The 112386-nt window shown below is 74.1% G+C and carries 102 protein-coding genes and 3 pseudogenes (2 of these 105 running past the window's edge); 50 read left to right on the top strand and 55 right to left on the bottom strand.

Features of this window, described 5'->3' with window-relative positions; genetic code table 11:
- The 7 genes from V5O46_RS11835 to V5O46_RS11805 all read right to left on the bottom strand — a co-directional run.
- On the bottom strand, positions 1 to 711 hold the 5' portion of the coding sequence (locus V5O46_RS11835) for a cytochrome c biogenesis CcdA family protein (RefSeq protein ID WP_332884486.1). 186 nt of this gene lie to the left of the window's left edge; the window shows 711 of its 897 coding nt (coding positions 1–711); it begins with the start codon at positions 709 to 711; the stop codon falls past the left edge of the window.
- Between the two features lie 6 nt (positions 712 to 717).
- Entirely contained in the window at positions 718 to 1332 is a 615-nt protein-coding gene (locus tag V5O46_RS11830; protein WP_332884485.1) for a redoxin domain-containing protein, read from the bottom strand.
- Positions 1333 to 1505: 173 nt separating this feature from the next.
- Entirely contained in the window at positions 1506 to 2120 is a 615-nt protein-coding gene (kdpC, locus tag V5O46_RS11825) for a potassium-transporting ATPase subunit KdpC (protein WP_332884484.1), read from the bottom strand.
- Between the two features lie 5 nt (positions 2121 to 2125).
- Positions 2126 to 4216: a potassium-transporting ATPase subunit KdpB gene (kdpB, locus tag V5O46_RS11820; protein WP_332884508.1), complete on the bottom strand. Its 2091-nt coding sequence runs from the start codon at positions 4214 to 4216 to the stop codon at positions 2126 to 2128.
- A 143-nt stretch (positions 4217 to 4359) separates the two neighbouring features.
- Entirely contained in the window at positions 4360 to 6024 is a 1665-nt protein-coding gene (kdpA, locus tag V5O46_RS11815) for a potassium-transporting ATPase subunit KdpA (protein WP_332884483.1), read from the bottom strand.
- Between the two features lie 8 nt (positions 6025 to 6032).
- On the bottom strand, positions 6033 to 6122 hold the full coding sequence (kdpF, locus tag V5O46_RS11810) for a K(+)-transporting ATPase subunit F (RefSeq protein WP_332884482.1): 90 nt from the start codon (positions 6120 to 6122) through the stop codon (positions 6033 to 6035).
- Entirely contained in the window at positions 6119 to 6292 is a 174-nt protein-coding gene (locus tag V5O46_RS11805; RefSeq protein WP_332884481.1) for a hypothetical protein, read from the bottom strand. Before V5O46_RS11805 ends, kdpF begins: the two co-directional genes overlap by 4 nt.
- A gap of 118 nt (positions 6293 to 6410) precedes the next feature.
- Between V5O46_RS11805 and V5O46_RS11800 the strand changes: the two genes are divergently transcribed.
- Positions 6411 to 6581: a hypothetical protein gene (locus tag V5O46_RS11800; RefSeq protein ID WP_332884480.1), complete on the top strand. Its 171-nt coding sequence runs from the start codon at positions 6411 to 6413 to the stop codon at positions 6579 to 6581.
- Positions 6582 to 6630: 49 nt separating this feature from the next.
- Here V5O46_RS11800 and V5O46_RS11795 read toward each other — a convergent pair whose 3' ends face one another.
- The 3 genes and pseudogenes from V5O46_RS11795 to V5O46_RS11785 all read right to left on the bottom strand — a co-directional run bounded on the left by V5O46_RS11795 (position 6631) and on the right by V5O46_RS11785 (position 9395).
- Positions 6631 to 7083 (bottom strand): YbhB/YbcL family Raf kinase inhibitor-like protein, encoded by a 453-nt coding sequence (locus tag V5O46_RS11795; protein WP_332884479.1) that lies wholly within the window; start codon positions 7081 to 7083, stop codon positions 6631 to 6633.
- A gap of 70 nt (positions 7084 to 7153) precedes the next feature.
- Positions 7154 to 7678, bottom strand: a pseudogene (locus V5O46_RS11790) (STAS domain-containing protein); the annotation flags it as partial.
- A gap of 187 nt (positions 7679 to 7865) precedes the next feature.
- Positions 7866 to 9395 (bottom strand): alpha/beta fold hydrolase, encoded by a 1530-nt coding sequence (locus V5O46_RS11785; RefSeq protein WP_332884478.1) that lies wholly within the window; start codon positions 9393 to 9395, stop codon positions 7866 to 7868.
- 101 nt (positions 9396 to 9496) lie between these two features.
- On the opposite strand from V5O46_RS11785, the gene V5O46_RS11780 reads away from it, so the two are divergent.
- The 4 genes from V5O46_RS11780 (at position 9497) to V5O46_RS11765 (ending at position 14266) form a co-directional block, all read left to right on the top strand.
- Positions 9497 to 10450, top strand: coding sequence for a MerR family transcriptional regulator (locus V5O46_RS11780; protein ID WP_332884477.1), 954 nt, complete (start codon positions 9497 to 9499; stop codon positions 10448 to 10450).
- Between the two features lie 1762 nt (positions 10451 to 12212).
- The gene (gene dhaK / locus V5O46_RS11775; RefSeq protein ID WP_332884476.1) at positions 12213 to 13205 is read left to right on the top strand and encodes a dihydroxyacetone kinase subunit DhaK; all 993 of its coding nucleotides are present in this window, start codon (positions 12213 to 12215) and stop codon (positions 13203 to 13205) included.
- Positions 13206 to 13254: 49 nt separating this feature from the next.
- Positions 13255 to 13863, top strand: a complete 609-nt coding sequence (gene dhaL / locus V5O46_RS11770; protein WP_332884475.1) for a dihydroxyacetone kinase subunit DhaL — start codon at positions 13255 to 13257, stop codon at positions 13861 to 13863.
- Positions 13856 to 14266 (top strand): PTS sugar transporter subunit IIA domain-containing protein, encoded by a 411-nt coding sequence (locus V5O46_RS11765; protein WP_332884474.1) that lies wholly within the window; start codon positions 13856 to 13858, stop codon positions 14264 to 14266. Before dhaL ends, V5O46_RS11765 begins: the two co-directional genes overlap by 8 nt.
- Before the next feature lie 7 nt (positions 14267 to 14273).
- Here V5O46_RS11765 and V5O46_RS11760 read toward each other — a convergent pair whose 3' ends face one another.
- Positions 14274 to 14987: a glycoside hydrolase family 75 protein gene (locus tag V5O46_RS11760; RefSeq protein WP_332884473.1), complete on the bottom strand. Its 714-nt coding sequence runs from the start codon at positions 14985 to 14987 to the stop codon at positions 14274 to 14276.
- A gap of 391 nt (positions 14988 to 15378) precedes the next feature.
- Here V5O46_RS11760 and V5O46_RS11755 point away from each other — a divergent pair, with 391 nt between their 5' ends.
- Together V5O46_RS11755 and V5O46_RS11750 are read left to right on the top strand one after the other, a co-directional pair.
- Positions 15379 to 16362 carry a fibronectin type III domain-containing protein gene (locus tag V5O46_RS11755; protein WP_332884472.1) on the top strand — a complete coding sequence of 328 codons (984 nt, stop codon included), beginning with the start codon at positions 15379 to 15381 and terminating at the stop codon, positions 16360 to 16362.
- A 152-nt stretch (positions 16363 to 16514) separates the two neighbouring features.
- Positions 16515 to 17057, top strand: coding sequence for a hypothetical protein (locus V5O46_RS11750; protein WP_332884471.1), 543 nt, complete (start codon positions 16515 to 16517; stop codon positions 17055 to 17057).
- A gap of 49 nt (positions 17058 to 17106) precedes the next feature.
- On the opposite strand, the gene V5O46_RS11745 is transcribed toward V5O46_RS11750, so the two are convergent.
- The 4 genes from V5O46_RS11745 to V5O46_RS11730 all read right to left on the bottom strand — a co-directional run bounded on the left by V5O46_RS11745 (position 17107) and on the right by V5O46_RS11730 (position 21228).
- Positions 17107 to 17670, bottom strand: coding sequence for a PadR family transcriptional regulator (locus tag V5O46_RS11745; protein ID WP_332884470.1), 564 nt, complete (start codon positions 17668 to 17670; stop codon positions 17107 to 17109).
- A 44-nt stretch (positions 17671 to 17714) separates the two neighbouring features.
- Positions 17715 to 19730, bottom strand: a complete 2016-nt coding sequence (locus V5O46_RS11740) for an NADPH-dependent 2,4-dienoyl-CoA reductase (protein WP_332884469.1) — start codon at positions 19728 to 19730, stop codon at positions 17715 to 17717.
- A 96-nt stretch (positions 19731 to 19826) separates the two neighbouring features.
- Positions 19827 to 20198: a hypothetical protein gene (locus tag V5O46_RS11735; RefSeq protein ID WP_332884468.1), complete on the bottom strand. Its 372-nt coding sequence runs from the start codon at positions 20196 to 20198 to the stop codon at positions 19827 to 19829.
- Positions 20199 to 20334: 136 nt separating this feature from the next.
- Complete coding sequence (locus V5O46_RS11730) at positions 20335 to 21228, bottom strand: hypothetical protein (protein WP_332884467.1); 894 nt, start codon at positions 21226 to 21228, stop codon at positions 20335 to 20337.
- A gap of 253 nt (positions 21229 to 21481) precedes the next feature.
- On the opposite strand from V5O46_RS11730, the gene V5O46_RS11725 reads away from it, so the two are divergent.
- Entirely contained in the window at positions 21482 to 23569 is a 2088-nt protein-coding gene (locus tag V5O46_RS11725; protein ID WP_332884466.1) for a SpoIIE family protein phosphatase, read from the top strand.
- 406 nt (positions 23570 to 23975) lie between these two features.
- Here V5O46_RS11725 and V5O46_RS11720 read toward each other — a convergent pair whose 3' ends face one another.
- Both V5O46_RS11720 and V5O46_RS11715 read right to left on the bottom strand, forming a co-directional pair.
- Positions 23976 to 24779: a putative protein N(5)-glutamine methyltransferase gene (locus V5O46_RS11720; protein ID WP_332884465.1), complete on the bottom strand. Its 804-nt coding sequence runs from the start codon at positions 24777 to 24779 to the stop codon at positions 23976 to 23978.
- A 201-nt stretch (positions 24780 to 24980) separates the two neighbouring features.
- Positions 24981 to 26021, bottom strand: coding sequence for an ABC-2 transporter permease (locus tag V5O46_RS11715; RefSeq protein WP_332884464.1), 1041 nt, complete (start codon positions 26019 to 26021; stop codon positions 24981 to 24983).
- Between the two features lie 140 nt (positions 26022 to 26161).
- Here V5O46_RS11715 and V5O46_RS11710 point away from each other — a divergent pair, with 140 nt between their 5' ends.
- The 6 genes from V5O46_RS11710 to V5O46_RS11685 all read left to right on the top strand — a co-directional run bounded on the left by V5O46_RS11710 (position 26162) and on the right by V5O46_RS11685 (position 31862).
- On the top strand, positions 26162 to 26662 hold the full coding sequence (locus tag V5O46_RS11710) for a MarR family winged helix-turn-helix transcriptional regulator (protein WP_332884463.1): 501 nt from the start codon (positions 26162 to 26164) through the stop codon (positions 26660 to 26662).
- Between the two features lie 96 nt (positions 26663 to 26758).
- Positions 26759 to 27364, top strand: coding sequence for a sulfite oxidase-like oxidoreductase (locus V5O46_RS11705; protein ID WP_332884462.1), 606 nt, complete (start codon positions 26759 to 26761; stop codon positions 27362 to 27364).
- Positions 27357 to 28133 (top strand): ferredoxin reductase, encoded by a 777-nt coding sequence (locus V5O46_RS11700; protein WP_332884461.1) that lies wholly within the window; start codon positions 27357 to 27359, stop codon positions 28131 to 28133. The genes V5O46_RS11705 and V5O46_RS11700 overlap by 8 nt, the downstream gene beginning before the upstream one ends.
- An 806-nt stretch (positions 28134 to 28939) precedes the next feature.
- A complete protein-coding gene (locus V5O46_RS11695) occupies positions 28940 to 29524 on the top strand; it encodes an Rv1733c family protein (protein WP_332884460.1) in 585 nt (194 codons plus the stop codon).
- 432 nt (positions 29525 to 29956) lie between these two features.
- Positions 29957 to 30925, top strand: a complete 969-nt coding sequence (locus tag V5O46_RS11690) for an acetylxylan esterase (RefSeq protein ID WP_332884459.1) — start codon at positions 29957 to 29959, stop codon at positions 30923 to 30925.
- 193 nt (positions 30926 to 31118) lie between these two features.
- Positions 31119 to 31862 carry a winged helix-turn-helix domain-containing protein gene (locus V5O46_RS11685; protein WP_332884458.1) on the top strand — a complete coding sequence of 248 codons (744 nt, stop codon included), beginning with the start codon at positions 31119 to 31121 and terminating at the stop codon, positions 31860 to 31862.
- Here the strand turns inward: V5O46_RS11685 and V5O46_RS11680 are convergent.
- Positions 31832 to 32611: a class I SAM-dependent methyltransferase gene (locus V5O46_RS11680; protein ID WP_332884457.1), complete on the bottom strand. Its 780-nt coding sequence runs from the start codon at positions 32609 to 32611 to the stop codon at positions 31832 to 31834. The two genes, V5O46_RS11685 and V5O46_RS11680, sit on opposite strands and share 31 nt — an antisense overlap.
- A 332-nt stretch (positions 32612 to 32943) precedes the next feature.
- Here V5O46_RS11680 and rho point away from each other — a divergent pair, with 332 nt between their 5' ends.
- Together rho and V5O46_RS11670 are read left to right on the top strand one after the other, a co-directional pair.
- A complete protein-coding gene (gene rho / locus V5O46_RS11675; protein WP_332884456.1) occupies positions 32944 to 34083 on the top strand; it encodes a transcription termination factor Rho in 1140 nt (379 codons plus the stop codon).
- Between the two features lie 82 nt (positions 34084 to 34165).
- A pseudogene (locus V5O46_RS11670) lies at positions 34166 to 35005 on the top strand (D-alanyl-D-alanine carboxypeptidase family protein); the annotation flags it as partial.
- Positions 35006 to 35064: 59 nt separating this feature from the next.
- Here V5O46_RS11670 and V5O46_RS11665 read toward each other — a convergent pair.
- The 8 genes from V5O46_RS11665 to crcB form a co-directional block, all read right to left on the bottom strand.
- Positions 35065 to 36468, bottom strand: coding sequence for a glycosyltransferase 87 family protein (locus V5O46_RS11665; protein WP_332884455.1), 1404 nt, complete (start codon positions 36466 to 36468; stop codon positions 35065 to 35067).
- Positions 36465 to 37868, bottom strand: a complete 1404-nt coding sequence (gene mptB / locus V5O46_RS11660; RefSeq protein WP_408648962.1) for a polyprenol phosphomannose-dependent alpha 1,6 mannosyltransferase MptB — start codon at positions 37866 to 37868, stop codon at positions 36465 to 36467. The genes V5O46_RS11665 and mptB overlap by 4 nt, the downstream gene beginning before the upstream one ends.
- Positions 37869 to 37970: 102 nt before the next feature.
- Positions 37971 to 38900 (bottom strand): glutaminase, encoded by a 930-nt coding sequence (locus V5O46_RS11655; protein ID WP_332884454.1) that lies wholly within the window; start codon positions 38898 to 38900, stop codon positions 37971 to 37973.
- A gap of 116 nt (positions 38901 to 39016) precedes the next feature.
- Positions 39017 to 40033, bottom strand: a complete 1017-nt coding sequence (locus tag V5O46_RS11650; protein WP_332884453.1) for an asparaginase — start codon at positions 40031 to 40033, stop codon at positions 39017 to 39019.
- Between the two features lie 94 nt (positions 40034 to 40127).
- Positions 40128 to 40805 (bottom strand): FadR/GntR family transcriptional regulator, encoded by a 678-nt coding sequence (locus V5O46_RS11645; protein WP_332884506.1) that lies wholly within the window; start codon positions 40803 to 40805, stop codon positions 40128 to 40130.
- A 195-nt stretch (positions 40806 to 41000) separates the two neighbouring features.
- On the bottom strand, positions 41001 to 41375 hold the full coding sequence (locus V5O46_RS11640) for a fluoride efflux transporter FluC (RefSeq protein ID WP_332884452.1): 375 nt from the start codon (positions 41373 to 41375) through the stop codon (positions 41001 to 41003).
- The gene (locus V5O46_RS11635) at positions 41372 to 41743 is read right to left on the bottom strand and encodes a DUF190 domain-containing protein (RefSeq protein ID WP_332884451.1); all 372 of its coding nucleotides are present in this window, start codon (positions 41741 to 41743) and stop codon (positions 41372 to 41374) included. The genes V5O46_RS11640 and V5O46_RS11635 overlap by 4 nt, the downstream gene beginning before the upstream one ends.
- Entirely contained in the window at positions 41740 to 42201 is a 462-nt protein-coding gene (gene crcB, locus V5O46_RS11630) for a fluoride efflux transporter CrcB (protein ID WP_332884450.1), read from the bottom strand. Before crcB ends, V5O46_RS11635 begins: the two co-directional genes overlap by 4 nt.
- Positions 42202 to 42407: 206 nt before the next feature.
- Here crcB and V5O46_RS11625 point away from each other — a divergent pair, with 206 nt between their 5' ends.
- Complete coding sequence (locus tag V5O46_RS11625) at positions 42408 to 42800, top strand: MarR family winged helix-turn-helix transcriptional regulator (RefSeq protein WP_332884505.1); 393 nt, start codon at positions 42408 to 42410, stop codon at positions 42798 to 42800.
- Positions 42801 to 42830: 30 nt separating this feature from the next.
- Here V5O46_RS11625 and V5O46_RS11620 read toward each other — a convergent pair whose 3' ends face one another.
- Positions 42831 to 43232 (bottom strand): SseB family protein, encoded by a 402-nt coding sequence (locus V5O46_RS11620; RefSeq protein WP_332884449.1) that lies wholly within the window; start codon positions 43230 to 43232, stop codon positions 42831 to 42833.
- A 177-nt stretch (positions 43233 to 43409) separates the two neighbouring features.
- Here V5O46_RS11620 and V5O46_RS11615 point away from each other — a divergent pair, with 177 nt between their 5' ends.
- Entirely contained in the window at positions 43410 to 44003 is a 594-nt protein-coding gene (locus V5O46_RS11615) for an AMIN-like domain-containing (lipo)protein (protein ID WP_332884448.1), read from the top strand.
- A gap of 39 nt (positions 44004 to 44042) precedes the next feature.
- On the opposite strand, the gene V5O46_RS11610 is transcribed toward V5O46_RS11615, so the two are convergent.
- Positions 44043 to 44516 (bottom strand): SRPBCC domain-containing protein, encoded by a 474-nt coding sequence (locus tag V5O46_RS11610; RefSeq protein WP_332884447.1) that lies wholly within the window; start codon positions 44514 to 44516, stop codon positions 44043 to 44045.
- 85 nt (positions 44517 to 44601) lie between these two features.
- Between V5O46_RS11610 and V5O46_RS11605 the strand changes: the two genes are divergently transcribed.
- Together V5O46_RS11605 and V5O46_RS11600 are read left to right on the top strand one after the other, a co-directional pair.
- Entirely contained in the window at positions 44602 to 46056 is a 1455-nt protein-coding gene (locus tag V5O46_RS11605) for a glyceraldehyde-3-phosphate dehydrogenase (RefSeq protein ID WP_332884504.1), read from the top strand.
- 198 nt (positions 46057 to 46254) lie between these two features.
- A complete protein-coding gene (locus tag V5O46_RS11600; RefSeq protein ID WP_332884446.1) occupies positions 46255 to 46725 on the top strand; it encodes an SRPBCC family protein in 471 nt (156 codons plus the stop codon).
- Positions 46726 to 46929: 204 nt separating this feature from the next.
- Here the strand turns inward: V5O46_RS11600 and V5O46_RS11595 are convergent, their stop codons facing one another.
- The 4 genes from V5O46_RS11595 to lnt all read right to left on the bottom strand — a co-directional run bounded on the left by V5O46_RS11595 (position 46930) and on the right by lnt (position 49827).
- Positions 46930 to 47454 carry a dihydrofolate reductase family protein gene (locus tag V5O46_RS11595; protein ID WP_332884445.1) on the bottom strand — a complete coding sequence of 175 codons (525 nt, stop codon included), beginning with the start codon at positions 47452 to 47454 and terminating at the stop codon, positions 46930 to 46932.
- Positions 47409 to 47579 carry a hypothetical protein gene (locus tag V5O46_RS11590; RefSeq protein WP_332884444.1) on the bottom strand — a complete coding sequence of 57 codons (171 nt, stop codon included), beginning with the start codon at positions 47577 to 47579 and terminating at the stop codon, positions 47409 to 47411. The genes V5O46_RS11595 and V5O46_RS11590 overlap by 46 nt, the downstream gene beginning before the upstream one ends.
- A gap of 86 nt (positions 47580 to 47665) precedes the next feature.
- Entirely contained in the window at positions 47666 to 48145 is a 480-nt protein-coding gene (locus V5O46_RS11585; RefSeq protein WP_332884443.1) for an NUDIX hydrolase, read from the bottom strand.
- 68 nt (positions 48146 to 48213) lie between these two features.
- Complete coding sequence (gene lnt / locus V5O46_RS11580) at positions 48214 to 49827, bottom strand: apolipoprotein N-acyltransferase (protein ID WP_332884442.1); 1614 nt, start codon at positions 49825 to 49827, stop codon at positions 48214 to 48216.
- A 290-nt stretch (positions 49828 to 50117) separates the two neighbouring features.
- Here lnt and V5O46_RS11575 point away from each other — a divergent pair, with 290 nt between their 5' ends.
- Complete coding sequence (locus V5O46_RS11575; RefSeq protein WP_332884503.1) at positions 50118 to 51131, top strand: O-antigen ligase family protein; 1014 nt, start codon at positions 50118 to 50120, stop codon at positions 51129 to 51131.
- Between the two features lie 286 nt (positions 51132 to 51417).
- Here V5O46_RS11575 and V5O46_RS11570 read toward each other — a convergent pair whose 3' ends face one another.
- Both V5O46_RS11570 and V5O46_RS11565 read right to left on the bottom strand, forming a co-directional pair.
- Positions 51418 to 51960: a hypothetical protein gene (locus V5O46_RS11570; protein WP_332884441.1), complete on the bottom strand. Its 543-nt coding sequence runs from the start codon at positions 51958 to 51960 to the stop codon at positions 51418 to 51420.
- A gap of 136 nt (positions 51961 to 52096) precedes the next feature.
- Positions 52097 to 52882, bottom strand: coding sequence for a glutamate racemase (locus V5O46_RS11565; protein WP_332884440.1), 786 nt, complete (start codon positions 52880 to 52882; stop codon positions 52097 to 52099).
- Positions 52883 to 52921: 39 nt separating this feature from the next.
- On the opposite strand from V5O46_RS11565, the gene V5O46_RS11560 reads away from it, so the two are divergent.
- Positions 52922 to 54136, top strand: coding sequence for a glycosyltransferase (locus tag V5O46_RS11560; protein ID WP_332884439.1), 1215 nt, complete (start codon positions 52922 to 52924; stop codon positions 54134 to 54136).
- Positions 54137 to 54151: 15 nt separating this feature from the next.
- Here the strand turns inward: V5O46_RS11560 and V5O46_RS11555 are convergent, their stop codons facing one another.
- Positions 54152 to 55447, bottom strand: a complete 1296-nt coding sequence (locus V5O46_RS11555) for a TerD family protein (RefSeq protein WP_332884502.1) — start codon at positions 55445 to 55447, stop codon at positions 54152 to 54154.
- A 308-nt stretch (positions 55448 to 55755) separates the two neighbouring features.
- Between V5O46_RS11555 and V5O46_RS11550 the strand changes: the two genes are divergently transcribed.
- The 7 genes from V5O46_RS11550 to V5O46_RS11520 all read left to right on the top strand — a co-directional run bounded on the left by V5O46_RS11550 (position 55756) and on the right by V5O46_RS11520 (position 64664).
- Entirely contained in the window at positions 55756 to 56196 is a 441-nt protein-coding gene (locus tag V5O46_RS11550; protein ID WP_332884438.1) for a DUF6643 family protein, read from the top strand.
- 42 nt (positions 56197 to 56238) lie between these two features.
- A complete protein-coding gene (locus V5O46_RS11545; RefSeq protein WP_332884437.1) occupies positions 56239 to 57066 on the top strand; it encodes an MOSC domain-containing protein in 828 nt (275 codons plus the stop codon).
- A 487-nt stretch (positions 57067 to 57553) separates the two neighbouring features.
- Positions 57554 to 59998 carry a right-handed parallel beta-helix repeat-containing protein gene (locus V5O46_RS11540; RefSeq protein ID WP_332884436.1) on the top strand — a complete coding sequence of 815 codons (2445 nt, stop codon included), beginning with the start codon at positions 57554 to 57556 and terminating at the stop codon, positions 59996 to 59998.
- 236 nt (positions 59999 to 60234) lie between these two features.
- Positions 60235 to 60576, top strand: a complete 342-nt coding sequence (locus tag V5O46_RS11535) for a recombinase family protein (protein ID WP_332884435.1) — start codon at positions 60235 to 60237, stop codon at positions 60574 to 60576.
- Positions 60577 to 60578: 2 nt separating this feature from the next.
- On the top strand, positions 60579 to 60896 hold the full coding sequence (locus V5O46_RS11530; protein WP_332884434.1) for a trypco2 family protein: 318 nt from the start codon (positions 60579 to 60581) through the stop codon (positions 60894 to 60896).
- Position 60897: 1 nt separating this feature from the next.
- A complete protein-coding gene (locus tag V5O46_RS11525) occupies positions 60898 to 63597 on the top strand; it encodes a serine protease (RefSeq protein WP_332884433.1) in 2700 nt (899 codons plus the stop codon).
- The gene (locus V5O46_RS11520; protein ID WP_332884432.1) at positions 63594 to 64664 is read left to right on the top strand and encodes a DUF6801 domain-containing protein; all 1071 of its coding nucleotides are present in this window, start codon (positions 63594 to 63596) and stop codon (positions 64662 to 64664) included. The genes V5O46_RS11525 and V5O46_RS11520 overlap by 4 nt, the downstream gene beginning before the upstream one ends.
- A 246-nt stretch (positions 64665 to 64910) precedes the next feature.
- On the opposite strand, the gene V5O46_RS11515 is transcribed toward V5O46_RS11520, so the two are convergent.
- Entirely contained in the window at positions 64911 to 67619 is a 2709-nt protein-coding gene (locus V5O46_RS11515; RefSeq protein ID WP_408648968.1) for a hypothetical protein, read from the bottom strand.
- A 345-nt stretch (positions 67620 to 67964) separates the two neighbouring features.
- Here V5O46_RS11515 and V5O46_RS11510 point away from each other — a divergent pair, with 345 nt between their 5' ends.
- Positions 67965 to 68801: a DeoR/GlpR family DNA-binding transcription regulator gene (locus V5O46_RS11510; RefSeq protein ID WP_332884431.1), complete on the top strand. Its 837-nt coding sequence runs from the start codon at positions 67965 to 67967 to the stop codon at positions 68799 to 68801.
- A 114-nt stretch (positions 68802 to 68915) separates the two neighbouring features.
- On the top strand, positions 68916 to 69389 hold the full coding sequence (locus tag V5O46_RS11505) for an SRPBCC family protein (protein WP_332884430.1): 474 nt from the start codon (positions 68916 to 68918) through the stop codon (positions 69387 to 69389).
- A 31-nt stretch (positions 69390 to 69420) separates the two neighbouring features.
- On the opposite strand, the gene cds1 is transcribed toward V5O46_RS11505, so the two are convergent.
- Positions 69421 to 70548: an L-cysteine desulfhydrase Cds1 gene (gene cds1 / locus V5O46_RS11500; RefSeq protein WP_332884429.1), complete on the bottom strand. Its 1128-nt coding sequence runs from the start codon at positions 70546 to 70548 to the stop codon at positions 69421 to 69423.
- 383 nt (positions 70549 to 70931) lie between these two features.
- Between cds1 and V5O46_RS11495 the strand changes: the two genes are divergently transcribed.
- A complete protein-coding gene (locus tag V5O46_RS11495; RefSeq protein ID WP_332884428.1) occupies positions 70932 to 71255 on the top strand; it encodes a hypothetical protein in 324 nt (107 codons plus the stop codon).
- Positions 71256 to 71439: 184 nt separating this feature from the next.
- Positions 71440 to 71973 (top strand): ATP-binding protein, encoded by a 534-nt coding sequence (locus tag V5O46_RS11490; RefSeq protein ID WP_332884427.1) that lies wholly within the window; start codon positions 71440 to 71442, stop codon positions 71971 to 71973.
- A 1153-nt stretch (positions 71974 to 73126) separates the two neighbouring features.
- Here V5O46_RS11490 and V5O46_RS11485 read toward each other — a convergent pair.
- Together V5O46_RS11485 and V5O46_RS11480 are read right to left on the bottom strand one after the other, a co-directional pair.
- Complete coding sequence (locus V5O46_RS11485) at positions 73127 to 74371, bottom strand: ROK family protein (RefSeq protein ID WP_332884426.1); 1245 nt, start codon at positions 74369 to 74371, stop codon at positions 73127 to 73129.
- Between the two features lie 28 nt (positions 74372 to 74399).
- Positions 74400 to 75050, bottom strand: a complete 651-nt coding sequence (locus V5O46_RS11480) for an alpha-ketoglutarate-dependent dioxygenase AlkB family protein (RefSeq protein ID WP_332884425.1) — start codon at positions 75048 to 75050, stop codon at positions 74400 to 74402.
- 80 nt (positions 75051 to 75130) lie between these two features.
- Here V5O46_RS11480 and V5O46_RS11475 point away from each other — a divergent pair, with 80 nt between their 5' ends.
- Positions 75131 to 76261, top strand: a complete 1131-nt coding sequence (locus tag V5O46_RS11475) for a methyltransferase (RefSeq protein ID WP_408648967.1) — start codon at positions 75131 to 75133, stop codon at positions 76259 to 76261.
- On the opposite strand, the gene V5O46_RS11470 is transcribed toward V5O46_RS11475, so the two are convergent.
- Together V5O46_RS11470 and V5O46_RS11465 are read right to left on the bottom strand one after the other, a co-directional pair.
- Positions 76251 to 77237 carry a class II fructose-bisphosphate aldolase gene (locus V5O46_RS11470; protein WP_332884423.1) on the bottom strand — a complete coding sequence of 329 codons (987 nt, stop codon included), beginning with the start codon at positions 77235 to 77237 and terminating at the stop codon, positions 76251 to 76253. The genes V5O46_RS11475 and V5O46_RS11470 overlap by 11 nt on opposite strands.
- Positions 77238 to 77284: 47 nt before the next feature.
- Entirely contained in the window at positions 77285 to 78166 is an 882-nt protein-coding gene (locus V5O46_RS11465) for an SIS domain-containing protein (protein WP_332884422.1), read from the bottom strand.
- A 178-nt stretch (positions 78167 to 78344) separates the two neighbouring features.
- On the opposite strand from V5O46_RS11465, the gene V5O46_RS11460 reads away from it, so the two are divergent.
- The 4 genes from V5O46_RS11460 to V5O46_RS11445 all read left to right on the top strand — a co-directional run bounded on the left by V5O46_RS11460 (position 78345) and on the right by V5O46_RS11445 (position 83082).
- Entirely contained in the window at positions 78345 to 79124 is a 780-nt protein-coding gene (locus V5O46_RS11460; protein WP_332884421.1) for a DeoR/GlpR family DNA-binding transcription regulator, read from the top strand.
- Positions 79125 to 79547: 423 nt separating this feature from the next.
- On the top strand, positions 79548 to 79760 hold the full coding sequence (locus V5O46_RS11455; protein ID WP_332884420.1) for a heavy-metal-associated domain-containing protein: 213 nt from the start codon (positions 79548 to 79550) through the stop codon (positions 79758 to 79760).
- A gap of 74 nt (positions 79761 to 79834) precedes the next feature.
- Complete coding sequence (locus tag V5O46_RS11450) at positions 79835 to 82159, top strand: heavy metal translocating P-type ATPase (RefSeq protein WP_332884419.1); 2325 nt, start codon at positions 79835 to 79837, stop codon at positions 82157 to 82159.
- A 188-nt stretch (positions 82160 to 82347) separates the two neighbouring features.
- Positions 82348 to 83082 carry a phosphatase PAP2 family protein gene (locus tag V5O46_RS11445; protein ID WP_408648961.1) on the top strand — a complete coding sequence of 245 codons (735 nt, stop codon included), beginning with the start codon at positions 82348 to 82350 and terminating at the stop codon, positions 83080 to 83082.
- Between the two features lie 73 nt (positions 83083 to 83155).
- On the opposite strand, the gene V5O46_RS11440 is transcribed toward V5O46_RS11445, so the two are convergent.
- On the bottom strand, positions 83156 to 83608 hold the full coding sequence (locus tag V5O46_RS11440) for a phospholipase (protein ID WP_332884417.1): 453 nt from the start codon (positions 83606 to 83608) through the stop codon (positions 83156 to 83158).
- A 233-nt stretch (positions 83609 to 83841) separates the two neighbouring features.
- Here V5O46_RS11440 and V5O46_RS11435 point away from each other — a divergent pair, with 233 nt between their 5' ends.
- A complete protein-coding gene (locus V5O46_RS11435) occupies positions 83842 to 84576 on the top strand; it encodes a maleylpyruvate isomerase family mycothiol-dependent enzyme (protein ID WP_332884416.1) in 735 nt (244 codons plus the stop codon).
- A gap of 39 nt (positions 84577 to 84615) precedes the next feature.
- Here V5O46_RS11435 and V5O46_RS11430 read toward each other — a convergent pair whose 3' ends face one another.
- Positions 84616 to 85008 (bottom strand): MarR family winged helix-turn-helix transcriptional regulator, encoded by a 393-nt coding sequence (locus V5O46_RS11430; protein ID WP_332884415.1) that lies wholly within the window; start codon positions 85006 to 85008, stop codon positions 84616 to 84618.
- Positions 85009 to 85194: 186 nt separating this feature from the next.
- Between V5O46_RS11430 and V5O46_RS11425 the strand changes: the two genes are divergently transcribed.
- Entirely contained in the window at positions 85195 to 85434 is a 240-nt protein-coding gene (locus V5O46_RS11425) for a DUF6332 family protein (protein ID WP_332884500.1), read from the top strand.
- Here V5O46_RS11425 and V5O46_RS11420 read toward each other — a convergent pair.
- A complete protein-coding gene (locus tag V5O46_RS11420; RefSeq protein ID WP_332884414.1) occupies positions 85395 to 86651 on the bottom strand; it encodes a helix-turn-helix transcriptional regulator in 1257 nt (418 codons plus the stop codon). The two genes, V5O46_RS11425 and V5O46_RS11420, sit on opposite strands and share 40 nt — an antisense overlap.
- A 209-nt stretch (positions 86652 to 86860) precedes the next feature.
- Here V5O46_RS11420 and V5O46_RS11415 point away from each other — a divergent pair, with 209 nt between their 5' ends.
- The 4 genes from V5O46_RS11415 to V5O46_RS11400 all read left to right on the top strand — a co-directional run bounded on the left by V5O46_RS11415 (position 86861) and on the right by V5O46_RS11400 (position 92953).
- Positions 86861 to 88195: a SirB1 family protein gene (locus V5O46_RS11415; protein ID WP_332884413.1), complete on the top strand. Its 1335-nt coding sequence runs from the start codon at positions 86861 to 86863 to the stop codon at positions 88193 to 88195.
- The gene (locus V5O46_RS11410; protein ID WP_332884412.1) at positions 88192 to 90507 is read left to right on the top strand and encodes a CDC27 family protein; all 2316 of its coding nucleotides are present in this window, start codon (positions 88192 to 88194) and stop codon (positions 90505 to 90507) included. Before V5O46_RS11415 ends, V5O46_RS11410 begins: the two co-directional genes overlap by 4 nt.
- Positions 90508 to 90631: 124 nt before the next feature.
- A complete protein-coding gene (locus tag V5O46_RS11405; RefSeq protein ID WP_332884411.1) occupies positions 90632 to 91597 on the top strand; it encodes a glycosyltransferase family 2 protein in 966 nt (321 codons plus the stop codon).
- Between the two features lie 3 nt (positions 91598 to 91600).
- Complete coding sequence (locus V5O46_RS11400) at positions 91601 to 92953, top strand: polysialyltransferase family glycosyltransferase (RefSeq protein ID WP_332884410.1); 1353 nt, start codon at positions 91601 to 91603, stop codon at positions 92951 to 92953.
- 106 nt (positions 92954 to 93059) lie between these two features.
- Here V5O46_RS11400 and V5O46_RS11395 read toward each other — a convergent pair whose 3' ends face one another.
- Positions 93060 to 94133 carry an acyltransferase gene (locus V5O46_RS11395; protein WP_332884409.1) on the bottom strand — a complete coding sequence of 358 codons (1074 nt, stop codon included), beginning with the start codon at positions 94131 to 94133 and terminating at the stop codon, positions 93060 to 93062.
- Between the two features lie 320 nt (positions 94134 to 94453).
- On the bottom strand, positions 94454 to 95146 hold the full coding sequence (locus V5O46_RS11390; RefSeq protein ID WP_332884408.1) for a TetR/AcrR family transcriptional regulator: 693 nt from the start codon (positions 95144 to 95146) through the stop codon (positions 94454 to 94456).
- 163 nt (positions 95147 to 95309) lie between these two features.
- On the opposite strand from V5O46_RS11390, the gene V5O46_RS11385 reads away from it, so the two are divergent.
- A complete protein-coding gene (locus tag V5O46_RS11385) occupies positions 95310 to 95765 on the top strand; it encodes a nitroreductase family deazaflavin-dependent oxidoreductase (protein WP_332884407.1) in 456 nt (151 codons plus the stop codon).
- Here V5O46_RS11385 and V5O46_RS11380 read toward each other — a convergent pair.
- Positions 95755 to 97002, bottom strand: a complete 1248-nt coding sequence (locus V5O46_RS11380; protein ID WP_332884406.1) for a geranylgeranyl reductase family protein — start codon at positions 97000 to 97002, stop codon at positions 95755 to 95757. The two genes, V5O46_RS11385 and V5O46_RS11380, sit on opposite strands and share 11 nt — an antisense overlap.
- A gap of 131 nt (positions 97003 to 97133) precedes the next feature.
- Between V5O46_RS11380 and V5O46_RS11375 the strand changes: the two genes are divergently transcribed.
- On the top strand, positions 97134 to 98489 hold the full coding sequence (locus V5O46_RS11375) for a dipeptidase (protein WP_332884405.1): 1356 nt from the start codon (positions 97134 to 97136) through the stop codon (positions 98487 to 98489).
- A gap of 71 nt (positions 98490 to 98560) precedes the next feature.
- Here the strand turns inward: V5O46_RS11375 and V5O46_RS11370 are convergent, their stop codons facing one another.
- Both V5O46_RS11370 and V5O46_RS11365 read right to left on the bottom strand, forming a co-directional pair.
- The gene (locus V5O46_RS11370) at positions 98561 to 99604 is read right to left on the bottom strand and encodes an NUDIX hydrolase (RefSeq protein WP_332884404.1); all 1044 of its coding nucleotides are present in this window, start codon (positions 99602 to 99604) and stop codon (positions 98561 to 98563) included.
- 140 nt (positions 99605 to 99744) lie between these two features.
- Positions 99745 to 99939, bottom strand: a complete 195-nt coding sequence (locus tag V5O46_RS11365; RefSeq protein WP_332884403.1) for a hypothetical protein — start codon at positions 99937 to 99939, stop codon at positions 99745 to 99747.
- Between the two features lie 146 nt (positions 99940 to 100085).
- Between V5O46_RS11365 and V5O46_RS11360 the strand changes: the two genes are divergently transcribed.
- Positions 100086 to 102206: an NPCBM/NEW2 domain-containing protein gene (locus V5O46_RS11360; protein ID WP_332884402.1), complete on the top strand. Its 2121-nt coding sequence runs from the start codon at positions 100086 to 100088 to the stop codon at positions 102204 to 102206.
- A 351-nt stretch (positions 102207 to 102557) separates the two neighbouring features.
- Here V5O46_RS11360 and V5O46_RS11355 read toward each other — a convergent pair whose 3' ends face one another.
- Positions 102558 to 103514, bottom strand: a complete 957-nt coding sequence (locus tag V5O46_RS11355; protein WP_332884401.1) for an ROK family protein — start codon at positions 103512 to 103514, stop codon at positions 102558 to 102560.
- 262 nt (positions 103515 to 103776) lie between these two features.
- Between V5O46_RS11355 and V5O46_RS11350 the strand changes: the two genes are divergently transcribed.
- Together V5O46_RS11350 and V5O46_RS11345 are read left to right on the top strand one after the other, a co-directional pair.
- Positions 103777 to 104853 (top strand): LacI family DNA-binding transcriptional regulator, encoded by a 1077-nt coding sequence (locus V5O46_RS11350; protein ID WP_332884400.1) that lies wholly within the window; start codon positions 103777 to 103779, stop codon positions 104851 to 104853.
- Between the two features lie 7 nt (positions 104854 to 104860).
- On the top strand, positions 104861 to 105733 hold the full coding sequence (locus V5O46_RS11345; protein ID WP_332884399.1) for a hypothetical protein: 873 nt from the start codon (positions 104861 to 104863) through the stop codon (positions 105731 to 105733).
- Here the strand turns inward: V5O46_RS11345 and V5O46_RS11340 are convergent.
- Positions 105679 to 107592 (bottom strand): serine/threonine-protein kinase, encoded by a 1914-nt coding sequence (locus V5O46_RS11340; RefSeq protein WP_408648960.1) that lies wholly within the window; start codon positions 107590 to 107592, stop codon positions 105679 to 105681. The two genes, V5O46_RS11345 and V5O46_RS11340, sit on opposite strands and share 55 nt — an antisense overlap.
- Before the next feature lie 168 nt (positions 107593 to 107760).
- Positions 107761 to 109059 (bottom strand): DUF6986 family protein, encoded by a 1299-nt coding sequence (locus V5O46_RS11335; protein ID WP_332884398.1) that lies wholly within the window; start codon positions 109057 to 109059, stop codon positions 107761 to 107763.
- 288 nt (positions 109060 to 109347) lie between these two features.
- Between V5O46_RS11335 and V5O46_RS31875 the strand changes: the two are divergent.
- Positions 109348 to 110224 (top strand): annotated as a pseudogene (locus tag V5O46_RS31875) (endonuclease/exonuclease/phosphatase family protein).
- 79 nt (positions 110225 to 110303) lie between these two features.
- On the opposite strand, the gene V5O46_RS11325 reads toward V5O46_RS31875, so the two are convergent.
- The 3 genes from V5O46_RS11325 to V5O46_RS11315 form a co-directional block, all read right to left on the bottom strand.
- A complete protein-coding gene (locus tag V5O46_RS11325) occupies positions 110304 to 111266 on the bottom strand; it encodes an electron transfer flavoprotein subunit alpha/FixB family protein (protein WP_332884396.1) in 963 nt (320 codons plus the stop codon).
- 52 nt (positions 111267 to 111318) lie between these two features.
- The gene (locus tag V5O46_RS11320; protein ID WP_332884395.1) at positions 111319 to 112107 is read right to left on the bottom strand and encodes an electron transfer flavoprotein subunit beta/FixA family protein; all 789 of its coding nucleotides are present in this window, start codon (positions 112105 to 112107) and stop codon (positions 111319 to 111321) included.
- A 220-nt stretch (positions 112108 to 112327) separates the two neighbouring features.
- Positions 112328 to 112386: the end of a flavin reductase family protein gene (locus tag V5O46_RS11315; RefSeq protein WP_332884394.1), read on the bottom strand. It continues 454 nt past the right edge of the window; only the last 59 of its 513 coding nucleotides appear in the window; its start codon lies off the right edge, out of view; its stop codon occupies positions 112328 to 112330.

The raw sequence follows: 112386 nt of genomic DNA, 5'->3' as shown, positions 1-112386 counted from the left end.
GATGACGGGGTCCGTGGTCGTCGGGTCCTGCTGCACCCGGATCTCGTACCAGCCGTAGTAGGCCACGTAGGAGCCGAGCAGGAGGAGCAGTACGGCGCCGAGGCGGGGAGCGAAGGCGCCGAGGCGGCGCAGCCCGGTGACGGACGTGACGCGGGTGAGGGCGACGGTCAGTGAGGCGGCGCCGACGACCAGGCCCATGCCGGCGGCGTACGCGGCGAACAGGGCGACGCCCTCGCCGGTGGAGCCGCCGCGGAACGCGGAGACGACGATCGCCAGGAACGGGGCGATGGTGCAGCCGAGGGAGGCGGTGGCGTAGGCCATGCCGAACAGGGCCATCGAGGGGAGGGAGCGGGTGACGGCGGGGGCCCGGCGGAGCCTCGGGGCGAGGGCGGGCAGTGGGCGGCCGGTGAGCAGCCGGCCGCCGACGGCGGCGATGAGCAGGCCGAAGACCACGGTGAACCAGGGCAGGTGCTGCTGGAGTTGCCCGGCGACGGGCTGGACGGCGAGGCCGAAGACGCCGAAGAGGGCGGCGAATCCAGCCGTCATGGCGGCGGTGGCGGTCAGGGCGCGGCCGACGGCGACGGCCCGGCTCGGGGAGTCGTCGCCGAGGACGAGCAGCGACAGATAGGCGGGCAGCAGGGCGAAGCCGCACGGGTTGACCGCGGCGAGCATCCCGGCGCCGAGCGCGAGGGCGAGGGGCAGATCGGTCATGGCGGGTCAGCCGGTCAGTTCCGCGACCTTCTCGGCCAGGCCCTCGCCGCCGGGCAGCACGCCCTCGTAGACGGTGGCGCCGGTCTCGTCGAGGATCACGTAGTGGCTCTGCTGGGTGATCTCGAACCGCTTCCACACCTCGCCCGCCTCGTCGGCGAGATGAGGGAAGGACCCGGTGCCGGTGTCGGCGACGAAGTCACGCATCGCGGCGGTCCGGTCCAGGCCGGCGACGCCGACGACATGGGCACGGCCCTGGTGGGCGGCGGCGACCTCGGCCGTCTCGGCGGCCTGGCCCTTGCAGGTGGGGCACCAGGGTGCCCAGAACCAGAGCACGGTCGGCTTGCCCGCGAGGCTCTTCCCGTCGAAGGGCGTGCCGTCCACGGTGGTGGCGGTGAAGTCCAGCGCCTCGGGCACCTCGGCCGTGCCGGTGCCGGCGTCGGCCCCGGTCCCGTCCGCGCCGGTTCCGTTCCCGCCGGAGTCCGCGGACGGCGGTGCGGAGGCGGAGGCCGTCGGGGGGGCGCTCCCCTCGCCGGCGGCCTCGGAGCCGTCGTCGGATCCGCACGCGGTGAGGGTGAGCAGGGCGGCGGCCAGGGTGGCCGGGAGGAGGGCGCGCACGCGCATGGGGGCTCCAGGGGTGTCGGGACCGGCGGGTCGGGAACCGGCTGCGAGCCTACGGCGCCTGCGATCAAGGGACAGCCGGTGACGACCTTACGGTTTGGTGACGTCGGGTCCCGCGGGGAACGGCCGCGGCCGGTCCCCGCGGGGCCGCACTGCGTGCCGCTCCCGTGGGCCCGTCAGCGCTGTGCCGTCAGGTTCCTGACCGCGATGTTGAGCTCGAGGACATTGACACGGGGTTCGCCCAGGAATCCGAGGGTGCGGCGGTCCGTGTGGTCGTCGACCAGCGCACGGACCCGGTCGGCGCCCAGATCGTTGGCCCTGGCCACACGCTCGACCTGGATTCCGGCGTACTCGGGCGAGATGTGCGGGTCGATCGCCGAGGCCGAGCCGGTGACCGCGTCCTTGGGCACCTCGGACTCGGGGACGCCGTTGAAGGCGGCCACCTGCTTCTTCGCGGCCCGGACGTTCTCCACGAGGGTGGGGTCGGAGGCGCCGAGCTGGCTGGAGCCGGTGCTCAGCGGGTCGTAGCCGCTGTGGGAGGGGCGCCCCTGGAACCACTTGGGGTCGGGCCGGTCCGTACCGGGCAGGTTCCAGCTCTGGCCGATCAGCCTCGAGCCGACCTCCCTTCCGTCGGCCTCGGCCATCGAACCGTTGGCCTGGTCGCTGAAGGCGGTCTGGCCGATGCCGGTGACCACGAGCGGGTAGAGGATGCCGGTCACGACGGTGAGTACCAGCAGCATGCGCAGGGCGGCCCACGCGATGCGCGCGGAGTTCACCACGGAGTTGTTCATGTCCTTCACCCGATCCCGGGGACGAGCGTGATGAGCAGGTCGACGAGTTTGATGCCGAGGAACGGGGCGACCAGGCCGCCGAGCCCGTAGACGGCGAGGTTGCGGCGCAGCATCCGGTCGGCGCTGACCGGCCGGTACCGCACCCCCTTGAGGGCGAGCGGGACCAGCGCCACGATCACCAGTGCGTTGAAGATCACCGCCGAGAGGATCGCGGAGTCCGGTGAGGACAGCTGCATGATGTTCAGCTTGTCCAGGCCGGGGTGTACGGCGGCGAACAGCGCCGGGATGATCGCGAAGTACTTGGCGACGTCGTTGGCGATGGAGAACGTGGTCAGCGCACCCCGCGTGATGAGGAGTTGCTTGCCGATCCCGACGATCTCGATGAGTTTGGTCGGGTCGGAGTCGAGGTCGACCATGTTGCCGGCCTCCTTGGCGGCCGATGTGCCGGTGTTCATGGCGACTCCGACGTCGGCCTGGGCGAGGGCGGGGGCGTCGTTGGTGCCGTCGCCGGTCATCGCCACCAGCCGGCCGCCGGCCTGCTCCCGCTTGATCAGGGCCATCTTGTCCTCGGGGGTGGCCTCGGCGAGGAAGTCGTCGACACCGGCCTCGTCGGCGACGGCCTTGGCCGTGAGCGGGTTGTCGCCGGTGATCATGACGGTCCTGATGCCCATGCGGCGCAGTTCGGCGAACCGTTCGCGCATGCCGTGCTTGACGACGTCCTTCAGGTGGACGACACCGAGCACGCGCGGGCCCCTGTCGTCCTCGACCGCCACGAGCAGCGGGGTTCCGCCTGCCTCGGAGATGCGCTGGGCGACGCTGCCGGCGTCCGCGGCGACCGTACCGCCGCGCTCGTGGACCCAGGCGGTGACGGAGCCGGCCGCCCCCTTGCGGATCCGCTTCCCGTCCACGTCCACACCCGACATGCGGGTCTGCGCGGTGAAGTCGATCCACTGCGCGTGCGCGAGCTCGCCCCGGTGGCGTTCGCGCAGCCCGTACTGCTCCTTGGCCAGGATGACGACGGAGCGGCCCTCGGGAGTCTCGTCGGCCAGTGAGGAGAGCTGGGCGGCGTCGGCGACCTCGGCGGCGGTGGTGCCGTGCACGGGGACGAACTCGGCCGCCTTCCGGTTGCCGAGCGTGATGGTGCCGGTCTTATCCAGCAGCAGGGTGGAGACGTCCCCGGCGGCCTCGACCGCACGGCCCGACATGGCCAGCACGTTGCGCTGCACCAGCCGGTCCATCCCGGCGATGCCGATCGCGGAGAGCAGGGCGCCGATCGTCGTCGGGATCAGACAGACCAGCAGTGCCACCAGGACGACCATGGTCGGCTCGGCGCCCGCGTAGCCGGCGAACGGCGGGAGCGTGGCGCAGGCGAGCAGGAAGACGACGGTCAGCGCGGCCAGCAGGATGTTCAGCGCGACCTCGTTGGGTGTCTTCTGCCGGGCGGCGCCCTCGACCAGGCCGATCATCCGGTCGATGAAGGTCTCGCCGGGCCTGGTCGTGATCCGCACGACGATGCGGTCGGACAGCACCTTCGTGCCGCCCGTGACCGCGCTCCGGTCGCCGCCGGACTCGCGGATGACGGGCGCCGACTCACCGGTGATCGCCGACTCGTCGACGGAGGCGACGCCCTCGACGACGTCGCCGTCACCGGGGATCACGTCACCGGCCTCGCACACCACCAGGTCGCCGATCCGCAGCTCGGTGCCCGGCACCACGGTGCCGTCGGCGCGGCGGGCGACGGTGTCGGTCCTGGCCCGGCGCAGGGTGTCGGCCTGTGCCTTGCCCCGGCCCTCGGCGACCGCCTCCGCCAGGTTGGCGAAGAGCACGGTCAGCCAGAGCCAGGCGCTGACGGTCCAGCCGAACCAGTCGCCCGGATCGGTGACGGACAAGAGCGTGGTCAGCACCGATCCGGCCCACACCACGAACATCACGGGCGACTTGACCATCACCCGCGGGTCCAGCTTGCGGACGGCGTCGGGCAGCGACCGGACCAGCTGTCCCGCGTCGAACAGGCCCCCGCGGACGCGCGTGGCACCGGTCCTGGGCCCGGTGGGGGCGTCGTGGTGCGGCGCCCGGGTCGGGGTGGTGGTGGGCATGGTGTCTTTCCGGTTCTCGATGTGCCCGACGGGCCCGACGGGCTCGGGGGGCTCGGGGGGCTCGGGTCGCTCGGGGGGCCGCTTGTCGAGGCGCTGGTTCCCGGTGTGCAGGGGCTCGGCGGGCTGGTTCCCGGCGTCGGTGGTCATGCCGCCAGCCCTTCCGCGAGCGGGCCCAGCGCGAGCGCAGGGAAGAAGGTCAGCCCGGTGATGATGAGGATCGCGCCGACCAGCAGACCGGTGAACAGCGGCTGCTCGGTGCGCAGGGTGCCGGCGGTGGTCGGCACCGGCTTCTGCTCGGCCAGCGAGCCGGCCAGCGCGAGGACGAACACCATGGGCAGGAACCGTCCGATCAGCATGCACAGGCCCAGCACCGTGTTGTGGTACGGCGTGTCCGCGGCGAAGCCGGCGAAGGCGGAGCCGTTGTTGTTGCTCGCCGAGGTGTAGGCGTACAGCACCTCGGTGAAGCCGTGTGCGCCGATGTTGGTCATCGACGACTGCCCCTTGCCCAGGGCCATCGCCAGGGCGGTGCCGGTCAGCACCAGCGCCGGGGTGATCAGGATGGAGCAGGCGGCCAGCTTGATCTCGCGCGAGCCGATCTTCTTGCCCAGGTACTCGGGGGTGCGGCCGACCATCAGGCCGGCGATGAACACCGCGACGACCGCCATGATCAGCATGCCGTAGAGGCCGGACCCGACGCCGCCGGGCGCGATCTCGCCGAGCATCATGCCGAGCAGCAGCACCCCGCCGGACAGGCCCTGGAAGGAGTCGTGGAAGGAATTGACCGACCCCGTCGAGGTCATCGTGGTGGAGACCGCGAACAGTGCGGAGTCGCCCTCGCCGAAGCGCTGTTCCTTGCCCTCCATCGCGCCTCCCGCCAGCTGAGAGGCGGTGCCCGGGTGGGCGTACTCGGTGAGCGTCACGGCGACGACGCCGAGGAACCAGATGACGCCCATCGCTGCGACGATCGCGTACCCCTGGCGCACGTTGCCGACCATCGTGCCGAAGGTGCGCGGCAGGGCGAACGGGATGAGCAGCAGGAGGAAGATCTCCAGCAGGTTGGTGAAGCCGCCGGGGTTCTCGAACGGGTGGGAGGAGTTGGCGTTGAAGTAGCCTCCGCCGTTGGTGCCCAGGTCCTTGATGGCCTCCTGGGAGGCGACCGCGCCGGGGCTGATGGCCTGCTTGTCACCGGTCAGCGTGGTGACCGTGTGGATGTCGCCGAAGTTCTGGATCGCACCGCAGGCGATGAGGACCAGGGCGGCGGCCACCGACAGCGGAAGCAGGATGCGGACGGTGCCGCGCACCAGGTCGGCCCAGAAGTTGCCCAGTTCACCGGTGCGCGACCGGGCGAAGCCGCGGATCAGCGCGACCGAGACGGCGATGCCGACAGCCGCCGAGACGAAGTTCTGCACGGCCAGGCCCATGGTCTGGGTGACATGGCTCATCGCCGCTTCACCCGAGTAGGACTGCCAGTTGGTGTTGGACACGAAGGACGCGGCCGTGTTGAACGCCTGGTCCGCGGTGATCGGCTCGAACCCGAGTGACAGCGGCAGCCTGTCCTGCACCCGCTGGAGCGCATAGAGGAACAGCACGCCCACGGCGGAGAAGAACAGCACGCCGCGCAGATAGGCCGGCCAGCGCATCTGCGTGTCCGGGTCGGCGCCCACCGCGCGATAGATCCACTTCTCCGCCCGCAGGTGCTTGGCGGACGTGAAGACGGCGGCCATGTGGTCGCCGAGGGGACGGTGCACCAGGGCGAGCGCGCCGATCAGCGCGGTCACCAGGAGCACGTCGGCAAGAGCGGGACTCATGGTGGGGCTCAGAACCTCTCCGGGAAGACCAGGGCGAGGACGAGATAGCCCAGCAGGGCGACGGCGACGACCAGGCCGACGGCGTTCTCGGTGGTCACAGCTTCGCCACCCCCTTGGCGACGAGAGCCACGAGCGCGAACACCGCGACCGTGGTGACGACGAAGGCCACGTCGGCCATCGCAGCTCCTCGGGAGACTCGAACGAAGAAACGGACGAGTCGAGGAAACCCCCTCGGTGGCGGGATCCGGTCGTCGTTGACGGCTCCCATACGCCGGTCGGTACGCCTTTGACGCCCCTCTGACGGTGTCCTGACGGCGCCGTCAGGACACCGTCAGAGTTCCGGTCGGACGGCTGCGCTCCGGCGCCCGCCGGGGCATTCTGCGTCCATGGCCACTTCACGTCCGGACCGCGGGATCCGGCGCAGACAGCTCGCGTTGCTGGCGGCGGCTGCGGCGTTCCTCGGCATGGGACTGCTCAGCGGCACGTGGTGGCTGACCGGTATCGGAGTGTGGGCCGGGATGGCCGCGGTCGCGCTCGGGTTCGTCCACTCACCGTGAACCCCGCGCCCGCCCTGCGGGAGAGCGGGCCCCGCGCCCGCCGCGGCGATCACCGCCGGTAGAGCCCGACCAGGGTGCCGCTGGCGAGCTGCTGCTCGTCGAGGACGCGGTGGGCGTCGGCGGCGGTGGCGTCGTCCGGGAGGGACACGGGCGCCGGGAGGGCGTAGAGCCGGAACAAGTAGCGGTGCGCCGCGTCGCCGACGGGCGGCAGCGGGCCGCCCCAGCCCTGCTCGCCGAAGCCGTTGCGATGCGGATGGCTGCCGGGCCGGGTCTCGCCGGCTCCCAGTCCCCCGCTGTGCGGATCGATGCCCGTGACCAGCCAGTGCACAAAGGTCCCGGACGGCGCGTCCGGGTCCTCGCACAGCAGTGCCAGCTCGGTCGCCTCCCCCGGCACGCCGGACCAGTCCAGCGGCGGGGAGAGGTTCTCGCCCTCCAGGGAGTAGCGGCGCGGGATCATGCTGTGGTCGCCGAACGCGGTGCTGTGGAGATCGATACCAGCCATGCAGCCGAAGTACCTCGCCTCGGGCGCGCTACACGCCCGGGGCGCGGCAGCGCTTCGGCCGCCGCGGCCGTCAGTGGCCGCCGGTGAGCTCGCCGGCGGGCCGCTGGTGCATCGCGGCGCCGGGTTCGTTGAGGCCGACGATGACGACCTTCTTGCCGCGCCGGGCGTACTTGGTCTCGATGGCGTCCAGCGCGGCGACCGGGGAGGCGTCCCAGATGTGGGTGCCGGACAGGTCGATGACGACGTCGTCCGGGTCGCCCAGGCGGTCGCACTGATGTACGAGATCGCCGGAGGAGGCGAAGAAGAGCTCACCGGTGACCGAGTAGACGACCTGCGTGCCGTCCGGGTCGACCACGCCGGAGACATGGGCGAGGTGAGCGACCCGCCTGGCGAAGACGACCATGGCGGCGACGGAGCCGACGACCGCACCGGCGGCGAGGTTGTGGATGGCGACCACGACGACCACCGTGGTCGCCATGACTGCGGTCTCGCCCAGCGGCATCCGCCGGAGCGTGCGGGGCCGGACGGACAGCCGGGTACGGGCGCCCGGGACCCGGACGTTGATCATGGTCTGGCCGATCATGGCAAGCCGACCGTCACGGAGCAGGGGACGAACCGCATCAGCCGGGCGACGCCGAGGGCGCCGAGGACCACCTGGAGTGGCCGACGAACGCTGCGACACGCTCCGCGCCCGCCTGGCGACGGCCGAGGAGTTCGCCGGCACGCTGCGCCATCGGCTGCGGGACAACGCCTGACCCGCCCGGGGAGCCGCCGGGCCGGGCTCAGGCCGTCAGCCGTGCGCGGACGGCGCGCATCGCGCGGTGGACCGCCTCACGCGACTCGTCGGTCGGGTCGAGGGTCTCGAAGGCATGACGGCCGTGCGGCACGTCGACCACCTCGACGTCCGCCGCCCGGTCCTCGGCAACCGCCAGGAACCCCTCGACGGTCGCCGCGATCTCGGGCATCTCCCGGCCCGCCCGGGTGAGCACGACGGGCACGGGGCCCGCGTCCGCCAGAGCGTCCGCGGGGTGGAATCTGCTCCCGGTCATCCCCCAGCCGGGCAGCGGGGCCAGGATCGGGTAGCTGGCCGCGAGACAGCGCAGCCACGGCGGGGGCGCCGTGAGCCAGTCCGCCATGAGCGGTCCGCCGCCGGAGAAGAACCACAGCGCGACCCGGTCCGCGTCCACCCGGGGATCGGCACGGACCAGCTCGACCGCGGCGGCCACGTCCGCGGCGGCCCGCTCGTAGTCGGCCACGTCGTGCAGACGGTGGTCGAGGGTTGCACCCACCAGCCCCTGGGCCGCCGCGTACCGCGCGTATCCCATCAGGGTCGGCCAGTCGCGCGGGGTGGGCCGGACCCCGGCGGGCACCGGACCACCGTGCACGAACACCACCGCGGGCCGCGGGTCCTGCCCGCCGGGCGGGTAGAGGTCGACGTGGCCCCGCCGTTCGCGGGGGAGTTCGGGCACCTCGAGCAGGAACGGCCGCAGGTGAGCGGGCGGTTCGGTACCGTGCGGCTGCAGCCGCTGCCCCTCGCCGGCCGCGGCCTGCAGGAGGACCTCGGCCAGTTCGGCGGGACAGGACAGCATCGGCCAGTGCCCGGTGCCGAGTTCGAAGAAGGTCGTCCGGGGGTCGGCCAGGGCCTGCAGGGCGGGATCGCCGAAGCCCACCAGTCTCCGGACCATCTCGATGCCGGCGCCGTTGCCGGTGCACAGCACCCCCGTCCTGGGGACCGGGTCCACGGCGCCGGTCAGACGCAGCGGCTGGACCAGGGTGCCCAGCGGCTGCGGTGCGGCGAGGGCGGTGAGCCGGTCCAGCGCCGCGTCGGGAACTCCCGCGGTGCTGCCCCAGCGCCCCCAGCCGGCCCGGTCCGACGGCACCGGCTCGGCTCCGGTCTCCCCCGGCTCCGCGAGCTTCTCCGCGAGCTCGGCCAGTTGCGCGCGCAGCGCCTGGTCGGGCACCGCGGCCAGGGCCGGGACGCCGTCCGCCGGCAGTCCCGCGTCGAGGTGGACGATCCGGGCGACACGCTGCGCCCTGCGGTCGGCGGCGCCCAGCGCGGGATGGATGCCGTAGTCGTGACCGACCAGCACGATCGGCCGGCCGTCGGTGGCGTCCACGGAGTCGATCTCGGCGATCACGTCCGCGATATGCGTCTCCAGGTCGACGCCGGACCGGCAGCCGGGACGGGAGGCGTCGAGTCCGGTGAGGGCCACCGCGCGCGCCTCCGCGCCCGCTGCGGTCAGCCGCGCAGCGGTGTCCTGCCAGACATGGGCACCGGTGAACACACCGGGCACCAGGATGAATACGGTCATGGAGCCTCTCCTCGGCACGCCGTCCTTCGCGGACCGGCCGGTTGCCGGGCCCGCGCTGGTCGGTACGGTAGGAACTCCCCCTGAGGGAGGTTCAACAGCCCATGTCCCATGACGGTCTGTGGAGCATCGGTGAACTCGCCGGACAGGCGGGCGTCACGGTCAAGACCGTGCGCTTCTACTCCGACCGCGGCCTGCTGCCGGAGGCCTCCCGGAGCTCGGGCGGACACCGTCGCTTCCACCCCGACGCGCTGGAGCGGCTCCGCCTGATCCGCTCCCTGCGCGCCCTCGACCTGCCGGTCCCCGAGGTCCGGCGGGTCCTCGACGGGCAGGACGACGGGGCCGCCGACGGGGGCGGAGCCCTGGAGGCCGCCGTCGCCGGACGGCTGCGGGTGCTCGGCTCCGAGCTCCGGGCCCTGCGCTGGCGGGAGGCGGCGCTGCGGCTGGTGCAGGACTGCCCGCCCGGCGCGCGGGCCGACCGTCTGCGTCTGGTGGGGGCGGTGCCGGCCCCACCGAGCACGGCGCCGCTGGCACGGTTCTGGCGCGGCTGGCTGCCGCCGCGGATGCCGGCCCGGTCGGTCAGCGCGTTTCTGGAGGCGGCCGTGCCGCAGCCGCCCGACGACCCGGATCCGCACCAGGTGCTGGCCTTCGCCCGGCTGCACGCCCTGGTGACCCGCCCGTGCCCGGGTACCGGGCGCCCGCAGCCGGCCGCGCACCGCGGCGCGGGGGCGGGCCGGGCGGCGGCCGTGCTGTACGCCGGACTCGCCGAGGCGTACGAGCTGGCGGGTGCGCAGCTGCGCCGGGACGGGAAACCGTGTGCCGGAGAGGCACTGGACGGCTTCGTCGCCGCCTACGCGAGCGCGTACGGCACCCGGGACACTCCCGGCTTCCGCCGCGATCTGGCCGGACAGCTCGGCGCCGACCCACGGCTCGACGGGTACTGGGAACTCACGGCCGGGGTGCTCACCCCATCGGGTAGCCGTCCGGAACCGACCCCCGGCTCGGCGCACGACTGGCTCCTCACGGCCCTGCGCACGCAGGTCGCGGCAGCCGCCTGAGCCGTTCTGCCGGCCCGGTTGCGGCCGGGCCGCCCGCGGCGCGCACCGACGGCTCCACCGGCCCGTGCCGGTCTCCACGCACCGCAGGCCGGCCCGGTGCGGAAGCGGGAGATCGCACCGATCGGGCCGGGTGCTCAGACCGCGTGGGTACACCCCGGTGCCCGCATGACCGCCGATCGCGTCCGGGTTCAGGAGGTGGCCGCCGGCCCGCGCTCCGGGCCCGCGACGACGATCCGGCGGGCCCGCCCCGGGCGGGAACCGCCGTCGTCCGCGCCGCGGCACGCGGCGGGGTGTTCCACGGACGCCTGCGCGGGGCACGCCGACCGGGCCCGGCGTGTCGAGCGGTTGAGGCCGCGGGGCCCGCGCACCGCGCCCGTTCCGCCGGAGCGCCGGGAGCAGCGGCGTCACACATCGGTGGAAGAGCCGGTCCGCCGTCTCCCACCCGACCCGGCGACCGCCCGGTATCCGCGCCCGACCGCCGGTTTGGCACTGACAGCCTGCCAGACCGTGCCGCATCGGTGGAGTGGCCGTGGCGGCGCCGAGGACCCCGCCGCGCTGACGGACCGGACCCTCGCCGGTGTCTCGCCGGCCCGGGACGCCGCCGTCCTGTCCGGCACTCTCGGCACGGGCCCTGCGGTCTCCTTACGGCACTGCGCGAGCGGGTCCTGCCGTGCGCGAAGGGGTGCCGCACCGCTCAGGGCGACACATCTGCCGCGGGGACCGTCCCTCGGGCCACGGCGGGCACGGTGGCCCGGCCCGTTCGGACCGGTGCCCCCCGCCGACCGGCCGGCCGGCATCCGAGACAGTACGTGTGCCCCTGGCGTGCGGAACGGTCCCGCGTCCGCATGCCCCGCCGGTCGGCCGACGGCGGCCCGGGAGGCTTCCCCCACCCGGCGAGGCGCAGGATCCAGGTGACCGCGCCGGACGCCGCCAGGATGCCGAGCCCGAGCCGGATCCCCGGCTCCGGACGCAGATACCCACACCGGCCACCACGGACCCGGCGGTCGCGACCACGGCTCCCGTCCACCCCGCCGGTGTGTGGCCGTCGTCGTGTGTATGTCCGGCCATGCGCCTCGTGCTCCCCCACTGTGTCGACCGACCGAGCCTCCATGCGCCGCAGCCCGTCGGCGGTGGTTCGACGTGCGATGTTCCGCCAACGGTATTCCGCCGGGCTCAACGGGAACCGCCCTCGGGGTCGGCCCCGTTCCGCAGCCCCGCCGCGGACGGCGAGCATCGGACGACAGCCCTGCGGGCGCGGGCCGTAATCGCGGACGACTGCCTTGGTGCGGTCACGCCGGGCGACGCGAGCGGACCGCCCGCGTCCGGCTCATGGCAGCGGCAGCGGGACGGGGCGCTCTACCATTTCTCCGGTGAGCAGGCACTGGCGCGCAACGCGACGCTGCGGCAGCGGGAGGAGGACGCCTCGACGACCACCCGGCCCGGCGGCACCGCGCTCGGGACCTCGCCCGGTCCCGCAGCGGGCGGCGCCATGGCCGGGCCCGCCGCGCTCCGCTCCCCGACCGGCCGCATCGGGCGAACACGGCCGGGCACGCTCCCGACGCTGGCTGCGGTCGCCCTTCGGGGCGACCCGGGCTCGCGGCGGCACCGGGCAGCGGGCCGGAGTCGCCCGGTCGAGTCGGGGTCAGTACCGTCAGAATCCGCTACGACTGCGACGGGCGGCTCGCTCGTGAGCTGCCCGGCCCTGCTCCGACCAGCAGAGCGCAGGTCAGGACCCGCCTGCCAGGCTTCCCAGGAGGTACCCATGAGGATGCTCATCAACGTCCCGGAGACCGTCGTCGCGGACGCGCTGCGGGGGATGGCGGCCGCCCATCCGGAGCTGACGGTGGACGTCGAGAACCGGGTGATCGTACGGCGGGACGCGCCGGTCGCCGGGAAAGTGGCGCTGGTGTCCGGGGGCGGGTCGGGGCACGAGCCGCTGCACGGCGGGTTCGTGGGGCCGGGCATGCTGTCGGCGGCCTGTCCCGGCGAGGTGTTCACCTCCCCGGTGCCCGACCAGATGGTGCGGGCCGCGGCCGCCGTGGACAGCGGGGCCGGGGTGCTGTTCGTGGTCAAGAACTACACCGGTGACGTGCTGAACTTCGACATGGCCGCCGAACTGGCCGAGGACGAGGGCATCCAGATCGCGAAGGTGCTCGTGGACGACGATGTGGCGGTGACGGACAGTCTCTACACCGCCGGGCGGCGCGGCACGGGCGCCACCCTGTTCGTGGAGAAGATCGCGGGCGCGGCGGCGGACGAGGGCCGGCCGCTGGAGCGGGTGGAGGCGATCGCCCGTCAGGTCAACGAGGGCTCGCGGAGTTTCGGGGTCGCGCTCAGCGCCTGCACCACCCCGGCGAAGGGCAGCCCCACCTTCGAGCTGCCGGCCGGCGAGCTGGAGCTGGGCATCGGCATCCACGGCGAACCGGGCCGCGAGCGCAGGCGGATGATGACCTCCGGAGAGATCGCCGAGGCCTCCCTCGACGCGATCCTCCACGACGTCACCCCGCGCAACCCGGTCCTGGTGCTGGTCAACGGAATGGGCGCGACACCCCTGCTGGAGCTGTACGGCTTCAACGCCGAGGTGCAGCGGGTGCTCGGCGAACGCGGCGTAGCCGTGGCCCGGGTCCTGGTCGGCAACTATGTCACCTCCCTCGACATGGCGGGCGCCTCCGTGACCCTGTGCCAGGTCGACGAGGAGCTGCTGCGGCTGTGGGACGCTCCGGTACGCACGCCGGGGCTCCGGTGGGGCATGTGACGCCGCGCCGGGGAAGGATCGCACCGTACCTACCAGGCAAGGAGATCCCGTGCTCGACGCCGAGTTCTTCCGCCGTTGGATGACGGCGACCGCCACGTCCGTGGAACGGGAGGCGGAGCGGCTGACCGCCCTCGACTCCCCGATCGGCGACGCCGACCACGGCAGCAATCTCCAGCGCGGCTTCCGGGCCGTGGTGGCCGCGCTGGGGAAGGAGCCGCCCGCCACGCCGGGGGCGGTGCTGATGCTCGCCGGGCGGCAGCTCGTCTCCACCGTGGGCGGCGCCTCGGGGCCGCTGTACGGGACGCTGCTGCGGCGCACGGGCAAGGCGCTCGGGGACGGGACGGAGGTGAGTGAGGAGCGCCTGGCCGAGGCGCTGGGCGCGGGAGTGGACGCGGTGCGGGCGCTGGGCGGGGCGGCACCCGGCGACAAGACCATGATCGATGCGCTGGTGCCGGCCGTGGAGGCACTCGGCGGCTCGTTCGCCGCGGCCCGTGAGGCGGCCGAGGAGGGAGCCCGGGCGACCACGCCGATGCGGGCCCGCAAGGGCAGGGCGAGCTATCTCGGTGAGCGCAGCATCGGGCATCAGGACCCCGGCGCCACCTCGGCCGCGCTGCTCGTCGCCGCGCTCGTCGACGCCGCGGAGGCCCCCGGTGAGTGACGAGAACCGGGTCGGGATCGTGCTGGTGTCGCACAGCGCCGAGGTGGCGGTGTCGGTGGCCGAGCTGGCGAAGGCGCTGGCGGGCGGTGGTACGGCGGTGCCCGTCGCCGCGGCGGGCGGCACCGCGGACGGCGGGTTCGGCACCAGTGCCGAGCTGGTCGTGGAGGCCGCCGCGGCGGTCGACCGGGGTGCCGGCGTGGCCGTCCTCGCCGACCTGGGCAGTGCGGTGCTCACCGTGAAGGCGCTGCTCGCCGAGGGGGACGAACTCCCGGAAGGCACGCGCCTGGTGGATGCCCCGTTCGTCGAGGGTGCGGTGGCCGCGGTGGTCACGGCGGCCACCGGGGCGGAGCTCGCGGCGGTGGAGGCGGCGGCGACGGAGGCGTACTCCTACCGGAAGACCTGACCGCCGCTCAGCCGGAGCCGAGGAAGGCGCGGGCCAGCCGCTCCCCGGTGCGCTCTGCGGCGGTCCGGTCCTCGATCGGCTCGGCCCTGCTGTTCTTGAAGACGATGTAGGTGACCCCGTCCGGCGCTCCGCCGCTGCGCGGGTCGGGGGACATGCCGAGGGCCTTCGCGGTGGCGTAGGAAGCCTCGCCGATGATGCCGCGCGGGCCGACATCGCCGACGACCGCGTACTGCACCCGGTTCCGGTACACGACGGCGGCCACGGAGCCGCCGCGCACGCCGTGCCGTCGGTAGTCCCACAGGCTGCTCGGGGTGGGTACGACGACGTACGGCAGGGTCTCCGCGTCCAGCGGTCGGCCGTCGGACTGCGGAAAGGCGGTGGCCTGGGTGAAGTACGGGTCGGTGCGGCGGTTGCAGTGGTCCCCGGCCCGGCCGTCGCAGTCGATGTCCAGGTCGGCCTTCCAGAAGACCGCGTCCCGCAGCCCGCAGACCGGGATGCGGGGCGGGGTACGGGCGTCGGTGCGGTAGCGGCCCTGCGATACCGGGGTGCAGTCGCGCACCGCGGCCAGCAGGTCGGCGGCGCGCACCGGGGCGGCGGAGCCCGGCGCGGAGCCGTGCCGCGCCTGCGGTCCGGGCCGCGCCGGGGGCGGGGCGTCGGGGAGCGTCGTCGGGGCGAGCAGGGCGGCGCTGGCCGCGACCAGTGTCAGCGACGGGACACGCACGTGGTGGGCCTCTCCTGGGGGGACATGACGGACACGCGGCCCAATCTGTCCTTCCACGGATCATGCGTCCAGCACCGAAGGCCCGGACGGCGCAGGGCGTCGCCCGCCGACAGGAGGCCGGGCGGCCGGGACCCTGCCGGCCCCGGTCGCCCGGCCGCCCGTGCCGGCGCGGGACGTGCGACGACAGCGGTCCGCGCCGTCGGCCGAACTCTCCGCTGTCGCGGGGCACTTCGACCACGGGAGGTTCAGCATACGTAATCCCTCCGGGCTTCCGGCACGCCGCGCACTCTTGATGTGATCGCGTCAGCAGCGCATATTGGTCCGGACCATTAACGTCGTGTCGTGTCCCGGAGGCAGAGCCGTGCGAGGCAGTTCCGTGCGAGGCGGTTCCGTGCGAGGCGGTTCCGTCGCCTCCGCCCTGCGCCGCTGCGCCCTGTTCTGCAGCGCCCTCGCTCTGCTCGCCTCCTGCGGCCGGGGCACCGCCGGGCCGGGCGGGGACGACCGGCCGCCCGGCGCGCCGACCGGCGTCACCGCCGAGGCCGGCAGCGCGACCAGCGTCCATGTGATGTGGAACGCGATCCCGGACGCCGAGGGCTACGAGGTGTACCGCGACGGGACGAAGGTGACGGAAGTGCCGGGCGCCGAGCGCATGGTGGACGTCATCCGGCTGAAGCCGTCTACGACGTACGTCTTCACCGTGCGGGCGCGGGACGCCGAGGGCCGCCTGGGGCCGCGCAGCCGGGAGGTCCGGGCGACCACCCCGGCGGTGGTCGCCGCCGACGACTCGCCGCCGTCCCGCCCGGGCGACGCCCGGGGCCGGACGGCGGGCGGGCGGGCGGTCCAGCTGTCGTGGTCCGCCGCTACGGACGACCGCGGCGTGGCGTCGTACGACATCCACCAGGGCGACACGAAGATCCACAGCGTGAGCGGGAACCAGACGGCCGCGGTGGTCACCGGGCTGCGCCCGGGCACCCGCTACACCTTCACGGTCCGTGCCCGGGACGCCTCGGACAACGTCTCCCCGGCCAGTGCCGTCGTCCGGCTGACCACGCCCGGCCAGGACGACGGGCGCAGCAGCGCCCCGACGGAGCTGCGCGTGTCGACCCACCGCGACGGCCGGGCGCACTACCTCGACCTGTCCTGGTTCCCGCCGCGCGCCGACGGGGTGATCACCGAGTACGAGATCGAGCTCGACGGACGGCCGGCCACCTCGCTGGTGTACGGCGCCGACGCGCCCCGCGAGCGGGCGGAGTACAGCTTCTACGCGGGCGAGGAGGACGGCGTCACGCACGGGGTGCGGATCCGGGCCAAGCTGCCCGACGGCACCTGGGGCGGTTTCTCGGCGGAGCGGACGGTGACGACGGGCGGAGGCTGAGGGCGCCGGGCCCGGGAGGGTCACCTGGGCGGCTGCGCTCGGCATGCGGGCGGGACAGCGGGGCGGTTGGCTGCCGGTGAGGCAGCACGGGCACTCCCGATCCGGCGGCGCCAGGGATGTACCGCCGACCGTGCCGCCGGAGGGCAGTCCAGATGCGCATCTCACAGCCGCTTCTTCGCTTCGGCCCGACCATGGCAGCCGCAGCCGTGCTGCCCCTCACCCTGACCGCCGGGCCGGCCGCCGCCGGGCCCGGGATCTCGGTGAGCACCACCGGCTCCACCGTCTCGGTCACCACGACCGCCTGCGGCCGGCTCAACGGCAGCTGGGGCACCGCCTCGCTGCTGACCAGCACCCAGGCGAGCTTCGCGGAGGGCCGTCAGGTGGCGCTGTCGGGGACCAGCGCCGGCCAGTCGGCCTCCTGGTCGAACGTCAGCCCCGGCACATACACGGTGGTCGTCGTGTGCTCCAACAACAGCACCGCCGGCGCCCAGTCGGTCATCGTCTCCGCGGCACCGACACCCACCCGGACCCCGTCCCCGTCGGCGTCGCCGTCCCGCGGAGTGCTGGGCGGTGTGGGCGGCGCGGTCAAGGACTACGGGACGGTGACGCTGGTGGCGGGCGCTGCGCTGGCCGGTACCGGTCTGATCGCGGCGGCCTGGTTCCTGCGCCGCCGGTCGAAGCCCTACCGCTTCTGACGGCGACGGGTCCGCGGACCGGGAGGCCGGCGAAGGCCCGCGGGCCGGGTCAGCCCGGCCCCGCGGAGCCGGGCTGACCCGGCAGCTCCGTGAACTCCGCCAGCGCGTGCCGTAGCCACTCGGTCCAGAAGGTCTCCAGGTCGATGCCGGCCCGCAGCACCAGATGGCGCAGCCGGTCCTCGGTACTGTCCCGGCCGGGCGGGAAGTCCCGCCGCTCGATCTCCCGGTACTCGGCCAACTGTCTCTCGTGCAGCTCCAGATGGCGCCGCAGATCCGGCTCGATGCCGTCGGTGCCGACCACGGCGGCGGCGCGCAGCCGCAGCAGCATCGCGTCCCGCAGCGGCCTGGGGTCATGGGAGGCGGCGGTCCAGCGGGCCAGTTCGGCGCGGCCCGCGGGCAGGACCTCGTAGGCCTTCTTCTGTCCGCGGGCCGGCTGCTCGGACGGCAGTACCCGGATCAGCCCCTCGGCCTCCAGCTTTCCCAGCTCGCGATAGATCTGCTGGTGCGTCGCCGACCAGAAGTAGCCGATCGACCTGTCGAACCGGCGGGTCAGCTCCAGCCCCGACGACGGCTTCTCGAGCAGGGCGGTCAGGATCGCGTGCGGGAGTGACATGGACTCATCCTAGGGACGGCACCGGCGGCCGGGGGCGGCGCGGTCTACAGGGCCGCGGCCAGTTCCGTGCCCTGCTTGACGGCCCGCTTGGCGTCCAGTTCGGCGGCCACGTCTGCGCCGCCGATCAGATGCACGCTGCGGCCGGCTGCGGCCAGCTCCTCGTACAGGTCGCGACGGGGTTCCTGGCCGGTGCACAGGACGACGGTGTCGACCTCGAGCACCGTGGACTCGCCGTCGACGGTGAGGTGCAGCCCGGCGTCGTCGATCCGGTCGTAGGTCACGCCCGGGACCATGGCGACGCCGCGGTGCTTGAGTTCGGCGCGGTGGATCCAGCCGGTGGTCTTGCCGAGCCCGGCGCCGACCTTGGTGGTCTTGCGCTGGAGCAGGTGCACGGTGCGCGGCGGGGCGGGCCGCTCCGGGGCGGTGAGGCCGCCGGAACCCTCGTACTCCATGTCGACGCCCCAGAGCCGGAAGTAGGTCTCGGGGTCCTCGTGCGCTCCGTCGCCGCCGTCGGTGAGGTACTCGGCGACGTCGAAGCCGATGCCGCCGGCACCGAGGATCGCGACCCGGTCGCCGACGGGGGCCTTGTCGCGCAGCACGTCCAGGTAGCCCACGACGCTGGGGTGGTCGGTGCCCGGGATGTCGGGGACGCGGGGGGTGACGCCGGTGGCGACGACGATCTCGTCGTAGCCGTCCAGGTCTGCGGCGGAGACGGGTGTGTCCAGGCGTACGTCGACGGCGTGCTCGTCGAGCTGCGTGCGGAAGTAGCGCAGTGTCTCGTCGAACTCCTGCTTGCCGGGGACCTGGCGGGCCACGTTGAGCTGGCCGCCGATCTCGCTCGCCGCGTCGAAGAGGGTGACGGCGTGGCCGCGCTCGGCGGCGCTCACCGCACAGGCGAGGCCGGCCGGTCCGGCGCCGACGACCGCGATCCGCTTGCGCAGCCGGGTCGGGGCGAGGACCAGTTCGGTCTCGTGGCAGGCGCGCGGGTTGACCAGGCAGGAGGTGATCTGCCCGCTGAAGGTGTGGTCGAGGCAGGCCTGGTTGCAGCCGATGCAGGTGTTGATCGCCTCCGGGCGACCGGCCGCGGCCTTGGCGACGAAGTCGGGGTCGGCGAGCATGGGACGGGCCATCGAGACCATGTCCGCCGCGCCGTCGGCGAGCAGCTGCTCGGCCAGCTCGGGGGTGTTGATGCGGTTGGTGGTGACGAGCGGGACCTTCACCTCGCCCATCAGCCGCCGGGTCACCCAGGTGTAGGCGCCGCGGGGCACCGAGGTGGCGATGGTGGGGATGCGTGCCTCGTGCCAGCCGATACCGGTGTTGATGATGGTGGCGCCGGCCGCCTCGACCGCCCTGGCGAGGGTGGTCACCTCGTCGAGGGTGGAGCCGCCGGGCACCAGGTCGAGCATGGACAGCCGGTAGATCAGGATGAAGTCCTCGCCGACGGCCTCGCGCACCCGGCGGACGATCTCGACGGGGAAGCGCATGCGGTTCGCGTAGGAGCCGCCCCAGCGGTCGGTGCGCTGGTTGGTCCGCGCGGCGATGAACTCGTTGATCAGATAGCCCTCGGAGCCCATGATCTCCACGCCGTCGTAACCGGCCTCGCGGGCCAGCCGGGCGGTGCGCGCGTAGTCGTCGATGGTGCGCTCGACCTCGGCGTCGGTCAGCTCGCGGGGCGGGAAGGGGCTGATCGGCGCCTGCAGCGGGCTGGGTGCGACCAGGTCGGGGTGGTACGCGTAGCGGCCGAAGTGCAGGATCTGCAGGGCTATCCGCCCGCCCTCGGCGTGCACGGCGTCGGTGACGACGCGGTGCTGCTCGGCCTCCGCCTCGGTGGTGAGTCTGGCGCCGCCCTCGTAGGGCCGGCCCTCGTCGTTGGGCGCGATACCGCCGGTGACGATCAGGCCCACTCCCCCGCGGGCGCGGGCGGCGTAGAAGGCGGCCATGCGCTCGAAGCCGCGCTCCGCCTCCTCCAGGCCGACGTGCATGGAGCCCATCAGGACCCGGTTGGGCAGCGTGGTGAAGCCCAGGTCGAGCGGGCTCAGCAGGTGGGGGTATCGGCTCATCGGGCCCTCCGTGCGCGGTGTCGTGCCTCTTTTGTAGAGGACGGCCCCGTCTTTTGCAACTAGTTGCAAAAGGCGGTTCGCGCACGGAGGCCGGTCTCAGCGGTTCTCGAGCCGTACGTGCAGCTCGCGCTCCTGGTCCCCGGAGGCCGTGCTCAGGTCCTGCACGGTGAACAGGTGGTCCAGGGTGGTGCGGAACCGCTCGATCGCCCAGTAGCCACCCTGCACATCGGCCTCGACGGAGGCCCTGAGCCGCAGCGGACCCGGATCGCTCTCCCGCGCGTCGGCCACGTCGAAGGTGCCGAGCCACACGGTCGGCCGCACCTCGTGGAACTCCCGGGGCACGTCCTCCGCGCGCCGGTCGGACGAGTAGCACGCGCGCAGGGCGTCGAACACGACCCGGGCGTCTTCCTTGCTGCATCCACTGAGCTCGACCGAGACGGATTCCGGATGCAGTCGCTCGCCTGCCATGGTGATCGCTCCTCTCGGGCCGCGGTGCGGCACCGCGGGCGCTCCGCGGACCGCACCCCCAACCCAAGAAAAGCACCACCGCGAGCGGAGCACTACCGGCGTGGTCCAGCAGTGCGGGGCGGCGCCGTGGCGCGGCTCAGCCGCGGACGAAACGGTACGTCTTGCTGTCGGTCAGGATGCAGAAGCCCGGCGACAGGACGATCACCCGCAGGGTGCCGGTACGCCGGTCGTAGTCGACGCCCTCGGTCTCGAAGCCGCCCGAGCAGGCACTGCGCAGCGGCAGCTGCCGGAGGGCGGTGACCCGTCCGGTGACATCGGCCGCGCCGTTCGGGGCGGTGGACAGATCCACCTGGAGCAGCGGTTTCGTCATACCGAACAGGGTGCCGTCCGGGTCGTCGGAGGAGCACAGCAGCCGGGTCGCGGTGACGAAGTCACAGCCCTGGACGTCGCGCACGGCACGGTCCAGATGCACGGTGGCCGCCTGCGGGAGGTCGGCCGAGGGCGAGGTGGCCGGGTTGACGCCCGGGGTCGGCAGGACCAGCAGCCGGTTCATCGTGCCCCACTCGCCCGTCAGCATCCACTGGCCGTCCGGGGAGACCGCGACCCAGGAGTTGTTCAGCGCCTCACCCGGACTGAGGGCGTGCACGTACTCCGACCAGTTTCCGTCCGGCGCCTGCACCCGGTACATCTTCGCGCCGCCGTCGTCGCGCTGGTACGGCTCGATGTAGTGACCGTCGTAGGAGGCGTCGGGGTCGCCGACATGGTTCCAGCCCCGGCTCGAGACACCGAGCGGGATGGTGCCGATGCCGGTGTAGCGGTTGGGGCTGCCGGCCGGGATCTCGACCGAGGTCAGCCCCTGGCTCTCGGTCAGCGGACGGGCCCGGTCGGAGCCGACCTCGGTCCAGGTGTCGGCAGCGGTCGCGGGCGTGGCGGACACGGCGGGCCGGGCGGTGGCGAGGACGGTGGCGGCGGCGAGGGCGACCAGTCCGGTGAGGGCGGCGTGACAACGTTGCCGGGCGCGCGGGGGCATGGGGTCTCCTCCGTGGGGGGCGGGTTGGCGCGGCGGTGGTGGCACGGGGCAGGCACGCGGGGTCAGCGCCCGCGCGCCCGGCGCACAGTCTGACGCGACCCGAAGGTCATGTACAGACCAAATCGCCCGCAGGGTCCGCCCGTGCGGCACGAGGACCCCGGAGAAAGGGCGCTACGAGCGGTAGAACGCGGTAGAACAGGGGAGTCGGCATCGAAGAGGTGTGCCGTCCGGATCGGCGAAGGCGGGGCCTGGGATGAGTGCAGCCGGATCTCCCGTGTTCCAGGGCGAGGAACCGCCCCGCGGGTCGGTGCGGCCGAGCGGGCTGCTCGACGTCCTGGGCGTGGCGTCGGTGGTGCTGGACGCCGAGGGCCGGATCGTGCTGTGGAGCCCGCAGGCCGAGGAGCTGTTCGGCTACTCCGCTCAGGAGGCGCTGGGGCAGCACGCCGCCCGGATCATGGTGCACGAGCGCCATCTCGACCTGGTGGTGAAGCTGTTCGCCGAGGTGATGAAGACCGGCGAGGGCTGGGCCGGGGCGTTCCCGATCCGCCGCAAGGACGGCACGACGCGACTGGTGGAGTTCCGCAACATGCGGCTGCTGGACGACCGGGGCGACGTCTACGCGCTGGGCCTCGCCGCCGACCAGACGACGGTGCGCCGGCTGGAGCGGGAGGTGGCGCTGTCGACGCGGGTGATCGAGCAGTCCCCCATCGGGCTCGCGGTCCTGGACACCGAGCTGAGGTACGTCTCCGTCAACCCCGCCCTGGAGCAGATCAACGGCATCCCGGCGGAGGAGCATCTCGGGCGCACGGTGCACCAGGTGCTGCCGCAGGTGGATGCGGACGCCCTGGAGAACGCCGCACGCCGGGTCCTGAAGACCGGCCGGCCACTGGTCGACCAGCCCACGACCGGCCGGACCCCGGCCGATCCGGACGAGGAACACGCGTGGTCGGTTTCGCTGTACCGGCTGGAGGACGCCGTCGGGACGGTGCTGGGCGTGGCGGCCTCGGTGGTCGATGTCACCGAGCAGTACCGGGCGGCCGTGGAGGCCGAGGCCGCACGGCGGCGGCTGGCCGTCGTCGCAGACGCCTCCGCCCGGATCGGCACCACCCTGGAGCTGGACCGCACCGCGCACGAACTGGCCGACGTGGCGGTGCCGGCACTGGCCGACGTCGCGGCCGTGGATCTGCTGGAGGCGGTGGTGAAGGGCCGGCGCAGCACCCTGGGCCCGGCCGAGCCCGCGGTGATCCGGGCGCTGGCGGTGCAGGCGGTGGACGAGCCCGATGCGCTGGCGGCGGCCGACCCGCCGGGGCAGGTCGCCCGGTACGGTCCCGACCGGCTGGTCACCGAGTGCGTGCGCACCGCGCACCCGGTGATGGTCCCGCACGTGCGGGACGGGGACCTGCCCCGCATCGCCCGCTCCGCCGAGGCCGCCGAACTGCTGCGCCGGGCCGGTGTGCACTCGTATCTGGCGGTTCCCCTGATCGCCCGCGGCGAGGTGCTGGGCTCCCTGGACCTGAAGCGGACCCGCAATCCGCTGCCGTTCGGCGAGGACGACCTGCTGCTGGCCCGGGAGCTGGCCGCCCGCGCGGCGGTGCAGATCGACAACGCCCGCTGGTACCAGAACGCCCGCAACAGCGCGCTCACCCTGCAGCGCAGCATGCTGCCCAGCCACCCCCGGGTCACCGGCGGACTGGAGGTGGCCTCCCGCTACCAGCCGGCCGAGGCGACCAGTGAGGTCGGCGGCGACTGGTTCGACGTGATCCCGCTGGAGCGCTGCAAGACGGCGCTGGTGGTGGGCGATGTGATGGGCAGCGGGATCACGGCCGCGGCGTCCATGGGTCGGCTGCGCACCGCCACGAACACCCTGGCCTCCCTCGACCTGGACCCGGCGATGCTGCTGGAGCATCTGGAGCGGACCACCGGCGGTCTCGACCAGTCCATCGCCACCTGCGTCTACGCCGTGCACGACCCGCACAAGCAGCAGGTCCGGATCGCCAACGCCGGTCATCTGCCACCGATCCGGGTGCGCGCCGGCCGACGCCCCGAGCTGCTCGACCTGCCGACCGGCGTGCCGCTGGGGGTCGGCGGGGTGCCGTTCGCCACCACCGCCGTCGATCTGGAGCCCGGCGACCAGCTGGTCCTCTACACCGACGGCCTGGTGGAGACGCGGCGGCATCCGCTGGACGAGCGGCTCGACGCCCTGCTCACGCTGCTGGACGGCCCGGACCGCCCCCTGGAGGAAGTCTGCGACCTGCTGCTGCGCACCCTGCACGAGCCCGAGAACGCCGACGACGTGGCACTGCTCATCGCCCGTGCGACACGCCCGGAACAGGTGCGCTGACCGAACGCCGCCCGCTGGACGGCCCGGACCGGCCGCCGCGGTCGGCAGGGCCGGCGGGGGCGAGTGGTACGTCGTCCGTTCCCGGGCGCCCACCGGGACGGCCGACCGGGACATCCGTGGCCGGGCTGTGACCGCCACGGGCGAGCGATACGCGTCCGTTCCCGGGCGCCCACCGGGACGGCCGACCGGTACATCCCCACCCGAGGCGCAGTCGGCACGGCCGACCGGTACGTCCCAGCCCGGGGCACGGTCGCCGCAGCCGACCGGGACATCCGTGGCCCGGCTGTGACCGCCACGGGCGAGCGGTGCGTCCGCTCGTGGACGGCGACCGCAACCGTGCGCTCGCCTCGGGACGGCAGGCGCAGCGGGCACGCGCCTCCCGGACGGCACCCACAGCGGGCGGCACTCACTCGCGGACACCGACCACCACATGGGCGTACATGTCCTCGGACACCGCGAGCCGCGGTGTCAGGCCGGCCTCGGCGAAAGCCGCCAGCGCCGCCGGTGCCTGGCGTGCGCCGGTCTCGGACAGCAGGCAGCCGCCCGGGGCGAGCCAGCCGGCCGCACCGGCGGCGACCCGGCGCAGCACGTCGAGACCGTCCGCGCCCCCGTCGAGTGCGACCGCCGGCTCGTGCTCGCGGGCCTCGGCGGGCAGCAGGGGCACCGCCGCGCTGGGTACGTAGGGCACGTTGGCCGCGAGAAGGTCCACCCGGCCGCGCAGCGCACCGGGCAGCGCCTCGTACAGGTCGCCCGTGTGCACCCGGCCGTCGAAGGGCGCGAGGTTGCCGCGGGCGCACTCGACGGCGGCGGGGTCGATGTCGGCGGCGTGCAGCTCGGGGCCGTCGAGGGCGTCGGCGAGGGCCGCCCCGACCGCGCCCGAGCCGCAGCACAGGTCCACGACCAGGGAGGCGCCGGGCACCCTGGCGACGGCCTCCGCCACCAGGAACTCGGTGCGCCGGCGCGGGACGAAGACCCCGGGGGCGACGGCGATGCGCAGGCCGCGGAACTCGGCCCAGCCCAGGACGAGTTCGAGCGGCAGACCGGCGGCTCGGCGCAGCACCATGCCGGAGAGCTCCGCCGGGGTGCGGGCGCTGGCGAGGAGCAGTTCCGCCTCGTCCTCGGCGAAGACACAGCCCGCGGTGCGCAGGGCGGAGACGACGGAGTCGCGGGACGAGAGGCGGGAGGGGGTGACGGAAGACAGAGTGGTCATGGGGTGCGAGAGCCTTTCGGGATCCGAAGGGCGCTCTCCGCGGTCACCCGTGGACGGCGAGCCGCCCGGTATGAGGTGAGAGCACCCTGGCCGACACTGCGGTGATGGGACTCACCTCCTCGCATCCGAGGGCCGGGACGGTCCGCGGCCGTCGGTCACCCTACCCCAACTGCCGGAGGGCACCGCTCCGCTCGGCACCGGTCAGACGGCAACGGTCTCCTCGGCCTCCTCGTCGGCGGTCCGCTCCAGCCGCTCCGTCCGGGCCGGGTGCTCCGCTGCGACGGGTGCCGTCGCCCGCTCCCGGAGCGCGGCCACCGCCACCGCGGCCAGGCCCAGCACCAGCCAGGCGAGCAGCGTCCAGACGGTGCGGGCCAGTCCGTCACCGTCGAAGTACAGCAGGCTGCGGGCGCCCTCGACGAACCCGGCACCGTTCCAGAAGGCGTGCAGGGTGCCGAAGAAGCCGTTCTGCAGCTCGGGCCGGAACAGCCCGCCGGAGCTGGTGAAGTTGAGCATCACGAACAGCACCGTCATGGCGAGCGTGGTCCACCGCTTGAGGAAGGTGTGCAGGCCGAGGCCGAGGAACAGGATGCCCGCCGCGTACAGCCAGGCCAGGCCCCACAGGCCGGCGAGGGAGTGGTGCGCGAGGTGGAACACCGGGCCGGCGAGCAGCCCGCCGATACCGCTGACCACGACCGAGACGCCGAGCGTCAGCAGCACCCGGACCCTCATCGGCAGCCCGGCCCCGGCGGCGCCGAGCGCGGCCACGGAAGCGTAGGAGCCGATGCTGACGGCGATCAGCAGGAAGAAGAGCCCCTGGCCGGTGGGGTCGTCGTCGACCGGGGCGGCCACGTCGGTCACCTTCAGCGGTACGCCCCGGCGTTCGGCGAGCGGTGCGAAGACCTTCTCCGCGGCCAGGGCGCCCATGTCGGAGGCGGCGGTGGCCACCACGACCTCGGGCGTCCGCCCTCCGGGCACGTAGGCGCCGGTGAGGTCGCGGGACTTCAGCAGGCCGACCGCGTCGGCGCGGGTGCCGACGGTCCGGACGTCGAGCGCGTCCCCGGCCCCCTCCTGCACCGACCGGGCGAGCACCTCCGCCTCGGGTCCGGTGCCGACCACCGCGACCGGCAGATGGTTCGGCTCGGGGGTGACGAAGGCCCCCAGATAGGCGAGCCCCATGCCGAGGCACATCAGCAGCGGGGTGATCAGGTGCGCGAGCACATGGCGCAGGGCGTGCGACCTCATCGGTCGGGGCCTCCCGTCGTCGGGCCAACCGGACCGCCCTGGGCGCAGTCGCGGTGGCGCCGGACACAGGTGCGATAGTTGGCTTATACAACTCACTTCTCAAGTTGTACTGTACAACCAGAACGAAGGAGGCGGGTCCCATGGCAGCAGTCGAGGCGTCCGACGGGACGACCGGCGCCCCTGGCGGCTCCGACGGCTCCGCGGCGGCCACGGCCGCGGCCGTGGAGACCATCCAGCGCGAGATGACGGCCTTCGCCCGCCGGGCCCGCGCCTCGGCGGGCCGGATGCACCCGGAGCTGTCGCTGGTCTCGTACACGCTGCTCGGGCATCTGGAGGAGCGGGACGGCTGCCGGGCAACCGACCTGGCTGCCCATTACGCCCTGGACAAGTCCACCGTCAGCCGCCAGGTGGCCGCTCTGGAGCGGGTCGGCCTGGTGGAGCGCCGCGTCGATCCGGACGACCACCGTGTGCAGGTCCTGCATCTGACGGAATCCGGCCGAAGCCTGCTGGCGCAGGTCACCGAGCGGCGCCGCACCGCCTTCCGGGAGCGGCTGGCCGACTGGCCGGAGGCGGACCTGCTGCGCTTCGCCGCCTACCTGGAGCGGTACAACGCCGGGTCGGGGGCCGGAACCGACCGGTAGCCGCCACCGCGTACCGTGGACTGCGCACGCCACGCCCCGCCCCGTCCGCCCCGACCCGCGGGCGGCCCCGACCGGCCGCCCGGAAGACACCTCCCCATGAACATCACCCGAGGCTTCACCGGCCGCCCGCGCACCGGCCGGACCGGACTGCCCCCCGGTCAGTACGACGCCCGCGACGACTGGCCGGTCCTGTCCGCCGAGGTCACCCCCGACCTGGCCGCCGCAGACTGGTCCTTCCGGCTGGGCGGGCTGGTGGCCGAGCCGTGCAGCTGGACCTGGGACGAGGCCCACGCGCTGCCGGCGTCGGCCTACGAGGGCGACATCCACTGTGTGACCGGCTGGTCCAAGTTCGGTGTGCGGTTCGGCGGGGTGTCCCTGGACACCTTCCTGCAGGCCGCGGGCCCGCTGCCGTCCGCGACCCATGCGGTCGCCTACGCGCACACCGGCTACACGGCGAATCTGCCCCTCGCGGACCTGACCGGGGGGCGCGCCTGGATCGTGTGGGAGCACGACGGCAGGCCGCTCGCCGCCGAACACGGCGGCCCGGCCCGGCTGGTGGTGCCGCACCTGTACTTCTGGAAGAGCGTCAAGTGGGTCGCGGGTCTGGAGCTGCTCGACCACGACGAGCCGGGCTTCTGGGAGCAGAACGGCTACCACGCGCGCGGCAACCCCTGGGAGGAGCAGCGGTACTCCGGTGACTGAGACAGCGGCACGGGCGGTGCCTTCCTTCACTCCCCCGACGCGGTTCGCCGTGCCCGGGCGCATCGCGGCGAGCGAGCGGGAGGCGGCCCGGTGGCAGACCGCCACGCTCACGGAGATCCGCCGCGAGACACCGCGTGCGGCCACGTTCCGCTTCGCCGTGCCCGGCTGGGTGGGGCACCTGCCCGGACAGCATCTGATGCTGCGGCTCACCGCCCCGGACGGCTACGTGGCCCAGCGGCACTACTCGCTGGCGTCCGCACCCGACGACCGCGGGCACATCGAGCTGACCCTGGACCACGTCGCGGGCGGTGAGGTCTCCGGCTGGTTCCACACGGTGGCCCGGCCGGGGGACCGGGTCGAGGTGCGCGGCCCGCTCAGCGGCTTCTTCGCCTGGCCGGGCGACCGGCCCGCGCTGCTGGTGGGCGCCGGATCCGGGGTCGTACCGCTGATGTCGATGGTCCGGCACCACCGGGCGCGGGGGCCGGCGGTCCCGCTGCGGCTGCTGGTGTCCGCGCGCAGTCCCGAGGAGCTGATCTACGCGCGGGAGTACGGCGCCGAGACGACGCCGGTGTTCACGCGCACCGCGCCCGACGGGGTGCCGGTGGGGCGGATGACGTCCGTGCACCTGGCTCCGCTGCTGGCCGAGGCGCCGCCCGGCGGCTGGGAGGCGTACGTGTGCGGCTCGAACGCGTTCGCCGAACACGCCTCCCGACTGCTCGTCGCGGGCGGGCAGCCGGTGGACCGGATCCGCATCGAGCGCTTCGGCTGATCCCGGGGCCGAGGCCCGGCATCCGGGATCCGAGGGCCGGCATCCGGGATCCGAGGCCCGGCATCCAAGGTCCAGGATCCCGGGGTGGTCTCCACCCGGCCGTCGCAGCTGCCGTGCCTCGGCGGGTCGCCGACCGCACCGGGCTCCCGCGGCCTGCCCCGGCCCGGCCACCACAGGCCCTGACCATGCCGCCCGGACCATTGCCGACCGGCCCGCCGGCACCCTGGCAGCCGCCACACGTCCCGGCCCGCCACCCACGGCAACCTGCCCCGCCGGTCCCGGCCCCACCTGACGACCACCCCACACACCCCGACGCGGCCCGCGCCGACCCGGACCGGCCGCTCAGGACCGGCCGCACCCGGCAGCCCGGGCCTCCCCTCTGACCACCCACGCCCGGAACCACCCACGACCAACCCCGCACCCGCCCCCACAGGCCCCGAGCATCCCGCCGCCCCGCACTCCGGAGCAGCGGCCCAGGACCCGCCATGCTGTCCCCGAGACCCCCGGGACCCGCTGCCCAGGCGCCGCCGAGCTGCACGGCCGCACCGCAGCGCCGGCCCCGGACCCCACTGCCGCCCCGGGCCCGGACGCGGCCGGACGGGGCCCGCGTCAGCGGACCAGTCCCCGGCTCGGGTTCGCGAGACATGGCCCTGCGCGGGTGCCCGGGTCCGGGTTTCCCGGCGCCCTGGACGGGCACCTGGGCTGCGGTCCGCGGGCACGCGCGCGTGGCGTGCGGCGGAGGCAGCGGCGGACCGCCTCGCACGGCCGTCCGCCCGGCCGGCCGCGGTGGACGCGAGGAGGTCGAGATGCGTACCCGGGTACGCGGCTGGCGCTGGCGGCGCAATCCGCTGCGGCGCCGGTCCGACGTGGTCGAGGCCTGGACGGTGCTGGCCGTCGCGGTCCTGCTGTTCCTGGGGGCGCCCCTGGCCGGCGCGGCGTCCGCCTGGTGGGCCCACGGCCAGGCCCACCAGGTCGCGTCGGAGCAGCAGACCGACCGGCGGCAGGTCCGCGCCGAGGTGGTGGGCAGGGCCTCCGACACCGCGTCGGCGGTGCACGCCGGCGGCCAGCACGCGTACCGGGCGACCGTGCGCTGGACGGAACCGGGCGGGACCGAGCGGACCACCACCGTACGGGTTCCGACGGACACCCGGCGCGGTGACGCGGTCGACGTGTGGCTGGACCCGCAGGGCCGGAGCGTACCGGCGCCGGCGACCTCGGCGACGGTCTGGCAGCACACGCTCACCCTCGGCGCGTGCGGTACGGCCGGCACGGCATTCGCGGTGCTCCTCGCGCGCGGCGCCGTCCGCCGGGTCGCCCTGCGCCACCGGCTGGCGGAGTGGGAGCGCGCCTGGGCCCGCACCGAGCCGCGGTGGACCCACCGCAGGGCCTGACCCCGGCCCGGCCCCGCCTCCCGGCCGCAACACGGGCCCGGACCGGCCGGACGTACCATCACCCGGAGCCGCAGGGGTGCCGCCCACCCTGCGGCTCGCGGCTCCCCCGTCGCGCCCGCGCGGCGGTGCACCCCCGAACGGTCACCCGCACCCTCCGCACCGCCCCCTGCGGGTACCCGACCGGATGCACCGACGTCCGCCGACCACCGCCGTCGATGCGGCGGCCCGGGCACGCGGCCCCACCCCCGCCCACGGGCGGAACCCACCGGCCCCACATCACCCCGTCGGCCCACGACCGACCGCCCGACGGGCGGCCCGACGGACACCGCCGAGGAACCCGACCGGGGCACGTGGCCTGCGGCCCGACCCCCCGCATACGGTGTGATCATCTACACGATGCGGCACTGTTCTCCCTCGCAAAGGACGTTCCCGATGGCCCTGTTCGACCTTCCGATCGACGAACTGCGCGGCTACCGCAGCGCGTCCACGGCGCCGGACGACTTCGACGGCTTCTGGGCCAGGACCCTTCGGGAAGCCCGCGCGCACGATCTGGACGCCCGTTTCGAGCCGATCGACACCGGGCTGTCCACGGTGACGGTGCACGACGTGACGTTCGCGGGGTTCGGCGGTCACCCGGTGAAGGGGTGGCTGGTCCTGCCTGCCGGGGCGGACCGGCCGCTGCCGCTGGTGGTGGAGTTCCTCGGCTACGGCGGGGGGCGCGGGCTACCGCACGAGCACCTGCTGTGGGCGTCCACGGGCCGGGCGCACTTCGTGATGGACACCCGGGGTCAGGGCAGCGCCTGGGGCGGCGGAGGCGGCACCGCGGACCCGGTCGGCAGCACGCCCGCGTACCCGGGGTTCATGACCCGGGGTCTCGACGCCCCGGAGAACTACTACTACCGGCGGGTGTTCACCGACGCGGTGCGCGCCGTCGAGGCCGCGCGTTCGCATCCGCTGACCGACCCGGCGCGCACCGCCGCGGTCGGCGGCAGCCAGGGCGGCGGCATCACGCTGGCGGTCGGCGCGCTGGTGCCGGATCTCGCCGCCGTCGCACCGGACGTGCCGTTCCTGTGCGACTTCCCGCGCGCGACGACGCTCACCGACCGGCATCCGTACCGGGAGATCGGCCTGTACCTCAGGACGCACCGGGGACGCACCGCGGACGCGCTGCGCACCCTGTCCTACTTCGACGGCGTGCACTTCGCGGCCCGCGGCCGTGCGCCCGCCCTGTTCTCGGCCGCCCTGGAGGACCAGACCTGCCCGCCGTCCACGGTGTTCGCGGCGTTCAACGCCTGGACGCACCAGGACAAGGCGATCGAGGTCTACGACTTCAACGACCATGAGGGCGGCGGCCCGTTCCAGGAGGCGGCCCAGCTCCGCTGGCTGGACTCCCGGCTCTGAGGGGGCCGGCCCCACTGGCTGGTTCCCGCCGCTGAGCAGGGAAGCTGTGCGGCACGCTGTGCGCCCCCGAGCGGGCAGACCGGTTTCGGCCGAACTGCCGGGCAGCCCTTCCGAGCTGGTTTAGACCAGTGGTACTCCTGATGGCGCACCGAGCCCGCACGGCTACCGAACGTCACCATCAGGAGGGCGCGGCATGGCCCGCACCACCCAGCACCACCACCCTCTCGCCGTCGCACAGCCCCTGTACTGGCGGATCGCGGCGCAACTTCTCGAGGAGCTGCACGCCGGCACCATCCCGCCCGGTCGGCGGCTCCCCGGGGAGCGCCGGCTGGCCGAGCACTTCGGGGTCAGCCGGGAGACCGTACGGCAGGCACTGGAGGTCCTGCGCCGGGACGGTCTGGTCGCCACCGACCGGCGGGGCACCCACGCGGCCCTGCCCGGCCTGGCCGCCCACAGCCCGGCGAGCCTGACCTTCCCGGTCGGCGCCCGCTCCGGGGACCCGCGCACGGTGGACCGGGCCACCGTCACCTGGGAGACCCCGCCACCCGAGCACGCCGCCGCGCTGGGGCCCGCCGGGCACCGGCCGACGCTGGTGCACCGCTACGAGTCCGCGGCCGCCGACGGCGGCGGCAGGCGCACCGCGATCACGTCGTTCTCGGCCGTGGCGCTCGCCGAGGTCGAGGAGCTGGCCCGGTACCGCGACCGCGCCGCCGGCACAGCCGGGGTCCAGCTCTGGCGGGTCTACGACTGGATGCGCAGCGCGGGCCTGACCCTGCATCACCGGGACACGATCTCCCGGCCGGCGGACACCGGCTCGGTCCGGGTCACCCGGCGGGTGCGCGACCAGCACGGCCGGCTGCTGGAACTGACCGACCTGCGCGTCGACGCCCGGCAGGACGCGCTGGTCTACGAGTTCACGCTGCCGGCGGCGGGCTGAGCCGGCCCTCCGGCGCCCGCGGGCACCGGAGCCCTGCGGGCCGCGACCAGCCGGACCCGCGGGCTGCCGTCGGACCGGCGGCCGAACCGCGGCAGGGGGTACAGCTCGACCCGGAAGCCGGCTCGCGTCAGCTCCCGCCGTACGTCACCGAGCCTGCACGTGCGGTAGTACATGACGAACGGGGGCCGCCACAGCGCGTTGCGCACCCGCATCGCCGTGTCGAAGCCGAGCAGCGCCCAGTAACCGGCGCTGCCCGGCCTCGGCGGCGCCACCAGCGGGAAGGCGAAGCAGCCGCCGGGCCGCAGCACGGAGTGCACCTGGCCGAACAGCCCCGGCAGTTCGCGCGGCAGGAAGTGCCCGAACGCCCCGAAGCTCACCACCAGGTCGAAGGCGGAGGTGAACGGCAGTGCACGGGCGTCGGCGCGGACCCAGGACACGGCGGGACCCGCCGGCGCGGCACGCTCCCGCGCGACCGCCAGCATGCCCGCGCTGAAGTCGACCCCCGTCACGCTGCCCCGGCACACCCGGGCGAGTACGTCCGTCCCGGCTCCGGTACCGCAGCACAGATCCAGCCCGGAGTCGAACGGGCCCATCGCCGCCAGTGCTGTCGCCACCGCGTCCAGCACCGCGTCGGGCGTGCGGTAGGGCGTGTGGTCGAACTTCGGGGCGAGCAGGTCGTAGCCGCGCTCGACCGACGACAGCGCCTGCACGGCGAGTTCGCGCGCTGTGGGGCCCTCGGGGCTGAACATCACCTCAGCCTAGTCCGCCGGAGCCCGGCACCGCGCGGCCTGCACCGCCGTCCCGCTTGTGCTACAGTGCACGCAGCACTCGTGTACGCCCCGATGCGGGCGTCGGTGTCAGTTGCTTCTCTCTTCACTCCGCCGAGTTCGCCGAGTCCTCGCCGACCGGCGTCCGGCTTCCCCGCACCACCTCGTGAGCAGGGCTTCCGTCCCGTGCCGAGGTGCTGTTCCCGCCGACCGCAGGGCGTGACCTCCGCCCCCGCCCGGCATCTCCTTCCCTCCTTCTTCGCATTCCCACCCCGCCCATGCCCTGCCCGCCGTCCGGGAAAGGACCGCCCAGCATGACCACCACACTCGAACACCCCTCCGCACAGCAGGCCGCGGCGGCCACCGTCACCGGAGTCCTCGACACCGACGCGGGCGGGAAGGGCCGCCTGCGTGCGGCAGACCTGCTGCCCTCCCCGGCCGACCCGTTCCTCTCCCCCGCCCTGATCCGCCGGTACGGACTGCGCCGGGGTGACTCCGTCGAAGGCGTGTCCGGGCCCGGGCGGAGCCTGGCCGACGTGGCCAGGGTGGGCGGCCGTGCCCCGGACCGGTCGCGCGGCCGACGGCACTTCCGCGACCTGACGCCGCTGCATCCGCACCGGCGGCTGCACCTCGAACACCCCGGCGCCGGTGCCGCAGGACGGGTCGTGGATCTGCTCGCCCCGGTCGGCAAGGGCCAGCGCGGGCTGATCGTGGCCCCGCCGAAGACCGGCAAGACCGTGCTGCTCCAGCAGATCGCCGCGGCCGTCGCCGGGAACCACCCGGAGTGCCGGCTGATGGTGGTGCTGCTCGACGAGCGGCCCGAGGAGGTCACCGACATGCGCCGCTCGGTGCCCGGCGAGGTGTACGCCTCGACCTTCGACCGGGCGGCAGGGCAGCACATCGCCCTGGCCGAGCTGGTGATCGAGCGGGCCAAGCGTCTGGTCGAGGCCGGCGAGGACGTCGTCGTCCTGCTGGACTCGCTGACCCGGCTGTGCCGGGCGCACAACACCTCGGCCGGCTCCGGCGGCCGTACGCTGAGCGGCGGTGTCGACGCGGGCGCCCTGCTCGGGCCCAAGCGGTTCTTCGGCGCCGCCCGGCAGGCCGAGAAGGGCGGCTCACTCACCATCCTGGCCACCGCCCTGGTGGAGACCGGCTCGCGCGCTGACGACCTCTTCTTCGAGGAACTGAAGAGCACCGGCAACATGGAGCTGCGGCTGAGCCGCGAGGCGGCCGCCCGGCGGGTGTTCCCCGCCGTGGACCTGGACGCCTCCGGCACCCGGCGGGAAGAACTGCTGCTGGCCGGGGCGGAGTTGGCGGCCGTGCGGGGACTGCGGCGGGTGCTCGGGCCGCGGGACGGGCGCGGCGGGCTGGAGACCCTCCTCGAGCGACTGCGCGAGACGCCGGACAACGCCGCCTTCCTGCGGCGGATCCGGCCGACGCTGCCCGTCCGCTGAGGAGTGCGGCATCCGGGTGCTCGCGCGGGCGGCTCGGCCCGGGCAGCGCGGTGTTCGGCGGACCCCTTCCTACGTTTGCGGTATGAAAGTCCGATTTTCTTCCCGGGTCGCCCTGTCCTCCTGTGCGCTGTGCATGACGGGACTCCTGGCGCTCGCGCCCGCCGCGGCGGGCGCCCGGTCCAGGCCACCGGACCCCGGAGTTCCGGGCGGGCCGGGCGCCGCGGCACCGCGGCCCGCCCTGCTGTACCGCTCCGGCACCCAGGTCCGCCCGTTCTCCGGTGCGCCGAAGGTGCCCCGGGTCTCCGCGCTGTCCTGGGTGGTGGCCGACGCCGGCACCGGCGCGGTGCTGGCGGCCCACGACGCGCACCGCAAGCTGCCGCCGGCCAGCACCCTGAAGATGCTGTTCGCGCTGACGATGCTGCCCGTCCTGCCCGGCGGCATCCGGCACGAAGTGGGTCCGAAGGAGCTCTCGGAGGTCGGACCGGGCAGCAGTCTGGTCGGCGTCGCCGAGGGCCGCGCCTACCGGGTCACGGACCTGTGGAACGGAGTCTTCCTCAACTCCGGCAACGATGCCGTGCATGTACTGGCCCGGCTCACCGGCGGCTGGCGGGAGACGGCCGAGCGGATGCAGGCCGAGGCCCGCGCGCTCGGCGCCCGCGACACCCGTGTGCTGTCGCCCGACGGCTACGACACCCGGGGTCAGGTGTCGTCGGCGTACGACCTGGCGGTCTTCGGCCGGGCGGGGCTGCGCCACCCCGACTTCGCACGCTACTGCGCCCGTGTCGAGGCCCGCTTCCCGGACCGGTCCGGCGGCTCCTACGGCATCCGCAACACCAACCGGCTGCTCACCGGCGACGACGGCGTCGAGCGGTACCGGGGCCTGATCGGCGTCAAGAACGGCTACACCAGCAACGCCGGTCACACCCTCGTCGCCGCCGCCCGCCGCGCCGGACGCACCCTGGTGGTGTCGGTGATGAACCCTCAGAGGGGCGGCGGCTTCGCGGTGTACGAGGAGGCGCGGGCACTGCTCGACTGGGGGTTCGAGGCCGCCGGGCGGGTCGCACCGGTCGGGTCGCTCGACGGACTGCGGGCGCGGTCGCGGCCGGGCCCGCAGGCGGTGCCCGCCGCGGCGGCTGCCGCGTCGGCGGGGCCCAGGCGGGTGGAGGTGTCGGCTCCCACCTGGCCGGAGGCGGCGGCGATCGCCGGGGCCGCCGGGCTGGGGGCGGGCGTCGTGGCGCTGGTGGTGCGGCTGGTCGTCGGCCGCCTGGAGCCGGAGGAGGAGTGACCGACCGGCATCCCGAGCAGCAGACCCAGCGCGATCCAGGTGTAGGCGTTGGCGCCGATGAGCCCGTCGGGGCCGGAGGCGTCGTCGACCCACAGCCACACCACGCTGGTGCACAGCACCGCGTACAGGGCGCCCGCGACACGTGGGTGCCCGGCGCGCAGCAGTACGGCGAAGGCCGGCAGCAGCCACACCAGGTGGTGCACCCAGGTGATCGGGCTGACCAGGCAGGCAGCCAGTCCGGTCAGCGCGAACGCGGCGGTCCGGTCCCCCGCGGCGACCGCCCGGCGGGTGCGCCACGCCCATGCGGCGAGCACCAGCAGCACCACCACCGCCCACACGGCGCGGTCGGGTGCGCCGAGCCGGGCCAGTACCCCCTGCAGGGACTGGTTGGACACATAGGAGAGGCGGCCGATGCGGGAGGTGTCCCACAGCGCCTCGGTCCAGTAGAAGCGTGAGGCGCCCGGGGCGGCCCACGCGGCGAGCGCGGTCGCCCCGGCGGCGACCGCGGCCGCGACTGCGGCCGCCCGCCACCGCCGGGCCAGCAGCAGCATCCCGATGAACAGCACGGGCGTGAGCTTGACCGCCGCCGCCAGCCCGATCCCGACGCCGGCCCACCGGCCGCGCCCGGCGGTCAGCAGCCGTGCGTCGGCCAGGACGAGCGCCAGCAGCAGGATGTTGACCTGGCCGAAACTGACGGTGTCCCGCAGCGGCTCGAACAGGGCGAGCGCCAGGGCGCCCAGGGCGCATCCGTACCAGCCGAGCCGGCGCCGGTCCGGTCCGGCCAGATGGCGCAGGACCAGGGCGAGCGCTGTCAGGTTCAGGAGCAGGGTGGCCGCGATGGCGGTGCCGAGGCCGACCAGCGCCATCGGCAGCATGACGAGCGCCGCGAACGGCGGATAGGTGAAGCCGTACGGGGTGCCCGGCACGCGGTAGTCGTAGAGGGGTTCGCCGTCCCTGACCCAGCTGTGCACGGCGCCGTGGTAGACGCGCAGGTCGAACCAGTCGCGCAGCAGCGGCACGGTGGCCGTGAACACGGTGACGGCGACGGCCAGGGCCAGAACCAGCAGCAGCCGGCCCCGGTCGGTGCGGGGTGCCCTCATGCGGTCCGTCCCCGGGTGGGGGACAGCCGGGCCTGGTACGCCTGCCAGAGCACCAGCACGGCGAGCACACCGCCGGAGACGGCCAGCACCAGCTGCTCGGCGTCGACCGGACCCCCGCCCGGCAGCGCGACCAGCGCGAGCACGGCGGTGACCCCCGCGGTGCGGTGCCGTACCGAGGCGCTGGGTGCGGCCGCCGCGATCAGGAACAGCCCCCACAGGGCGTACCAGGGCCGGACGGCCGGGCCCAGCGCGGCGACCGCGGCCAGGCTCAGGCCGAGCGCGTAGACCGGGTGCGGGCGCAGCCGCAGCCAGATGACGAGGACGGCGACGACGGCGGCCACGATGCCGAGGGTGCGCCAGGCCGGGACGGCCAGATGGGCGAGGTCGCTGCCGGCCTGTTCCAGGAGGCCCCCGGTGGCCCGGCCCAGCAAGCTGGTCAGGGCCCAGTTCTCGGGCGAGACCGGGGTGTCGAGGGTGGCGGTCCAGCCGTATCCGGTGCCGGCCGCGGCGGTCGCGGCGACGGTGGTGGCCACCGCGGCGCCGGCGGTCGTCAGCACCGCCCGCACGGGGTGGCGCCCGGCCCGGACCTGGAGGACGACCACCGCGGCCAGTCCCAGCACCGCGGGGGCCTTGACCAGGGCGGCCAGGGTGACCAGGGCCGCCCCCAGCGCGGGCCACCGGCCCAGCGCGGCGACCAGGCCGATGCCGAGCAGGCCCAGCATCACGGCGTCGTTGTGGGCACCGGCCACCAGGTGCAGCAGGACGAGAGGGTTGAGGGCACCCAGCCACAGCGCGGCGGCCGGGTCCGCTCCGCTGGCGCGGGCCAGCCGGGGCAGCGCCGCCGCCATCAGCGCCAGCCCGGCCAGCGCGACCAGCCGCATGCCGACCAGCCCGGCCGGGAGTTCGCCCCTGGTCAGGGCGGACAGGGCGGCGGCGACGCCGAGGAACACCGGGCCGTAGGGGGCGCCGGTGTGCTGCCACAGCGGGGCGACCTCGGCGGCGAGCGGGCCGCCGAGCTGTGCGGGGCCGTGGGTGTACACGTCCATCTGTGCCTCGACCATGGCCCCTTGGGCGAGATAGCTGTAGACGTCCCGGCTGAACAGCGGGGGCGCCAGCAGCAGGGGTGCCGACCAGAGGCCGAGTACCAGCAGCAGCGCGCGGGGCGTGGGCGGTTCGGGTCCGCGCACCAGCCTGCCCAGCAGCGCCCAGGCCGCTATCAGCAGGACGACGCCGAAGTAGACGCCGACCAGGCCGAGGGCGGCACGGGCAGAGGCGGGCGCGAGCAGCTCCCGCACGGGCAGCGCACCGGCCGTCTCACCGCCCGCCGCGAGGACGGCGGTGCCGGCCAGGCCGATGACCTGGCAGCGGCGGAGATCGACGGAGGGAGGGACGGACACCACGCGGGCAGCATGCAGGCGCCGGATGGCCGGAAGCCGACGTGCCGCACTACGGTCGGCGGCGCCCGCGTGACCGACGCGTGTTCGAGGCCCGTCGGCGGCTGGTCAGAAGACCGACAGTCCGGTGAGCGTGGTGAACCGGTCCAGAGCGGCGACCCCCGCCACCGAGTTGCCGCGCTCGTCCAGGCCCGGGCTCCACACGCACAGCGTGCAGCGGCCGGGCACCACGGCGATGATCCCGCCGCCGACACCGCTCTTGCCGGGCAGGCCCACGCGGTAGGCGAAATCACCGGCCGCGTCGTAGGTGCCGCAGGTCAGCATCACCGCGTTGACCTGCTTGGCCTGGCTTCGGCTGAGCAGCCGGGTGCCGTCGGCGCGGATGCCGTGCCGCGCCAGGAACCCGGTGGCCAGCGCGAGGTCGGCGCAGGACGCGGTGATCGAGCACTGCCGGAAGTACTGGTCGAGGAGGTCCGGGACGGGATTGTCGATGTTGCCGTACGAGGCCATGAAGTGGGCGAGGGCGGCGTTGCGGTCGCCGTGTGCGGTCTCGGAGGCGGCGACCTCCTCGTCGAAGGACAGGCCGGGGTTGCCGCTCTCGGCGCGCAGAAAGGCGAGCAGCTCTCCGGCCGCGTCCCCGGTGCGGGTGTGCAGGCGGTCGGAGACGACGAGAGCGCCGGCGTTGATGAACGGGTTGCGCGGGATGCCGTTCTCGTACTCCAGCTGCACCAGGGAGTTGAAGGGGTTGCCGGACGGCTCGCGGCCGACGTGTTCCCAGAGTTCGTCGCCCTCGCGGGCCAGGCCGAGGGCGAGGGTGAACACCTTCGTGATGGACTGCGCCGAGAACGGCTGCCGCCAGTCCCCCACGCCGTACACCGTGCCGTCGGGCTCGGCGACGGCCATGCCGAAGCTGCGGGGGTCGCGGGCGGCGAGGGCGGGGATGTAGTCGGCGGCCCGGCCGCTGCCGGGAGTGCGCTCGATCTCCTCGGCGATGCGCTCCAGGACCGGCTCGAAGGTGCTCGAATTCATGATCGTCATTCTCTCTCCGGGCCGGTCCCGGCGCGCGGCCGAGCCGGCGCGGGCGGGCAGGTGCGGGTGGGCCCGCCACGGCGGGCCGGCCGACGGGCGGTCGTGGCGGGCGGGCGGCGGACCGCTCAGGCGCAGGCGGCGGACGCGACCGGGTCGAGGGCCGGGACGGGCCGGACGCTCCCCACCGGCCGGCCGCCGCCGAGCAGCGCCTCCCCGGCGAACTCGGCGAGCGCCGCCGGGTCGACGCCGGCCTGGGCGAGGGCGGCGGCGGCCACCGGGACCCGGGCCCGGTTCGCCCCGTCGGCGATCTTCACCGCGACGGCCCGGCCGTCGGGCAGCGCAGCCACCTGGACCCCCTCGAAGCCGTCCTTGGCGAGCAGTCCGGGCACGGCCCGCATCAGCGCGGCGACATCCCGGCCCGTGCCGGAGGCCGCCTCGGCGTACCGGCGCATCGCGTCGGCCACCCGGGCCTCGGCGGTGCCGGGCGCGGCGGTGGTGATGCGGGCGGCGGCGCGGGCGAGGCCGTGCAGCGAGACGGCGAACAGCGGAGCGCCGCAGCCGTCGACGGTGACCGCGGCGACGCGCTGTCCGGTGAGGTCCTCGACGGTCTCGGCGACGGTCCGCTGCAGCGGATGGCCGGGGTCGAGGTACGTGTCGAGGGGCCAGCCGTTGAGCGCGCAGGTGTAGAGCATCGCGGCGTGCTTGCCGGAGCAGTTCTGGGCCGGCCGGGAGGGCAGCCTGCCCTCGCGTATCCAGGCGTCCCGGATCACCGGGTCGTACGGCAGGTCGGGCACGTTGCGCAGGTGGTCCTCGGTGAGCCCGGCGAGGTCGAGGATGCGCCGGGCACCGGCGAGGTGGCGTTCCTCGCCGGAGTGGCTGGCGGCGGCGAGGGAGAGCAGCTCGCCGTCGAGCGGGAGCCCGGCCCGGACCATGGCGACGGCCTGCACGGGCTTGAGCGCGGAGCGCGGGTAGCAGGCGGCGTCGGGGTCGCCGAGCCGGAGCCGGACCTCGCCGCCCGGGCCCAGCACGACGACGGAGCCGTGGTGGACGCCTTCGACGACCCCGCCGCGGACGAGATGAGCGACGGGGACATGACGGGGCTCGCGGATCGGGGGTGCGTCCGCGCGGGGGCTGCTGTGCATCACTGCCTGGGTGTCCTGGGGGTCGGGGAGATCCTGGGGATCGGGAAGGTCGTGGCGGCCGTGGGGCTTCGCGGGGCGTGGGCCGGGCCGGTGGTCATGAACGGGGTCCGCCGTGCGCGGGAGTGCCGGTACGGCCGGCGCGCACGATGTCGGCGAGGGTGTTCTGCACGCGGTCCAGATGGTGAGCCATGGCCCGCTCCGCGTCGGGTGCGGAGCCGTCGGTCAGCGCCCGGACGATGGCCCGGTGCTCCCGGTCGGACTGCTCGCGCCTGCCCCCCAGTTCGTTGAGGAAGGCGGACTGGCGGGCCAGCGCGTCGCGGATCTCCTCGATGACCCGGCGGAAGACCGGGTTCTGGGCGGCCTCGGCCACGGCGAGGTGGAAGAGGGTGTCCATGGCGGCCCAGGCGGTGGTGTCCGTCTCCCGCTCCATGCGGTCCAGCAGCCGGGTCAGACGGTCGAGGTGCTGCGGGGTGCGGCGTCCGGCCGCGTAGCCGGCCACCGGGATCTCGATGTGCCGGCGCACCTCCAGCAGATCACCGGCCGCGTAGTCGCCGAAGGTGGGCTCCTCCACGGCGTCCGCGACGACGAAGGTGCCCTTGCCGGTGCGGGAGACGGTCAGCCCCATGGTCTGCAGGGCTCGCAGGGCCTCCCGCAGCACGGGGCGGGAGACCTCCAGGGTCCGGCAGAGCTCCGCCTCGGAGGGCAGCTTGTCCCCGATGGCGTACTCGCCGCGCTCGATGGCGCCGCGCAGATGGCCGAGCACCGCCTCCATGGCGCTCACGCGCCGCGGCTGACGCGGACCACCTGTCTGGCTGTCTGACAGGTTCACGGAGCGATGGTGCGGGTGACGGGCGGAGGCTGTCAAGCGCCCCCTCGGCGTGCAGGCGGTCACACTCGCCGAGCCACGCCACACAGCGACGCGCTGCGTGATGCCGCGCTGCCTTGCGCTGCACCGCGCTGCACCGCGCTACCACCAGATCGCACGGGCGAGGGCGGCCCCCGCGAAGGCCGCGCCCAGGCCCGTCGCCACGCTGGTCACGACGTTGGCCGCGGCCAGCCGTCCGGCCCCCGTCTCGGCCAGCCGCAGGGTCTCGTAGGAGAAGGTGGAGTACGTGGTGAGTGCTCCGCACAGCCCGGTGCCGAGCAGCAGCACCGGCCGCGAGCCGGCGGCCCCGGCGAGTGCGGCGCCGGTGAGCAGGCCGAGGGCCAGGCTGCCGACGACGTTGACGGCGAGGGTGCCCCAGGGGAAGACCGAGTCGTGCCGGGACTGCACCGCCCGGTCGGTGAGATAGCGCAAGGGGGCGCCGACCATGGCGCCCGCGACGACCAGCAGCCAGTTCACCGGGACGCGTCCCCCTTCGGACGGGTCTGCCGGTCCCGGCCGGCGTACCGGATGACCTCGCAGTCGTCGAGGATCACCAGTCCCCCGGCGAGGAGCTCGTCGAGCTGCGGCAGGAAGGCGCGTACCCGCGGCTCGTCGTCGACGATCACGACGGCCACCGGGAGATCCTCGCCGAGCGACAGCAGCCTTGCGGTGTGGATCAGCGAGGAGGCTCCGAACCCCTCGACGCCGCGGAAGACGCTGGCGCCGGCGAGACCGGCCCGGCGGGCCCGGTGCACGATCTCGGAGTACAGCGGCCGGTGGTGCCAGGTGTCGTTCTCCCCGACGATGGCGGTCAGGCGCAGCGCGCTGCCGGTCAGCCTGGTCATGACTGCCTCCACTTCAGGACGCGGCGGGCCGTCCACGCCGCCGACCAGACCGCCGCGAGGGCGGCGAGCGGCGTGGCGGCGAGGCAGGCGAGGGCGGTGCGGACGTGCCCCTGGTCGATGAGCCGCTGGATGTCGACGGCGTACGCCGAGAAGGTGGTGAAGCCGCCGAGCACCCCGGTGCCCACGAAGGGGCGCAGCAGGCGGTGGGCGGGCCGCAGCTCGGTGAGGAACACCATGAGGACCCCGATCAGGGCGCAGCCGACGGTGTTGACCCAGAACGTGGTCCAGGGGAAGCCGCCGGCCGGTGCGGGCCAGGCGAGGGAGGCTGCGTACCGGGCGGCGGCGCCGCTGCCGCCGCCGAGTGCCACGGCGGCGAGGATCGGCGCCCGGTCCCCCCGGACGCGGCGCCGGGCGGCGGCGGACCGGACGCGGGAGCCTCGGGTGTCCTGAGCGCTCATCGTGGTACGTCTCCTACTCGCCGGTGCCCGGGCGTGCGGGCGCTCACCTTCGCAAGTAGGGACCGTTGGCGGCGCACTGCCGCGGTTCGGGTACGGCGGGCCCCACCGCCGCGCCGCGGAGAGTGGCCGCGGCCGGGACCAGCCTAGGGCCTCACACCGGCGGGGGGCATGTCGGGCCCCGGTGTTACCGTGCAGACATGGCAGGCATCGCGGCGGCAGCGGCCGGGGCCCGGCTGGAGGAGCGGTGGCGGGAGATCCTCTCGCTGCACGCGCGCACCATGTGCGAGATCGACCGCGAGCTGCATCCGCACGGGCTGGGTGCGAGCGACTTCGAGGTGCTCGACGTCCTCGCGTCGGCGACCCCCGAGGAGCGTGGTCACTGCCGGGTGCAGAACCTGGCCGGCCGAGTCCATCTCAGCCAGAGCGCGCTGTCCCGGCTCATCGCCCGGCTGGAGCGGGACGGCCTGCTGCAGCGTTCCGTCTGCGCCGAGGACCGGCGCGGTGTGTACGTCGCGCTCACCGACCGGGGCCGCACTCTGCACACCGAGGTCCTGCCGTTGCAGCGGGCCGCGCTGGAGCGGATGCTGGGCGACGGCTGACCGGCCGCCGCCCGTCCGAGGCCGCCCGCCTCAGGGGCGGGCCAGCAGGGTGCGGACGCCCTCCGAGGTCAGGGTCAGCCGGTGCTCGGAGCCGGCGTCGATGGACAGCGACAGATCGTCGGCGGGCCACTGTGCGGCGAGCGCCCCCAGCGGCACCATGCGGTAGCGGGAGACGTACGGCAGCAGACCTGCCATCTCCAGCTCGGAGGTGAACACGGGCACCACCTGCCCGCCGCCCGCCTGTTCCAGTACGGGCAGAGCCAGCGTCGCGGCGTCGGCGGCGTCCTCGTCGCTCGCGTCGTCCGGCACCGGTACGAGCACGTCACTGCCGGCCAGCGTGTCCAGCGCCGCGGTGTCCTCGGTGTTCTCGGCCAGTGTGTCCAGCGCCTCCTGGGCGGCCGTTCGGGTGTTGTCGTTCGCGGGTGTGTCCATGGCGGTTTCCCTGGTAGCGGCGGTCGTACGGCCCGCCCGGGACATGATCGGCGAGGGCGGTCCCGGCTCGCGTACCCCGCCGGGTGCGCGGCAATCCTCGGCCACCGACACTGCAACCATTCGGTCAATCGACGTGTCTCACCCGATACCGGAACACGCCTACTCCGGGGGGACACAATGCGACGAAGCAGAGCAGCATGGGTGACGGTCGTCCTCACGAGCGCCGCCCTGGGGACGGTCACGGTCGCGGCCGACGCCGCCCCGCTGACCACGGCGCCCGCCACCGTGCGGGCCACGGCCTGCCCCACGGGCTGGGGCAGCCTCGACGAGACGCGGGGTGCGGCGACGTCGACGCCGGTGCGGAACGTCCGTACCGGGCGCCACACCTGCTTCGACCGGTTCGTCGTCGACGTACCCGGTGCCCCGGCCGACCGGCTCGGGTTCACGGTCGGATACGTCGACCGGCTCCGGCAGGCCGGCTCGGGGCGGCCCGTCGCGGTCGGCGGCGGCGCCGTGCTGGAGATCCGGGTGAACGCGCCCGCCTATCGGCCCGAGACCGGCGCCCCCACCTACCCCGGACGGGTGGGCCGCCCGCTGCCCGGGGTGGACCTGACCGGCTACCGCACCTTCCGCGACGCCCGGTTCGCCGGCAGCTTCGAGGGCGAGACGCAGCTCGGTCTGGGCGTCCGCGCCCGGCTGCCCTTCCGGGTACTGACGCTGGACGGCCGCGTCGTGGTGGACGTCGCCCACAGCTGGACCGGCGCCCGCTGACACCGGATCCTCGGGCCCGGGGAGAGGAGCCCCCGGGCCTCAGGACCCGGGCCGCTCCCCGCTCTCCACCAGCGCGGCGAGCTTCGCCAGGGCCATACGCGTGCCCGTCTCGTTGGCCTCGGCGGGCACCGCGTCGGGGATCCCCTCGTGCACCACGACGACGTCCGTGCCGCCGTCGGCGTCGGTGAGCGTCGTGGTCAGCGTCATGGCGCCGCTCAGGGCGGGGTCCGCCGTCTCGAACTCCATCACCTCCACCACCTGCTCGTCGGGCACCAGCCGAGCGAAGTGCCCCCGGTAGGTGTCGGTGTGCGCGCCCGACTTGCCGCCGGCGTCCGCCCGGTCGTAGGTGAGCGACACCCGGAAGGTGCCGCCCTCCCGGGCGTCGAACGCGTGCACCTGCGCGGTCATGCCGTCCGGCACCCGCCACGCCCCGATCGCACCGGCGTCCACGAGCGCGCGGTAGACGGCCGCACGCGGCGCGTCGACGTGCCAGGAGACCCGGGTCGCATGCATGCGCCCAGCCTACGGGCCCCCCTGATCGATCACCCGGACGATGTGGTTAACATATGAGCGCCGCCTAGCTCGAAAGATGCGAACTGTGACTGTCAACGACGACTCGTTCACCAACTGGAAGCACCGCGAGGAGATCGCGGAATCGATGATCCCGATGATCGGGAAGCTGCACCGGGAGCGGGACGTCACCGTCCTGCTGCACAGCCGCTCCCTGGTGAACAAGTCGGTGGTCAGCATCCTCAAGACCCACCGGTTCGCCCGGCAGATCGCGGGCGCCGAGCTGTCGGTCACCGACACGCTGCCGTTCCTGCAGGCGCTCACCGCGCTGGACCTGGGCCCGTCCCAGATCGACATCGGTATGCTCGCCGCGACCTACAAGGACGACGACCGCGGCCTGCCGGTGGCGGAGTTCACCGCCGAGGCCGTCGCCGGGGCCACGGGCGAGGGCAAGATCGACCGCCGGGAGCCGCGCGACGTCGTGCTCTACGGCTTCGGCCGCATCGGCCGCCTGGTCGCCCGGCTGCTGATCGAGAAGGCCGGCTCAGGCAACGGGCTGAGGCTGCGCGCGATCGTCGTCCGCGGGAGCGGCGGGCGGGCCGGCGAGGATCTCGTCAAGCGAGCCTCGCTGCTGCGCCGCGACTCCATCCACGGCCAGTTCCAGGGCACGATCACCATCGACGAGGCGGCGAGCACGATCGTCGCCAACGGCAATGCCGTCAAGGTCATCTACGCCGACGACCCGACGCAGGTCGACTACACGGCGTACGGCATCGACAACGCCATCCTGATCGACAACACCGGCAAGTGGCGCGACCGCGAGGGCCTCTCCAACCATCTGCGCCCCGGCATCGACAAGGTGGTGCTGACCGCCCCGGGCAAGGGCGACGTCCCGAACATCGTGCACGGCGTCAACCACGACATGATCAAGCCGGACGAGCGGATCCTGTCCTGCGCCTCCTGCACCACCAACGCGATCGTCCCGCCGCTGAAGGCGATGGAGGACGAGTTCGGCGTGGTGCGCGGCCACGTGGAGACGGTCCACTCGTTCACCAACGACCAGAACCTGCTGGACAACTACCACAAGGCCGACCGCCGCGGCCGTTCCGCGCCGCTCAACATGGTGATCACCGAGACCGGTGCCGCCTCCGCCGTCGCCAAGGCGCTGCCGGACCTCGAGGCGAAGATCACCGGCAGCTCGATCCGCGTCCCGGTCCCGGACGTCTCGATCGCCATCCTCAATCTGCAGCTGGCCCGGGAGACCACCCGCGAGGAGGTCCTCGACCATCTCCGCGAGGTGTCGCTGACCTCGCCGCTCAAGCGCCAGATCGACTTCATCAGCGCCCCCGACGCGGTCTCGAGCGACTTCATCGGCTCGCGCCACGCCTCGATCGTCGACGCCGGCGCGACCAAGGTCGAGGGCGACAACGCGATCCTCTACCTCTGGTACGACAACGAGTTCGGCTACTCCTGCCAGGTCGTCCGCGTCGTCCAGCAGGTCTCCGGCGTGGAGTACCCGACGTACCCGGCACCGGCGGTCTGACGGCCGCGCCGGTGGGAGTCCGTGCGGCACGGGGGCAGCGCCCGGTGCCGCACCGCCCCGCCGGCACCGGGCGGATCCGGCCCGGGCCGCCGGCCGGCGTGCGGTCCGGCGGCAGCGGCCGCACCCTGGAGGACGTGACGCCGGCCGTGACCGGCACCGGTCACGGCTGTCCGTCCGTCCGGAAGGAGCGTGGTCGGCGTGGCCCGCAACCGCCGCCTGATCCTCAGCTCGCCCTCCGAGGTCTGGGACCTGCTCTCCGACGGCCGCCGCTACGGGGAATGGGTGACCGGCACCCGGCAGGTCCTCACCGCGGACCCGCACTGGCCGGCCGTGGGCGCGCGGCTGCGGGTCCGTGTCGGCGCCGGTCCGATGACGCTGGACGACACCTGCGTGGTGCGCGTCTGCGAGCCCTCGCACCGTCTGGAGCTGGAGGCCAGGGCGGCCCCCTTCGGCGCGGCCCGGATCGCCATGCGGCTGCTTCCCTGGGGCGGGAACACCCTCTTCACTCTCGACTGGCACCCTCTGCGCGGCCCGGGCATCCGCATGCACGGGCTCCCCGTCGACTATCTGGTCCGGGTCCGCAACGGCATGATGCTGACGAAGCTGGCCCGGATCGCGGTGCGGGAGCATGCCGGGACGGACGAATCCCTGGAGACGCCCGCGCGGTGACGGGGTGCCGACCGGGCAGCAGACGGAACAGGGGGCACGAGCAGCTCGAGGGATCCCGCGGCCTACGCGTGCGTCGTGCACACCGACCACAACTGCCGCTGGAGGCAGGCCGGTTGGGCGGCCGTTCACAGTTGACCGTGGCGGCCCGCTGATTGCCGCAGGTGTGCCGCGGGTGCTCGGGGCGGCCAGGGCGGAGTGGTGCGGCTACCGCGGGTGCACGGCGTAGGTCAGGTGCGTCACCCTCGGGGAGGGATCCGAACGCACCGGCTCCAGCGCGACCCTGGACGCGTCCACACCGTCGAAGAGGCGGGTGCCGGCGCCGAGGAGCACCGGTGAGAGTGCGACCGAGAACTCGTCGATCAGGCCGGCGTTCAGGTGCTCCAGGATCGTCGTGCCGCCTCCGGCGATGCGGACGTCGCGGTCGCCGGCGGCCTGTCGGGCCTGGTCGAGCGCGGTCTCGATGCCGTCGTCGACGAAGTGGAACGTGGTGCCGCCGGGCCGCTCCCAAGGGTCACGCCTGGTGTGCGTCACGACGAAGACCGGGGTGTGGAAGGGCGCCTCCTCGGGCCATGCCTGCTCACCGAGGTCGAACATGCGCTTGCCCATGGCACTCGCACCGGTGCGCTCGAACGTCTCCCGCGCGATGTCGTTGTCGCGGCCCCCCTCCCCGCCCTCGCCCAGCTTCAGGTTCTCTGCGAGAGGACCCAGCCGACGAACGCCGTCAGCCACCCGGCCAGCAGGAACACGACCAGCATCCAGTTCGGGACCCGCGCTCGCCGCCCCAGCAGCCACACGAGGGACGTCGGGATGACGAGAACGGCAGACGCGACGAACAGCAGGATCAGAGCCTTCATGACCGTACGACCGTACTGATCAAGGATCCGCAGGGCATGCCGTGGGCAGCACCGGACGCAGGACGCACATGGTCCCGCCCTGTGGTTCAGCCGGATCCCATGGGCTCGAACCATGTGGGCGCCTCGGCGAGGGCCTGCTTGATCCGGAACCACCCGAACTCGCCCACGTCCGGCAGGGCGTCCACCGGGAACCAGCCCACGTCGAGCGACTCGTCGTCGTTGACCCGGGCGTCGCCGCCGACGGCCCGGCAGCGGAAGGTGATGTCCATGAACTGGCAGACGTCGCCGTTGTCGTAGGTCACCGGGTCCAGGGCCTGGACGAGGACCACCCGTTCGACGGCACAGCGCACCGCCGTCTCCTCCTCGACCTCGCGCACGGCGCACGCGGCGGGCTGCTCCCCCGGTTCGGCGATGCCGCCGATCAGCGCCCAGCGGCCGTTGTCGGAACGCCGGTTCAGCAGCACTCTGCCCTCGTCGTCGAAGACGACGGCGGTGACCCCGGGCAGCCACAGCAGCTGGTGTCCGGCACAGGCGCGCAGCGCGCGGATGAAGTCGGGAGTAGCCATGCACCCGACCCTAACGGGCCGCTCTGTGCACTTCCGGCCGGTCCGCGGGGCGTGCGGCGGGCGTACGGCTACACGTCACGGGCGCGTCGCCCGCGCACTCCGGCGGCGACGGCCCAGCCGGTACCGCCCGCGGCGACCAGCACCAGGGCGATCTCCGGGAGCACGCCGAGCCGCGTCGCAGGGGTCTGCGAGGAGCGCAGGGGGACCTCCTGGACCAGTGAGTCGGCCACGAACATGCCGGTCCGCCGGGTGATCTCGCCGTCCGGCATGATGATCGCGCTGACGCCGCTGGTCACCGGCACGGTGACGGTGCGGCTGTGCTCGACCGCCCGGATGCGGGACATGGCCAGCTGCTGGTAGGTCATCTCGCTGCGGCCGAACGTGGCGTTGTTGCTGGGCACCGAGATCATCTGGGCGCCGTCCCGGACCTCGGAGCGCACGGCCCAGTCGAAGGCGGCCTCGTAGCAGGTGACCAGGCCGACCTCGGTGCCGCCCATGGTGAACACGCCCGGCTCGCTGCCCCGGCTGAAGTCCTGGCGGACCATCGCGGTCCACTCTCTGTTGATCGCCCCGATCAGGGAGCGCAGCGGCAGGTACTCGCCGAAGGGCTGGATCTGCCGCTTGTCGTAGATGTCGACGGGGCCCTCGTCCGGGTCCCACAGGATCTGCTCGTTGTAGAGCCTGCCGTCGCGCTCCACCACGCCGCCGACCGAGATCGGCGCACCGACCGCCCGGGCGGCCCGGTCGATCACCGCCCGTGCGTCGGCGTTGGCGAACGGGTCGATGTCGGAGGAGTTCTCCGGCCACAGGACGAAGTCGGGCTGTGGGACCCGGCCCGCTCTGATCTCGGCGGCCAGCCGTTCGGTCTCCCGGGCGTGGTGGTCGAGCACCGCGCGGCGCTGTGCGTTGAAGTCGAGGCCCGCGCGGGGAACGTTGCCCTGGATCACCGCGACGGTCGCCGTGCCGTCCTCGGCGGTGTCGGTCACCAGCGGTCGGGCGGCCAGGGCACCCACGACCGGGACGGCCACGCTCAGCAGCGCGGTGACCGCCGCGCCCCGCCGCAGCGCGCCGGTGCGGCGGGCGCGGACGGCCAGGCGCACCGCCTCGTACAGGCCGAAGCCGCACAGCACCACCGCGAAGCCGAGCACGGGTGTGCCGCCCAGTGCGGCGAGCGGCAGGAACACGCCGTCCGCCTGCCCGAACGCGATCTTGCCCCAGGGGAAGCCCTCGAACGGCACGCGCGCGCGTGCCGCCTCACCGGCGATCCACACGGCTGCGGCCCAGACCGGCCAGGCGGGCAGTCTCGACACCGCGGCGACACCGGCGCCGACGAGAGCGACGAACAGTGCCTCGATCGCGACCAGCGCCAGCCACGGTCCGGGGCCGACCTCCACCCCGGTCCATACCAGCAGCGGCAGCAGGAAGCCGAGGCCGAAGAGATAGCCCAGGCCCAGGCCCGCCTTCCAGCCGCGTCCGCGCAGCACCAGGCCGAGGACGGCGAAGGCCGGCAGCGCCAGCCACCACAGGGTGCGCGGCGGGAAGCTGACGTAGAGCAGGACTCCGGCGAACGCGGCAGCGGCGGCGGGGGCGAGGCGGCGCAGCAGCAGGACGGCACGCGACGGGGGCACGGGCTGCGGCTCCTCCGGGTCCGACTCGGCTTCGATGGCGGTGGCGGCGGTCACCCCCGGAGTGTACGGCGGGTGATGTCACGTCGGACAACGCGGTCCGCGGGCCGACGCGGCCGGCGCCGGATCGTTTCGGCAAAGCCGTGCACGGGCCGTGTCCCATCCATCGACCAGCGGTTACGGTGTGGCCGGGCCCGAGCCGCGCGATCCACAGGGCGGGCGGCGGGGTCCGTCACGGTCGGGGGGGCGACGAGGGTCGGAGGCGGGAACGCACGGTGGTGGCCAGGGGGGCGGCGTCCGCGGCGGACGCGGACGGGGACAGACGCGCCGGGACCGACGCCCTGGGTGTGGTGATCCTTGGGGCGTGTGCGACCTGGGCGCTGGTCACGGCCGCCGCACGCGGGGGCAGGCCCGAAGGGGTGCTGCTCGCCGTACTGGCGGTGGCCGCGGGCTACGCGGCGGGCCGGATCTGCGGGGCTCTGGTGCCGGTCGCCGCGGCCGGTGCGGCGGCGCTGGCGGGGGTCTCGCTGACGGTGGCGGTGCCGCAGCTGGCCGTGGGGCCGCGGTTCGCGGTACCGCTCGGGCATGCCGGTGCGACCGCCGCGCTGCTGGCGCTGTCTGCGGGCGCTGCGTGCTGCGCCGCCTGGGCCGCTCGTACGCAGGCGGTGCGGTTCGGGCTGTGGCTGCTGGCGGTGGGGATCACGGCGACGGCGGCGGTACTGGACTCGGTCGCCGGGTGCGCGGGCGGTGCATTGGTCCTGCTGGGCTCGCTCGCTGCCGGGCGGGTGCGCCGCCGTGGCGCGGGCATCGCCGTCCTGGGGTCCGCCGTCGGCCTGACGGCCGCGGTGGTCTGGGCGGTCGCCGCGGCCCGCCTGCCGGCCGGGCCGGCCGCCCCGCTGGAGGACCGGCTCACCGCGCACCGGGTGGAGCTGTGGCGCGATGCGCTGGACCTGCTGCACGCGGACGCCGCGCTCGGCGTCGGGCCGGGCCGCTTCGGTGAACTGAGCGCGACGGCGGCCCTGGCCTCTCCGCCCGACGGCAAACCGCACTCCGCTCCCCTGCAGCAGGCTGCCGAACAGGGCGCCGTCGGCGTACTGCTGCTGGCCGCCGCCTTCGGCTGGGTGCTGGTCGCGCTGTGGCGGTCGCCGCGGCCCACCCCGGTCGTACTCACCGCGGGCGTGGCGCTGGCCTCGCTCGCCGCCATCGCCTCGGTCGGCAACGCGCTCAGCTTCACCGCGGTCTCGGTGGGCGCTGGTCTGCTCGCGGGTCTGGCCACGGCACGGTCGTCTCCGGCGGAGGAGACGACCGCGCCGACGCCGGGCACCCGCACGCGCGGCGACCGGCCGCCCGGGTGGCGGTGAGAGACGGGTCCCGCCCCGGTGACGGCGGGGACACGGACCACACCGGTGGGCGGTGAGGGGCCGGTCGCTCCGGGCCCGCCGGAGGCGCCCCGCCCCGCGCCGGTACGCACCAGCCGTCCCCGCCCCGGTGGCCACACGCACCGGCCGCCCCGGTGACGGCACCCGGCGGATGCTCCGGTGGCAGCGACCGAGCAGCGTTCCCATGAGAGAGCGCCCGGGGGCGGGTCGTGGGGCGGCGATCCGCGGCGCGGTACACCCGCCGCGCCTGTCAGGCGGGCGGGCGGTGTCAGGCGGCCGGTCCGGGCGTCTTGGGCCGCAGCCGCTCCTTGATGACGCGGACGGCCGCCTCGGCGTCGTCGACGGTCACGGTGAAGGTGTGGCCGTCCCACAGGCGCAGGATCACGCCCTCCCCGCGCCGGACGACTACGGCGGTGCCCTTCTCAGGCCTCCAGCGGTAACCCCAGCCGCCCCAGTGGCGCGGGGTGACATGCGGGGTGAACTCGGCGCCGACGACGTGCGCGAGCGGGATACGGCGGCGCGGCACGCCGATGTGACCGCAGCGCACCTCCAGGCAGTCCTCGTCGACACGCAGCGCCACGTGGACGAACGCCAGCGTGCCGAAGAGGACGAGCAGGCCCGCGGCGATGCAGCCGACGACCGCCATGACCAGCGGGACGATGCCGGACTCCCAGGCCGAGTCGACGGCCAGCGTGATGCCGAGGGCCATGCAGGCCGCTCCGATCAGCGCCAGCAGCCACTGCATCCGGTTGGTGGCGCGTCCGGTCCAGACATCGGGTTGGGGAGCATGCTCGCCGTGGCGGTCCCTCATGGCTATGAGAGTACTCAGATTTCGCTGCGCGGGTATCTCGCTGCGGAGGGTGACTGCGCCGACCGGGCGGTGCGGGCCGGGCAGTCCCGGCGGGTGAGCGGTGCGGGCCGGGTGCGGGTCAGGGCCGGACGGGCGGTCAGCCCGCGGGGGTGACCGCCCCGAGCCGCCGTCCTTCCTCGTAGGCCAGGGCGGGGGCGGGCAGCGCGCCCTCGCGTCCGCTCAGCAGCACTGTGACGGTGCCCGTCCCCGGTCCGCCGGGCGCGGGCTCGGCTCCGAGGCGGCGCAGCGCCTGCGCGGCGACCGCGCCGGCCGAGCCGTGCAGGACCAGCGGCGGCCGGCCGGGGCGGCCGACGGCTGCCCGGATGCGCTCGGCGACCAGCTCGTAGTGGGTGCAGCCCAGGACGACGGCGGCGACGTCGTCCGGTGTCAGCGCGGCGGCCGCGGCGACGGCGGCGTCGATGGCGGTCTCGTCGGCGTGCTCGACGGCTTCGGCGAGCCCCGGGCAGGGCACCTCGGTGACCGTCACCCCGTCGGCGTAGTCCTGGATCAGGCCGCGCTGGTAGGGGCTGCCGGTGGTCGCGGGCGTGGCCCAGATGGCGAGCGGGCCGCCGCCGGCCGCGGCGGGCTTGATCGCCGGGACGGTGCCGACGACCGGCAGCTCCGGTTCGAGGCGGGCACGCAGCGCGGGCAGCGCGTGCACGGTGGCGGTGTTGCAGCCGACGATCAGGGCGTCCGGCCGGTGCACGGCGGCGGCCTCGGCGACGGCGACGGCACGCGCGGTCAGGTCCTCCGGCGTGCGGGGACCCCAGGGCATGCCCTCGGGGTCCAGGGAGAGGATGAGATCGGCGTCCGGTCTGAGCCGCCGTACCGCGGCGGTGGCCGCCAGCAATCCGATCCCGGAGTCCATGAGCGCGATCTTCACCCGGCCACGATAGACGATGTCCGCCGCCGGCCCGCTCCGGTGGGGCAGACTGCGCACGTGAGCGCCGCCGTGTGGACATCCGCCGTTTCCGCCCTGTCCCTCGCCGTCTGGCTGTGGCTGCTGCTCGGCCAGGGCATGTACTGGCTTACGGACGTCAGACTGCCGCCGCGCCGTGATCCCGGGGACTGGCCCTCCGTGTGCGTGGTGGTGCCCGCCCGGGACGAGGCGGCGGTGCTGCCGCAGAGCCTGCCGTCCCTGCTCGGCCAGGACTATCCGGGTCGGGCCGAAGTGATCCTGATCGACGACGGCAGCGGTGACGGGACCGGGGAACTGGCCCGCGAGCTGGCGCGGCACCAGGACGGTCTGCCGCTCACCGTCGCCTCGCCGGGCGCGCCGCCACCGGGCTGGACGGGCAAGCTGTGGGCCGTGCGGCACGGAATCGTGCTGGCACGCGCGCGTGAGCCCGAGTACCTGCTGCTGACCGACGCCGACATCGCGCATGCACCGGACAGCCTGCGCAGTCTGGTGGCGGCGGCCCGCTCCGGCGGGTTCGACATCGTCTCCCAGATGGCCCGGCTCCGGGTGACGAGCTTCTGGGAGCGGCTGGTGGTGCCGGCCTTCGTCTACTTCTTCTGCCAGCTCTATCCCTTCCGCCGGATCGGCAGGGAGGGGACGAAGCGGGTGTCGCGGACGGCGGCAGCGGCGGGCGGTTGTGTGCTGCTGCGCACCGAGGCCGCCGAGCGGGCGCGGATCCCGGACGCCATCCGGAACGCAGTGATCGACGACGTGGCGCTCGCCCGGGCGGTCAAGGGCTCCGGCGGCCGGATCTGGCTGGGTCTGGCGGACCGGGTGGACAGCGTGCGCCCCTACCCGCGGCTGGGAGATCTCCGGCAGATGATCTCGCGCAGCGCCTACGCGCAGCTGCGGTACCGTCCGCTGCTGCTGGCCGGCACGGTCCTGGCGCTGGCTCTGGTGTACCTGGTGCCGCCGTCGGCCGTCGTCGTGGGAGCCGCCACCGGGAGTGCGGCCACGGCGGTGCTCGGCGCGTCGGCGTGGCTGGTGATGGCGGGGACGTATCTGCCGATGCTGCGCTACTACCGGCAGCCGGCGTGGCCGGCTCTCCTGCTGCCGTTCACCGCGTTCCTCTACCTGCTGATGACGGTCGACTCCGCGGTGCAGCACCACCGGGGGCGCGGTGCGGCCTGGAAGGGCCGCACCTACGCCCGTCCGGGCGCCGTGCCGGAGGAGGGCTGAGCACCCGGACCGGGCTCACTTCCGGCCGGGTGTCCAGTTCATGCCCCAGCCGTAGGCGTGGTCGACGGTGCGCTGGGGGCTCACACCGCGCTCGGGTACCAGGTAGCGGGCCTCCCGCTGGACCACCAGGTCACTGCCGGTGTTGGTGATCAGCGCGAGGGCGCACACGGTGGAGGGCACGGTGCACTCGTCCAGCGAGAAGTCGACCGCCGCGCCGTGCTGGGGCTGCAGGGTGACCGTGGCGTGCAGGTCGGCGAAGGAGCGCGCGCCCTCGTAGACGGTCACGAAGACCAGGATGCGCCGGAACGCCTGCAGGTGGTCGAGGTTGACGGTGAGGTTCTCGCCGGTCGCCACGGCGCCGGTGCGGTCGTCGCCGTCGAGGTGGATGTACGGGGGCCGGTCGAGGGCACCGAAGGCGTTGCCGAGGGCCTGGACGACGCCCTTGCGGCCGTCGGTGAGTTCGTACAGGGCGCACAGGTCGAGGTCGAGGTCGTCGTGCACGGCGACGGAGCGGCCCAGTTTGCGGGCCCAGCCCGAGAACTGCTTGCGCACCTCCCAGTTGAGGTTCACGCGCAGTGCGCCCGAGGTGCCGCCCTGTTTGGTCAGGGAGACGGAGGGGGCCGCCTTGGTGAGCGTCACCTTTGTGAGGCGGACGGGTTCGGCCGGGGGCGCGGCGGCGGGCGGCGACGGAGGCGTGGCCGGCCGCGCCGGCGTGGATGCGGCCGGGGGCGGCGCGGGTGCGGGCGCGGCAGGCGGCACCGGTGCGGCGGTGGCCGGATGCGGTGTCTGCCGGGGCTCGTCCACGGTGATGCCGTAGTCCGTGGCCAGTCCTTCGAGCCCGCTGTCGTAGCCCTGGCCGACGGCGCGGAACTTCCAGGCGCCCTGCCGGCGGTAGAACTCGCCGAGCACGAAGGCCGTTTCCACGGTGGCGCCGGGGTTGTCGAACCGTGCCACGACCGAGTTCCCCTCGGCCTCCCGGACCTCGATGTACAGGCCGGGGATCTGTCCGAACGAGCCGCCGTCCGAGGAGGCGGCGACGATCACGGTCTCGATCGCGGGCTCCACGCGCGTGAGGTCGACCAGCAGGCTGTCGGCGACCCGGCCGCCGCCGTCGCGCTTGCCCTCGTGCCGGACCGCGCCGGATGCGTGCACCGGCTGGTTGTAGAAGACGAAGTCGGCGTCGGAGCGGACCTTGCCGCCCACCAGCAGCAGGGCCGAGGCGTCCGCGTCGGGCACGCCGGGGCCGGACCCCCAGCCCAGTTCGACCCGCAGTACCGTCGCCGGCACGGGTGTGTTCGACCCCTTCGACATGGACATGTCCCGCCCCCATCAGCTGTCACCACGCCGGGCGAGCCCCGGCCGTTGCCGTCCATTCTGACCCGCCCGGCCCACGCCCACTCCGCGGAAGCCCTCCGGAGCGCTCGAAGCGGCGGCCGGGACCGGGCCGCCAACCGCCGGTAACCCGCCCGGAACTCGGCCTTTACCAGAAAACCGCCGAACAGGTATGCCCCATTTCGCCAACTTCACTCACATAGGGGAACCCAGGTCACGGCGGACGCGCAAAACAACCCTCTTATCGGTCTCCCCAACCAGCACATCGTGGGCTTAACTTATGTGCCATGACCTCCCCCCGCTCCACCTATGGCGGCGGCTACTATTCCGCTGCCTTCCCGGACACCCCGATCTACGACTCGCTCGTGGCCGAGCGAGGCACCCCGCAGATCGCCCCGATCCGGGTCCCCGCCGCGTACGACGCGCCGGGCAGCCACCTGCCCGCGCTGCCGTCCGCACTGCCCGCCCTCCCGGCGGCCCCGTCCCAGCCCTCCTACGGCTACCCGCAGGCGTATGCGCCGCAGCCCGCTCCGCTGCAGCAGGCGCACACCGCCTACATCCCGCAGCAGGCGGCGCCGCGCGGCTATCCCGGCCCGCAGCAGCCGCAGCCGCCCCGGCCGGTCGCCCCCGGACCCGCGGGATACGAGGCGATGCGCCCCGCGGCGCCCCGGCCCGCCCCGGCGCCGTACCAGGATCCGTACAACAACCAGCAGTACCGCGGTTACTGAGCCCTTCCCCGGCCTGTCGGTGCCACCTGGCACGATGGGCGCATGGGGAACACGCACCTGAAGTCGATCCGCATCCACCCGGTCAAGGCGTTGCGGGGCCAGGCGCCCCGGGAGGCCGTCGTGGAGCCCTGGGGGCTGGCCGGAGACCGCCGCTGGATGCTGATCGACGACGGGGGAAGGGTCGTCACACAACGTCAGCAGCCGCGCCTCGCGCTGGCCGCCGCCGAGCTGCTGCCCGGCGGCGGCGTCCGGCTGTCCGCCCCCGGGGCCCGGCCGCTGACGGTGCCGGTGCCGCGGCAGGGGGAGACGGTGCCGGTGGAGATCTTCCGGGACAAGGTGGACGCGGTGCTCGCTCCGGACCCGGCCGTGCACACCTGGTGCAGTGCCCTGCTGGGGATGGGCGGGCGCCTGGTGCACATGGACGACCCGGCCGCGCGCCGCCCCGTCGATCCTCGGTACGCGCTGCCGGGCGAGACCGTCTCCTTCGCCGACGGCTATCCGCTGCTGCTCACCACCACCGCCTCGCTCGACGCCCTCAACGCCCTGATCGCGGGGGGCGACCACGCGGCCGAGGGCCCCCTGCCGATGAACCGCTTCCGGCCCAACGTGGTGGTGTCCGGCACCGAGGCGTGGGCCGAGGACGGCTGGTCACGCGTGACGATCGGCGAGGTGGCCTTCCGCGTCGCCAAGCCCTGCGGGCGGTGCGTGGTGACCACCACCGACCAGACCACCGCCGGGCGCGGCCGGGAGCCCCTGCACACCCTGGGGAGGCACCGCCGCCGCGACGGCAAGCTGGTGTTCGGGCAGAACCTCGTCCCCCTCGGCCCCGGCACGGTCCGTGTCGGCGACCCCGTCACCGCGGTCGCCTAGCGCACGCCCGGCGCCCACCGGGCGTCGACGCCACTGCTGCTGACCCCGCTCCCGCGTCGCTCGACCCGGAGTCGTCCGCCCGCGGGAACCTGCGCCGCGGAGTCCTCGCCGACCGGACGGGGGCCGACGGCCCCGCGCACCACGGCCGGGTCCCGGCCCGTCCGGCGGCTGCCGCGTCGTCCCGACGCCCGGCCGGACCAGGCCCGGCACCGGGCGCAAGTGGACTGGGACCGCACCGGCACGGGCGGTTGACGGGGTTGCGCCTCCGGTCAACCCACGGGCTGCGCGCACGCTACGGTGGACCGGGCCGAACCGGGTTCGGCCCGGTCCGCGCAGGAGAGCGCCGCGCAGGCGCGCCCCGAGGGCGAACGAAGCGTCAGAACGAGCCGGCAGTACGACAACGAGCCATCAGCAGCACCGCGAGCAATCAGTACGCGCCATCAGTACGACGAGCCACAGTACGACGAGGTGGGGGCACAGCAACGCCATGGCACAGGGCACGGTCCAGGTGACGCACACCGGCGCATCGCGGTGGCGGCGCCGCACGGGTGAGTACGCATCGCTCGCCGCCGCCCTGGAGGCCGCGGCCGACGGTGACGTCCTCACCGTCGCCCCGGGCACCTACCGGGAGAATCTCGTCGTCCAGCGGGCGGTGACGCTGCGCGGCCCGGAGGGGGCGCACGGGTCGGTGCGCATCGCTCCCGCGGACGGGGTGCCGCTGGTGGTGCGGGCCTCCGCCGTGGTGCAGGACCTGCATGTGGAGGGGCAGGACGCGGCGGCGCCCGCGCTGCTCGTCGAGGAGGGCACCCCGGAGCTGCTGAACGTCCGCGTGGTCACCCGGTCCGCCGCCGGGATCGAGGTCCGCGGCGACGCGCGGCCCACCGTGCGCCGGTGCAGCGTCGACAACCCGGCGGGCATCGGTATCGCCGTGGTCGACGGCGGGGGCGGGGTGTTCGAGGACTGCGAGGTCGTCGCGGCCGGCCAGGCGGGGGTCGCAGTGCGCTCGGGCGCCCGGCCTCGCCTCGAGCGCTGCCGGGTCCACCACGCGGCCGGCTCCGGCCTGACGGCGACGGGTGAGGCGTCCGCGCTGGAGGCCGTCGGCTGCGAGGTCTACGAGGTGCGTGGCAGCGGGGTGCACCTCACCGCCCGGGCGACCGGGCACCTCACCGACTGCGAGGTGCACCGCGCCACCGCCGACGGGGTCACCCTCGACACCGACGCCGTGCTGACGCTGGCCGACTGCCGTATCCACGACATCCCGGAGAACGCGGTCGATCTGCGGTCCCGCTCGGTACTCACCCTGACCCGCACCAGCGTGCGGCAGTTCGGGCGCAACGGTCTGTCGGTGTGGGACCCGGGCACCCGGGTGGACGCCAACCAGTGCGAGATCTTCGACAGCACCGGCGACTATCCGGCCGTATGGGTCAGCGACGGCGCCACCGCCGTGCTGGACTCGTGCCGGGTGCACGACGTGCCCGACGCGCTGTTCGTACTGGACCGCGGCTCACGCGCGGACGTCGTCGACAGCGACCTCTCCCAGGTACGCAACACGGCCGTGTCGGTGAGCGACGGCGCCACCGCCCAGCTCGACGACTGCCGGATCCGCGAGGCGGCGACGGGTGCCTGGTTCCGCGACCACGGCAGCGGGGGGACGCTCAGCAACTGCACCCTGGACGGCACGAGAACCGGTGTGATCGTCACCAAGGGGGCCGACCCGACCGTCGAGCGCTGCACCGTGGACTCCCCCACGGAGGCCGGTGTCTATGTGTCCGCGGGCGGCCGCGGCAGCTTCGTCGGCTGCCGTGTGACGGGCAGCGGCGGCTACGGATTCCATGTGATCGACGGCTGCCGCACCACGCTCCGCAAGTGCCGTACGGAGCGCTGCGCCCGCGGCGGGTACGAGTTCGCGGAGGCCGGCCCCGACGCGTCCTCCCCGGACGCCGGTCCGCTGGTGGAGGACTGCACCAGTGACGAGAGCGCGGGAGTGAGACCGCCGCCCCCGGCCCGGGAGACGGCCGTGCAGACGGTGGACCGGACGCCGGGGCTGCTCGGCGCGATCCCCGGGCAGCGCAGCACCGAACAGGAACCGCTGGTCACGGCCGCGGACCCGGAGCACTCGGCCCGGACCTCGCAGGCGGTGCTGGGTGAACTGGACGCGCTGGTGGGCCTGGAGAGCGTCAAGCGGGAGGTACGGGCCCTCACCGACATGATCGAGGTGGGCCGGCGTCGGCAGCGCGCGGGGCTCAAGGCGGCGTCGGTCAAGCGCCATCTGGTCTTCACCGGTTCCCCCGGCACCGGCAAGACGACGGTCGCCCGGCTGTACGGCGAGATCCTCGCCTCCCTCGGCGTCCTGGACAAGGGCCACTTGGTCGAGGTCTCCCGGGTGGACCTGGTCGGCGAGCACATCGGCTCCACGGCGATCCGTACCCAGGAGGCTTTCGAACGGGCGCGCGGCGGTGTGCTGTTCATCGACGAGGCGTATGCGCTGTCTCCGGAGGATGCGGGCCGCGACTTCGGCAAGGAGGCCATCGACACCCTGGTGAAGCTGATGGAGGACCACCGGGACGCGGTCGTGGTGATCGTCGCCGGGTACACCGCCGAGATGGAGCGGTTCCTCTCGGTCAACCCCGGGGTCGCGTCCCGCTTCTCACGGACCATCACCTTCGGCGACTACGGGCCCGAGGAACTGCTGCGGATCGTGGAGCAGCAGGCCGACGAGCACGAGTACCGGCTGGCGCCCGGCGCGGGCGAGGCACTCCTCGCGTACTTCACGGCGATTCCGAAGGGGCCGGCCTTCGGCAACGGCCGCACCGCCCGGCAGACGTTCGAGGCGATGGTGGAGCGGCACGCGGGACGGGTCGCCCAGCTGGCCGACCCCAGCACGGACGACCTGACGCTGCTCTACGTCGAGGACCTGCCCGAACGCTCCTGAAGGGGCCTGCACCCAGATACGGTTCACAGGGGCGCAGGGGTTGGTCTTGGCGCCCTGAGGGGTCCGGCCCGTCACTCGTTCGCCCCAGGGTCGCCGGTGGTGACGCCTGCTGTCGTCCGGGCCCGGCGCCGTCGGTCCGTGCCGTGGCTTCCCATCAGGATATCGGCGTTGCGGAGATCCCCCGTCAACCTTCCGCAAGTCGTTCCGCGAGGAGACGCTTCCAGTACGGTACGGCCATGGCAACCGACCGGCGGCATGCCGCCCTGGGGCGGGAACGCGCGTACGCCCGAGTCTCCACCAGCAAGCAGTGCCCGGAACGCCAACTCGACGCCCTGGGGGCAGCAGGCATCCCGGACGAACGGATCTACGTCGACAGGAAGAGCTGCGCCACCCTCGAGCGCCCCGGGTCGACGCCCTCGACGAGAGGCAGATACGGGTTCGTTCACCGGCGGGTCCGCTGCCGGTCGACACCGCCGACGAGGGCATGCGCCGCGCCCGCCTTCCGGGACCCGCGAGGTGAGATCGCGTACCGGGACCGGCGCCACTCATTCCTGAACCTCACAGCCGACGGGGAGTAGCCATGGCGGTGATCGGGCTGGCCGCAGCCATCGAGGAACTGCGGCAAGAGCTCTACCAGGCCCAGGACCGGGGAGCCCAGCAGCAGTTCGCCTTTCAGATCGAGGAGGCCGAGCTGGAGTTGCTGCTCGAACTGCGCAACGACGGCAAGGGCGAGGGGAAGCTGCAGTTCGGGGTGGCGACCGTGGGCGGGGGCGGATCGCACTCCTCGGTCCGAGGACACAAGCTGACGCTGAAGCTGCAGGTCAAGGACCGGGCCACGGGCGGTGCAAGTCCGGAAATCAGTCGTCAGGCGTCCGGCTCCTGGGCTGACGAGGGCTGAGTTGGACCGCAGGAGACTGGCTCTGATCCGCGGCGGTGATGCTGCTGGGGTCCTCCGTATCGGCACGGGCTATCTGATCGGTCCCCGCCTGGTGCTGACGGCCCGGCACGTCGTCGAGGAGAGCAAGGGCACGCCATGGGCCCAGATCAATGTGCGTGTGGGGCATCCCCAGGACCCCGACGTGCACCGGTGCCGGGCATCGGTGCGCTGGACCGACCCGGAGAAACGCGATGTCGCTCTGCTGCTGCTGGACGACGAGGTCGAGGTGCCCGGTACGGTGCGCTGGGGTCGCCCCGTCGGCAACACCCCGCTGTCCTATCAGGGTCTTGGGTACCCTTCGGCAACTTTCCGGGACGGGCAGCACAAGGTGGAGCACCTGAGGGGAAAGCTGCCTCCTCAGGCCGGCGGTGTCGGCGCCCAGGACCTGTACGTCCTGGACCAAGAGGCCGTGCCGGAGATGCGTGCGGACGGTGGGCAAGCCTGGGCCGGAGCTTCCGGCAGCGCGGTCTTCTGCCAGGGCCGTCTCGTCGGCGTCGTCGTCCACGATGACCACGCGTTCGCCAACCGCCGCCTGCACGCCTGTCCGGCCCGGAGCTTCACCGACGACGCCGCGCTCGCGGCACTCCTGCAACGGTACGGCGACGGCCCGCCTGAACTGGCCGACATCACAGCCGCGGAACCGACGTCTCCGGGCCCCCGCCCGCCGAGCGGCGATCCGGTGGACGACGCCCTCCATACCCTCAGACAGAGGATCCGCCTCGACCTGAGGCGGGACCAGTTCCAGCAGCAGTTACGGAGCGGGCATGCGCTGCCCTTGCGTTGCCGAGCGGCACCCGAGGAGTTGACCGGTCGGAGGAACGGCGCCCGGGAGACCTCGGCGGCACTGGCGGACGCTTCCCCGCTGGACCTGGCAGGTCCGCTGGAGAGCATCGCAGCCGTCTACCTGAAGGACAGGTGCAGCCAGCTGCTGGTGCTGGGCGGTGCCGGCTCGGGCAAGACCGTCCTGGTCCGGCGTTTCGCGCAGGCCCGGCTGGAGGACGCCGACTGGACCGGCAACGGACCAGTGCCGGTGATCTTCGGTCCGGGATCATGGGACCCCACCGTCACGTCCCTGTGGGACTGGCTTGTCGACCGGCTGGAGCAGGATCACCCCTTCCTGGCCAGGCGGCTCCCCTACAGGGGGACATGGGCCGCTGAACTGATCGTGGGGGGCCACGTGCTGGTGATCCTGGACGGGTTCGACGAGATGGCGGAGAACCTCTACGAACCCGCGCTGCGGCAGCTCGGGGCCTTCGAGCTGCCGTTGCTGCTGACGAGCCGCCACGAGGCGCTCAGCGGCGTCGTGCCGAGCCAAGGGCTCTTTCCGGGGATCGAACTGACGGCACTCACCCTCGACGACTGCTCCGCCCGCCTCGGTGCCTCGACCGGATGGGCACCCGTCCTGGAGCGGTTGAGCAGCCGCTCCGACGACCGGGCCACCGCCCAGCTCGCCGCCGTACTGACCACTCCCCTGATGCTCACCATGGCCGAGGCCTATGCCTCCGGCGGCGATCCCGAACGCTTGCTGAAGGTCGGGGAATCCGGCTCCAGGGACGCGTTGGAGAAGCGTCTCCTGGAGGCCTTCGTCCCCACGAGGTACGACCGCATCCTCAATCTGTCTGTCCCGAAACGCCGACGCTGGAGCGCCGAGCGCGCAGGTCACTGGCTCGGCTACCTCGCCACGCACCTGAAGAGACAGAAGACGGACGCACAGCTGCCATGTGTACGCGACACCGGCGCGCAGGACATCGAGTGGTGGCAGCTGGGCACGACCATGAGACTGCCGGCGCGGATGGCCGTGTCCGGAGCCCTGTGCGGGCTCGTGTCGGGGACGGCGGTCGCTCTCGTCCACGTCCTCATGGACGGCCCTCCGGCGGCGCTCCTGACGATGTTCCTGAATGTGCTGGGAATCGGGCTGGCCTTCGGGCTCATGCACGGATTCGCGTCGAGGACCGAGGCCAGCGGCGCGTTCAAGCCGTCCCGCATGCAGATCCGATTACACGGCGAGTCGAGGGGGGAGAGGTCGAGGAGAGTGCGGGAGAGCCTCCTCCCCAGAGTCGGCGGCGGGCTGGCCGGCGGACTGGTCTTCGGGATCGTCTTCGGTGGCGGAACCGCGGTCTACGCGATGCTCCTGTCCCACTCCTGGTACCTGGTCGCCCTGCTCTTCGGGAACTGGCTCGTGGCCGGGCCCCTGCTCGGACTGGCGGTCGGGATCGTCCTCGCCCTGGTTGCCTGGCTCGAGACGGATGCCAAGCCGGAGGAGTCGGTCAGCGCAACGGATCTACTGCGCGCGAATCGCACCATCGTGCTCGTCCAGGTCGCCGCGGTGGGGCTGGTCCTCGGGCTCGGATTCGGAACCGCTGTCACTCATTTCAACGGCTTCGCATTCGGCCTGCCGGCCGGGATCGGGGCCGGACTGGCGGCCGCGGTCGGGGTCGGCACACTGACCGCGTGGGGCCGGTGGGTGGTCCTGGTCCGCCTGTGGCTGCCCCTGTCCCGACGCCTTCCCTGGAGGGTGAACGCCTTCCTGGACGACGCCCGCGCTCGAGGCGTACTGCGCCAGACCGGCGCCGTCTACCAGTTCCGCCACGCACGGCTGCGGGACTGCCTGGCCGAGACCCACCGGCAACACGAGCAGCCGGCGGAAGGCGGGAGCCGATGAGCGCCGGCCGCGCCACGGCCCGCGGCCGCACGCGGACGTACGGCACCGGGGCGGCGGTCCTGGGAGCAGCCGGGGCGACGACGGCCGTGCTGGGCATCATGGCAACGTGGGGCACCCCGCCCGCCTCCGCGCAGCCGGTGTCGATCGAGCTGAGCTACACCTGCGCGTTCACGGGGATCGGCACCACGCCGGTGACGATGAGGATCAGCACGGACCTCCCGAGTTCGCTCGAAGCCGGCGGCTCCAGCCCGAGAGCGGCCGTGAACGGCGTGGCGACGGTGGACGCGAGCTTCACCGGGCTGGCCCCGCTCGTCGGCGCGCGGACCCTGGAGGGCTCGGTGGACGGGACCGCCACCGTGTCCGCGCCGCAGGGCGACAGCCGCCTGGCCGTGCCCATGACGATCCCGCGGACCCGCATTCCGGCCTTCGGCGCCTTCGAGATGTCCGCCGAGGGCACCGCGCCCTCCGTGACCTTCCCCCGGCAGGGCACCGCGAAGGTCACCGTCGGCCACCTCGGCCTGCACCTCACCCCGAGGGACGCGTACGGCAACCTGACCCCGGTGGGCACGATGAACGCGGCCTGCACGGTGGACCCCGGACAGAACACCGTCCTGCAGTCGCTCGTCGTCACGAAGCCGGTGACGGCGACGGGGCCTGGGACGGGGGCGGGGGCGGAGGCGGGGGCGGGGGCGGAGCCTGGGACGGGGGCGGGGCCTGGGCCCGGCGGAAGGGGTTCCGGAACCTCCGGCGGGTCGCCCGCGGTCGCGGGGCCGGGAGCGGGGACCGCCCGTTCGACGTCGGGTACGACCACCACACCGGATCCGTCACCCAGCACGACCGGTTCCGTGCCACCCCGCTCCCCGTCCCCTTCGCCAGGAGCACCGACAGTCGGCACACCACGGAACGACCCGACGAGCACACCGGACGGCAGACACGGCGACCCGGACCCCAGGCACCCGGTCGCACTGGCGGTGGGCGTCCTCGTGACGGGTACCGCCGCTGCACTGGTCGGCCTCGGCACACGCCTGAGGAAACGCCGGGCGGGCGACCGGGACGGAGCGGGGTAGCCGAACGGGGCTGGGGGCGGGAAACCGGCGACCGACCTGTCCAACCCGTTGACACGGCCGTCCTCACCGTCCGCATTCTCCAAGGGCGGTGAGGCATGGGCACTCCCCCGGGAAGAACCGTCCCGGGCTGGTCCGGGGCCGCCGCTTCCCTGCGACCTGATCCGCCGGACGGGCCCCGGCCGAGCCCCTCCCGCGCGCGGCAGGTCGCCGAACGTGTAGTCCGGCTGATCTCTCACGGCTTCGAGATCACCTGGGTCGGCCGCCGGCGGTGCGGGGCGCGGGCACCTCCGGGCGGAGCCGGGCCAGCAGCCGTCGGCGTTCCTCGGCGAACACCGGGTCGTCCTGGTAGTCGGAGTGGCCGAGGATCGGCGCGGGCAGCGGATGAGCGTCGGTGCGGCCGTGCGCGAGGGGGTCCTGGAGGGGCTCGCGGTCCACCTCGGTGCCGTGCTCGCCGGGCAGCCGCACCGGCCCGCCGATGGGGTCGGTGAGCCGGTAGAGGTTGCGCCAGCAGTCGATCTGCCGGTGCAGGGACCCGAGCGCGGCCGGTCCGAAGTGGGCCGGGAACCAGCGGCCGTACAGCCGCTCGAGCGGTGAGCCGTAGGTGAGCAGGGCGACCCGTCCGCGGGTGGCCGGCTCCAGCTGCCAGGCCGCCGCGGCGGCGAGCACGCTGCCCTGGGAGTGCCCGGACAGGACCAGCCGCCCGCCGGTGGCGCGGGTCCAGGTGGCCATGCGCCAGGTCAGGTCGGGCACCGCCCGTTCGGCGTAGCAGGGCGGGGCGAAGGGGTGGGCGGCGCGCGGCCAGAAGGTGCCGACGTCCCAGAGGATGCCGATGGTGCGGCGGGCGGCGGCGTCCTTGTAGGCGCGGCGGCCCCAGGTGACGAACAGGACGAAGCCGAGGCCGATCAGCCAGGAGCCCAGGGCCTGCGCGGTCTGTGCGGCACCGTGCACGAACGCGGGTGTGTCGCGGGCGGCTTCGGCCGGGACACGGTCGGTCGTCAGCGCACCCACGAGGGCTCCGGCTCCGGCGAGGAGGGTCGCGGCGGCGGTGACCGCGACGACGAGGGGCACGCGGTCGGTGAGGGTGGCCATCGCCCGCACGGCAGCGATGCGCCGCGTCCGTGCGGAGCCGGGCCCCCCGCCGTGGGTGCCCGGCGCGCCGGCTGTGCCGTTCTCACCGGAGGTTCCCGGCGCACCGGGTGCGCCCTGCTTGCCGGAGGCGCCTCGCCCACCGGGGGGTCCCGGCTCCCCGTGGGTGCTCCCCTGCCCGCCCGAGGATCCCGGCTCCTCCCCCCGGGCGCTCCCCTGCGTACCGGAGGCTTCCGGCCCACCCGGGCCGCCCGGCCACTCGCCGGCGGCCTCGCGCGCACCCGCGCCGGAGTCCGCCGGCCCCCCGGCGGTCCCCGGCCCTCCGGCGGTCCCCGGCTCGCCCGCCGCCGTCCGCGGTCCGTCGCCGAGCTCCTGGTCGCCGCCCGCCCCCGGTCCCTGGCCGGCGGCGGCCCGTCCGGAGGCGTCGTACGTGTCCGCCACGGCGGGGCGTTCGGCGCGGGCGCGGCACCAGGTGCGCAGGGCGAGGGCGCCACAGAGCAGCAGGACCAGCACGAGCAGCGGCGGGATCACGGAGGCCTGCCAGGTCAGCAGCACCGGCGGACCGGGGATGGAGGTGGCCGTGCCGTCCAGCCAGTCCGACACCCGCTCGGCGACGCCGCCGGACATCACCCCGCCCAGGGCACAGGCCAGCAAGGCGACCGCGGGCCCGCCGAGACCGCGCATCGCCGCACGGGGGTCCGGGTCGGTGCGGTACAGCAGGTGGGCGACCACGCCGAGGGCGACGATCAGCAGGCCCTGGGCCAGGGCGATACCGCCGAAGGTCGCGTCGCCCGGCAGCCGGCCCGCCGTCTCCCAGCCGGGCCGGTCCCAGCCGGCGTACCCCACCGCGAGCACGAGCAGTACGAGAGCGGCGCACGGCAGGCGGAGTACGAGATGCTCGTCGAGGGTGCGGTCGAGGCGGTTCTCGCTGCGTCCCCGGCGGCAGACCACGCCGACCACCACGGCGCCGCCCGCGATCAGCGCCGCGAGCAGGGCCCAGCCCAGGGTGTCGAGCAGGGCGGGACCGCCGGAGCCGCGGTCGAAGCGGGCGGCCGGGGCACCGACCGCGGCGGCGACCGTCAGCAGCCCCGCCGCGGTGTGCGCGGCGCGCAGCCGGGCCACGAGCCGGCGGCCGTACCAGAACCCTGGCCGGTCCAGTGCGGTGGGACCGGCGGGTTCACCGGCCTCGGGGGTGCGGTCCAGCGGCTCCTGGGCCTCGTAGGCGCGCCAGGTGCGCAGGGAGAGGTACCAGAGCAGCCCGATGAGTCCGGCGGGCACCAGGGCGGCGACGGCCAGCCTGCGGCCGGGCAGGCTCCACCAGCCGCCGTCCGGTCCGGTCGGGGAGAGGAAGCCCAGCCATGAGTGCCGGTCCGCGCACGCGGGCGTGCCCGCGCACTGCCAGGCCGCTATGTCCAGGGCGACCTCGCAGGCCCCGGCGACGAGCAGCACCGTGAGGGTCAGCCCGGCGAGCCGCACCAGCAGCCCGTACAGGCGCACGGTCCGCTTCCGGCCGCGGGCCGGCGGCCGCATCCAGTGGGCGAGGTTGACCACCATGAAGGGCAGGAGCAGCAGCCACAGGGCACGGGTGGCGTTGCCGGAGGTGAGGTTGCACCAGACGTAGGCCTCGGGCACCGGCCGGCCCCGGTAGTCCTCGGGCCGGGACTCGGCGTCGGCGTCCTCGGTGCGGCGGAAGACGGCGGCTATGCCGTCGCCGGTGATCCGCACGGTGCGCGGATCGTCGAGCATCTTCTCCGGTGTCGTGCCGCCCACCCCGTGCACCAGCAGTTCCAGTGCGGTGCCGGTGCCCGCCGCCGAGGGCCCGGACCGGTCCGGGCCTTCGGCGGCGGGCCGCTGCTGCGCCTTCTCCACTGTCTGCACTTCCCCCGTGACGTGCCGTCGGCTCTGTCCGTGCGGGGACCAGGATCGCTCCTGGGCGTTCCGGGCACACCCCCCGGCACGGAATCTCCCCGATCCGTGTCTCCGCGGACCGGACGACGGACGGCACACGGACGGCCGCACGGGCCACACGGACGGCCGCACGGACGGGGCAGAGTGGCCCGGAGTGGCATGCCCACGGCCGTCAGCCGATGGCGCGGCGCGCGGCGGGGCGTGCGAGGATGGGACGTCCGCGCACCGGACCGGGGAGAATTTCCTTGTCCAGCCGGGTGAGCCGGGCGTGTCGGATCCATCTGCGGCGAAAGGACCGGAAGCGACGTGAGTGAGAATCAGAACCTCCTCGCGGAGCAGCGCCGTGCCCTGATCGTCGACGAGGTCCGCCGCCGGGGCGGTGTCCGGGTCAACGAGCTGACGCGCAGGCTCGGCGTTTCGGACATGACGGTGCGCCGTGACCTGGACGCGCTCGCCCGGCAGGGCGTGCTGGAGAAGGTGCACGGCGGCGCGGTGCCGGTGGCGGAGGCGAGCACCCACGAGCCGGGCTTCGAAGCGAAGTCGGGTCTGGAGCAGGGTGCGAAGGAACTGATCGCGCGGGCCGCGGCCGAACTGGTCGCACCGGGCGCGGCGATCGCGCTGTCGGGCGGTACGACGACGTTCGCGCTGGCGCACCGGCTGCTGGATGTGCCGGACCTGACCGTGGTGACCAACTCGGTGCGGGTGGCCGACGTCTTCCATGCGGCGCAGCGCACTTCGGGGGCCCGGCCGGGTGCGGCGACGGTGGTGCTGACCGGCGGGGTGCGCACCCCGTCCGACTCGCTGGTGGGGCCGGTCGCCGACCAGGCGATCGCAGCGCTCCACTTCGACGTGCTGTTCCTCGGGGTGCACGGGATATCGGTCGAGGCGGGCCTGTCCACACCCAACCTCGCGGAGGCCGAGACCAACCGGCGGCTGGTGCGGTCGGCGCGGCGGGTCGTGGTGGTCGCCGACCACACCAAGTGGGGCGTGGTGGGGCTGAGTTCGTTCGCGGCGCTGGACCGCGTCGACACGCTGGTGACCGACGGCGGGCTGCCCGCCCAGGCGCGGGCGGAGGTCGCAGAGCACCTGCGGCTGGTGGTGGCGGGCGAGCCGGGCGACGGCCGGACCGGCCTCGACGACTGACCGACCCCGGCACGTGACGTACTGACACCCGGTGTACCGGCAGCTAGGGTTGCCTGCCCGGCCGACCGCCCGACCGAGCCGCGCGGTGCGGCTGCGCCGAAGGGGGTTGCGTCCATGACACGCCGACTTCGTCCGGTGGAGCTCGACTTCGTCGAGGCCGCCGACGTACGTCTGGTCTTCGCGCGGGAGATCTCCGCGCCGCCGGAGCGGGTGTTCCGTGCGCTCGCCGAGGACGTGCCGGGCTGGACCGAGTGGTTCTCCGCGGTGACGTACGCCCGGCCCACCCGGGAGGGGGCGGGCCGCGAGATCCGGCTCCGGGGCGGCATGCGCTTCGCGGAGACCATCCTCGCGGCGAGGGAGCCCGAGGTGTACGCCTACCGCGTGGACGTCACCAACGCGCCGGGCGTCCACGCGATGGCCGAGGCGTGGCGGCTGACGCCGACGGGGACCGGTACGCGGGTGCAGTGGACGGTCGCGGCGGACGGCACGGCACCGTTCCGCTCCGTCCTCGGGCGGGCCGGTCCGGGACTGGCGCGGGCGTTCCGTGGCGCGGTCACCGCACTGGACCGGCGGCTGGCGGCCGGGTGAGCCGCCGCGCGGCCGGTCCGCCCCGGGACGGTCAGTCGGGCCATACCCCGGTGTGCAGCAGGGACTCGATCGCCTCCGTGTACGGCGCGATGTCCAGGCCCTGTTCGGCCAGCCAGGCGTCCGAGTAGTACTTGTCGAGATAACGGTCCCCCGGGTCGCACAGCAGCGTCACCACGCTGCCCCGGCGCCCCTCGGCCACCATCTCGGCGACGATCTTCAGCGCGCTCCACAGCCCGGTGCCGGTGGAGCCGCCCGCCTTGCGGCCGATGGCCCCCTCCAGGGCCCGTACGGCGGCGACGCTGGCCGCGTCGGGCACCTTCATCATCCGGTCGACGGCGCCGGGCACGAAGCTCGGTTCCATGCGCGGCCGGCCGATGCCCTCGATCCGGGAGCCGCGGTCGCAGGTGACGTCCGGGTCGCCGGTTCTCCAGCCGTCGAAGAAGCAGGAGTTGTCCGGGTCGGCGACGCAGATACGGGTGTCGTACTGCATGTAGTGCACATAGCGGGCGAGGGTCGCCGAGGTGCCGCCGGTACCGGCCGTGGCGACGATCCAGGCGGGTTCGGGGAACCGCTCCAGCCGCAGCTGACGGAAGATCGACTCGGCGATGTTGTTGTTGCCGCGCCAGTCGGTGGCCCGCTCGGCGTAGGTGAACTGGTCCATGTAGTGGCCGCCGGTCTCCGCCGCGAGACGGGCGGACTCCTCGTACATCCTGCGGGAGTCGTCCACGAAGTGGCACCGGCCGCCGTGGAACTCGATCAGGCGGATCTTCTCGGTGCTCGTGGAGCGCGGCATGACGGCGATGAAGGGGACACCGATCAGTTTGGCGAAGTACGCCTCGGAGACCGCCGTCGAACCGCTGGACGCCTCGATCACCGGGCGGTCCGGGCGGATCCAGCCGTTGCACAGTCCGTAGAGGAACAGGGAGCGGGCGAGCCGGTGCTTGAGGCTGCCGGTCGGATGGGTGGACTCGTCCTTGAGGTAGAGGTCGATGCCCCACCGCTCCGGGAGCGGGAAGAGCAACAGGTGCGTGTCGGCCGAGCGGTTGTTGTCGGCCTGGACCTTGCGCACCGCATCTTTCAGCCAGGCCCGGTAGGCGGCGTCGCTGCGGTCGACGTCCAGGGTGGTGCGGGCGGTCCGGATCGGTGGGGAGGTGGTCACGGCGGGACTCCTTCTGCTGCGCGCCGACGGCGCGTCACGCGCCCGACACACCGATCATAGGCACCTTCGGCACGCTTCTCACCTGCATAAACGCATCTTTGAGCGCCCCCAAGGCGCACTGAGGGGCACTGTCCGACACGCCGCTGCCCACCGTGCCGGCGGCGGCTGTCCGGCGGATGGGGCGCCTTCGCGCGAGTGCTTCCCCGCGCCCCGCTACGCGACGGCGCGTACTGGTGCCGGGGCCCTGGGACGGGCAGACTGCACCCGGTGGGAGATGTCCCGGCGGACTGTCGCGCCGGGTGCACACTGGAGCACGGCACGAGCCGGCACCGGCCACGCGGGGCCCGGTCCGGCACACCGACGCGCTACGAGGGGGCGGCGGCATGGCGGAGCCGGAGTTCACGGCCACGGGGGTGCGGATCGACCAGCGGCTGCGCTCGCTCACCCGGGCGGGGAAGGTCCGGATCAGCGGCGGCAGGCTGGAGTTGCTCACCAGCTACGGCAGCGAGATCGACAGCGCCCCGGTACAGTCGGTGCGCGCTTCCCGGCCCTGGTTCGCCGGCGGCGACCGTGCGCTGGCGGAGCTGGGCGGCAGGCGCTACCTGCTGACCCTCGGCGGCAGTGACCCCGCTCCGGGCGAACCGGGGCCGCCCGCCGCGCGCCGCTTCATCGAGGCCGTACGCCGGGCGGCGGGGCGCAGCGGCTGAACATGTCCGTAAGTTGCGGTACCGCACCCCTTGCGTCACGCTGTTCTCACGTCACTCTGGGTTTACCGGCGATAACGCTGCGAACCAGCCCGCCGGTCAGGACAGCAGGCGGCGGTGCGACGCAGACGCCTGCTGGATCCGTACGTCGTGTTCTTCCGGACCTCTATGTCGGGGAGTCGCAGCCGTGATCAGTCACCCAAGCAGGCACTGCACGGTGGAGCTCCAAGCCCTGCCGTCGCGGATCGGCCAGGTCCGCAGAATCGTATCTGCGCAGTTGCGCTACTGGCATCTGGATTCCCTGATCGACCGGGCGGCGCTCGGTGTGACGGAGTTGCTGACCAACGTCCACCTCCATGCCCGCCCCGACAAGACGTGCACCGTGGAGATCGAGCTGCTGCTCGACCGGGTCACGGTCTCGGTGCGCGACCACGACCCGCGGCTTCCCGTGGTGGACGCCGCCGATCCGCTCGCGACCACCGGCCGCGGTCTCGCCATGGTCGCCGCGCTGAGCGAGAGCTGGGGCGCCCGGCCGGACGGCGCGTCCGGCAAGGTCGTCTGGTTCACGCTGCCCAGACCCGCCCCGTCCCCGGCAGCCGTGGCCCGGCCGGCGCGGCGCCTGGTCGAGGACGTGCCCGCCGGGGCGTTCGCCGACATCGGGGCCGCGGTCGAGGCCGTCGCGCCGCAACCCGCTCCCGCCCGGTCGGCCGTTGCCGGCTGACCGGGCGGTGACCTCCCCCGCTCCGGGGACACCCACTCGACGGCGACGGCCCCGCGGCACGCCGCCGCACGCGGGCAGTGGCGCGGCCGGTCCGCCGGCTGCCGCCGGCCGGCCCCGCCCCCCGACCCGGGTCCGGTGTGCGGCGCCGAACGTGGCGAGTCCGACGGCGGTGCCCCGGACCGGACCCCGTCCTGCCGGCCCGGGTTGAGCTCCGGACCGGCGATCCGGTTGCCCGCCGGGGTGACCGGGGCCCGGCTGCCGACCGCGTCGCCGGGAGAGGCGCCGACCGGCCGCGCCACGCCCTGGCTCTGGTCCACGACCACGTGCTTCCCACCGGCCCCCGGCTGCCCGGCCGGGAGCCGGCGAGCGGGTCGCGGCACGGGCCCGACCGACCGTGGTCCGGGCGCTGGACGACGGCGGGGGCGGTGCGGTGGACGCCGTACGGGCCGGGCCGGCGGGCCGCGGATCCGCCGCCCGGCCCGGGAGACGGGCGTACATCCGGTGGCCGCGACGGGACTGCACCAGGACGTCCACTGCGCCGAGGAGACGCTCGCGGCGCTGCGCCGGCGGCCCGCCCAGGTGTTCGTCGCCGAGCCGGCGGAGGGCATCGGGGCCTCGGCGTGTGCGCCGGGCTGGTCAAGGTGGCGGGCGGCTTCCCCACCCTCGAAGCGCGCATGCCCGCTGGACGATGTCGTCGGCTGCCGAGGCGCACCAACGCCACGGGGCGCCCATCGCCGTCCGTCTGGAGCCGGGTACGGGTGCCGCTGGACACCCCGGAACTCCTCTGCGGTGAACCGGGCCTCCCGTCTCGCACCGGGTGATCCTCGGTCATCTCACCCGCTCCCCAGGCCTCGTGACACACCGGCAGGCCGCCGCATCGGGGTGCTGTGCCGTATGTCCCGCTCCCACCACGCCACGGACCGGCCGATGCCGGACGCCGGACGCTCGCTGGTGGAGGCGGGGCAAGCCGGCCCGCTCCTGCTGGGCGGCGACACCACGACCGACGGGGGCGTGCTCCGCGGACGGCGGACTCGGGATGCCGCAACTGCGGCGCCGGATCGCGCCACGGCCTGCGCTCGCCGTGGGCGAGGGCCCGTACGGAGGATCCCGACGGAGAACCGGCGCGGGGCGTCCGATGCCGACCGGGGCCGGGCTAGGACACGCCCAGGGCCGCGAGCGGGTCGTCGAGGACCGGTTGCCAGGCGAGCTCGGCTGCGCCGACCAGGCTGTTGTGGTCCAGTGTGCAGGGCAGGATGGGGACGCCGCCGCTCTGGCCCCACAGACTGCGGTCGGCGACCACGGCGCGCAGCCGGTCCGGGTCGGCGTCGAGCAGGGTGCGGTGCAGCCCGCCGAGGATGATGCGGTCCGGGTTGAGGATGTTGACCAGACCGGCGAGGCCGAGGCCCAGGCGGTCGATGAGTGACTCGGCGGCGGTACGGACGGCCGGGTCGGCGTAGTGGCCGCGGATCAGGTCGTCGGACTGCTGGAGCAGCGACACCTCGGGGCCGGGCTCGCGTCCGGCGGCGGTGAGGAAGGCCAGCGGATCGGCCTCCACGTCCAGGCAGCCGCGGCTGCCGCAGTGGCAGGGCCGTCCCTCGGGGTTGACGGTGAGATGGCCGACCTCCAGGGCGAGCCCGGAACTGCCGGTGTGGAGGCGGCCGTCGAGAACGAGGGCGCCGCCGACGCCCCGGTGGCCGGTGGCCACGCACAGCAGGTCGCGGGCCCCGCGTCCGGCGCCGTGCCGGTGCTCGGCGAGCGCGGCGAGGTTGACGTCGTTCGCGGCGAACGCGGGTCCGTCGATGCCCGCGGCACGCACCTGTTCGGCGAAGATGCGGCGGACGGCCGAGCCGGCCGGCCAGGCCAGGTGCAGCGGGTTGAGGGCGAGGCCCTCCGGTTCGGCCACCGCGGACGGCACGGCGAGGCCGGAGCCGACGCAGCGCCGCCCGGTCTGCCGGAGGAGTCCGGCGCCCGCCTCGACCACCGAACCCAGCACCTTCGCCGGATCGGCGTCGACGACCTCGCAGCCGGGCGTGGTGGCCACGATCCGCCCGCCGAGGCCGACCAGCGCCGCCCGGAAGCCGTCGGCGTGGACCTGGGCGGCTAGGGCGACGGGGCCGTCCTCGGCGACCGCCAGCCGGTGGGAGGGGCGGCCCTGGGAGCCGGCCGGCGCGCCGGGGCGGGCGTCCACCCTGATCAGACCGAGCGCCTCCAGTTCGGCGGCGACCGCGCCCGCCGTGGCGCGGGTGACGCCGAGTTCGGCGGTGAGCACCGCCCGGGTGGGGGCTCGTCCGGTGTGCACGAGCTCCAGCGCGGGACCGAGCGCACCGCGCCCCCGGTCCAGCCGCGTCCTCGAGGTGGTCCCGTCCCCCGCCGTACGGGGGTCCGCCTTGCCGCTCATGAGGGGGAGTCTCCCATGATCCCGTCGCCTACCGGCCGCTGACCCGTAGCGTGATGTTCAGCCGCCCGGTGAGTCCCAACTCCGGCGGCCCGGTGCCCGGGTGCACCCGGGGCACCCCGTGGTAGGCGAACCGGGACGGGCCGCCGAACACGAACAGGTCACCGCTGCACAGCTCGAGGTCCGTGTAGGGGCGGGCTCGGCTCTCGGTGTTGCCGAAGCGGAAGACGCAGGTGTCCCCCAGGCTCAGGGACACCACGGGTGCGTCGGTCCGTTCGTCGCTGTCCCGGTGCATGCCCATGCGGGCGTCGGCGTCATAGAAGTTGATCAGGGCGATGTCGTACGCCGCATCCGCCGCGGCCCCGGTGCCGAGGGTGTCCGCGACCGCGCGGCGGCCGAGGTCGCCGAGCCAGGCCGGGAAGGGCTTGACGGGGGCGCCGTCCCCGTCGACGACGGTGCGGGCGTAGCCGTACGGGTACCAGTGCAGGCCCAGGCACACCTGGCGGGCGGTCATGGTGCCGCCGCCGGGGGTGCGGACCGTGCGCAGTCCCGCGGGCGGGCACGCCCACTCCCGGCAGGCCGCGAGCAGCTCGCGCTGCCGCCCGGCGTCCAGCCAGTCCGGCAGGTGCACCGCGCCGGGCGCGATCTCGCCGCGAGACCGGGGGAACAGCTCGGCATCCATGCCTCCCATCCTGCCCGACCGGGCCTGAGCTGCGGCTCCGCTAGCCTGGACGCACGATGGACGACCGTAGCGACCGTATGATGACGACGCCGTGGGGCGAGCTCGCGCTGGCCCGCTTCCCCAAGGACCCGCGCGAGAAGCTGCGCGCCTGGGACGCCTCCGACTCCTATCTGCTCGGACATCTGGCGCAGGAACGGGTTCCGCTGTCCGGCACGGTCGTGGTCGTCGGTGACCGCTGGGGCGCTCTGGTCACGGCGCTCGCGGCGCACGAGCCGGTGCAGATCACCGACTCGCATCTCGCGCAGGAGGCGACCCGGGCCAACCTGGCCCGCGCCGGGGTCGCGCCGGGCACGGTGCCGCTGCTGACCACACAGGACCCGCCGCCCGCCGGGATCGACGTGCTGCTGGTGCGGGTGCCCAAGAGCCTGGCCCTGCTCGAGGACCAGCTGCTGCGGCTGGCACCGGCGGTGCACGCGGGCACGGTGGTCGTCGGCACCGGCATGGCCAAGGAGATCCACACCTCCACGCTCCGGCTGTTCGAGCGGATCCTCGGACCGACCCGCACCTCCCTCGCCGAACGGAAGGCGCGGCTGATCTTCTGCACACCGGATCCGGCGCTGGAACGCCCCGCCAACCCGTGGCCGCTCAGCTACACCCTCCCCGACGACGTGGGCCCGGTCTCCGGACGGACCGTCGTCAACCACGCGGGGGTGTTCTGCTCCGAGCGCCTCGACATCGGCACCCGGTTCTTCCTCGGGCATCTCCCGGACCGCGGTGCCCGGCGCGTAGTGGACCTGGGCTGCGGCAACGGTGTGGTGGGCACGGCGGTGGCGCTGGCCGACCCCGGCGCCGAGGTGCTGTTCACCGACGAGTCGTTCCAGGCCGTGGCCTCGGCGGAGGCGACCTACAAGGCGAACGGGGTGCCCGGTCACGCCGAGTTCCGGGTCGGCGACGGGCTCGCCGGGGTGCCGGACGGCAGTGTCGACCTGGTGCTCAACAACCCCCCGTTCCACTCCCACCAGGCGACCACCGACGCCACGGCCTGGCGGATGTTCAGCGGGGCACGGCGGGTGCTGCGGCCGGGCGGGGAGCTGTGGGTGGTCGGCAACCGCCATCTGGGCTACCACATCAAGCTGCGCCGCCTGTTCGGCAACAGCCGGCTGATGGCGAGCGACCCGAAGTTCGTGGTGCTGAAGGCGGTCAGGCGGTAGGCCGGGCGCGGGTACGGTCCACCACTCCGAGGAGGTCCGCGACGGTCCGGGCCATGGCCTGTCTCCCGACGGTCAGATAGCCGCGGGAGTCGACCGCCTCCGGGTGTGCGGCGAGGTACGCCCGGATGGCGCCGGTCATCGCGGTGTTGAGGGCGGTGCCGACGTTGACCTTGGCGATGCCGCCCGCGACCGCGGCGGTGAGTTCGCGGTGCGGGACGCCGGAGGAGCCGTGCAGCACCAGCGGGACGTCCAGGGCGGCCGACAGGTCCTTGATCAGGTCGTGGTCGAGGGCGGCGGTGCGCGCGGTCATGGCGTGCCGGCTGCCGACGGCGACGGCGAGCGCGTCCACGGCGGAGTCGGCGACGAAGGCGCGGGCTTCGGAAGGGTCGGTACGGGCGCCGGGCGCATGGGCGTCGAGCGCCGGGCGTGCGGCGCCGCCTCGCGCATCCGGAGCGGCGCCTTCCCGACCGCCCGGCCCGCTGCCCTCCCGACCGCGCGGCGCACCCCCCTCCCGACCGCGCGGCGCACCCCCCTCCCACCGCCCTGCTTTCCCGCCCACTTCCCCCAGCTCCGCCTCGATCCACAGCCCCTGGGCGTGCGCCCAGTCGGCCGCGGCGCGGGTGGCGGCGAGGTTCTCGGCGTAGGGCAGCCGGGAGGCGTCGTACATGACGGAGCTGAATCCCGCGTCCGCCGCCTGGCGGAGCAGGCTGTCGCTCTGCACATGGTCCAGGTGCAGGGCGACGGGCACGTCGGCGCGCTCGGCCGCGGTGACCGCGGCGCGGGCCAGGGGCAGCAGACGGCCGTGGCGGAACTTGACCGCGTTCTCGCTGACCTGGAGGACGACGGGTGCGGCGACCGATTCGGCGCCGGCGACGACGGCCTCGACATGTTCCAGGGTGATGATGTTGAAGGCGGCGACGGCGGAGTGCGCCGCGGCGGCGCGGGCGACCAGGTCGCCGGTGCTGGCGAGGGGCACGGTCTGTCCTTTCCCGGGCGGCGGGGGGCGGGGATCCTTCCCGGGCCTCAGGGGGCGAGGATCACCGAGCGGGTGAGATGGCGGGGCCGGTCCGGGTCGAGGCCGCGTGCGGCGGCGACGGCCACGGCGAGCCGCTGGGCGCGGACCAGTTCGGCGAGCGGGTCCAGCCCGCCGGACACCCACAGTCCGCCGGTGTCCCGCACCTGTGCGGCCAGCCCTTCGGGGGCGTCGCCGAGCATCCAGGTGGCGGTGGACCGGGTGGTGATGCTGATGGGGCCGTGCCGGTACTCCATCGCCGGGTAGGCCTCGGTCCAGGACAGCGACGCCTCGCGCATCTTCAGCGCCGCCTCGTTGGCGAGTCCGACGGTCCAGCCGCGACCGAGGAAGGTGAACTGGGTGCAGTCGACGAGCCCGGCGGGCAGCTCGCCCGCGAGCGCGGTACGGGCGTCGGCGACGGCCGCACCGGCCGGCAGGCCCAGGTGGGCGCGGAACAGGGTGAGGGCGCTGGTGGCGAAGCGGGTCTGCACGACGGACCGTTCGTCGGCGAAGTCCAGGACCACCACGTCGTCGGCGGCGGCCAGGACGGGGGTGTCCGGGTCGGCGGTGACCGCGACGGTACGGGCACGGCCCCGCAGCCGGGCGAGCAGGTCGAGCACTTCGGTGGTGGTGCCGGAGCGGGTGAGGGCGACCACCCGGTCGTACTCCCGGCCGGGCGGGAACTCCGAGGCGGCGAAGGCGTCGGTCTCGCCGTGCCCGGTGCCCTCGCGGAGCGCGGCGGCGGCCTGGGCCATGAAGTACGAGGTGCCGCAGCCGACGATCGCGACGCGCTCCCCCGGGGACGGCAGCACCGCGTGGTGCCGGGGCGCCTCCGCCGCGGCGCGGATCCAGCACTCGGGCTGGCTGGTGAGTTCGTCCTCCACGTGCGTCATGCCGCACCCCTCCCTGACCCGACAGCACTGCTCGGGGACCTGACAGCGCCGTTCAGGCCGCCCGACCTCATTTCTGATTGTTCCTGCAAGATACAGCGAGCTTTCGAGCACAATCAAGCATCTTGTCGAAGATCGGGTGCGCTAGGGTCGGTCGGAGACCGAGGAACGGAGGGTGTGGATGTCGCGCGACGCCCGCTGGAAGGCGCTGCTGGAGCTGCTGGTCGAACGCGGCCGGCTGGACGTCGAGGAGGCGGCGGCCGAGCTGGAGGTGTCGGCCGCGACGATCCGGCGCGACTTCGACCGGCTCGCCGAACAGCAGATGCTGGTGCGCACCCGCGGCGGCGCGGTCGTGCACGGGGTGTCGTACGAGCTGCCGCTGCGGTACAAGACGGCCCGGCGGGCGTCGGAGAAGCAGCGCATCGCGAAGGCGGTCGCCGACCTGGTGGCTCCCGGCGAGGCGGTGGGGCTGACCGGCGGCACGACCACCACCGAGGTGGCGCGCGCCCTGGCGGTGCGCAGCGATCTCGCCTCGGGCACCCCCGCGCTGACCGTCGTCACCAATGCGCTCAACATCGCCAACGAGCTGGCGGTGCGGCCGCAGTTCAAGATCGTGGTGACCGGCGGAGTGGCCCGGGCGCAGTCGTACGAGCTGATCGGGCCGCTCGCGGACGGGGTGCTCGCCCAGATCACGGTCGATGTGGCGGTACTGGGCGTGGTCTCCTTCGACGTCACACACGGTGCCGCGGCCCACGACGAGGCGGAGGCGGCGATCAACCGGCTGCTGTGCGAGCGCGCCGAGCGCGTGGTGGTCGCCGCCGACTCCAGCAAGCTGGGCCGCCGGGCGTTCGCCCGGATCTGCGCGGCCGAGGCCGTCGGCACACTGGTCACCGACAGCGCGGCCGACCCGGACGCGGTACGGCGGTTCGAGGAAGCGGGGGTCCGGGTCGTCACGGTGTGACACCGCGGCCGGCCGCCCCCTCCCCCGGCGGTCAACCGGCCGAATGGCCTTCATGACCCCCATGGTCGGCCCACCCGCTCCGCTCCCCCGGCGCCGGTGAGTGCACGTCGCGGGTCGCGGGCGCGGTGTCCCCGACCACCGGGTCGACACTGCGCCCCACGCCGTAGGCGGCACCGAACGTCACGGCGAGAACGGCGGCGAACGAAGCGGCCCTCAGTCCGGTGTGCATGACGACACCCCTCCCCGAGTCCAGGGCCTCCGACCTCCACCGGAGGCTTCTACACAGCTCAGCATACCCCCAAGGGGTAATGAGTCGATGGTCCGCAGACTTGCTTTCCATACGGGGCGGGGGTATACCTGACCTCGATGGTACCGGTACCCCCTACCGGTATCCAGTGCACCTGACACCCCCAGGAGGGCTTCATGTCTTCGGCCACGTACACCGTCTCCGGCATGACCTGCGACCACTGCAGGGCCACGGTCACCAAGGCGATCGGCGCGCTGGACGGCGTCACCGGAGTCGACATCGACCTGGCGGGGGGCCGGGTGACGGTCACCGCGGCCGACGAGCCGGACGACACCGTGATCGCCGGAGCCGTCGACGAGGCCGGCTACGAGCTGACCGGGCGCGCCTGACCGCCCCGCAGTCCCCCCGTACGGCCGGGGCACCGACAATGGGGCTCGGCCGCCCACCCGCATCAGGAGCATCCATGACCATCCGTACCACCGATGCCGGAGCCGCGGCCGATTCCGCGGCCGGGTCCGACTCCGCGGCCGAGGTGGAGCTCGCCGTCGGCGGCATGACCTGCGCCTCGTGCGCGGCCCGGATCGAGAAGAAGCTCAACCGGATGGACGGGGTGACCGCCACCGTCAACTACGCGACCGAGAAGGCCCGGGTCAGGTACACGAGTGAGGTCACCGTCCCCGACCTGATCGCCACGGTGGAGGCGACCGGCTACACGGCCCGCGAACCCGAGCCCGAGCGCGCGGAGCCCGCGACGACGTCCGTGTCCGCATCCGCATCCCCCGATGGGGCCGCCGGAGCCGACGATGCGCTGATGCCGCTGCGGCAGCGGCTGACCACGGCCGTGGTACTGGCGGTCCCGGTCATAGCCATGGCGATGGTGCCGGCCCTGCAGTTCGAGTACTGGCAGTGGCTCTCCCTGACCCTGGCGGCGCCCGTCGTGACCTACGCCGCCTGGCCCTTCCACCGTGCCGCGCTCACCAACGCCCGGCACGGCGCGGCCACGATGGACACGCTGATCTCGCTCGGCACGTCGGCGGCGTTCCTGTGGTCGCTGTGGGCGCTGTTCTTCGGGACGGCCGGCACACCGGGGATGACGCATCCCTTCGAGCTGACCATCGCCCGCACCGACGGCGCCGGGAACATCTATCTGGAGGCCGCCGCCGGTGTGACCGCGTTCATCCTGGCCGGGCGGTACTTCGAGGCGCGCTCCAAGCGGAAGGCGGGCGCCGCGCTGCGGGCACTGCTGGAACTGGGCGCCAAGGACGTCACGATGCTGCGGCCGGACGGCGGCGAACGCACGGTGCCGGTCGGCGAGCTGCGGGTCGGTGACCGGTTCCTGGTCCGCCCCGGCGAGAAGATCGCCACGGACGGCACGGTGGCCGAGGGGTCCTCGGCCGTGGACGCCTCCATGCTCACCGGCGAGTCCGTACCGGTGGAGGTGGCCGAGGGCGACGCGGTCACCGGCGCCACGGTCAACGCCGGCGGCCGGCTGGTGGTCGAGGCCACCCGCGTCGGCGCGGACACCCAGCTGGCCAGGATGGCGAAGCTGGTCGAGGACGCGCAGAACGGCAAGGCCGCGGCGCAACGGCTCGCGGACCGCATCTCCGGCGTCTTCGTGCCGGTCGTGATCGCGCTGGCGCTGGGCACCCTCGGGTTCTGGCTCGGCAACGGGGCGGGTCTGACGGCCGCGTTCACCGCCGCAGTGGCCGTGCTGATCATCGCCTGCCCGTGTGCGCTGGGGCTGGCCACACCCACCGCGCTGCTGGTCGGCACCGGGCGCGGAGCGCAGCTGGGCATCCTCATCAAGGGCCCGGAGGTCCTGGAGTCCACCCGGCGCGTCGACACCGTCGTCCTGGACAAGACGGGCACGGTCACCACCGGCCGTATGACCCTGCTGGCCGTGCACACCACCGAGGGCGTGCCGGAGGCCGACGTACTGCGTCTGGCCGGTGCGGTCGAGCACGCCTCCGAGCATCCGATCGCCCGGGCCGTCGCCGACGGGGCGCTGGAGAAGCTGGGGGCGCTGCCCACGCCCGAGGACTTCGCCGGCGTGCCCGGTCTGGGTGTGCAGGGCGTCGTCGACGGCCATGCCGTGCTGGTCGGCCGGGAGCGGCTGCTGGACGACTGGGCGATACGGCTGCCTGCGGAGCTGGAGCGCGCGAAGGCGCAGGCGGAGGCCGCCGGGCGCACCGCCGTCGCGGTCGCCTGGGACGGCGCGGCGCGGGCGGTCCTGGAGGTCGCCGACGCGGTGAAGGAGACCAGTGCGGAGGCGATCGCGCGGCTGCGCGGCCTGGGCCTGCGTCCGATCCTGCTCACGGGTGACAACCGGGCCGTCGCCGAGTCCGTCGCCCGCGAGGTGGGTGTCGCGGCCGGGGACGTGTACGCCGAGGTGCTGCCGCAGGACAAGGTCGACGTGGTCAAGCGGCTGCAGGAGGAGGGGCGTTCGGTCGCGATGGTCGGCGACGGCGTCAACGACGCCGCCGCGCTGGCCCAGGCCGATCTGGGGCTGGCGATGGGCACCGGCACGGACGCCGCGATCGAGGCCGGGGACCTGACCCTGGTCCGGGGCGATCTGCGCGCCGCCGCCGACGCGATCCGGCTCGCCCGCCGCACCCTCGGCACCATCCGGTCCAATCTGTTCTGGGCGTTCGCCTACAACGTGGCCGCGCTGCCGCTGGCGGCTGCCGGGCTGCTCAACCCGATGATCGCCGGTGCGGCGATGGCCTTCTCCTCGGTGTTCGTCGTCGGCAACTCCCTGCGGCTGCGTTCCTTCCGCGCCGCGTCCTGACTCCGGTGCGGGTGCCCTGCGCGCGGTCCGGCCTCCGTACGGAAGGGAACGCCGGACGGCGGCGGGTCGCCCGGACGGGCCCGGACGGGAACCTGTCCGGCGGAATACGCGCCGGGCCGGCGGCAACGGACCGCCGGAGCGGGAACGGCTGACCGAAGACCCACCGCCCTCCCGCGGAGAAGGACCCCATGACCGGACCGACCACCCCCGGCTCCGACCCCGCAGACCCCACAGACCCCACAGACCCTGAAGTCCCTGTGGCAGGGGACGCGGACGGCGCTGCCTCCGGCGGCCCCGTACGCTCCCCTCGCCCGAGCCGTCTCGTAGCCGTGCTGCACGATCTGCGCGCCGTGGACGGCGCGCTGTACGCCGCGGTGGCCGCGACCCCGACGCCCACGCTGGACCGGGCGCTGCGCCGGCTGTCGCACGCCGCCGACCATTCGAAGATCTCGCTGGGCATCGCGGGCTCGCTCGCCCTGGGCGGTGCCCGCCCGCGACGGGCGGCTCTGCTCGGGGTCGGGGCGGTCGCCGTCGCCTCGGTCTCCGCCAACCTGCTCGGCAAGCGTCTGGTGCGCCGCCCCCGGCCGGACCGGGAGGCGGCCCGGGTCACGGTGGACCGGCATGTGCCGATGCCGACGTCGGCGTCGTTCCCGTCCGGGCACACGGCCTCGGCGGTGGCGTTCGCCACCGCGGTAGGCGTGGCGCTCCCGGGGGCGGCCGTCCCGCTGGCCGCCCTCGCGAGCGCCGTCGGCTACTCCCGCGTCCACACCGGAGTGCACTATCCGGGCGATGTGGCCGCCGGCGCCGTCCTCGGCGTGGCCGGCGCGGCCGTGGCGCTGGCGGCGGCAGCCGCCGCCCGGCCGCCGGAGGAGGTCCCTCCCGGCTACCGTGCGGCGGCCGGGACACCGCCCGCACCCGGGTGACGGGGTCAGGCCCGGGCCGGCCCCGACCGCGCCCGGCCCGGACGCGGCGCGCCGGCCGCTGCCGGTGCTTGCGTCACCCGAAGGCCTTCACGGCCTGGTAGTACGTCCACGCCGTGCCGTTGCAGGCGGTCCTGGTAGCACCGCTGTAGCGGCCGCAGACCCGCTTGAGGTCCTCGTGGAAGGCGCTGTCCAGCCGGCTCTTGTGGGCGCTGAAGGTGCCGGCCGCCTTGTAGTTGCGGTACCCGAAGTCGTGCCGGGCGCAGGAGTTGCTGAAGGGGAAGCCGAACGGGTTGTCCGGCGAGGAGGAGCAGTAGTCGGTGGACCAGTCGAATCCGTAGGCCGACCAGGCGGCCTGGTCGGCGCGGGCGGCGGCCCAGCGGTTGTAGCTCGACGCGCTGGTCTGCGTCCAGCTCGCGAGGACCTGGGCCTTGTCGGCGGGGGCGGCATCGGCCGCCGTGGCGGTGGCGGCGACGGTGACGACGGACAGGGCCGTGGCTGCGAGTCCGGTGGCGATTCTTCGGTGCATCCCACACCTCCATGAGGCTGCGGCCCGCCCCTCGGGCCGCAGGTTCATGACAAGATGATTGACGCGTCAACCAGGACTTCACACCCGACTCACCCCAATGCGCCGTGAACTCTGCGGCCAGGCAGGCGAGCAGCCCGTGAACGCTCGGCGATCCCGGCCCACCGCACCGTGCCCCGGTACCCGACTCCCGGCCACGCGACGGCGTTCTGCGCACCATCAGGCACACTCGTCGCATGGAGACGGTCACGTATGTTCAGGTCCTGGAACGGGAAGGCACGCTGCTGGCCGCGGCGGCCGAAGCGGCGGGGACCGAGGCGAAGGTGCCGACCTGCCCCGGCTGGCAGATGCGGGATCTGCTGCGGCACACCGGCATGGTGCATCGCTGGGCGGCCGCGTTCGTCGCCGAGGGGCACACCGCGTACCGACCGGACGGAGGACTGCCGGACCTGGACGGTGCCGATCTGCTCGGCTGGTTCCGGGAGGGGCACCGCGGTCTCGTCGGCACCCTCTCCGCCGCCGCGCCCGATGTGGAGTGCTGGCACTTCCTGCCGGCGCCTTCGCCGCTGGCGTTCTGGGCCAGGCGGCAGGCGCACGAGACGACGGTGCACCGCATCGACGCGGAGTCGGCCACCGGTGCCGGTCTCACCGGGATCGACGACGCCTTCGCCGTGGACGGGATCGAGGAGCTGCTGCTCGGCCTCCACACCCGGACCAAGAGCCGGGTCCGCAGCGAGGAGCCCCGGGTCCTGCGGGTCCGGGCGACGGACGTGGCCGGTGCCGTGTGGACCGTCCGTCTGTCGGAGCAGCCGCCCGCCACCGAGCGGAGCGCGGCCGGGGACGCGGACTGCGAGGTCGCCGGCCCCGCGGCGCAGCTGTACCCGGCGCTCTGGAACCGCCTGGAGTTCCCGGAGGTCACCGGTGACGCCGCGGTGGCCGCCCTGTGGCGGGAGAACTCGGCAGTGACCTGAGGCTGAGGCGACTCGGGTCCAGGCGCGGTGGCCCCCGGCTCAGCCCGCGAGCATCCGGGTCAGCACCGCCCGCTGCACGGGCAGCGCACGGCGGTGCAGGGCCCGTCCCTGCGCGGTGAGGGCGACCCGTACACCCCGCCGGTCCTCCGCGCACAGCTCGCGCTCGACGAGGCCGCCCTTCTCCAGCCTGGCGATCAGCCGGGACAGGGCGCTCCGGCTCAGGTGCACCCGCTCGGAGATCTCCTGGACCCGCAGCGCATCGCAGCGGTTCCGCGCCCGGCCCGCGGCGAGGACGTCCAGCACCTCGAAGTCGCTGGCGCACAGGCCGTGCTGGTGCAGTGCGCGGTCCAGTGCGCACTGGGTGCGGGCGTGCACCGCCAGGATGCCGCGCCACTGCCGCACGAGCTCCCGCTCCGCCTCGGTCCCCGACATGCGCGGCACCGTAGCAGAGCGGACCCCCGCCGGGGTGCGCCCGGAATGCGCCGGCTGCGCGGCCCTCGGGCCTGCCGCCCGGCCGGTGCGGGCGGTTGTCCCGCGGCCCGCGGGTCTGTGACACTGCTCCCCGTGATCAGCAGTGGCAGTCACGGGGGACGGCGGACCCAGGCCGAGCGGGATGCGATGACGGTCGAGATCGGGTACGCGCTGTTCAGCGCCGTGTTCGCGGCAGCGGTGCTGTTCGGCGCGGTGGCCGGGCCGGCGTATGTGTTCGGGCTGCCGCCGGGGGTGCGGCGTGCGTTCCTGGCCGCCGGGGCGGTCGCGGCCGTGCTGCTGTTCTTCGCCCGCGTGGTGAGCGTGCTGGTCCGGTTCGGACGGGCGTCTCAGCCCAGCCAGCCGGGGCGTACCAGCCCCGACTCGTAGGCCAGTACCACCAGTTGTGCCCGGTCGCGCGCGCCGAGCTTCACCATGGTGCGGCTGACGTGGGTCTTCGCGGTGAGCGGGCTGACCACGAGCGCGCCCGTCGCGGGACCGTCGTCGTCGATGCCCAGCCGCAGCACGCCCCCGTGCTGTTCCAGCCGCACGCGCGCGTGCCGCGATCCCGAGTGCCGTACGACGTTGGTGAGGGCCTCCTGGACGATGCGGAACGCGGCCAGGTCCGTGCCGGGCGGCAGCCCCGGGGGCCGGCCGTCGACCTGGACCTTCAGGCCCGCGCTCGCCGCCTGGTCCACCAGTTCGGGCAGCCGGTCGAGCCCGGGGGCCGGGGCGCGGGGCGCGTCGCCGGGGGCGCGCAGGGTGTCCAGGACCTGGCGCACCTCGCCGAGCGCCTCCTTGCTCTTGGCCTTGACGGCGGTCAGCGCGGTGCGCGCCTGCTCCGGGTCGGTGTCGAGGAGGGCGAGACCGACGCCCGCCTGCACATTGATGACGGAGATGCTGTGCGCGAGGACGTCGTGGAGTTCCCCGGCGATGCGCAGCCGCTCCCGGTCCGCGCGGCGCCGGGCGGCCCGGGCCCGCTCGGCCCGGTCCCGCGCCCACTGCTCGCGCCGTATCCGGGCCGGTTCGGACACCGCCGCGATCGCCACGGTCCAGGCCGCGACCACGATCTCCTGACTCCAGGAGGCGGCGGCGTCGCCGACGGGGGGCAGCCGGGGGTAGAGCCAGTGGGTCACGAGCGCATGTCCGGCCCACAGAGTGCCCATCGCCGTCCACGCGGCCCGGCGGTGCCCGGCGACGACGGCGGCGAAGCACGCCACCGCCACTGCCAGGAACACCGGGCCGTACGGGTAGCCGGCGCCGAGGTAGAGCAGGGCGGCGGCGGAGGTGCCGAAGACGACCGGCACCGGGTGGCGCTGCCGCCACAGCAGCAGACCGCCCGCCACCACCAGCAGCACGCGAGCGAACGGGTCGAGGGCGGCCCGTTCGGCCTCCTGGCCCCGGGCGGCGAAGTTCGAGCCGACCAGGACCAGGACCGTGATCAGGAGAGTCGACCTCCAGGGCCACCTGGGGCGGTGCTCCTCCTCGCCCCAGCGGTTCCACCACCCCGGCCCGTGCCGCCACCACGCGGGCCACCGGCGCCACGGTGCGGGGTGCTGCCGCCACCACCCCGGCGGGCCGCTCCCGCGTGCGCGCTGCTCGTCCATGCCGCCACGCCAGACGTGTGCCGCGCCGTCCGGCGTCGCCCGCGCATGGTGACCGGACGTACTCCCCGCGAAGTACCTCCTCCACCGGACGGCCCGGCCCGCTGAACAGCCGCCGGCGGGCGAGTGTTCACCCAGCGGCCATCGCAAAGCCACCCGCGGCACCACGGGCTGCGGCACATTCGGCCTCCGGTCGAAGAACGGTGGAACGCATGTCGAACCCCCTGGCGGGATTGTTCACAGCACGGCAGAAGGAAGCCGCCAGGACGGCCCTCTACGCCCACGGGATGCGGCTGTGCGGCGAGCACCTCGCGGCACAGTGCGGCTCCTCCACCTCCCGGCAGACCGGCCTGACCCGGGCGATCGGCACTTTCGCGGCATCCCTCGGCCCCGACGCCCCGTCGGCCGGTCCGTTCGACGCCCTGCTCCGGGTGGGCGAGCGCGCGCTGGAGGCCGGCGGGGAGGACGAGCTCGGTCTCGCCCTGGGCGTCGCCGAGACCTCGACCCGGATCCGGCAGCGGTCCAAAGGGGCATGGCGGCTGCGCGGGCTGGCGCTGGACGGGCTCGGACGCGACGACGAGGCGCTGGAGTGCTACGACCGCTACCGCGCACTCCTCCCGGACGGCAGCCCGGCGGCGGAGGTCGCCGGCAGGATCGACACCCTGCGGCGGCGACGGACCTGCCTGGAGTCGGCCGTCGCCCTCTTCCCGGACGCCGGCTCCCCCTTGCCCGACCTGCTCCGCCGGGCCTCGGCGACCGGCACAGCCACGGCGCCGGCCGCGGCCCACGGAACCACCCCGACGACCGGCGCGACCGTCACGACCGCCGCCGTCGCCGCCGAGTTCGCCGCCTTCGTGCGGGCGCGGGTCGCGGAGCGCGGTCTCGCCGGGCCCGCCGTACGGCGTCTGCTGGAGCTGTACGGCACCTACCGGCGGCTTGTCGAGCGGCCCGCCCTGGCCGATCCGCTGCTCGGCGGGAGCGCGCCGGTCGGCATCGGCGGCCTGCGCGGCCTGCTCGCAGGGCGGACGGTGTGTCTGGTCTCGGACACCGAGGACGTCGCCCGGAGCGGGATGGGCGCCGAGATCGACCGCTACGACCTGGTGGTGCGCTGCGACGCCTTCCGGGTCCGCGCCGAGGGCACCGGTGCGCGCACCGACCTGCATGCCGTCTCGCTGCGCGGCGACAGCCCCTGGGACGGGCCCGCGTGGAGCCGTCCGACCGGGGTCCGGCTGGTGTTCGGCGACCCGGCCGCCGCCTGGCGCCGGGCGGTGCGCCAGCGGCTGGTGCCCGGGGCTCAGGAGCAGGTCGGCGACGCCTCCCTGCGCCGGCCGCTGTCCGATCCCGCGTTGCTGGGCGAGGACGGCTGGGAGCCGGGCACCACCACCGCCTTCACCGTCCTCAGGCTCCTGGACTTCCTGGACGTCAGCCCCCGCCTGGACCTCATCGGCTTCGGTGGGCCCGGGCGGCTGCGGCCCGAGGAGGCCGCCTGGGTCGAGGACCGCGCTGTGCACGTCGACGACAGCAGGATGAGGATCGCCCTGAGATGACGCACCCCCTGGCGGACGACCGAAGCGCCGTCACCGGCAAGCGCCGGATCGCCTTCGCCGTCCACACCGACGAGGACGGCCTGCCCGCCCTGCCCACGCTCGTCCGCAGCCTGGTGCTGACCAACCCGGGCGTGTGCGAGGACCTCGTGGTCCTGCACCCGGGGCTGGCGGACTCCTCGTTCGACGCGCTGCGCCGGCTGTATCCACGCGTCGTCACCCGCCGTGCCGAGCGCCGGTCGGAGGTCTTCCGGCTGGAGGGCTACGACACCGTCGTCGCGCTGGGTCCGGCCATGGTGGTCCTGGGCGACATCGGCGAGCTGCTGCGGATGCGCCACGGGGTGGGCGCCGTCCGGCAGGTACTGTGCGCGGGGGAGGGCGGGGGAGCCCGGGAAGCCGGGGAGGGCAGCGAAGCCGGGGACGCCGAGGGCGCCGGGCAGGCCGCGAGAGGTGACGGGCCGGAGGGCGGGCGGCGGCGCGGGCCGGGGCGCGGTGTCCTGCCGGACGGGCTGCTCGTCGTACAGCGTTGCGACGTGGACGGTGCCGTGGCGGACCGGCTCGCCGACGGCGGCGACCCGGACGCGGCCCTGCGGGACGTCCTGGCCCCGCTCGACGCGCGCTACGACTTCCTCACCCGCCGGCTCCACGACGACACCCCGGTGCCCGCGGAGGTCGCGGTGCTGCACTTCACCGGCCCGTTCGACGAACCGGGGTACGGTCCGGCCGCCGAGGCACGGCGCCGCTTCGAGATGGGTGACGACGACTTCCGCGCCGCCTACCGTGCACTGCCCGGCGGCAAGCACCCCGAGCTGCTGACCCACCTCGCGCCGCCCCTGCTGCGGGCCCGCCCCTCGCTGGACCTGGCCCGGACACTCGCCGACGTGTACCGGCAGCAGGGCCGCTACGACGAGGCCGTGGACGTGCTCGCCCCGGTCCTGGGCGACCGGCTGGACGCACCGCGCTGCCACGAGACGCTCGGCGTCTGCCTGATGGCGCTGTCGCGCTACGCGGAGGCCGAGGGGCATCTGCTGCTCGCGGCCGCGGCACCGGACGCCGCCCCGCGCGCCTTCGCCCAGCTGGCCCGGCTGGCCTGGCTGCTGGGCCGGGAGGAGGACGCGCACACCTACGCCCGGGACGGTCTGGAGTCCGACCCCACCGACGCCGGCTGCCACAGCTGGTACGTGCGCACCCGTCCGGACCGCCCCGGGGCGCCGGATCCGGCGCCGGCCGCGGAGCAGCTGGCGCACGTGGCGCTGTTCGCCGAGGGGCAGGAGAACGCCGGGGACAAGGTGCTGCCCGAGGCCGTGCGGATGTGCTTCGGCAGTGACACCGGCCCGCGCCGCTGGCACCGGCAGCCGGTGCACCGGCTGGTCGACGAGGCGGCGCTGGAGCAGCTGAACGCACGCCGCGGGGTGGTCATGGGCGGCGGCGGGCTGTTCCTGCCGGACACCTCCCCCAACGGCAACAGCCACTGGCAGTGGAACGTCCCCGACGACGTCCTGGCCCGGATCAGCGCGCCGCTGGCGGTGTTCGCCGTCGGCTACAACGTGTTCGACGGGCAGTCCTACCGCCGCGGACGGTTCGCCGAGAGCCTGCGGGCGCTGGTCGAGCGGTCCGCGTTCTTCGGGCTGCGCAACCACGGCTCGATCGAGCGGGTCCGCGAGCTGCTGCCGGCCGGGCTGCGCGACCGGGTGCGCTACCAGCCCTGCCCGACCACCGTGGCCCGGTACCTGGTGCCGGGCTGGTCCGACCCGGCCGAGCGGTCCGACACCGTCCTGGTCAACTGCGCGTACGACCGCGCGGGGCTGCGGTTCGGGCACGACTACGGCCACTTCCTGGCCCAGATGGGCGCCGCGCTGCGCACGCTGCGCGAGCGGGCGGACGTGCGGTACGCGGCCCATATGCCGGCCGACGAGAAGTTCGTGCACGACCTGCGGCGCGAGCACGGCATCACCCTGCCCGTCGAGCGGTTGTACGACATGTCGAACGACGCGATCCGCAGGCTGTACGGCCGATCGCGTCTGGTGATCGGGATGCGCGGGCACGCGGGCATGATCCCGTACGGCTGCGGAACCCCGATCCTCAGCCTGGTCTCCCACCCGAAGCTCGCCTACTTCCTGTCCGACATCGGCCGGCGGGAGTGGGGTCTGTCCGTGCACGACCGGAACCTCGGACCGCGGCTCACGGAACGGGCGGCGGCGGTCCTCGACGACCACACGGCGGCGGTGGCGGACGTACACGGGACACAGGAGTTCCTGTGGAAGATCACCCGGTCCAACCTCGACGAACTCCGGGAGACCTTCGGCCGGCCCTGAGACACCGAGAATTCACATCTGCTGCGAACAGAGTTCACCTGGCGGAGCCTCGGCCGACACCGTTCCCCTCGGGAGCGTAGTTAGCCTGTTCCAATCTCCGAACCCTCGAACGTGAGAGGCCCGCGTGCCGAAACTGTCCGTCGTCGTTCCCATGCACAATGTGGAAGCCTTCGCCGAGAGTACTTTGAGAAGTCTCGCCGGCAACGCGGACCCCGACTTCGAGTTCCTGCTCGTCGACGACTGCTCCACGGATTCCACTCCCACGGCGATCGACCGCTGGGCCGAGCGGCTGCCCAACGCCCGGGTGATACGGCACGAGAGGAACATGGGCATCGCCCAGGCGCGCAACAGCGGTATCGACGCCGCGCAGGGCGAGTTCGTCACCTTCCTCGACGGTGACGACTGGTACGGACCGGGACACCTCGCCGGACTGGTGGACGCGGCCGAGGAGTTGGGCTGCGACTTCGCCCGCACCGACCATGTCCGGGTCACCGGAACCGAGCGGGTGATCCGGCGGCCCCCGGCCCGGGTGCGCAATGCCGTGATGGATCCGCGTGACGGAATAGCGCCGGCCGACATGGAGACGATGGTCGACTATCCCTTCGTCTGGGCGGGAATCTACCGGCGGCACCTTTTCGACGACGGCGGGATGCGCTTCGCGACCGAGCTGCGCACCGCCGAGGACCGGCTGTGGATCTGGCGGCTGCATCTGAAGGGCAGGACATACGCGTCCCTCGGTCTGCACGGCGTGTTCTACCGGCGGGGCGTGGCGACCTCGCTCACCCAGATCAAGGACTCCCGTCAGCTGGATTTCATTCCGGCCTACGACGCGCTGCTGAAGGACGTCCTGAACGACCGGGAGACAGAACGTTTCCTCCCCAAGGCCGTGCGGACCTACTGCGCCATGATCGCCTTCCACGTCGGCAAGGTGGACGAGTACGAGGCCCCGGCCGCCCGGCAGCTGCGTCGGGATGCGAGCGCCGCGCTCCGGCGCATGCCCGAGCAGACGCTCGACGAGACCCTCAAGACCATCGACCGGACTCGCAGCAGGTTGCTCAGCCGCCTGCGTGACGGGCGGAAGGCTGCCTGATCCATGCCCCACACGACCCAGATCTTCCAGGTCTCGACCCTGTACGGAGCGGCCACCCTCGCCGCGGCGCTGGACGCGGGCCGGTTCGGTGCGCGCAAGGACGCCCGGCGCATCCTGCTGGTCTCGAACAACGCCGCGATCCCGGAGACCGCACTCCGCCTGGACGAGATGCACGGATACCCGCGCCTGGCCGACCGGTTCGACTCGGTGATCAGCTGGAACGAGGCGATCAGCCCCCACCACCCCAGCGCATGGGGTCCGCGGGGCAACGACACGGCGCTGTGGCAGAAGGCGTTCCGTCTCGCCTGGGGCATCGGCGAGCGGGACCTGATCGAGCTCGCCGTCGAGTCGATCCAGGTCAACCCCGCCCGCGCGCTGGCGGCGATCTTCTCCGAGAGCGCCGTCCACGTGTACGCCGACGGCCTGATGAGCTACGGCCCGACCCGGGAGAAGCTGCCGCTGACCATAGGCTGCCGGATCCGGCGGCTGCTCCACCTGGACCTGATACCCGGCCTGCAGCCGCTGCTGCTCTCCGAGTTCGGTGTCCCGCCCGAAGTCGTCCCGGACGACGCGTTCCGCGCGGTGCTCGACGAGATCTCCCAGGACGCCGCGGACGACCCGCAGTTGGCACCGGTCCTGGCGGAGAAGCCGACGGCCGTGCTCCTGGGCCAGTACCTGGCCGCGATCAACATCCTCAGCGCCGAGGAGGAGGAGGACCTCCATGTGCGCATGCTCACCGGCGCCGCGATGGCCGGCCACCGGTCGGTGGTCTTCAAACCCCACCCCACGGCCCCGGCCGGCTACTCGGCGGCGCTGAGCAAGGCCGCGGCGGAGGCGGGCGTACGGCTGACGGTGCTGGACGCGCCGCTGCTGGCCGAGACGCTGTACCAGCACTGCCGTCCCCAACTGGTCGTCGGCTGCTTCTCCACGGCCATGGTCACCGCCTCCGCCTACTACGACGTGCCGGTCGCCCGGGTGGGGACCGCGCTGGTGATGAAGGGCCTCAAGCCCTACCCGAACAGCAACCGCGTACCGCTGGCGGTCGTCGACCACCTGGTGCCCGATCTGGAGCGCGGCCAGGCCCCGGCCCCGGTCGGCGAGGCACCCGAGTCCCTGGCACCGCTGGTCCGGACCCTCGGCTTCTGCATGCAGCCCAAGACGTATGCGGACCTGCGCGAGCCGGCGGTGCAGTGGCTCGAGACCCATCTGGCCGACACGCCCGGCTACTACTTCCCCGAGTCCCGGCTGGCCGAGCTGGGCCTTCCCGGCAGCCGCCCGCAGACCCGCGCCAGGCTCAAGGTGCGGCGCGCGAGGCGGGTGGTGCGCCGGGCGGTGCGGCGCGGCACGGGGAAGTGACCCGGCCGGCAACCGACCGACGGAGGAACACCGCAGCGGAGCCCCTCGCCGGCCGGCGGGGGGCTCCGTCGTGCGGGGACGGCAACGGCGCGGGCCGGCCGGCGGGTCAGCCGAGCCAGCGGGTCAGCCGCAGCCGCGTCCACAGCAGGGCTGCGGCGAAGGACAGCGCGACCGTGGACGCCGTCAGCGCGGTGAGCGCGGCCACTGCCCCGGGCCAGCCCGCACCCGCCCGCACCAGGTACGGCGCGACGGCCTCCAGGAAGAGCAGATGGACGAGGTAGGCGCCGAAGGAGGCCCCGGCGAGGCGGCCCAGCAGCGGGCGGAACCGCTCGGGTACGCCGATGCGGTTGAGGGCCATCAGCAGCGTGCCCGCGAGCAGGGCCACCACCACCGACCCGTATGCGCCGGGGAAGTGCACCCGGTGCTCGTACACGGCCACCGCTCCCCAGGCACACAGCCCGCCGGCCAGCCAAAGCAGACGCCGGCGGCGGCCGGTGACCGCGGCCTGCGGCAGCGAGAGCAGCATCGCCCCGGCCACCGCGTACACGATCTGGTAGACGCCGAACTGCCAGGCGAAGTCGGGCCGGTCGACGTCGAGGAGCCGGGCGAGGTCGCCGAGGAGGCTCGGGGCGAGTGCGAGACCGAGCAGGACGGCGCCCACGCCCCAGGGCCGCTTGCCGGCCCGGACCAGGGCGGCCACCGACAGCAGCAGGATCACCGGGACGTAGGCGTACAGGTACCAGAGGTGGAAGGCGGGCCGCACGGAGGCGAACAGCGCGTCCCAGGCGAGCTGCCGGGTCGGGTCGGTGTTGGCGTCCCGGATCCGGTCCCACACCAGATAGACCACCGTCCACACCGCCATCGGCACCACGATGCGGGCCAGCCGCTTGCGTACCTGTCCCCCGTCACGGGGCGGGGCCCCGCAGAGCACGACCCAGCCGGCGATGGCGAAGAACAGCGGCACGGCGGACCGGCTCAGCGCGTCCCCGGTGAGCGCGGTCCCGTAGACGGGGCCGCCGCCGGAGGGGTCGCGGCCCACGGCCGCCATCAGCTCGGCGGCGGCATGGCAGACGATGACGCCGACCGCGGCCAGCACCCGGATCAGGTCGATGTCGTACCGGTGGTCTCGGCGGGGGGCCGGGACCGGCGGGCGCCGGGTGGCGGGGGCGGCGGTGCGCACGGACTCGGTGGCGGTCGGCGGCTCGGCGGCGATGGGGGGTCACTCCCGGATGGGGCACACGGGCCCGCGGCGGTCCTGCGGGCCGGGGATCTTGGGACTCGGCCGCGCTCGTCCGCGACCGCGGCGCCGCTCGGCACACATCGGTGCAGGCTATGGGACGGCTGAGACGGGTGGGAACCCGTCCCGGGTGAACTTCGGTCACCTGTGCGTGACGCTCCGGTGAACTCCCGTGAACACCGGCGAGCGCTGCCGTACAGGGCCGACGGCCCTGGCGCGACGGTGCGTCCGCCGGTGGACGGGAGCGGGCGCGCCGCCCGCCGTCAGACCGTCAGACCGACGCCGCGCGCGAGCCGGTCCGCCGCGTGCCGGAACATCGCCGCCCTGTCCTCCACGACGCGGTGGAAGTGGCCGAACAGCTCGAAGCTGATCAGGCCGAACAGCTGCGCCCAGGCGGCGACGAGCGGCGCCACCACGGCGGGCGGCAGATCCGGGGCGACGTCGGCGGCCATCCGCGCGGCCTCGTCGCGCAGTTCGGCCGGGAGGGCTGGCTCGGCGAGCTCCGCTTCCCGGAGCGCCGCGCGCGCGATGCCGATGAACACCCGGCCCACCCGGGAGGCGGCGGGAACGGTGTCCTGCGGGGCCGCGTACCCGGGCACCGGCGATCCGTAGATCAGCGCGTACTCGTGCGGATGGGCCAGCGCCCAGTCGCGGACGGCCTCGCACACCCGCACCCAGCGCAGAACCGGTCCGGCGCCGGTCGCCGCGTCGTGCGCCGCCTCGGCGGCCTCACCGAGAGCGTCGTAGGCATCGATGATGAGCGCGGTCAGCAGGTCGTCGCGGCTGGGGAAGTAGCGGTACAGGGCGGAGGAGGCCATGCCGAGCTCGCGGGCGACGGCGCGCAGGGAGAGCTTCGCGGCCCCCTCCTGTGCGAGCTGTCCGCGCGCCGTGTCCTTGATGGCGGTGGTGACCTCGGCCCTCGCGCGCGCCCGGGCGCCGTGTGCGGTGCTGCTCATGGCGGCCAGTGTCCCATGGAATCAGAGCAGTGCACACAAACGAGAGCAGTGCTCTTGCATCTGGGTTGGGGGTGGTGCAGACTGGACTCATCGAGCGAGAGCAGTGCTCACAAATGTGAGCGACGCTCTCTCGCTGTCGTCACCGTTTCCCGGAGGCACCACCATGTCGTCGTCTGCGCCCTACTACCTCAAGGCCGGACCGCTGGCCGTCCGGTTCAACCGGCTGGTCGGCCGGCTGGCCCGGCACGGCATCAGCCTCGCGGGCAGCGCGGAGATGTCCGTCCGCGGCCGCAAGAGCGGCCGGATGCAGCGCATCCCGGTCAACCCGCTCACCCACGAGCGGGGCCAGTACCTGGTCTCGGCCCGCGGCCACTCCCAGTGGGTGCGCAACATGCGGGCCGCGGGGGGCGGTGAGCTGCGGGTCGGCCGCAGGGTCCGCCCCTTCACGGCGGTCGAGCTCCCCGACGCGGAGAAGCTCCCGATCCTGCGGGCCTACCTGGAGAAGTGGGGCTGGGAGGTCAACCAGTACTTCCAGGGGGTCACCGCGAGGTCGACGGACGCGGAGATCATGGCGTCCGCCGCCGACCACCCGGTCTTCCGGATCGAGGTCAGGAGCTGACCTCGCCGCCGGGCTCCGGCGCGGGCGCGGGGCGGCGGTCCAGGACGGTCAGGGCGCGCTGGGCCATCGGGTGGCTGCGCACCAGCTCGCCCAGGGTGGTGGAGCCCTGCGTGATGTCCTTGAACGCACGCCAGGCGGGCCGGAACCCGGTCAGCGTCGCGTGGAAGATCCCCGGCCGGCGCTCGAACGCCGCCAGCATCCGCCTGCCGACGCTCATCTCCACGCCGAGCCCGGCCTTGACGGCGAACGCGTAGTTCAGCGCCTGGCGCCGGGTGTCCACCGCGTCGTGCGCCTCGGAGATCCGCACCGCCCACTCCCCCGCGAGCCGGCCCGAGCGCAGCGCGAACGAGATGCCCTCGCGGGTCCACGGCTCCAGCAGCCCGGCCGCGTCCCCGCACACCAGCACCCGTCCGCGGGACAGCGGCGAGTCGTCCGCCCGGCACCGGGTCAGATGGCCGGAGGAGATGCTCGGTTCGAAACCGGCCAGACCGAGGCGGCCCACGAAGTCCTCCAGGTAGCGCTTGGTCGCCGCGCCCTCGCCGCGGGCCGAGATCACCCCGACGGTGAGAGTGTCTCCCTTGGGGAACACCCAGCCGTAGCTGCCCGGCATCGGCCCCCAGTCGATGAGGACCCGGCCCTTCCAGTCCTCCGCGACCGTCTCCGGCACCGGGATCTCCGCCTCGAGACCGAGGTCCACCTGGTCGAGCTTGACCCCGACATGGGCTCCTATCCGGCTGGCGCTGCCGTCGGCGCCGACGACGGCGCGGGCCAGCACCGGCTCGCCGTCCTGCAGGACGACGGCGACCGTACGCCGGTCCGGCACCGCCGCGCCGTGCTGCTCGACGCGGGTCACGGTGACGCCCGTGCGCAGTTCGGCGCCCGCCTTCTGGGCGTGCTCGACGAGCTGCTGGTCGAACTCCGGCCGGTTGACGAGCCCGAACAGCATGTGCCGGGAACGGCGGGTCCGCCCGAAGCGTCCGTTGTGGGAGAACGTCACCGCGTGCACCCGGTCCCGGAACGGCAGCTCGAAGCCGGGCGGCAGCGCGTCGCGCGAGGGCCCGATGATGCCGCCGCCACAGGTCTTGTAGCGGGGCAGTTCCGCCTTCTCCAGCAACAGCACGCGCCGCCCCGCGACCGCCGCCGCATAGGCGGCCGAGGCCCCCGCGGGTCCCGCGCCCACCACGACGACGTCCCACACCCGACGCGCGTCGTCCGCCGAAGAGTTCTCGCTGCTCACGATGGTCTACTGCTCCGATCAAGCCGCCTGCCGCTGATGTCCCCCGCATCCTACGGCGGCATCGCCGCAGGCCACTGTGCGAGGATCGCACCTACACCGTCTACAACGTCGCACCCACAAGGAGCGTGCCCATGTCGTCGAATCCGGTCGCCGCGACCGTCGCCTCGCTGATGCCCGGGGCGCGGGCGGAGCTCGCCGAACTGGTGGCGTTCCGGTCGGTGGCGGACTTCGGCCAGTTCCCCCGGAGCGAGAGCGAGGCCGCCGCCCGCTGGATAGCCGACGCGCTGCGCGCCGAGGACTTCCAGGACGTGGCCGTGCTGGACACCCCGGACGGCACCCAGTCGGTCTACGGCCGGCTGCCCGGACCCGAGGGCGCCAAGACCGTTCTGCTGTACGCCCACTACGACGTGCAGCCGCCGCTGGACGAAGCCGGATGGGCCACGCCGCCGTTCGAGCTGACCGAGCGGGACGGCCGCTGGTACGGGCGCGGCGCCGCCGACTGCAAGGGCGGCGTGATCATGCATCTGCTGGCGCTGCGGGCGCTGAAGGCCGACGGCGGTGTGCCGGTGCACATCAAGGTGATCGTCGAGGGTTCGGAGGAACAGGGCACGGGCGGTCTGGAGCGGTACGCCGAGGAGCACCCGGAGCTGCTGGCGGCGGACACCGTCGTCATAGGCGACGCGGGCAACTTCCGGGCCGGGCTGCCGACGGTCACCTCGACACTGCGCGGCATGACCATGGTCCGGGTGCAGATCGACACGCTCGAAGGCAACCTGCACTCCGGCCAGTTCGGCGGCGCCGCCCCCGACGCGCTGGCCGCGCTGATCCGGGTGCTGGACTCGCTGCGCGCCGAGGACGGCTCGACGGCCGTCGACGGACTGACCACGGACAGCCGGTGGGAGGGCCTGGACTACGACGAGGAGCAGTTCCGCAGGGACGCACAGGTCCTCGACGGTGTGCAGCTGATCGGCTCCGGCACGGTCGCCGACCGCATCTGGGCCCGCCCGGCGGTCACGGTGCTCGGCATCGACTGCCCTCCGGTGGTGGGCGCCACCCCGTCGGTGCAGTCCAGCGCCCGGGCGCTGGTGAGCCTCAGGGTGCCGCCGGGCGTGGACGCGGCGGAGGCCACCAAGCTGCTCCAGGCCCACCTGGAGACCCGCACGCCGTGGGGCGCGCGGGTGAGCATCGAACAGGTCGGCCAGGGCCAGGCGTTCCGAGCCGACACCACCAGCCCGGCGTACCGGGCCATGGCGGAGGCGATGGCGGTGGCGTACCCCGGTGAGGAGCTGCAGTACGCCGGTCAGGGCGGCTCCATCCCGCTGTGCAACACCCTCGCCGCGCTCTACCCGGGCGCGGAGATCCTGCTCATCGGGCTGAGCGAGCCGGAGGCCCGGATCCACGCGGTGAACGAGAGCGTGTCGCCGGACGAGCTCGAGCGACTGTCGGTGGCCGAGGCGCTGTTCCTGCGCAACTACGCGGCGAGCTGAGCCGGCGGGCGCGCGGACGCGGGGCCGGGTTCCGCGCCGGCCTGCGGGTCCGTGGCACACCGCGGCTCGGTTCAGCCCACCGGGACGCCCGCCTCCAGGTACAGCGCCGCGCCGCGCTCCCGGGCCCGCAGGGCCCAGCGCAGCCGCGCGTAGCGGACCGGCGGCAGCAGGTCGGCGGCCTCCTCCTCGGTGACGAAGCGCCAGGCGCGCAGTTCGGGGCCGGGCAGCAGGAGCCGGCCGGTCGCGGAGGGGGCGAGCCGCCCTCCGTCGAAGAGCAGGCGCAGACCTCCGAAGCGGGGCGGTGCGGGCGGCTCCCAGTCGACCACCAGCAGGGCGGGTACGTCGTCGAGGCGGATACCGGTCTCCTCGGCGACCTCTCGCACACCCGCGCGCGCGGGTGCCTCGCCGGGTTCGACGACACCGCCGGGGAACTCCCAGCCCGGCTTGTAGGTGGGGTCGACGAGCAGCACCCGGTCGTCCTCGTCGAAGAGAAGGACGCCTGCGGCGAGGGTCTCGGCGGTGGGTTCGGGAGTCTGCACGATGTCACAGGGCGGTGCCGCGCCGCCGTTCACCGCATCGGCGACGCGGACGGCTGTCTCGTACGGGTTGAGGGCGCTGGTGTCGACGAGGTGGGCGTCGGCGGTGAGCCAGGACTCCAGGGCGGCTCGGTAGGGCTCGATGCGGTCGTAGGACCCCTGGCGTATGCGTATCTCGCCGTCGGGGAGGTCCGGGGGGATCTCGCGGTCGGCGATCCGCTTCCGCAGGATCGTTTCCGCCGGGGCCAGGAGGAGATGCCGTACCGGTATCCGGCGGGCGGCGAGGCCGCCGAAGATCTCGTCGCGGTACTCCTGGCGCAGCAGGGTCATGGGGACCACGAGGGTGCCGCCGAGCTCGGCGAGCATCGCCGCCGCCGTGTCGGTCACCATGCGGCGCCAGATCGGCAGGTCCTGGAGGTCGCCGGCCTCGGCGAGATACTTGGGCGGCAGCAGTTGGACGAGGGCCGCTGCGAGGCTCTCGGGGTCGAAGAGCGTGCTGTTCGGGATCAGTTCGATCAGTTCCCGTGCGGCGGTGGTCTTCCCCGCACCGAACGCGCCGTTGATCCAGACGACGGTCACAGGTCCCCCTCTTCTCTTGGCCCCCTGTGGCTTGCCCGCTCCACCCTGCCACGGAAACCAGTTGCAGTTGAGGGCGCCGACAGGACGGCGCCGACGCCCTGGTGCGGGCGCCGGCGCCGGGCCGGGCAGGGGCGTTCGCGTCAGTCCTCCCGGGCGGCGCCTTCCTGGGCGTCGTCCTGCGGCGCCAGGCTGTCGGGGGCGATGTCGACCGAGCTCAGGGTGTTCTCCAGGTCGAGACCGAGCGGACTGCCACCGGCGGCGTGGGACGGGGTGACGGCGGCGACGACGAACCCGGTGGCGAGGGAGGCGATGGCGAGCATGCTGCGCTTCTTCATACCCGGTTCAACTGCCCGGCCGGGCAGAGGTTACCGACGTCTTCCACCACAGTCCGACATGTTCTACCGTGCATCCACATCAGTGACGCGCACATGCCAACAAGATGCCCGCGTCTCTCCTTCCGCAGGTTCGGAGGAACGTCACGATGCGTCATCCTCGCACCCGCACAACCCCCACACCCGGTACCCGCCGTACGGCCCGCCCGGCCCGTACGGGGCGTCCGTCCCTGCGCAGCGCGGCCGGCGTGCTCGTCGCGGGCCTGCTGTGCGCATCCGGTCCGGCCGCGCCCGCCGCGGCCGTACCGCCCGGCCACCCCCCTGCCGCGCCGGCGCCGGACCGTCCGGCCGCCGCACCGACGCTCGACGACGGCCTGGCCCGCACCCCGCCCATGGGTTTCAACAACTGGAACTCCACCCACTGCCGCCCGGAGTTCGACGAGGCGATGATCAAGGGCATCGCGGACATCTTTGTCGAGAAGGGCCTCAAGGACGCCGGTTACGAGTACGTCAACCTGGACGACTGCTGGGCCCTGCCGCGCCGGAACGCACAAGGCAAGCTCGTGCCGGACCCGGTCCGCTTCCCGAGCGGCATCGAGGCCCTGGCCGACTACGTGCACGCCCGCGGCCTCAAATTCGGCATCTACACCAGCGCGGGCGTCAGGACGTGCAACCCCGCCGGGTTCCCGGGCGCGCTGGGCCACGAGTACAGCGACGCCCGGCAGTTCGCCGGCTGGGGCGTCGACTACCTGAAGTACGACAACTGCAACAACCTCGGTGTGGACGCCAGGCTGCGGTACACCACCATGCGCGACGCGCTGCGGGCGGCGACCCGGGAGACCGGCCGCCCCATCGTCTACAGCATCTGCGAGTGGGGCGAGAACAGACCCTGGGAGTGGGCCTCGGACGTCGGTCACCTGTGGCGGACCACCGGCGACATCAGCGACAACTGGGGCTCGATGCTGTCGATCATGAAGAGGAACCTGCCGCTGGCCCCGTACGCGGGTCCGGGCCACTGGAACGACCCCGACATGCTGGAGGTCGGCAACGGCGGGATGACCGACACCGAGTACCGCACGCACTTCTCCATGTGGTCGGTCATGGCGGCTCCTCTCCTCATCGGCAGCGACCTGCGCCGGGCCGACGACGCGACCTTCGAGATCCTCGGCAACCGCGAGGTGATCGCCGTCGACCAGGACCCGCTGGGCCGGCGGGGCACCGTGGTCTCCTCCGAGGGCGGGCGCTGGGTCGTCGCGAAGGAGATGCAGGACGGCAGCCGCGCGGTGGCGCTGTTCAACGAGACCGGCAGCCCGCAGCGGATCGCCACCACCGCCGGGGCCGTGGGTCTGCCCGGTGCCGCCGCCTACACCCTGCGCGACCTGTGGGAGCACCGCAGCTACGAGACCGCGGGCACCGTCGCCGCGACCGTCCCCGCGCACGGCACGGTGCTGCTGCGGCTCTGGCCCGACGGCGGATGGGCCGAGCATCCGCCCGCCGTGGACCTCGGAGTCGAAGGCGGCGCCCCGCTGGTCGAGGCGGGCACGCCGGACACGGTCACGACGACCGTCACCGACCTGGGCCGCGGGCCCGCCCTGCGGGTGTCGGCCGCGCTGAGCGGACCCGACGGCTGGACGGTGCGGGCCGCCTCGCCGACGACCGCGCCCGCGCTGCCGACCGGCGGCTCGCTGCGCACCGCCTGGGAGGTCACCGCACCGGCGGGAACCCCGCCCGGCACCTACGGCCTCACCCTCCGGGCCGGCTACCGCGCCCCCGGCGGCGAGCACGTGGAGAAACAGCTGCCGCTGACCGCGTCCGTGGTCCTGGCGCCGCCCGCGGGGACCTCCGGGCTCGGTGACCTGCCGTGGCTGTCGGCGGCCAACGGCTGGGGCCCGGCCGAGCGCAACACCAGCAACGGGGAACGCACCGCGGGCGACGGCAACCCGCTCACCATCGGCGGAGTGCGCTACGACCGCGGGCTCGGCGTGCACGCCGAGAGCGACGTCGCCTACTACGCCGGCGGGGACTGCGAGACGGTCGCCGCGCAGGTCGGCGTCGACGACGAGGAGGGCGACCGAGGGACCGTCACGTTCGAGGTCTGGGCGGACGGCACCCGGGTCGCCTCGACCGGCGTCCTCACCAACGCGATGCCGGCCCGGCCGCTGACCGCGGACGTCACCGGCGCCGAGGTGGTGCGGCTCGTCGTCACCGACGCCGGCGACGGCATCGACCACGACCACGCCGACTGGGCGGACGCCCGGCTCAGCTGCTGAGCCCGGCCGGCATGGACGCCGTCCCGGTCCGGGCGGCCGAACCGTCCGGCTCACCGGGGCCCACGTGTCCGCAGGGACACGTTCCCGACTGCTGAGGGGTCCCCACGGGGATTCCGGTCCGGCCGGGCGGTTCGCGCGCCCGGCCGGGACCGGATCCGTCCGGCGGGCACCCTGAACGCTCCGCTGGAAGCGCCGCGACATGCCGTCGCTCGTCCGCGGTGCCGACGTGGCCGGTCGCGCAGTTCCCCGCGCCCCTTCGGGGCGCTGCCGAACCGGAGCGGACATCACCCGACCTGCGGAGGGGCTGTCCGACAACCCTTCGCCGGGGGCGTTCCCGCGGACGGCGGGCGGTCACACCCCCGCCGCGGTCACCCCCGCCGGAGTCCTGGTGAGCACGGCCGCGGCGGCACCCACCAGCCCCGCGTCGGTGCCCGTCCGGGCCGGGGCCACCACCAGCCGCTGGACGAAGGACAGCGTCGCGTACTCGGTGAGGGCCTTGCGCAGCGGGGTGAAGAGCACCTCGCCCGCCTTGGCCACGCCGCCGCCTATCACGGCGATGTCGATCTCGACGAGCGTCGCCGTGGCGGCTATCCCCGCGGCCAGCGCCCGCGCCGCCCGCTCGAAGGAGGCCCGGGCCACCGGGTCGCCCCGGCGGGCGGCGGCGGCCACCGCGACGGCGGACCTGTCGCCGTCCGGACCCGGCCGCCAGCCGCCCTCGAGGGCCCGCCGTGCGATGTTGGGACCGCTCGCGATGCGCTCCACGCAGCCGCGGGCGCCGCACGGGCACGGGTCGCCGTCGAGGTCCACGCTGATATGGCCGATGTGGCCCGCGTTGCCGGTGGGGCCGGGGTGCAGCCTCCCGTTGAGCACCAGCCCGCCGCCCACACCGGTGGAGACCACCATGCACAGCGCGTTGGCGTGCCCGCGGGCGGCGCCCTGCCAGTGCTCGGCCGCGGTGATCGCCACGCCGTCGCCGATCAGCTCCACGGGCAGACCGCCGGTGACCGCCCGGACCCGCCGGACCAGTGGGTAGTCGCGCCAGCCGGGGACGTTCACCGGGCTGACGGTGCCGGCGGTGGCGTCCACCGGACCGGCGCTGCCGATGCCCACGGCCCTGGCCCGCCCCCACAGCGGCGACGCGGTCAGCTCGCCGAGCACCTCCTGCACCGCCCGCATCACGGTGTCGCCGTCCTGCCGCGCGGGTGTGGCGCGCTGGGCCCGCACCAGGATGCGGCCGGCGCCGTCCACCAGGGCCCCGGCGATCTTGGTGCCGCCGATGTCCAGCGCGGCCACGAGGTCGGTGTGCATCAGTGTCGGATCTCCCCGTCAGCCGGAACAACAGATGTCGAAGAACACGGTCGAGCAACGCGCATGGGAACAGCAGCGGACCGGCCGCGCGGTGGGGGACACGGGCCGGGGATCGCGCTGGACAGTGTCTCCTGCCCCTGACAACGTTGTCCAGGCTCTATGCTCGACGCCACATCCTCATACAAACGCATGACCCCGACGCATCCCCCGTGTGACGAGCAGGAGCGACGCGCTCCGTGGACGACAGGACCCGAAGCACTCCGTGGACGACAGGACAGGACACCGCACCGTGCCCGCATCGCCCCGCCGCCCCGACCGCGCCGTCGGGCACCGCTACGGCAACCGTCCGACCATGAAGGACGTCGCAGCCCGGGCCGGAGTCGGCCTGAAGACGGTCTCCCGGGTGGTGAACGGGGAGCCGGGCGTCACCCCCGAGACCGAGCACCGCGTGCAGGAGGCCATCGACGCGCTCGGCTTCCGCCGCAACGACAGCGCGCGGGTGCTCCGCAAGGGGCGTACGGCCAGCATCGGCCTGGTGCTGGAGGATCTCGCCGACCCCTTCTACGGGCCGCTCAGCCGCGCCGTGGAGGAGGTGGCCCGGGCCCACGGGGCGCTGCTGATCAACGGCTCCAGCGCGGAGGACCCCGACCGTGAGCAGGAGCTGGTGCTCGCGCTGTGCGCCCGGCGGGTGGACGGGCTGGTGGTGATCCCGGCCGGGGACGACCACCGGTACCTGGAGCCGGAGCTGAAGGCCGGCGTCGCCACGGTGTTCGTGGACCGCCCCGCGGGCCGGATCGACGCGGACGTGGTGCTGTCCGACAATTTCGGCGGCGCCCGCGACGGCGTGGCCCACCTGATCGCGCACGGGCACCGCAGGATCGGCTTCATCGGTGACATGCCCCGCATCCACACGGCCGCCGAGCGGCTGCGCGGCTACCGGGCCGCCATGGAGGACGCCGGGATACCGGTCGAGGAGTCCTGGATGTCCCTGGGCGTCACCGGCCCCGAGCGGGTGCGCCGGGCGGCCGAGGAGATGCTGTACCGCCCGCACCCGGTCACGGCCGTCCTCGCGGGCAACAACCGGGTGACGGTCACCGTGATCCGGGTACTGGCGGAGCACGACCGCCGGGTCGCCCTGGTCGGTTTCGACGACATCGAGCTCGCCGATCTGCTCCAGCCGGGCGTCACCGTCGTCGCCCAGGACGCCGCCGCCCTCGGCCGCACCGCCGCCGAGCGCCTGTTCCGCCAGCTGGACGGCAGCCTGCTCACACCGGAGCGGATCGAGCTGTCCACCCGGCTGATCGCCCGCGGCTCGGGCGAGCTGCCACCGGAGGGCTGAGCGGCCCATGGAGAAGCACACCCGCAGGTCACAGGGGCGCGGAAGCGCACCGGACGCCGCACCGCACACACGGGCCGGACCGGCCGGCACCGGCCGTTCGCTGCACTCCCTCGGACTGGCCGACGCGCCCCGGGAGCATCCGCTGCTGTATCCGGGCGCGTGGCCGGCGGAGTCCGGGCTGCTGGCCGGGGAGCGGATGCTGCCGCTGGACCGGCTCGTGCACGAGGACCGCGTGCCGGTCCTGGCGGTCGGCTCCAACGCCTGCCCGGCCCAGCTGCGGCACAAGATGGCCGAGTACGGCATCGGCTCCCCCGTCCCGATGGTCCGGGCCCGGGTCACCGGCGTGGACATCGGGGTCTCCGCGCATGTGAGCCGCATGGGCTATGTGTCCGCCTCGCCGGTGGCGGCCCCGGGCAGGGTGCGGGAGCTGTTCGTGATCTGGCTGGACGCCGAGCAGCTCGCGGTGATCGACGCGAGCGAGGGCGTCCCGGTCCCGGCCGGCAACTACGACCGGGCCTGGCTGCCCTCGCCCGGCCTGCGCGTCGAGCTGGCCGACGGCACCGGGCTGCGCGGCGCGTACGCGTACGTCAACCGGCACGGCGTGCTGCACGACGGCACCGGGCTGCCGCGCCCGCACACCGAGCAGCGGGCGCTGCTCGCCGGACTGCTCGCCGGGTCGCCGGCGCTGCGCGAGCTGTTCGGAACCACGCCCGAGGAGTTCAGCGCGCGGGCGCGGGCCGATCGGTTGCGGTGTGCGCTCGGCACCCGGCTGTTCGCCGAGGAGGGGCGGGTGATGCCCTCCGGACTCGAGCGGTACGTCGGTCCTCAGCAGACGGGGAGCCCGGGCACCGGCTGGTCGTTGGCGCCGCCGCGGATATAGACGTCGCTGAACCAGACGTCGGTGTTGCCGCTGTCGTCGTCCGTTCTCGCCCACCAGATGTTGGTCCAGCGGCCGTGGGTCACCCGGCGGCCCAGATTCTGCTGGCAGTAGAAGTAGTTGGTACCGGCGTTGAGGATGCCGACCTCGGTGCCGGAGGCGGTGTGCGACGAGGCGGTGCGCCAGACCTGGCAGTTGTACCTGCCGCCGCCGATGGCGTAGCAGGACGCCGGCGCCTCGGTGCTCCCGCCGCCCCCGGTCGTGCCGCCGCCGGTCGCCGCGCCGCCCGTGCCGCTGCCACCGCCGGTCGTGCCGCCGCCCGTGGTGCCGCCGTCGCCGGAGCCGCCCGCACCGCCGGTGGTGCCGCCGTCGGAGGAACCGGCCGGGGCGGACTCGCCCGCCCGGTCCCCTGGTGCGGGTGTGGACCGGCCCGGAGTCCCCTCGGCGGCCGGGCCCTTGTCGTCGCTCGGCCCGCTGTGGGGGGCGCCCTCGGTGGGCCCGGCCGTGGTGCGGCCCGGTGAGGAGGTGGGCGGGCCGGTCCGGCCGGCGCCCGCCGGCGCCCCGGATCCGCCGCCGTCCGGACCGCCCAGGAGGGCGACCGTCGTACCGGCCACGGCGAGAACCGCGGTGACGGCCGCGGCGGCGAGCAGCGCGCGGCCCCGGCGGCGGGGCGGAGCGGTGGGTGCGGACGCGTCCGTGGCCGGGGCGGCACCGGGCCCGACGGACACGGCGCCCTGGTGCACCGGACCGGCGGCTGCGGATCCCGGTGTGCCCGGGAGGCCCCCGGGCCCGACGGACGCCGCGCCGTGGTGCACCACAGGCCCGTCGGACGGAGGCGGTTGCCGGGGCGGGCCGAAGCCCGGAGGTACCGAGGGGACGCTGCGCTCGGTCACCGCGTACGGCGGCGGGGCGGAGGGTCCGGGCCGGGCCGTGCCCGGCCGCTCCGCGCCGTCCGGGTCCGCGACGGCGCGCAGCAGGTCACCGGCCCGGCCGGCCTCCGGGCGGGACTCGGACCGCTTGTCCATCAGCTGACGCAGCACCGGCCCGAGGGGTCCGGCCCGGCGGGGCTCCGGCAGCGGCTCGGTGACGATCGCGGTGAGCGTGGAGAACGTCGAGGTGCGCCGGAAGGGCGACGCGCCCTCCACGGCCGCGTACAGCGTGGCGCCGAGCGCCCAGACGTCGGAGGCGGGGCCCGGATCGGCGCCCTGGGCGCGCTCGGGGGCCAGATAGTCCAGGGAGCCGACGATCTCGCCGCTGCGGGTGAGATGGGTGGCCGAGCCGTCGCCCGGGTCCTCCATGGTGGCGATGCCGAAGTCGGTGAGGACGACCCGGCCGGACCGGTCGAGCAGGATGTTGCCGGGTTTTACGTCACGGTGCAGGACCCCGGCCCGGTGGGCGGCGGCGAGCGCGCCCATGACCTCGGCGCCGATGCGGGCCGCCTCGTGCGGGTCCAGGGTGCCGCGCTCGCGCAGCACGTCGTCCAGGGAGGGGCCGTCGACCAGCTCCATGACGATCAGGGGGCGGCCGTCGACCTCGGTGACGTCGTGCACGGCGACGACGCCGGGGTGGCGCACCCGGGCCGCCGCACGGGCCTCGCGCTGCATGCGCAGCCGCAGGTCGGCGAGTTCGGGTGCGTCCGCGTCCGTGTAGGTGCGCAGTTCCTTGACGGCGACCTCGCGGCCGAGAACCTCGTCGACGGCCTTCCAGACGACGCCCATGCCGCCGCGGCCGAGCTGGGCGGTGATGCGATAGCGCCCGGCGAGCAGCCGGCCGGTGCCGTCCCCCGGCCCCGGGTGTCCCTCGCCGCGGTGCGGGCCGTCCGGCCCGCCCTGCCCGTGCTGTCCGTACTCCCCCGAAGACACTGCCGCCCCGTTCCTGTGACGCCTGGCACGTTCGATGCGTGGCGTACAGACTACGGGGCGGCTCCGACAGCGTGGCCGGTGGTGGCCCGGCAGCGGTGGCAGTGGTGGTGGCCGACAGCGGGCGCCCGGCCGGAGGGCTGCCGGGCGGTGGGCTACTGGGGCGGTGGGCTACTGGGCGGTGGCGGTCAGGTCACCGCGCCGGGGTGCTGCGAAGCCCTCCAGGTCGGCGCGGGTCAGACCGGTGAGCCGGGCGACCTCGGCGATGTCGAGGGCACCGCAGTCCAGCCCGCGCAGCAGATAGCCGCTGAGAGCCTTGGCGGTCGCGGGCTCGTCCATGACGTCGCCGCCGGTGCGGTTTGCGTAGCGGGCGAGGCGGCCGGCGGCCTGTTCGAAGCCCTCGCGGTAGAAGGCGAACACGGCGGCGTAGCGGGTGGGGATGTGGCCGGGGTGCATGTCCCAGCCCTGGTAGTAGGCGCGGGCGAGGGCCCGGCGGGTGAGGCCGTAGTGCAGCCGCCAGGCTTCGTGAACCTTCTCGGTGGGTCCGACGGGCAGCACGTTGGTGGAGCCGTCGGAGACCCGTACGCCGGTCCCGGCGGCGGCGACCTGCATGATCGCCTTGGCGTGGTCGGCGGCCGGGTGGTCGCCGGCCTGGTAGGCCGCGGAGACACCGAGGCAGGCGCTGTAGTCGAAGGTGCCGTAGTGCAGGCCGGTGGCGCGGCCCTCGGCGGCCTGGATCATCCGGGCGACGGCGGCGGTGCCGTCGGCGGCGAGGATGGACTGGCTGGTCTCGATCTGGATCTCGAAGCCGATCCGGCCGGGCTCCAGCCCGCGCGCCTTCTCGAAGGCCTCCAGCAGCCGCACCATGGCGGTGACCTGCTCGGGGTAGGTCACCTTGGGCAGGGTGAGGACCAGCCCCTCGGGCAGGCCGCCGGCCTCCACCAGGCCGGAGAGAAAGATGTCGAGGGTCCGGATGCCCCGGTCGCGCACCGGTGCCTCCATGCATTTCATGCGGATGCCCATGTACGGGGCGGCGGTGCCGTTCCGGTACGCCTCGGAGATCAGCCGCGCGGCGCGGGCAGCGGCCTCGTCCTCCTCGGCGTCGGGGCGGTTGCCGTAGCCGTCCTCGAAGTCGACGCGGAGGTCCTCGACGGGCTCGCGCTCCAGTTTGGCGCGCACGCGGGTGTGCACGGGTTCGGCCAGGTCGTCGGCGAGGCCCAGGACCGCGGCGAAGGAGGCGGCGTCCGGGGCGTGTTCGTCGAGGGCGGCCAGGGCCCGGTCACCCCAGGAGCGTACGGTGTCGGCGGCGAAGACGTCGCCGGGGACGTAGACGGTGTGGACGGGCTGGCGGGTGCCGGGGTCTCCGGGGTAGCGGCGCTCCAGCTCCGCGTCGACCGGTGCGAGGGAGGCGCTGATCTCCTCGCTGACGGCGCCCGCGAGGCTCGTCGCCACCTTCTCCTGCTGCCCCATGCAACACCCTCCTAGGTCACTGCTTTCCGCTCTGCGGAATCAACAATCCGTAGAGCGAAGTTATCCGGCGACCTTCCCGCTGGTCAACACCGTCTTGCACCTCGGTCCGTCCGGCCATCTCGGCATGTTCACGCCCCGTCGGGGCCCTCGGGTCGGGGCCCTCGGGTCGGGACCCTCGGTCGCAGCACCCCTCGCACCGCACGCCCGGAGCACCCGCGAAGGAGTCCCCGCGCCGAACCCCGCCGTGTCACCCGCCGTCCGGTTCTCCGCACCGCCCTAGCCACCACGATGACCCTGCCGCTCTCCAGTACAGCACTGTCCTCCGCGTCCGCCGCCCCTCAGCCGCGCCGCGGGGGCCGTCCGGAGGTCATGTCGTTCAGCCTGCGCAACGCGAGCACGTCCGAGCCCCACAGCTGGGCGTCCGCAGACCGGCGACCCGGGCCCGCTGCACCGCGGGCGCCCGCATGTCACCGGCACGCGGGAGGGTCCGTACCGGCAGGTGCACGACATCGCGGCGGACCCCGGCCCGCACTACGACTGGATCGGCACCGGCCGCGCGGGCGGCAGGCGCGACGAGTTCCTGGCCGTGTACGACGAGTTCCTGGCCGTGTACCACGACACCCGCCGGCTCGTCCGCCGGAGTACGACCACCTCCGGCTCTCCGACACCCCGGACGTGATCGGTCCCGACACCTGGGCGGCGGCTCGATCCGGATGGTCACCAGGGTCCGCTTCCGCGGCCTGCACGACGGCGACCGGGAGTGTCCACGTCCTCGACACGCACCTGGACAACGCGAGCCCGTACGCACGCGCGCGTACCGCCGCGCTGACCGCCGAGCGGATCGCAGGGCCCGGCCGGTCGCTGCCGCTGCCGCTGCCGCTGCTGGTGACCGGCGACTGCAGTGTCCCGGCACACCGCAACCCGGTCCGCGCCACGATGCCCGGCGCCGGTCCCGTCGAGAGCTGGGACGTCGCGGCGGAGCGCAGCGCGCTGTACGCGACGTTCCACGGCCGCCGGCCGCTGGTGCCGGGCGGCGACCGCATCGACCGGATCCTGGCCTCGCCGGGGGTCACCGTGCACCGTGCGTCCCGTCAACACCTGCGCGCACGGCGGGCAGTTCCCGAGCGACCGTCTGCCGGTGCAGGCGTCGGTGACGCCGGGCTGAGCCCCGTACCGGGAACACGGGCGAGGCCCCCGGGACCGGTGCACGGTCGCGGGGGCCTCGGCACGGCTCGGACGGGCGCTCAGCCCTTGCGGGTCCTGATCTCCTCGGTGAGCTGCGGAACGACGTCGAACAGGTCGCCGACGACGCCGTAGTCGACCAGCTCGAAGATCGGGGCCTCGGCGTCCTTGTTGATCGCCACGATCGTCTTCGAGGTCTGCATGCCCGCGCGGTGCTGGATCGCACCGGAGATGCCGGCGGCGATGTACAGCTGCGGGGAGACCGACTTGCCGGTCTGGCCGACCTGGTTGGTGTGCGGGTACCAGCCGGCGTCCACCGCGGCGCGCGAGGCGCCGACGGCCGCGCCGAGCGAGTCCGCGAGCGCCTCGATGACCGCGAAGTTCTCCGCGCCGTTGACACCACGGCCGCCGGAGACCACGATCGCGGCCTCGGTCAGCTCCGGGCGGCCGGTCGACTCGCGCGGCGTGCGCGCGGTGACCTTCGTGCCGGTGGCCTTCTCGGAGAACGACACCGACAGGGCCTCGACCGCACCGGCGGCCGGGGCCGGCTCCACGGCCGCGCTGTTCGGCTTGACCGTGATGACCGGCGTGCCCTTGGAGACACGGGACCTGGTGGTGTAGGCGGCGGCGAACACCGACTGGGTGGCCACCGGGCCCTCGTCGCCGGCCTCCAGGTCGACGGCGTCGGTGATGATGCCGGAGCCGATGCGCAGCGCCAGACGGGCGGCGATCTCCTTGCCCTCCGCGGAGGACGGCACCAGCACGGCGGCCGGGGACACGGCCTCGTGGGCGGCCTGCAGGGCGTCCACCTTCGGCACGACCAGGTAGTCGGCGTACTCGGCGGCCTCGTGGGTGAGCACCTTCACCGCGCCGTGCTCGGCGAGGGTGGCAGCGGTGCCACCGGCGCCGCTGCCGAGGGCGACGGCGACGGGCTCGCCGATGCGGCGGGCGAGCGTGAGCAGTTCCAGGGTGGGCTTGCGGACGGCGCCGTCCACGTGGTCGACGTAGACGAGAACTTCAGCCATGGGACTTCTTCTCTCCTGCTTGCGAAAGTGAGGGGCGGTCTGCGGAACGGGCTCAGATGAACTTCTGGCCCGCGAGGAACTCAGCGAGCTGCTTGCCGCCCTCGCCCTCGTCCTTGACGATCGTGCCCGCGGTGCGCGCCGGACGCTCCGTGGCGCCGTCCACCGTGGTGTAGGCGTTCTCCAGGCCGACCTCGTCGGCGTCGATGTCCAGGTCGGACAGGTCCCACGACTCCACCGGCTTCTTCTTCGCCGCCATGATGCCCTTGAAGGACGGGTAGCGGGCCTCGCCCGACTGGTCGGTCACCGACACGACCGCCGGGAGGGAGGCCTCCAGCTGCTCGGTGGCGGCGTCGCCGTCGCGGCGGCCCCTGACCGTGCCGTCCTCGACCGAGACCTCGGACAGCAGGGTGACCTGCGGGACGCCCAGGCGCTCGGCGAGCAGCGCCGGGACGACACCCATGGTGCCGTCGGTGGAGGCCATGCCGGAGATCACCAGGTCGTAGCCGGCCTTCTCGACGGCCTTGGCCAGAACCAGCGAGGTGCCGATGGCGTCGGTGCCGTGCAGGTCGTCGTCCTCCACGTGGACCGCCTTGTCGGCGCCCATGGACAGCGCCTTGCGCAGCGCGTCCTTGGCGTCCTCCGGGCCCACCGTCAGCACGGTGATCTCCACGTCGTCGTCGGAGTTCTCCGAGATCTGCAGCGCCTGCTCGACCGCGTACTCGTCCAGCTCGGAGAGCAGACCGTCCACGTCGTCGCGGTCGACGGTCAGGTCATCGGCGAAGTGCCGGTCGCCAGTGGCGTCGGGCACGTACTTCACGGTGACAACGATCCTCAAGCTCACGCCGGCTCTCCTACTGCATCGTCATTTCAGTGCTGCCTGCTTGCAGGCAGCATAGGCGCCCCAAGCGGCCGATCCCGGTCGGAGCGGGCTCCCGCTCCACCTGGAACATTACTCGTCAGTACACCCAGTTCGTTCCCGCTAAGCAAGCGCTTTGAACTGTGACCTTCGCAACGCAGCGTAACCGGAACCCGACGGGTTCGCAGACCCGCCCGGCCGCCGGTCAGTCGCGCAGACCGGTGAACCGCCCCTGGTGGTACAGCAGGGGGCGGCCGGATCCCT

Origin of the sequence: Streptomyces poriticola, assembly GCF_036689765.1 — a bacterium.
GTDB classification, from domain to species: domain Bacteria; phylum Actinomycetota; class Actinomycetes; order Streptomycetales; family Streptomycetaceae; genus Streptomyces; species Streptomyces poriticola.
The sequence above is the reverse complement of the archived record's forward strand: the minus strand, read 5'-3'. Positions and strand labels throughout refer to the sequence as shown.

Coding starts and splice junctions, on each gene's coding strand:
- V5O46_RS11830 (WP_332884485.1), bottom strand. CDS start 1,332: ATGCGCGTGCGCGCCCTCCTCCCGGCCACCCTGGCCGCCGCCCTGCTC.
- kdpC (WP_332884484.1), bottom strand. CDS start 2,120: ATGAACAACTCCGTGGTGAACTCCGCGCGCATCGCGTGGGCCGCCCTG.
- kdpB (WP_332884508.1), bottom strand. CDS start 4,216: ATGCCCACCACCACCCCGACCCGGGCGCCGCACCACGACGCCCCCACC.
- kdpA (WP_332884483.1), bottom strand. CDS start 6,024: ATGAGTCCCGCTCTTGCCGACGTGCTCCTGGTGACCGCGCTGATCGGC.
- V5O46_RS11805 (WP_332884481.1), bottom strand. CDS start 6,292: ATGGGAGCCGTCAACGACGACCGGATCCCGCCACCGAGGGGGTTTCCT.
- V5O46_RS11800 (WP_332884480.1), top strand. CDS start 6,411: ATGGCCACTTCACGTCCGGACCGCGGGATCCGGCGCAGACAGCTCGCG.
- V5O46_RS11795 (WP_332884479.1), bottom strand. CDS start 7,083: ATGGCTGGTATCGATCTCCACAGCACCGCGTTCGGCGACCACAGCATG.
- V5O46_RS11785 (WP_332884478.1), bottom strand. CDS start 9,395: ATGACCGTATTCATCCTGGTGCCCGGTGTGTTCACCGGTGCCCATGTC.
- V5O46_RS11780 (WP_332884477.1), top strand. CDS start 9,497: ATGTCCCATGACGGTCTGTGGAGCATCGGTGAACTCGCCGGACAGGCG.
- dhaK (WP_332884476.1), top strand. CDS start 12,213: ATGAGGATGCTCATCAACGTCCCGGAGACCGTCGTCGCGGACGCGCTG.
- V5O46_RS11750 (WP_332884471.1), top strand. CDS start 16,515: ATGCGCATCTCACAGCCGCTTCTTCGCTTCGGCCCGACCATGGCAGCC.
- V5O46_RS11745 (WP_332884470.1), bottom strand. CDS start 17,670: ATGTCACTCCCGCACGCGATCCTGACCGCCCTGCTCGAGAAGCCGTCG.
- V5O46_RS11740 (WP_332884469.1), bottom strand. CDS start 19,730: ATGAGCCGATACCCCCACCTGCTGAGCCCGCTCGACCTGGGCTTCACC.
- V5O46_RS11735 (WP_332884468.1), bottom strand. CDS start 20,198: ATGGCAGGCGAGCGACTGCATCCGGAATCCGTCTCGGTCGAGCTCAGT.
- V5O46_RS11730 (WP_332884467.1), bottom strand. CDS start 21,228: ATGCCCCCGCGCGCCCGGCAACGTTGTCACGCCGCCCTCACCGGACTG.
- V5O46_RS11725 (WP_332884466.1), top strand. CDS start 21,482: ATGAGTGCAGCCGGATCTCCCGTGTTCCAGGGCGAGGAACCGCCCCGC.
- V5O46_RS11720 (WP_332884465.1), bottom strand. CDS start 24,779: ATGACCACTCTGTCTTCCGTCACCCCCTCCCGCCTCTCGTCCCGCGAC.
- V5O46_RS11715 (WP_332884464.1), bottom strand. CDS start 26,021: ATGAGGTCGCACGCCCTGCGCCATGTGCTCGCGCACCTGATCACCCCG.
- V5O46_RS11710 (WP_332884463.1), top strand. CDS start 26,162: ATGGCAGCAGTCGAGGCGTCCGACGGGACGACCGGCGCCCCTGGCGGC.
- V5O46_RS11705 (WP_332884462.1), top strand. CDS start 26,759: ATGAACATCACCCGAGGCTTCACCGGCCGCCCGCGCACCGGCCGGACC.
- V5O46_RS11695 (WP_332884460.1), top strand. CDS start 28,940: ATGCGTACCCGGGTACGCGGCTGGCGCTGGCGGCGCAATCCGCTGCGG.
- V5O46_RS11690 (WP_332884459.1), top strand. CDS start 29,957: ATGGCCCTGTTCGACCTTCCGATCGACGAACTGCGCGGCTACCGCAGC.
- V5O46_RS11685 (WP_332884458.1), top strand. CDS start 31,119: ATGGCCCGCACCACCCAGCACCACCACCCTCTCGCCGTCGCACAGCCC.
- V5O46_RS11680 (WP_332884457.1), bottom strand. CDS start 32,611: ATGTTCAGCCCCGAGGGCCCCACAGCGCGCGAACTCGCCGTGCAGGCG.
- rho (WP_332884456.1), top strand. CDS start 32,944: ATGACCACCACACTCGAACACCCCTCCGCACAGCAGGCCGCGGCGGCC.
- V5O46_RS11665 (WP_332884455.1), bottom strand. CDS start 36,468: ATGAGGGCACCCCGCACCGACCGGGGCCGGCTGCTGCTGGTTCTGGCC.
- V5O46_RS11655 (WP_332884454.1), bottom strand. CDS start 38,900: ATGACGATCATGAATTCGAGCACCTTCGAGCCGGTCCTGGAGCGCATC.
- V5O46_RS11650 (WP_332884453.1), bottom strand. CDS start 40,033: ATGCACAGCAGCCCCCGCGCGGACGCACCCCCGATCCGCGAGCCCCGT.
- V5O46_RS11645 (WP_332884506.1), bottom strand. CDS start 40,805: ATGGAGGCGGTGCTCGGCCATCTGCGCGGCGCCATCGAGCGCGGCGAG.
- V5O46_RS11635 (WP_332884451.1), bottom strand. CDS start 41,743: ATGACCAGGCTGACCGGCAGCGCGCTGCGCCTGACCGCCATCGTCGGG.
- crcB (WP_332884450.1), bottom strand. CDS start 42,201: ATGAGCGCTCAGGACACCCGAGGCTCCCGCGTCCGGTCCGCCGCCGCC.
- V5O46_RS11620 (WP_332884449.1), bottom strand. CDS start 43,232: ATGGACACACCCGCGAACGACAACACCCGAACGGCCGCCCAGGAGGCG.
- V5O46_RS11615 (WP_332884448.1), top strand. CDS start 43,410: ATGCGACGAAGCAGAGCAGCATGGGTGACGGTCGTCCTCACGAGCGCC.
- V5O46_RS11610 (WP_332884447.1), bottom strand. CDS start 44,516: ATGCATGCGACCCGGGTCTCCTGGCACGTCGACGCGCCGCGTGCGGCC.
- V5O46_RS11590 (WP_332884444.1), bottom strand. CDS start 47,579: ATGAAGGCTCTGATCCTGCTGTTCGTCGCGTCTGCCGTTCTCGTCATC.
- V5O46_RS11585 (WP_332884443.1), bottom strand. CDS start 48,145: ATGGCTACTCCCGACTTCATCCGCGCGCTGCGCGCCTGTGCCGGACAC.
- V5O46_RS11570 (WP_332884441.1), bottom strand. CDS start 51,960: ATGAGGGACCGCCACGGCGAGCATGCTCCCCAACCCGATGTCTGGACC.
- V5O46_RS11555 (WP_332884502.1), bottom strand. CDS start 55,447: ATGTCGAAGGGGTCGAACACACCCGTGCCGGCGACGGTACTGCGGGTC.
- V5O46_RS11550 (WP_332884438.1), top strand. CDS start 55,756: ATGACCTCCCCCCGCTCCACCTATGGCGGCGGCTACTATTCCGCTGCC.
- V5O46_RS11545 (WP_332884437.1), top strand. CDS start 56,239: ATGGGGAACACGCACCTGAAGTCGATCCGCATCCACCCGGTCAAGGCG.
- V5O46_RS11540 (WP_332884436.1), top strand. CDS start 57,554: ATGGCACAGGGCACGGTCCAGGTGACGCACACCGGCGCATCGCGGTGG.
- V5O46_RS11535 (WP_332884435.1), top strand. CDS start 60,235: ATGGCAACCGACCGGCGGCATGCCGCCCTGGGGCGGGAACGCGCGTAC.
- V5O46_RS11530 (WP_332884434.1), top strand. CDS start 60,579: ATGGCGGTGATCGGGCTGGCCGCAGCCATCGAGGAACTGCGGCAAGAG.
- V5O46_RS11520 (WP_332884432.1), top strand. CDS start 63,594: ATGAGCGCCGGCCGCGCCACGGCCCGCGGCCGCACGCGGACGTACGGC.
- V5O46_RS11505 (WP_332884430.1), top strand. CDS start 68,916: ATGACACGCCGACTTCGTCCGGTGGAGCTCGACTTCGTCGAGGCCGCC.
- V5O46_RS11495 (WP_332884428.1), top strand. CDS start 70,932: ATGGCGGAGCCGGAGTTCACGGCCACGGGGGTGCGGATCGACCAGCGG.
- V5O46_RS11485 (WP_332884426.1), bottom strand. CDS start 74,371: ATGAGCGGCAAGGCGGACCCCCGTACGGCGGGGGACGGGACCACCTCG.
- V5O46_RS11480 (WP_332884425.1), bottom strand. CDS start 75,050: ATGGATGCCGAGCTGTTCCCCCGGTCTCGCGGCGAGATCGCGCCCGGC.
- V5O46_RS11475 (WP_408648967.1), top strand. CDS start 75,131: ATGACGACGCCGTGGGGCGAGCTCGCGCTGGCCCGCTTCCCCAAGGAC.
- V5O46_RS11465 (WP_332884422.1), bottom strand. CDS start 78,166: ATGACGCACGTGGAGGACGAACTCACCAGCCAGCCCGAGTGCTGGATC.
- V5O46_RS11460 (WP_332884421.1), top strand. CDS start 78,345: ATGTCGCGCGACGCCCGCTGGAAGGCGCTGCTGGAGCTGCTGGTCGAA.
- V5O46_RS11455 (WP_332884420.1), top strand. CDS start 79,548: ATGTCTTCGGCCACGTACACCGTCTCCGGCATGACCTGCGACCACTGC.
- V5O46_RS11450 (WP_332884419.1), top strand. CDS start 79,835: ATGACCATCCGTACCACCGATGCCGGAGCCGCGGCCGATTCCGCGGCC.
- V5O46_RS11445 (WP_408648961.1), top strand. CDS start 82,348: ATGACCGGACCGACCACCCCCGGCTCCGACCCCGCAGACCCCACAGAC.
- V5O46_RS11440 (WP_332884417.1), bottom strand. CDS start 83,608: ATGCACCGAAGAATCGCCACCGGACTCGCAGCCACGGCCCTGTCCGTC.
- V5O46_RS11435 (WP_332884416.1), top strand. CDS start 83,842: ATGGAGACGGTCACGTATGTTCAGGTCCTGGAACGGGAAGGCACGCTG.
- V5O46_RS11430 (WP_332884415.1), bottom strand. CDS start 85,008: ATGTCGGGGACCGAGGCGGAGCGGGAGCTCGTGCGGCAGTGGCGCGGC.
- V5O46_RS11425 (WP_332884500.1), top strand. CDS start 85,195: ATGACGGTCGAGATCGGGTACGCGCTGTTCAGCGCCGTGTTCGCGGCA.
- V5O46_RS11420 (WP_332884414.1), bottom strand. CDS start 86,651: ATGGACGAGCAGCGCGCACGCGGGAGCGGCCCGCCGGGGTGGTGGCGG.
- V5O46_RS11415 (WP_332884413.1), top strand. CDS start 86,861: ATGTCGAACCCCCTGGCGGGATTGTTCACAGCACGGCAGAAGGAAGCC.
- V5O46_RS11410 (WP_332884412.1), top strand. CDS start 88,192: ATGACGCACCCCCTGGCGGACGACCGAAGCGCCGTCACCGGCAAGCGC.
- V5O46_RS11400 (WP_332884410.1), top strand. CDS start 91,601: ATGCCCCACACGACCCAGATCTTCCAGGTCTCGACCCTGTACGGAGCG.
- V5O46_RS11390 (WP_332884408.1), bottom strand. CDS start 95,146: ATGAGCAGCACCGCACACGGCGCCCGGGCGCGCGCGAGGGCCGAGGTC.
- V5O46_RS11385 (WP_332884407.1), top strand. CDS start 95,310: ATGTCGTCGTCTGCGCCCTACTACCTCAAGGCCGGACCGCTGGCCGTC.
- V5O46_RS11375 (WP_332884405.1), top strand. CDS start 97,134: ATGTCGTCGAATCCGGTCGCCGCGACCGTCGCCTCGCTGATGCCCGGG.
- V5O46_RS11365 (WP_332884403.1), bottom strand. CDS start 99,939: ATGAAGAAGCGCAGCATGCTCGCCATCGCCTCCCTCGCCACCGGGTTC.
- V5O46_RS11360 (WP_332884402.1), top strand. CDS start 100,086: ATGCGTCATCCTCGCACCCGCACAACCCCCACACCCGGTACCCGCCGT.
- V5O46_RS11355 (WP_332884401.1), bottom strand. CDS start 103,514: ATGCACACCGACCTCGTGGCCGCGCTGGACATCGGCGGCACCAAGATC.
- V5O46_RS11345 (WP_332884399.1), top strand. CDS start 104,861: ATGGAGAAGCACACCCGCAGGTCACAGGGGCGCGGAAGCGCACCGGAC.
- V5O46_RS11335 (WP_332884398.1), bottom strand. CDS start 109,059: ATGGGGCAGCAGGAGAAGGTGGCGACGAGCCTCGCGGGCGCCGTCAGC.
- V5O46_RS11325 (WP_332884396.1), bottom strand. CDS start 111,266: ATGGCTGAAGTTCTCGTCTACGTCGACCACGTGGACGGCGCCGTCCGC.